Here is a 115,343-nt window from a genome sequence, read left to right on the forward strand (position 1 = left end):
AAGGCGAGGGTCGCGGGTTCGATTCCCGTCTTCCGCTCCAATATTTGCGCCCTTAGCTCAGCTGGATAGAGCGTTTGACTACGAATCAAAAGGCCGGGAGTTCGAATCTCTCAGGGCGCGCCATTATTTCCTTTATATCGGGATGTAGCTCAGCTTGGTAGAGCACCTGGTTTGGGACCAGGGGGTCGCATGTTCAAATCGTGTCATCCCGATTTTTCGTTTATGCGGGTGTAGTTCAATGGTAGAACTTTAGCCTTCCAAGCTAATAGCGTGGGTTCGATTCCCATCACCCGCTTAATATTTAGTTAAGAGTCCGCAATTTGCAGGGCTTTTTTTGTTTTATTTTGACCTGTGTGCTAGATATGTTGGTTAGAAAGGTTACTGCACGGTTAGGCTGAAAGAACATTCCTTAGAACGTGTTCGATCAAGCCACAAAACAATAACGTTACACAAAAGGCTCCTTTTCTGTTTTGGCAGATAGGAGCCTTTTGACTTTAACCGACTATTTAAACACGATTTTTAAAATAGTACTTTTTGTTATTAGTATCTTTCCAAGATTGTCTGAGTCTTTAACCCATCGGCAGGAATCAGCCAGTTATTGTTTTGAAGCAATTGTAGCAATTGGCTACGCAGGCCAGATACGGCTTCTGAGTTATCTGTTTTGAATGAAACCTCGACGATATTTTCAATACCCGTGCCTGCTGCATTGCGGATCGGCCATACTTCCAGGGTAAGCTCCTGACCATTCCATGTTCCTTCGTACCGCTGGAAGGTGATTGGGCCGTACGTGCGAGCCTGGGTAAGCTGTTGTTTGCCCCAGTTGGAGGCAGACCAGTTTTTTAATTTGCCGGGGAGCTTGTCCAGCAGCAGATTCAAGGCATCCTTTTCGGAAGGCAACTGTGTGCCAGTTGTTTTGGTGTCTACTTTTTTCGTGTTGGAGAAGCTAAGTGTTTGTTTACCGTATCCCCAGTCAATTTCAGCCTCGTAGTTATCATCTGATGAATCGAAGCCTTCCTGATTTGCAAGTGTCAGTGCTGTATTGATATCCCCGTTAATGACAGGATAACGCTTCTTGTAGGTTAACTCGTAGTTGTTTTTATCATCCTTTTTGCGAAAACGGACGTTCCAACCTTGGGCATCCAATCCGAGAGCATTGGTGTCAAAGTACTCCACATTGATATTTCGTGGTGTAGCGTTCAGCCCTAGGGTCTGGATGACCTCACTGCGTGGTGTTCCATTCGTGTTTAACACAAGCTCCGGCTTGGCGAGGAATTTTACTTCATAAGCGGGAACGGCGTTGGCAGCGGCTGAAGCCGGCGGCGTATCCAGAAATGTTAGTCCACTTCCCAGGGTGACGATGCTTAGCATCAACGAGGCGGTTACTTTTTTCCACTTTTTCAAAACCAATCACTCTCCTAAACTGGATTAACGTACAAACCCCACTTTACCGTGCAAGTTTCTGAAGGCGATTAACGGGGAGCGCACATTACGTTAACCCTGCATAGATTTCATGAATGGCCCGCGATAGTTTATATAGGTTCAACCGATAGGCTGATGGAGTAAAGGCGGTGTGTTCATAACTTCCTGTAGAACTTCGATGAACCGATTGACCTGAACAGAAGGGTGGCGATCCTTGTTATGAACGGTATAAATATGGCGTGGTGCCTGCTCCCCCGGAATGGGAAGCACCTGAATAAGACCCTGCTGTTCCTCCCACTGAACGGCCATCCGCGACATGAAGGAGATGTGACCGCCAAGTAACACAAGCTGTTTGATCGCTTCCAGGGAATCCATCTCCACGGTGCTCCGCAGCCGGATATCATGCTGTACAAGCCAGTGGTTGGTCAACCTTCGCGTACTGGACTCATCACCGTGTAGAGCAAAAGGCACTTGGGCAATATCTTCAGGTAGCAAGGATTCTTTCTGAGTCAGCCTATGTTGCGGAGAGCAGATGAGCACAAGATCGTCCTCACATAACGTTTCGGCGTGTAATACTGACCCAACAAACGGTTCGGATGAGATGATGCCCAGATCAAGCTGATGCCGGATCACCATCTCCCGGATGACAGGAGCGGGTTTGACGGACAACAACATCCGAATACCCGGAAACTCTTGAGAAAACGTATGAAGCATAGCCGGTAGCAGATAGGTAGCTGGAACATAACTTGCTCCAATATGGAGCGTACCCCGGTACAGGCTGTCGTATTCCTTGACGACGCGGCGGGCCTCCTGGGTTAGGGCATTGATTTTGACAGTATAGTGAAGCAATGCTTGTCCAGCTTCGGTTAGAAATGTTTTTCCACTGCGAGATTCGAATAAACGAACCCCCATCTCTTCCTCCAGTGACTTCATATGAAACGTAACCGTTGGTTGCTTGATGCCCAGAATCTCAGCCACACTTGTCATATGATGATATTTGTCGATCAGTTCAACAATTTGTAATTTGATCAGGTTCATGTTTCTCCCACACTCCTCTGTTCTACAGCTTCGCGGTATGTATAATAATCCGATTTCTCCATGGAAAGCACATAGAAAATTCAATGAAAGATCATACCGTGTCTATCTATAGATTTAATCTATGAACATCAACAGAATTCATCTAAAAAGTTAATTCTCATTTTACAAACATAACAAACAACTCTCGAAAGCGAGCGTTAGACTGAAAACAGTACAAGAGCAGTTTAAAGGGGATAAGCTCAAGCAGAGCAATATAAACGAGATAAGCTAAGCTAAGCCAGAGCAACAGAAGAAATCGAAATAACAGAGAAACATAATAACAGAGTAAAACAAGAGATTAGTCCAAGAGATGTGTAAAAATGTTAATAAAGAGGACAGGCAGGGGTGCTTATGAAACTGGAGTTAACAGGAATTGAAAAATCATTTCATCAAACGCCTGCACTTTTGCCCACGGATCTGACGCTTGAACACGGAAAATTCACCACTTTGCTTGGCCCTTCGGGCTGCGGCAAAACGACGTTGCTCCGCATGATTGCCGGGCTGGAACAGCCGGATGCGGGGGAGATTCGTGCAGATGGGGAGTACTTCTACTCTACAGCAAAGCGGATCGATACACCGACACACAAGCGTAATCTGGGCATGGTGTTTCAGGATTTTGCATTATGGCCGCATATGACGGTATATGAAAATGTAGCTTTTGGCTTGAAAGCAGGCAAACAGAAGTCTGATTTGCGGCAAAAGGTTAATGAAGCACTTGGCATGGTTCGACTGCAAGGCATGGAAGATCGGTATCCTCATCAGCTGTCGGGTGGACAGCAGCAGCGGGTTGCTTTTGCCAGAGCCGTGGCGGTGAAGCCGGGTGTTATCTTGTTTGATGAGCCGCTGAGTGCACTGGATGCGGTACTGCGGGAAGAGATGCGGATTGAGATGATGTCACTGGTACGGGATATGGGACTCACTGCCCTGTATGTGACGCATGATCAGATTGAGGCCATGTCAATGTCGGATGAGATCGTGGTGATGCAGAAGGGGCGGATTTTGCAAAAAGGTACCCCGGAGACGATCTACTCTGCGCCAAGTGACTCTTATGTCGCATCGTTTATCGGAAAGTCCAATTGGCTTACGCCAAACGAATCCATGGTTCGTCCGGAACATGTCACCTGGAACAAAACAAGCCAAGATGACTTGGGCTACCCCGGAATTATTCTCAGCGTCAGCTATGTAGGAGAACGCTACGAGGTGCGTGTGCAGATGGAAGGACTGGGCGTGTGGACAGCATATGCTAACCAAAGAGCACATGTCGGGGAGAGGGTACAACTCTATGTATCGCCGGAACGAATCTGCCGGATGCATGATCCGCTGGGTGAGAAAAGCAGTTCAAAGGCTGGGACGGATATGAGACAAGATATGAGTCAGAACACGAGTGCTAAACAGCGAGAAGTGATCGCCGTAGCTCGCTAGAGAGCGAATTACAGTGAACTAAAACGACAATCTTTCTCGAAACGCGAAGCATAATGCATTAGAACAATAAAAGAAAAAAATAAAGAAGATATGATCGATGAAGAAATGGAAGCAAACACTTGCAGTTATACTCTAATTCGAAACTAAAGGAGCTGGAATGGACATGTTCAATATGAAATCAAGTAAAAAGAGTGCAACGCTTTTATTAACAGCAGTAATGAGTCTGAGTCTATTTGGATGTAGCACGGGGAATACAACAACTGGAAACGCAGCACAGCCCGCAGGGGAAGGAAATGCTGCAGCGGCAGCGGAAGCGCCGAACAAAGCAGCAGGCGGTAAACTGGTATTGTACAGTGCAGGTCCACAGAAGCTGGCAGACAATATCGTGAATGGATTTACAGCGAAGACAGGCATTGAGGTCGAGATGTTCCAGGGAACGACGGGTAAGATTTTGGCTCGTATGGAGGCGGAAAAAGCCAATCCGGTAGCAGATGTCGTTATTCTGGCTTCACTGCCTTCGGCACAAGCTCTGAAAGCGGATGGACTCACATTGCCATATCCGGAAGCCGCGAATGCGGACAAGCTGAATAAGGAATGGTCGGATGCAGACGGAAATTATTTTAGCAGTAGTGCATCTGCACTGGGCATCGTGTATAACAGCAAACAGGTGGCAACGCCGCCTACAAGCTGGGCTGAACTCGCAACATCCGCATGGAAAGATAAAGTGAATATTCCTGATCCGACCCTATCTGGCTCCGCACTTGATTTCATTACAGGTTACCTGAGCGCCAATGGTGAAAAAGGATGGGATCTGCTGGACGCCTACAAAGCGAACGGTGTAGCGATGGCAGGAGCGAATCAGGAAGCCCTTGACCCGGTGATTACGGGTGCGAAAAGCATTGTGGCAGCAGGTGTAGACTATATGGCTTATTCCGCCAAAGCCAAAGGGGAACCGCTGGATATCGTATACCCTGAAGAGGGTACAGTGATCAGCCCAAGACCGGCGGCCATTCTGAAATCCAGCCCTAACGTAGAGAATGCCAAAGCATTTATCGACTATCTGTTGTCGGATGAAGCACAGAAGCTGGTTACAGATGCATACCTGATTCCGGGACGTGAAGATATCGAAGCAACCAACCGTGCCAATGTGAAGGATATTCCGCAACTGAAAGTGGATTGGAACTGGATGAGCGAGCATGGTGATGAAACCGCAGCACGTTTCTCCGAAACTTTTAAATAAGTGGACGCAAATACAGAAACGGTAGGCAACAGGTATGCTGCTGTCTTGATGTGGAAAGTATGTGAGGTGAGTGTAGTGAAACCTGTTGTAACAGATAACAACCGTATTTTTCGGAGAGTGGGGGTGGTGTTGGCCCTCTTTCTGCTGACAATTAGCATTGGGATGCCCTTGTTACTCATTTTCTGGCAAAGTGTGTACCCGAACGGGCAATGGGATTGGATGGCCCCGCTCCGCACGATTACGGGGCATCATCTATCCGGTGTGTTGCTGAATTCCGTGTGGCTGGGCATCTGCGTAGTGGCGATGACAACGCTATTGGCATTACCGCTCGCTTGGATGATGTCCAAAACCCGGATGGGAGAGCACCGCTGGGTGGATGTCATCCTGATGATTCCGTTCATGACCCCGCCGTATATCGGCTCGATGGGATGGATTCTGTTTATGCAAAAAGGGGGATACCTCCAGCAATGGATACCCTCCTCTGCGAACTGGACGGAGCTGTTCTTCAGCTTCTGGGGCATGGTGATGATCATGAGTCTGCACTTGTTCCCCTTCCTCTACCTGTTGCTACGGGATGCGTTAATCCGCATCGGCGGTAATTTGGAGGAAGCGGGAGCTGTGCACGGTGGGCGTGCCGGATACCGATTCAGACGGATTATTTTACCCTTATTGCTGTCATCCTACGGGATGGGGATTATGCTTGTTTTCGTCAAAACGATTGCGGAGTTCGGTACACCCGCGACCTTCGGGCGCAAAATCGGCTACTATGTGATGACTTCCGAGATTCACAAATACATCTCCAGCTGGCCGATTGACTTCGGTAAGGCGACTTCACTGGCATCGGTGTTGCTGTCCGTCTGTCTGGTTATGTGGTACATGCAGTCAGCAATCAGCCGGAAGTTCACATATCGGTTGGTAGGCGGTAAAGGACAACGCTCGAAGCGCTATTCTTTGCGGGGGTGGGCAGGATGGTTATGCGGTGCATACCTTGCCATCTTGCTCATTCTATCCATCGGCATCCCGTATTTCTCGATCATAGCGGCATCCACGATGAAGCTACGGGGAATAGGACTTGCACTGGACAATCTGACACTGGAGCACTACCGGGAGCTATTATCCTGGGGCTCGGTGAGCATGAAGGCGATCGGAAACAGTTTGGGATTATCGCTGGCAGCTTCTACGGTGGCAGTGATCATTGGTACGGGATTTGCTCTAGCGATTGGCAAGTCGTCTTCATTTATGCAACGGGTCATCGACCTATTCAGTCTACTGCCAAACACCGTGCCAGGCATTGTTATGGTGGTCGGTCTGATTCTGTTCTGGAACTCCCCGTGGATGCCCGTAACGTTATACAACACATACGGTATGGTGGTGCTCACCTATGTTGTGCTGTTTCTGCCGTACACCGTGCAATACGTAAAATCAAGCTTTACCCAGATTGACGGCACGTTGTTTCAGGCAGGTCAGGTGTTTGGCGGTAAGCCGCTGTACATTCTGCGGCGCATCCTTGTTCCACTGATCCTGCCCGGTATGCTGGCGGGCTGGATGATGACATTTACGATTGCGACGCGAGAATTGGTCGGCTCGCTGCTTATTCTTCCGCCGTCCATGCAGACGTCGGCGACGTATATTTTTGCACAGTTTGAACAGGGTCAGGTATCGCTGGGGATGGCAATGGCTGTAGTAACCGTTGGGATGACGGTGCTGATGTTACTCGGAATTGAAATGCTGAATTCAAAGAGAAAGTGGAATGCTTCATGATCAAACTGAATGTATGGGGCGGTGCGGGCGAGCACGGACGTTCCGCCTATCTGCTTAGCGGGAGCCGTTACCGGCTGTTGCTGGACTGTGGTGTGAAAAAAGAAGGCAACGGCGAATATCCGCTCATCGACCCGGAGGTTGTGCCACAACTGGATGCGGTGCTGTTATCCCATGCCCATGAGGATCACTCCGTTGCCATCCCGCTACTTTACAAGCTGGGGTATATGGGTGAAGTGTGGACAACACGCGAGACGAAAGAGCAGTTAACAACTTACTTTCGATCATGGCGTAACAATATGGAACGTGCAGGTCAATCTTTGCCCTATGATGAAGTAGATGAAAAACGGATTCGCTATCGATTTTTAGAGGATGAGTCTGAGCGTGAGTACTGGTTTGAATTGTTACCTGGTGTATCGGTCATGTGGGGACGTACTGGACATTTGGCCGGATCAGTCTGGTTCGGGCTGGAAATGGAAGACAAGCGAATACTGTACTCTGGTGATTACACGTTGGAGTCTATGCTATTACAGGCAGATGATGTAGCTGACGGGTTCAGGCAGGCTGATCTGAAGAGGCAAAGACTGAACGAGGTCATGCCCGTTGCTTCTGTAGTAGGTGGCGCGCAACGTTTGTCTTTATCCAGCAAAGCATCCGTTACGAGTAGCAGGCAAGTCGTGGAGTATGCTCCTTTGGAAGCGCAAATGCAGGTGACAACACACGAATATCCACACAAAGATCAGTACAACGATCAACAGAAAGATCAACATATAGACCGAAAAGAAGACGAGCATAAGCTACCTATCATCAGACTGGATTTGGCTATTATCGATGCAGCCTACGGAACAGATCGTGATGCTCAGGCAGACAAGTTACAGCAGCTGGAAAGTGCCATCCAGAATGCTCTTCATCAAGGGGGTAAGTTGCTCTTGCCCATGCCTGCGGTTGGCCGAGGACAGGAACTGATTCTGTGGGCACAACATCGTTTTGCAGATGTACCTTTGATTGTGGAGCAGAGGCTTGTAGATGGCATGAAGCAGTTGCATCGTGCATCTTTTTGGCTTAGAGAGCTGGAAGGTGAAGTCACCGAAAGTGCGCCTGCTCATAGGATTGCAACATTTCTGAGCGGAGAGGGCTGGGAAAGCGTGAGTACACCCGAAGAGCGGACAACGTTGCTTGAAAAATATGAAGCTTCGCTCTGGTTCATTCCGGATGGCATGATGCAGTCTTCACTCGCACGCTGGTATTACGGGATGTGGGCACCTGAAGTGCAAAATCTGATTTTGCTTACGGGACATACTTCTGCCGGTACATTCGCACATCAATTGCTCGAAAGTCCTGAGCAATACGGCACATGCAGGGTGGAAAAGGTCCGATACAAGGTTCATCAAGGATGGCATGATGTGGAGCGGATGTTGAACCGGGTCTCCGCCCGGCACAACGTGCTGGTTCATACCGATATTGCAGAGACAGGGCGGCTAAGACAGGAATTGCTCGCTGAACAATTTCGATCGGGTACAGATATTGATCTATTATCTCCTGGGGATGAGTTAATTTTTTGAAGAATAGCTTAACGATCATCTCAGTTTTGATTTCGAAAGGATACGGACAAAGAATAGCTTTAACAGCCAGAAAGGCACCTCGTGTGCCTTTTTTGTCGTATGGCTAAACTATTATTTTTTTCAATTTCTAAGGAAGCGTCTGTCCTAAGGGGGATGGCCTGCTCTTACTATTGAACCTGAATATTACCTGATCGAGTTATCACGTGTATTTGATGTGTTCCCTGACCTGTAACCCCTTGTGATATATGTTTATTTTCGTTCATCTGCCGCCATTCAAGAGCAAAAGAACGCCTTCCGCTACGGGATTCGAGTGTCCAACTTACATCAGGTACAGGCTCCGCGATCCTTAGCGATATCTTACCACTGGTGGAGGCAAGGCGAATATCTGAAACAATACGGTCTGCGGTCAGTTCAATGGAGCCGCTAGTTCCATCCACTACCAGACTATTCTGAGGCCGAATGATGTTTACGCTTCCGGACGAACTGTTGATCTGCAGACTCCCCTTATAATGTAGAGGGATTTTGACGACCATGACGGGCTTATTGGCCAAGTTAAAGATGCGAAACAGATGATTGTTGGCTGCGATTCGAATGTGTTGCTGGCTTCGTTCTATTGTGAAAGCAGGTTTACGATCAGGAGCAGTACTGGACACTTCCAACGAATCAAGGTCGGATATGGTTTCTATGGTTACGGGAGTACTGCCATTATCAATAGAAATGACTTTAGCTGTACCAAGCGGCATGGTCTGATTGTCTGTAAAAGGGGCATGAGGCGGATTGCAGGATACCAGAATGAGAAGCATACAAAGCCATACAGGCCAAACTTTTTTCATTAAATCACCTCGTAATAAGAAATGGATTAGGAACAGGGTGTGTTCATCCATCGTACGAGATGACGTTACGTAAGGATCAAGTTTTTTTGCGTAATGATTAGGAGTTGAAGCTGACGTTACGTCATTTTATATAATAGTCACAAATCAAAAAGGTCTTGTTTTGCAAATAGAAGGAGGTGCGAACATGAAAACTGGGGATGTCCTCATATACAGTTGTGTTATCATCGGGGCAGGCATCGGACTAACCATGGATTATGTATTTCCAGGTGTATTAATCGGGTTAGGTGCTGGTTATCTTCTGAAATATGTGTGGTCTGGAGAACGGAAAAACAAAGATACCTGAGCGAATTGTACAGGATGCCTGAGAGGTGAATGAACGTTGTATATTCATATTAATGAACTTGCACGTAAGACGGATATTACTGTAAGAACACTGCGGTATTATGATTCAATCGGTCTTTTAAAGCCATCCTCTAAGACTGATGGTGGTCACCGTTTGTATGTAGAGAATGATCTAAAGAAGCTTCAGCAGATTCAGTTTCTCAAAGATTTGGGTTATGCGCTCAAAGATATCCAGGAGATGTTATCGGATGCGTCTTGGAATTGGGAGCATTCTTTGCGTAATCAGCTGGATTACATTTTAGAAGAGCAACAACGGCTGAAATCAATGGAGGTATCGATCAGGGAGATGTTGCACAGCTTAGTGCTGGAGCAGGGAGATCAGCATGAAGCGATCGAAAAGCTGATTCAACTCTCCAAACCCAAAGTAGCCAAGCGGCCTTCTTTAAGAGAGGAATTATTTAGTCATGATGAAATGATGATGTGGCGGAAGTTACCACGGATGCGAGCAAACGACCCCCATTCGCTGGAGTGGATTGCACTGCTTGGGCAGCTTAAGAGTCATATGCATGAACCGCCTAAACATGAGAAAGTACAGAACATTATCAGGCGAATGATGGAGAAGCAACGAGAGGACTTCGCAGGGCAGGGTGATTTTTTAAACAAACTATGGGAGGCGAGGAAATCGGCTGAAGTTTCCGAAGAGCTTGGCTTTTACCCCTTGGAGCCTGAACTTTTAGATTATATGGAGGCGGCCTATGACATTTTTATAACCAACGAAGGTGAAACAGCTGAATGAATGCTGAAATGTTGCTCTATGTTGGAGGTCTCGCATTTCTGGATATGTTAAGCCCAACACTTCTGGGGGTAACCGTCTATTTGATGGCGTTGGGGCAAAGACAATTCGGTTCGCGATTGGCTGTGTATTTGCTGACCGTTACGGTACTATACTTTCTCCTTGGCTGTATACTTATGCTGGGGATGGAGTTTGTACAAGATTATTTGAGTTCCTTTTTCCATAACAAGATTGCAAGTTGGTCGATATTTATCATTGGTGCGTTGTTGTTTGTGGTAAGTTTCTGGATTAAACCCAATTCTCGAAAAAATAATCGAATCCATTCTTTACGCTCTACTGGTACTGTGGGAGTAGTCTTAATGGGGTCTACAACGTTTTTGCTGGAAGCAGGCACAGCCTTACCATATTTCGGTGCAGTAGGTCTCATGACGAGTAAGGGGCTCTCATGGTTGGAGTGGTTGCCGATACTAATCAGTTACAATATTTTGATGATTATGCCGTCTGTGCTGATCTATCTGCTGTATACTTGGATCGGGTCATTCATTCAATACCACTTGGAGAAGTTGCATCGTAAGCTGGTTGAACATTCAGACTCTATGCTCTCGTGGGTTATGTGCATAGCTGGACTTATTCTTATTTTCAACGTACTCGATTATTTGTAGCGTTTCGTCTATGTAGTAGAAAGAGCAGATATAAGAAATATGGAGTGCGAGATAAAAGAAGTGTATGGGTGTGTAATTAAATTTCACGTTATAATTGACTTGTGAAATTTTGTATCATATACTGATTGAAATATGGACAGGACGGGGCAGGTGGAGCATCCGGTCTAGGGAGGTTGGCATACGTATGGACACACGAGGAGATATCAGCAGTTACCCGATGTGGGCAAAGTACCGTTCTAAACGGGAGCACCTGGTGATTGGATTGATGTCTGGAACGTCGCTGGATGGAACGGATGCGGCACTGGTACATATTCAAACCGATGAGAGCGGAGCAATGCAACGGCTTGATCTTATTGATTTTGTCTGTACACCATATACGAATGAGCTCAGAGAGAAGTTGATTCGCTTATGTTCTCCCGAAACAGCTCGTGTTGATGAGCTGACAACAGCCCATTTCGGTGTATCCGAATGGTACGCACAGAGTGTACAGGAGCTGCTGCAATCCGCTGGTGTCTCAAGCAGCCAAGTCGATGTAATCAGCATGCATGGGCAGACAATCTGGCATGCACCGGTGCCTTCTGCGTTTCCAAGCCCATTGGGTACCGGCAGTATGAAAGTAAGCTCTACACTGCAAATCGGCGAGTGTGCCGTAGTAAGAGAGCGCACCGGGCTGCCCGTTATTGGTAATCTGCGTGCACGTGATATGGCTGCAGGCGGGGAAGGTGCTCCGCTCACGCCCTATGCGGATGCATTAATGTTCCGTAGTGTTACGGAAGGACGTCTGGTGCAGAACATTGGCGGGATCGGCAATGTGACTGTGCTTCCGTCAGGATCATCCGAGACGGAGGTTTCGGCTTTTGACACAGGACCAGGGAATATGGTGATAGATGCACTGGTTCGTCATGCTACCGAAGGGAAGCAGCATTACGATCCTAATGGAAGTATAGCAGCGCAGGGAACCGTGCACCCCGAGCTGGCGGCATACTGCTTGAATGATGAGTACTTTCGTCGACAACCGCCCAAGAGTACCGGACGTGAAGTTTATGGTGCAGATTATGCCAAACGACTTATGGAATTTGCGGCATTGCATGATCTGTCACTGGAAGATCTGTTAGCTTCCGCAACTTGGCTTACAGCAGAAACAATTGTACGGGCCGTTGAGGATTTTGTGCTGCCCAAGACGTCAATCTCGGCAATGCTTACCTGCGGCGGGGGAACGTCCAATGACACATTAATGAAGATGATTCGGCTAAGACTTCCAGAATCCATACGTCTGGAGCGTACAGCAGATTACGGTGTTCCAGATGATGCCAGGGAAGCGATGGGGTTTGCGCTGCTTGGACATGAGGCTTTGATGGGCAGAACCAATACACTTCCTCGTGTAACAGGTGCGGCATACGCTGTTATTTCGGGACATCTGACTCTGTAGTGGCCATTGAATTGCCAAGGTAAGCTGTGTCTCCCGTTAGACGTGGCCATAAATATAAGATAAAATGCTTGTACAGATAACAGTACGGAGAGGAGGAGCGGATGGAAGGTATGAAAGGTGGACTTGTACGTTTACGCGCATTACTGGATGATCTGACTCCGTCAGAACGAAAGATCGGAGCTTACATTCTGGAACACCCCCAAGAGACAGTGCAGTCGTCCGTTGCGCAACTGTCTGAACGAAGCGGAGGCAGTCCGGCCGCTATTATCCGGTTGTGCAAATCCCTGGGTGTAACCGGTTTTCAGGAGCTGAAGCTCAAGATAGCGGGGGATTTACAGACCAATGAGCAGTTTCAATATACAGAGATTCGTCCTAAAGACTCCATCGAGAGTATCATTCAACATGTGTCTACAAACAATATTCAATCGATCAAGGACACGGTTCATATTTTGGAACCAAGGCTTGTAGATCAGGCGGTTAACATGTTGAATGGAGCCAATCGCATTTTTTTCTACGGCGTGGGGGCGTCTAATTTGATCGCATTGGATGCACATTACAAGTTTATGCGAATTAACCGAACCAGCTTTTCGTTCGCCGATCCACATATGCAGATTTCGTCTGCGACGACGTTGCGTGAGGACGATGTTGTGGTCTGTATCTCTTATTCAGGCGAGACCTCCAATGTGATTTCCTGTTTGAAGCATGCCCGTGAAGGTGGTGCAGGAACAATCAGCATTACCAAGTGGGGCAGTAACACGCTGAGCAGTCTTGCGGATGTTCCTCTTATGATTACGTCGATGGAGAGCGATATTCGCAGTGGAGCTACCTCTTCACGCATTGCACAGCTTAACGTCATTGATATTCTTTATTTGGCTATTGCCAGCCGGGATTATAATCAGTCGGTGCAGTACCTGGAGAAGAGCAGACAAGCGATTCAGGAGCATAAATGAGCAACGAGATTATGATGTGTTTAGAACATAGAAACGTGGAGAATCCCGTACAGTTACATGTACCAGGGATTTTTTTGATGAGGAAATACAATTGTACGCTAGGAAAAACAGAAATAGAGAAGCCAACCGGGCAGGCAAGGCTTCTCTCATGTAAATAACCATCTCTCAGCGCCGGGAAAGCTCGCCTATATGTACCAAATGACTTGCTGCCTGCCTGAGCTTCTTTATCACAACTTCTTTAATACAAACCAGGTGCCGTCCCGATCAGCCTGATCCGGCAATCGCATGACGTACAAAACCATCTGCATTCTCTAGCCGACGCCCGGCTTCGTCTGCATCGACATCCGCCATCAGCATCACAATCGCTGTTTTTACATGTCCATTTGCTGCGGTGAAGGCTTGTTCAATTTCGTTTTCCTGCGCTCCAGTCGCAAGCTGGATCATGCGTTTTGCCCGGTGTACAAGCTTTTCGTTGGACGGATTCAGATCCACCATGAAATTTCGATATACCTTACCTAAACGGATCATCGCTGTGGTCGTCAGCATGTTCAGAATCATTTTCTGGGCGGTGCCGGCTTTCATGCGAGTCGACCCCATCACAACCTCTGGTCCCATAACCGCTTCAATACTCACATCCGAGATTGCTCTCATAGGTGTACCTGCATTATTGCTCAACCCGATGACTACAGCACCAAGCTGCCTGGCATAATTCATGGCTCCAAGCACATAAGGGGTGCGTCCACTTGCTGCAATACCAACGACAACATCGTTGGCGCGTAGTCCGTGCTGCTTCAAATCCATTCCCCCGGCTTCCTCACTATCTTCTGCGCCTTCTACCGGATCTTTAACTGCCCGAAACCCGCCTGCAATAATGCCCTGCACCATAGAAGGTGGAGTACCATACGTAGGGGGACATTCCGATGCATCGAGAATACCCAGCCTGCCGCTTGTACCTGCACCTACATAAAACAGTCTTCCTCCCGATTGAAAGCTGGCTACGATGTGGTCTGCGGCTTGAGCAATGACTGGAATTAGTGGCTGAATAAGCTCAGCTATGCGGCGATCTTCCCGATTGATGAGTTCCATAATTTCGCCTGAAGGCAGTTGATCCATATCATCTGTCTGTGGGTTAGGCTGTTCCGTTACTAATGAGTTAAGGGTATGATTCATCCGTAAGCCCTCCTTTTTGTTTAGAATGATTTATCGATGTGGCATTGTAGTCTTGCTAATTGTGCCGCACCGACTGCCGGGACAGGAGCATTTTCCGAGCAGACAACCTGTTGTTGATCGTGCACTTCGGCAAGATGTTGAAGGAATGTATTTCGAAACAGGGAAGAGTAGCGAAAGATGGAACCGGAAAGTGCCATAGGAGCCGTGGCGAAAGAAACATGTTGGCGTATGAGCGCTTTAGCGGTATCGGCCAGTTGCTGTGCCTCATCCATCAGAAGGACACGTGCTACCTCATCCCCTTCAGCAGCGGCTTCTATTGTCAGGCGAGCTATGGAAGCCATACTTGATTTGTTCCAGTCCGCTTGGTATACCACGTACTTTATTTCCGGTGGATGCTTGACTTGCAACTCCTGCAATACGAGTGATGTCAAAATGGTTGTAGGCAAAACGCCATCATGACTCTTCATAACGCTTTGCAGTGCGCGCTGTCCAATTCGATAACCGCTCCCCTCATCTCCGAGTAGATGTCCCCACCCGCCTGCCCGGTTCACTTTACGTGCCGGTGTGATTCCATAGATGATTGAGCCGGTTCCTGAAATGGCAAGCAAACCGTGCGGTTGCCCAAGCGAGGCCATTAGCGCGATTTCTCCCTCCGTGACAACATGGATCGTACAGTTTACATGAATGGAATCAGCCGTGTTTTTTTTGCTTTTCATATAGTCATTAACGTGAGCGGTGATCCACTGTCGCTCCTGATCTTCAGCTATACCTGACATACCGAGACATATACTCTCACAACTAGACGAAAAATCTACATCGGATGAAAATAGAACATCTAAGAGATGAAATAACTCCTTTATAGCTTCGTGAGGCGGCACACTATGTGGATTCGTTGCACCGCCGCGCGCTGTTGCCAGAATGTCCCCAGATTCAGAAATGATTGCTGCATCAGTTTTGGTACCGCCTCCATCAATTCCTACGTATACTCGCAAGCGTGCTCACCTCGTTAGGGCTTATTTTCTTTTTTTCATAGTATAGAGGCTTAAAACGAAAAAGTAAAATTAAATTTTATAAATAAATTTATTGTTGAATTTTTATTTTACACCTCATATAATGAATTCAATCCACAATTTTGGAAGGAATCGATACGATTGATGTTACATTAATTAACGTTAAAGTTTCATTAGTAGAACTAGACCTTGCCGAACAGGTCGATCTCCAAGGAGGTGTAGATTTCGGCTCTGTGCCAAGCTGTGAACAGAGGGTTACGAAAGGGAAAGGTAACAGAAGGGCACCAGCAATAGACATTCATAATGGGCGTAGGACAAGAGAAGACGACATGCAAAAGGAGATGAAGGGTATGAAAAGGAAGGGTCTTGTTTTGGCAATGGTGTTATTGATGGTCTGGATCACAGCCTGTGGCAACAGTGGTGGAGCAGATTCGAATGATCCAGGTGCGAATGATACGGTTACGGTATGGACATACCCGGTTCATGGCACATACGAGGATGAATTGAAGGACTTAATTGCTGATTTTAATAAGGAACACCCGAATATTACGGTGAAAACGGAAATGCTCTCCTGGGCTGAGGGGCCCAAGAAATTTGATGTCGCTTTAAACGCGGGAAATCCGCCTGATCTGTACTTCCATAGTGTGGACGGTACATATGTGAATACCGGACTTGCGCTGGAGCTGGACAGTTATCTAACACCTGAGATCAAGGATGACTATTTGCCTGGCACACTGGAGCTCGGACAGATTCAAGGCAAGCAGTATGGGCTGCCTCTCTATCAATTCCAGTGGGCCTGGGGCGGTAACAAACGTATTCTCGATGAAGCGGGCATTGATTGGAAGACCATCCAGAAGAATGGCTGGACCTGGTCCGAGTTCAACGAAGCCGCGGCCAAGTTGGCGAAAACGCTGGATAACGGAAGTAAACAATATGCTTTGGTGACAGATGGTACTTCGCTTGATTTTATTGAAATGTTGTCCCGTAACAACGGCATGATTGATGTGTTGGACGAAACCGGAAAGTTCCAGTGGAACGATGGACGGATTCTGGACACGCTCTCTTTTATCAAAAATTTGATGGATCAGGGTTATATGCCTAAGGAAACGGCAGCACTTGCTCCGGCGAAGCGGACGGACATGTTCTATGCCGGTGAAACGGCAATCATCTCGAAGGCGATTCCTTATTATGATGTCATGATTCAGAACCGCAACAAAGATATTGACGATGGCAAGGTGCAGGGTGAAAAGATTGATTTTGTATTGCTGCCCGTACCGCACAATGATAATCAGCCTGCGGCAACAACGATGGGCGGCGAGGGTTATGTGGCCTTCAAACAGAAGAAAGACAAGGGCGAGCAGCATGCCAAAAATACTTTTCTTGTAATGGAGGCGCTTAGTGGTGCCAAAGCAGGGAACTCGGCTAATGAGCTGGCTCTTCCTTTTGTCAGACAATCGCAAGCGGACTTATTCAAAGGCAAGGAGCTGGGACAGCAGGTAAATCTGGATGCAGCCAGAGAAATGGCCAAACACATCGCGATGCCGGTCGTGCTCAAGCTGGACATTGACAAAGCATCACAGCAAAAGCAATTCAAGGAACAGGTTGTGAAACCAAACATTCAGGCGCTGTTCTCGGGTGAGAAAACCCCGGAGCAGATTGCGGAAGACTTCAAAGGCAAAGGTCAGCAGATGTTCGGGCAATAAATAACTTCGCAGTGATACTTTGATTCGGAGAGGAGGATTCGCCATGCAGACCGCCCTTGCGCCGGAGCCTGCACCCCGGCATTCCCGGGTTGTCCGGTTCTGGCGAGATTACGGGTGGGCGTATTTGTTTATTTTGGCGCCTGTCCTGCTGTTTCTCGTTTTTACAATGTACCCCGTATTAACAGCTCTTGTTATGAGCTTTCAGAAATACAACATCATGAACTCCACGTGGGTGGGATTGGACAATTACGAACGTCTGGTGAAGGACGAAACCTTCTGGAAATCGATTAAAAATACCGTCATTTTTACACTTGGAACAGTACCCGTCAACATCCTGATTACATTTGTGCTCTCGTATTTTATCTTCCAGATGAAAAGCAAATGGCAGACGTTCTTCAAGGCCACACTTTATCTACCTGCGGTAGCATCGGGAGTGACGATCTCGATCGTGTGGCTTGCCATTTTTGACCCGACGGATTCGGGACTACTCAATCGCTTCCTGGGCTTTTTCGGCCTTGACCCGGTCATCTGGCTTGGCCAGTCAGGGACAGCCCTCTTTTCTCTAATCTTGATGAATTGGCTTGGTTCCCACGGTGCAGGCATCATTCTGTATCTTGCAGCTATGGGAGGTATCCCGAAATCGCTGTACGAGGCTGCCGATATCGATCATGCGAGCGGATGGACAAAATTCAGCAAGATTACATGGCCCCTTTTGAAACCAACGACGCTCTACTTGCTTGTGACTGGAGTCATTACGTCCTTTCAGGTATTTATTTCTGTATACCTGATGACCCAAGGCGGGCCAAACTTTGCGACCACTACGATTGCTTATTTAATCTATGAGACGGCCTTTAAGTTTTACGAGTTTGGATTAGCCTCGGCACAATCCTTTGTACTGGCAGTCATCATTATTGTCATCTCCGTGATTCAATTCAAATATTTCTCCAGTGATATCGAGTATTAATTAGGGCTTTCATTAGGCATCCGGGGGTGATTACACGTATGAATTCAACACGAAAAAAGATGTTGCTTGTTATAGCGTCTGTTTTGCTCGCTGGCTGGGCACTGATTACGATTATTCCGATGTACTGGATGCTCGTCGGATCGGTGCAGGACACAACGATGTCAGCTTCGTTTAAGCCACAGATGATACCCGAGCAGTTGTCCATGTCGCCGTATGAACGTTTTTTTGCCAAAACGGATGCATGGCGCTGGCTCTATAACTCGTTACTGATCTCCGTTATATTGACGGTCACCAACGTGTTCTTTGCTTCGCTGGCAGGATATGCGTTTGCTAAATTAAAATTTCCGGGCAGTCAGGCCGTATTCTGGGTGTTGCTTGGAACGATGATGATTCCTGCACAGGTGACGCTGATTCCGCTCTACATTTTGATGGTCAACGTGTTTGACCTGGGGGACACGTACACAGCGATTATTCTTCCCACAGCAGTCAGTGTAGGCAATATCTTTCTTATGAAACAATTTATGTCCACCCTGCCGACTTCCCTCATTCACGCCGCTCGAATTGATGCATGCAGTGAGTTCGGCATCTTCTGGAAAGTGATTCTGCCCATGGCAAAGCCAGGCATCGCGGTGCTGGCGATTTTCACTTTTGTCGCCTCATGGAATGAATTTTTCTGGCCTTTCCTGATCACCAATTCGAATGAGATGCGCACGGTGCAGGTTGGACTCGCATCCTTTGTTTTTGCTGAATCCACCGACTTCGGTGCCATGATGGCTGGAGCCACAATTGGTGCGTTGCCGATGATCATTCTTTTCTTCTCATTGCAACGTTACTTCTTGCAGGGCATTACGATTGGAGCCGTGAAGGGATAACCATGCAACATGTGTAAGTACAGCAGGTGATAATGTAAAGGGGGATTAACCTATGGCACGCGTGGAGTTTCGCCAAGTGCGCAAAGAGTTCAAAGACGACCATAAAGGAACGTTCACGGCAGTCGCCGGTTCGGACTTTGTAATAGAAGATAAGGAATTTGTCGTGTTTGTTGGGCCTTCGGGATGCGGTAAAACAACCTCACTGCGAATGATCGCAGGGCTTGAGAAACAGACCAGTGGGGACATCGTCATCGGGAATCGGATTGTGAATGATCTGCATCCCAAGGATCGGGATATCGCGATGGTCTTTCAGGATTATGCCTTATATCCACATATGACCATTCGGGAGAATCTGTCCTTTGGTCTGAAAAATCTGAAGAAACCCAAAGCCTATATCGATGAGCAAGTACAGAATGCTGCTTCAATCCTTGGCCTGGAAGCTATGCTGGAACGTAAGCCTCGTGAATTGTCCGGAGGGCAGCGCCAGCGTGTTGCTGTCGGACGCGCGATTGTGCGTGATCCGCAGGTCTTTCTGTTCGATGAGCCGCTCTCAAATCTGGATGCCAAGCTACGTGTTCAGATGCGTGTAGAGCTTGGGGAATTGCATAAAAGGCTGGGCGCGACGATTGTTTATGTTACACATGATCAGGTCGAGGCTATGACCCTTGGGGAGCGCATTGTAGTGATGAATCATGGGGATATTCAACAGGTCGCATCACCGAAAGAGCTCTATGCCAGCCCGCGCAATATGTTTGTGGCTGGTTTCATCGGCTCGCCTGCAATGAACTTCATTGATGCTCACATCGAAGGTACGCAAGTGAAGGTGGAGGGTACATCGTTCACGTTACCAGCGGATGTGCTAGAGCGCTTAAACAGCTATCAGGGCAAACGAGTCATCCTCGGACTGCGTCCAGAGCATATTTTTGGTGACGATGTGGCACCCAATATTCCTCAAGATCATATGCTCCAGGCACGTGTTCAGGTGGTAGAGCATCTGGGGTCGGAAAATCTGATCTACTTCCATCTGGGGAGCCGGACGGTAACAGCCAAGGTTCATCCTGAGACCCATGCATATGTGGGTATGGATAAGACCTTTGTGCTAGATATGCGCAAAGCGCATTTTTTTGACCCGGAGACGGAGATGGCGATCGGACGGGAATAGAAGATCCGTCATGATGGAGAGCGTAATCAAACTCTTAACGAATAACGGCTTTCACAAATTACAGGGAGGAGAGCTTTTATGCGTAAACTGAGCGAAGTGGTGGTCAAGTCAGGGGTAGAGATCTACCGGGATATTATTCCGGTGGCGCTGTTCAGTGCGGGCAGCTCCGTGCTGCTCATTCCGATTCTCATGTTTGCGCCGATACCGGTGGCCGTGCTGCTACTTGCCATCATCTATATGCCGCTCTTGTTCGGTGTCTGTTACGCAGTGCATCATCGGTTGGAGCGGAAAGAGCGCCGAAACGCGCTGCGTGATATAGGGGAAGGTACGTTGAGGGGGCTGCTTCCGGGCGGTGTGACGGGGCTGTTGTTCGCACTGCTCGGTTTCATCCTCTGGTCAACCTGGTGGTATTACGGAGGGAATGGCAACATGACGGGCATGGCAGTAGGCATGTTTCAGACGTTTTTTGTCATCTTGGCGTTCATCTCACAGTTCTACACTTGGCAGCTTATGTTGCAAAAAGGAATGGGCTTCCTGCAGGCGATGGGAGAGAGTGTGAAGTTGTTCTTCCGTTATCCGGGGTATACGATTGCGGCCTGCTTCCAAGTGGTGTGCCTTAGCGCGCTGCTTATGATGACGGTTGTGGGATTCGGAGCGTTGTTTGCAGGTATGTTTGCCATCTATCAGCATAAGGCCACAAGTAATCTTATTGAACCTGAAGAGGAGCCTGTATTGTCTCGTGGTAATGATCATCAGCAAGCCGGTTGGGTAAGCGAAGGTCATGTATCATGAGGGTGAAAACAGGAGCGGATGTGCTGGCTGAGGGAGCTTCACATCCCTGGTTAACTGGTGACGCACGAATCGGTTTGGTGACGAATCCGACGGGCATCACAGCAGACTTTGTCTCTACGGTGGATGTATGTGCAAGCTTAGTGGATGTCAAGTTGACGGCTTTGTTTGCATGTGAGCATGGGCTGTCCGGAGAGCTGCAGGCAGGTATTCCTTTTCCAGACTCGGAACACTCCCGTTATGGCATTCCGGTATACAGCTTGTACGGTATACATAAAAAGCCGCAGCCATACATGCTGGCTGACGTGGATACGGTTCTTTTTGATATTCAGGATGTGGGTGTAAGGTATTATACGTATGCTTCGACGTTAATTGAGATGATGGAGGCTTGTGGCGAGTCGGGAAAACGTCTATTAGTGCTGGATCGACCCAATCCGCTTGGCGGTATGGAGGTGGAGGGTGGTTTACTCCAGGCCGGGTTTGAATCCTTCGTAGGAGCCTGGGCTACATCCATTCGTACCGGGATGACGATGGGGGAACTGGCTTTGCTTGTCAACGCCGAGCATCATGTGCCCTGTGAGTTAGACGTCATAGCGATGGAGGGCTGGCGGCGAAGCATGACTTTTACGGAGACGGGGCTGCCTTGGATGATGCCTTCGCCTAATATGCCAACGGTAGATACCGTGCGTTCTTATGCGGGAATGTGCCTGTTGGAAGGTACGAATGTATCGGAAGGTCGAGGCACGACAAGGCCATTTGAATGGCTGGGTGCCCCGTGGATCGATGGCCAACAGCTGGCAGATGCGATGCGGTCTCATGGATTGGACGGGGTGCATTTCCACCCGGTGTATATGACACCGGCCTTTTCCAAACATGCAGGAGAACGATGTGGAGGTGTAAGGCTGTTTGTCACAGAAGAAAAGCAATTCCGTTCCGTTGAAACAGGATTGTTGCTTTTGCATGAGATAGCCGTTCAATATCCCGAACAGTTCAAGTGGCTTGAACCTCCGCGTAAGGGCTCCCGATATTTTATTGACTTACTTACTGGAGGGAGAGAGGTTCGCGAGATCATTGGAGACGGTAGTAGTTTATTTCGTTTAATGGCAGCTTGGCGTGAACAGGAGAAGGTGTGGCAGGAACGCCGCAGACCCTATTTGCTATACAATGAATGACGGGCTTAATGGGCAGATAGGGATGAATGAAGAGTAGCGTGACAGAGGGATGCTGCTCTTTGGCACGAGGGTCCTGAGGTTCATGGGAGGAGGAGACGTAATGCTAATGCGTAGCTTGAAGGACAGGGTGAAGCAAAGAATCGGACAGATGAGCTTAAGGGATAAGATCGGGCAGATGCTGTTATGCGGATTTCATGGAACAGAGCCGGAAGGCGGGATAGAGAAGCTGCTTGGAGATTACCCGATTGGCGGTATCGTTTATTTTGCAAGGAATGTGGTTTCGCTTGAGCAGGTAGAGCGGCTATCCGGCGGTTTGCAGAACATTGCGCAAGCAAGTGGCAATGTACCTCTCTGGATTGCTATTGACCAGGAAGGCGGCATGGTGGCTCGAATTACAGAGGGGATTGCACTTATGCCTGGACAGATGGCCATTGCTGCGGCCGGATCGGTGCAAGATGCTCATGCAGCGGCACGGATCAGTGGAGCGGAGTTACAATCGATGGGCATCAACATGAATTTTGCACCCGTACTCGACGTGAACAACAATGCGAGCAACCCGGTCATTGGCGTGCGTTCCTTCGGGGAATCCGCGGAAAAGGTAGCTGACTTCGGTGCGGCATCCATTGCTGGATTTCAGCAAGCGGGTATAGCTGCAACCGCCAAACATTTTCCCGGCCATGGAGATACGGATACGGATTCCCATCTGGATCTTCCTGTGATTACACATGACAGAACAAGGGTGGATCAGGTAGAGCTTGTGCCATTTCGTGCAGCCATTGCAGAGGGTGTAGACGCAATGATGTCTGCTCACATCTATTTTCCGGCACTGGAGCCAGAACGTCTGCCGGTGACATTATCCCATTCTGTTTTGACCGGACTGCTGCGTAAGGAGCTTGGATATGAGGGTATGATCTTGACCGACTGTATGGAGATGAAGGCGATCGCGACTCACTACGGCACGGTCGATGCGGCAGTGATGGCGGTTGAAGCTGGAGCAGATATGGTACTGATCAGTCATACGGCACAGTTACAGGTGGAAGCTTTTGAAGCATTGATGAATGCGGTGAAAAGTGGACGTATCAGTGAGCGGCGGATTGATGAATCTGTTAAACGTCTGCTGACATATAAAATGAAGCGTGGGCTGATGAATGTGGAGATGGGGCTGGAGAGCAACACGGCAGTGGAGATGTCTGTCAGTATGAGCGGGATATCTGGTGTGGATGATATCCATGCGACCCCGGCGGTTGTTCACAATTCCATGAATTCCATGAATGTAAATCAGCCAGTTGCCGATCCGTTTCAACGTAATAGTCCACCGCATCAGGAGGTAGCTCGGCGAATCAGTGAGAAGAGCATTACATTAATTCGGGATGCACAGCATATGTTGCCGCTAAAACAAGAGCGAACACTTGTCATTACGGTTGCCGCAGAAGTGACAAGTATTGCGGATGAACAGTTGGATGGAGGGGCAACGCTCGGAGCAGCTTTGTCAGCTCAAGGTCTGGAAGTGGTGGATATGAGGGTAGCGGCGGATAAAATTGCGATATCCTCGGCTCGTTTGCTTCAAGCCGCAGAAGCGGTGGACGTTAGGCAGATTGTGATCGGCACTTATAATGCAGGTAGCCCTTTCGGTGACCCGCAATGCCGGTTGATCGGCTGGCTTCAGCAACTTGGCAAACCGCTGGCTGTAACCGCACTTCGCAGTCCGTACGACCTACAGAAGTTGCCGGATGTGCAGACTTATATCGCGGCATATGAGAGTCGGCCTCTCGCGATGAGTAGTGCAGCGAAAGCGATGATGGGACAGATCCCGTTCAAGGGCGAGCTTCCTGTCACGATTGATTAAATAGATGCAATTCTATATATGACGAAATCTGACGGGACTTGACGTAGCTGAAACTGAACCTTTAAGGATATGAGGGATGAGCTGGTGTCTCGTCACATAGCCGGAATAACAAACGATGTATGAGAATAACAAAAGGGACGAGGCTGTTCATGCTTCGTCCCTTTGCGTGTTGCATACTCTTATTATTGTACATGCAGAAAGCATTATTAATGGGATAACCCAAACCGTAACCGGTTCTAGTGACCACGCCTGTTGATATTTGGTTCATTTTCGTGGGTTCTAAAATCTAACGATCTCCAGAAACGTTATTTGGGTGATATTAGCCGGTTTTATATTCTAACGATCACAGGAAAGCTTATTTAGAGAAATAGATACGAAATTGGGCGTTGAGCATATGTTTTTAGAGAAATAAGGTTACTGGTGATCGTTACAATTTCTGAAGGGTGATTATCGCTCAAATAAGCTCATCTGAGATCGTTAGAATAAACAGGGGGTGGGTGAAGAATGTGTAGCCAACCCAGACCTCACCCCAAACCGTAATCTTCAATTTTACCTAACTCTAACCCCAATCAACCCGCAACCCAATCTCAGCTACTCCTTGACCTCAACCTACTCTAGCCCCGAACCGCCAACACCAATCAGAGCACCAACCACTAACCAAAACGCCACAGGCACGCACCACAAGGCACAAACCACAAAAAGCACACACAAACCACAAACTTCTATCCTCGCTGAATTGGTGGCTTCGTGCGGCTCCGTATGATGCTTCAAGCGACCGTCATAATTGCAAGGATTTGGCCGTTCTTGTTTCTATATCACTTAGCAGTGTGGTCATATCCATGCCTGCATGATTACCGAGCAGGATAATGGTGATATCATCGGATAGATTGCGTGAAAATGCTGTGGAAAACCCACCGCCGCTTCCATTGTGGAAGACGGTGCGTTTTGTTCCGTTTTCCTTGAGAATCCAGGCATAACCATAATTTTTATTGGAATAAGGCTCATACATCGTTTCAATCGTTTCCTGACTTAGGATCTGGTCAGTGTAAAGTGAACGGTCCCATTTCAGCAGATCATCCACGGTCGAATAGATCGTGCCTGACCCGGATTGTGAAACATAGTAAGGTGCAGGTACCCATCCTTTTCCTTGCTGAACAAAGCCGCTGTTCGTATGTACTTTGCGGGATGCTTCTCCGGAGTCTTTCATACCGAGCGGACCCAGAATGGTTTGTTGTACATAGTCAGCATAGCTCATGCCAGATACCTGTTCCACAACGTACGCGAGCAATACATAACCGCTATTGCTGTATAGGTAGGCACTGCCGGGTTCGAACTTCAACGTTTTGTGGCGAATCTCTTCTACCGTTTTTTCAAGTGTATCGCCTTCCCCGCGACCGAAGGCCGACGGCAGACCCGACGTTTGGGACAGTAACATATGCAGGGTAATCTGATCTCCCTTGGGGATGCCGGAAATGTAGGTGGAGATCGGATCTTGAACATCCAACTTGCCTGATTCTGCCAAACTCAAGATGGAAGCCGCAGTGAATGATTTGCTCAAGGAGGCAATACGCATCTTCTGATCCGGACGATTCATGGTCTGTTCGTCCGCAAGACCATACCCCTGTTTCAGCAAAATTTCGCCGTCCCGAGCAATCAGAGCCATCCCCGGATAGTTGATCTCGCGCAGATAGGTGTCTACGCTAGCTACCTCAGGATTTAGCACACTGACCTGATCAGTCATTATGCCAACATTCATCTGGCCCGAAGACGTTCGCTGGACTTGGATATCGGCCTTCAGAGCATTCGCCAGAGTACGGACAGGAATCATTAATGTGCCGTTAATGGTACGTGAATTCACCGGAGAGGCCAGAGAAACCTGGTTTACTTTAATCGACTTACTGCCTGCTTGATGCACCAGCTTATCTCTGCCAACGGTAATGGTCGCCGTTTTGGTACGGGCATCCCACTTCAAAATCCCTTTAACAGATTGGACTACATCTCGTAAGGGAACGAATGTTGTACCTTTTAGGATAAGCGGAGCGTTGTTCCAGAGTTGCGGTTCCCCGTTAACTTCAATATGCACGGCTTGTGTAGTCTGCGTTGCAGAAACAGTGGTGTTGTTAGATAGCCCGAATATCGGACCTGCACATAGAATGAATGCGAGTAAAATACGCAGCGTGGATGAATAGCGACGACTGGATACAGATTGTTGCTTGTGAAGCTTGCCTAAGATTTGAGCCCTCTCCTTCCAAGTGTTTCTTATTAAACCATTATATAAATATTGTAAACGATCCCAACAAGGGGGTCAAAAGGAGAGTATACCTAAGTAACAGAATCAGATCACTTAAAAATACGATTTTTTAATATAGACGCATAATGTTTCGCGGTGAACTTTCCGATAAAAAGAGTTGATCTTAATGATGGGAGATAGATAGATAATGAGAAAAGGGCTTCAAAAAAGGCTTCAAAAAAAGCCTCAAACAGGGCATAAAATGAAGGGAAGGTTTCAATTATGGTTTACGTTAACGGTAAAAAAGCGGCTGATTGCCGCATTTCTTTTATTCCTGATTGTACCCAGCCTTAGTGTAGGATGGCTTGCTTATCTTAAGGCAGCAGATCAGGTTAGAATGGAGATTACTCGTTCTGCGGAGGCCAAAACGGAAATGCTTAGTCTGCAGATCGATCAGATGCTCATTATGGAGAAGGACAATGCTGCACAGATGGCAGCAGGAATTACTTCCGAGGATATTATTAATAAGAGCCCTGCGCTTCAAGCTCAGATGGATCGGATGTCCAAAAACCATAAGGAACTAGGTGTACTTACGGCTGGAGCGGAGGATGGAAGCTGGATGAAATCCCCTGATGCGGGAAACCAGATTTATGATCCTCGTGAACGTCCATGGTACAAAATGGCGATGTCACAATCGGAGCCAGTCATCTCGGATACTTACCAGTCTTCTACGACAGGGGAATGGGTGGTGACAGCGGCCGCCAAGCTAGCAGACGGGCAAGGTGTTTTTGGAGCCAATGTAAGCTTGAATCATTTGAAGGAGACGGTAGACCAGATTCATATTGGCAAAGCAGGCAAACTGTATATGCTGGATAATGGCGGGAAATTTTTGTTTCATTACAAGATTGAATCCGGTACTCAGTCTGATCAAAGTTACATTAACGAAATGTATACGAAAGATCGGGGAACCGTGAATTATACATATGATGGTCAACCGATGGAAGCTGTATTTTACACAAATACGGCCACGGGCTGGAAAATTGTCGGCGAGATGATTCCCTCCGAAGCGGCAGAGTCCGTGCAACCGATTATGATTCGTGCGATTACACTTGTAGGCGTAGCAATTATTGTAGGTATTGTGTTGTTGATCTTTATTATCCGTAGCATTCATCGTCCGCTGCAGCAGCTAACGCAAGCGGCATCTCAAGTAAGTGCGGGAGACCTGACGGTTCGCGTAGGCCTGCGGCGCAAGGATGAGTTCGGTCAGCTTGGTGATAGTTTTGATATGATGACAACTTCGCTGCGTAATGTCCTGGGCGAGGTGCATGATACATCTAGTCAACTGGCAGCGTCATCCGAAGAGTTGATGGCAAGCTCCGAGCAGACCTCCAAAGCAACAGAGCAGGTGGCCGAGTTAATGCAAGATGCAGCTGCAGGAACAACGATGCAGAATGAAAGTCTTGCAGCGACAGAGCAGCTTGTCGGTGAGATGTCGCTTGGCGTGAAGGAGATTTCTGCAAGAGCCGGAGACGCAGAGCGTATTGCGATTGAAGCATCCTCCAAATCGGAAGCAGGTATGGTCACGATGCAGGAGGCCGTATCCCATATAAAGCAAGTGAACGATGAGAGCAAGGCTGTGGAGGATGTTATCGAAGATCTGCGAGCGAAAAATGATGAAATTCTGGAGATTGTAGCGGAGATTACAGCCATTGCCAAGCAGACGAACATTCTGGCATTGAATGCTTCCATCGAGGCTTCGAGAGCGGGCGAGCATGGCCTGGGATTTGCCGTGGTTGCTAACGAAGTGAAAATGCTTGCGAACAGCTCAGGTGCTTCGGCAGAGCGGATCAATGAGCTTATGCGCGAGATGCATGAGAAGACTCATGCTGTTCAGTCTACCTTCGCACGCACAGGTGAAGGTATGATGAGAAGCTCGCAAATGATCGCAGAGGCTGGAGAAGTTTTCAAGACGATTCGTGATGCGGTTCAAACTGTTGCAGCTCAGGCCGAAGAGGCGGCTGCAGCTTCCCGTCAGATCGATCAAGGGATGGGACATGTGAACAAAGCTGTAAACGAAACGATGGTTCTCTCTAACCGGATTGCTGCGGGAACCGAGGATGGATCGGCGGCTGCTCAGGAGCAGCTTGCTACAATGGAGGAGGTTGCGGCATCTTCAGCGGCCTTGTCTCGCATGGCAGAGGATCTGCAGAGCATGATTGAACGATTCAAATTGTAACTGAGGGAGTATGAACGCGGGTATGAAGGCTGTCGGGGTAATTGAACCGGCAGTCTTTTTTCTTTTTTTGCAGGAGATTGGATTATGATTGAGATATCTAATCTATCTCGTTAGTTTGACAATAAACAAACATAATTATATTATATCTATAAATAAACAAACAAATAAACTAATTTTGATTGATTTGAATTAATTCCCCTTATGAATCAATACAGAATTAACTTGGAACTCCAAATAACTCACAAATCAAAATACATTAGATGATTGATAGAAAGGACGGCGAAGGATGAAAGCCTCGGATTCAAGATTGCAGACAGCCTCTCTGGAAGAGATCAAACGCGGATATGTGGAGGAAGGAATGGCCTATTCCTGTATTTGTTGCGGTTTTACAACAGAACCGGGAATTGTTTACCCTGACGAAGGTGTGCTCTATGATGCGGTTCGTTACATGGGTGTTCATATTGAGAAGGTTCACGGGTCGGTATTTGAATATTTGCTGGAGCTGGATAAAAGTGTGACCGGATTGTCGGATGTACAGCGAGGTCTGCTGGCCCAGTTCTATGAAGGGAAAAAGGATGCAGAAGTGCAGCAGGCTCTGGGCATCGGCAGTGCGTCTACCATTCGAAACCATCGATTCGTTTTGAAGGAAAAGGAGAGGCAGGCCAAAATATTTCTGGCGTTAATGGAACTGTTGAAAAATAAAGACCTGCATGCTCCGGCAACATGGGTGTCGCCGATTATGAAACAAGGTCATACGATTCATCAGCATTCCTTTGAAATATCGGAAGAGGAACGGGAACGTGTGCTGCGCAACTATTTTCCCGAAGGTATAAGCGGCCCAATGACTACGTTCCATATGCAGCAAAAACATAAGTATATCGTGCTCACAGAGGTTGCCAAACGTTTTGAACCCCGGCGTCAGTACACCGAAAAACAAGTGAACACACTCTTGGAGAAGGTACATGCTGACTATGTTGAGATTCGGAGATATCTGGTGGATTACGGTCTGTTAGAGCGAAAGGAGGATGGAAGCCAGTACTGGCTGGGTAGTGTAGCAGAGGAACAAGGTAACGGTAGAGGGGACGGGAAACAGCCGAAAGGATCATCAGCCAAATTAACAGATAACTCAGCTGAATCCCTAACCATGGAACAGCAAGTTCCAGAAGAAAGAGCAGGTAAAGGAGAGAAAAGCATGAACCGACGCAAAGAGTTACAAGAGCAAGCCAAAGAAGTCAAAACAGAAGCAGGCGTTTATCAAATTCGGAATGAGCGAAACGGCAAAGTGTATATCGACAGCACGCCTAATCTGAAGACCATTAATGGGCAGCAATTTATGCTGCAGATGGGAAGCCATCTGAATCGACGTTTGCAGGCAGAGTGGAATGAATACGGTGAGAGTGCATTTACGATTGAGGTATTAGAAGTCATGAAAAAGGATGACAATCCCTACGCCGATCCGAAGGATGCGCTGGCCAAATGTCTGGAAAGCTGGTTTGAGAAGCTGGAGCCTTACGGAGATCGTGGATACCACGGGGAGCCAAAACCATCGAATTAGTAGGTAAATAGAGTTCACTTTCAGTATTGAACACTACAAACTTAACATATTAATATTGGAAAATAACTAGATTCTTCTGCTTCATGACCAGGCGATTAGCACCTAACGGGCAGATTAGCATAACAGATGCAATCCAATAGGGCCTTCGTTAGTTCAATTTTCTAACACATCTTATTTTTGAATGGATAACGCCATTTCTTTTATCTTTTCATTTTCTACCACTTCTTTAGTTGTTCCGATTTTGGCTAAATGTACAATAACCTGACCCAATTGTTCAGATGTTATAGCCCACTTCATTCGTTTTAGCAACGGATGCAAAGGTTTTAATACATTGGATAGGATACGATAAAGTGCTGTTTTTGAACGAATACCGTGCATGGGTAAAATAACTAATGGGCGTAACATATATGCTCCTTTGAAAGGTAGGCGAAGTAACGCATTTTCCGTTTTTCCTTCCACACGGGCCCATAGTTCTGGTCCTTGCTCCGTACTATCTACTCCCATTCCCGTAATATAAATCATTTTCATATCGGGATTAAGTTTGACTAATTGAGAGGCTGCTTTTATCGTCAATTCATAGGTGATATGAATATAGTCAGCCTCTGACATACCAGCTGATCTAACACCAATTAAATAAAAACAAGCATCATATCCCGTTACTTTATCCTGAATTTGAGAAAGATCCGAAATATCTGGTAACACTATTTCTTGATATTTCTCATGTTGGTTGGTTGTTGGTTTACGTACAATTGCTAATACATGTTCAACCTCTGGATCGCGTAAACTTTCTCTTAATGCTAACTGACCGATCATACCTGTTACACCATATATAATCACCTTCATTGCTACCATCCTTTCTTTGAAAAAACGGACTCTCGTTAGAATCACTGTGGATATTAAGAACTTCAACGTTCTTTCTATATTAACTTTCTTATTATTAATTAAATGAATGATCGTTTAATTAAAAAATATAATAAATGCCATTATTGACTAATGGCATCCCAGCTCAGTGAAAATATGAGCTCAAATTCCTTTTCAATTGTAGTGTATATACCTTCATAATATTCCTTTGCAAGCTGAACAATAGGGAAATAACAATATGAGATAATTAACTCCGCTTTCGCATTTTTTAAAGAGCCATTGCTAATCCCTCGTTCAAAATAACGGTACAAGTTTTCAAACATGGGAGCAGTATCAGCCATACATAACTTGTTCATAAATGGTGATGCTGTAAACTGTTCTAAGAAAAGAAACCAATCTTTGTTTTCCATCATGAATTCTAATGAGTTCTTCATGAAGATATAGCAGATTTCTTTAGTATCCAATTCTTCATGAATACCATGCAACATACTTCTGCTCAACTTTTCCTTTACATCCAGATACAGTTTGACTAGCAAATCTTCTTTATTTTCGTAATAAGTATAAATAGTAGCAGGAGAAAGGTTAGCTCGCTTCGCTATTTTTGACATGGAGAGATCGGAGAATCCAACTTCATTAATCAACTGGATTGTAGAATCGAAAATAGCTTGGTTCTTTTTTTCATCTTTATGTCTCATGAATTTATATTAAATGAACGTTCGGTTATTGTCAACGGCAACGGTTTTTTGTGTGCTAAGTTTCTAATACATCTTATCTTTGAATCGATAACGCCATTTCTTTTAACTGTTCTTTCTCCAACACTTCTTTTGTTGTTCCTGTTTTGGCTAAATGTAAAATAACCTGACCTAATTGTTCAGATGTTATAACTGATTTCATTCGTTTTAACAACGGATTCAAAGGTTTTAATATATTGTATAGGATACGATGAAGTGTTACTTTTGAACGAACACCATGCATAGGTAAAATAACTAACGGGCGTAACATATACGCTCCTTTGAAAGGCAGGCGAAGTAACGCATTTTCCGTTTTTCCTTCTATGCGAGCCCACATTTTTTTTCCTTGCTCCGTACTATCTGCTCCCATTCCCGTAATATAAATCATTTTCATATCAGGATTGAGTCTGATTAATTGAGAGGCTACTTTTATTGTCATTTCATAGGTGATATGGATATAGTCAGCCTCTGACACATCAGCTGATGAAACACCAATTAAATAAAGGCATGCATCATATCCCGTCACTTTTTCCTGAATTGAGGAGAGATCAGAAATATCCGGTAACACAATTTCTTGATATTTGACATGTTGGTTAGTTGTTGGTTTACGTACAATCGCTAATATTTGTTCCACCTCTGGATCGCGTAAACTTTCTCTTAATGCTGACTGACCCATCATACCCGTTACACCATATAAAATCACCTTCATTGCTGCCATCCTTTCTTTAAAAAGCCGACTCTCGTTAGAGGGAAATGCTTATTCCTAATTTTAATGTCCTCTACATATGCATAGATTTAAACGATGAGGAAGTCATTTTGGCTATTATGAACGTCGTTCTATATTCACTTCCAGACTATTAATTAAATGAATGTTTATTTAATTAATAGAAGGATAAATGCCATTATTGACTAATGGCATCACCAGCTCAGTAGAATATGAGCTCAAATTCCTTTTAAATTGTAGTTTATTTACATTCACAAGATTAGCCGTTTAGCTATTTTTAACGTCATTATTCAACCGGATTGTGAAATCGAATTAGCTTGGTTCATTTTTCATCTTTTATGTCTCACGAGCCTATATTAAATGAACGTTCAGTTATTGTCAACAACCAAAGAGGTGCTGAAGGACTTCGATTACAAAAGACGATCCCGATTCATGTAACCGATAGATGGATTAGGACCGTCTTTAGTAGATTTTGCGCTTCATTAAATATCATAATACATGACTGGTTTTCTGGAAATGTAACGATTACCAGAAACCTTATTTCACTGAAACACACGATATCCGTCCATTTTCTCTTTATTTTTACTAAATAAGCTTCCCTGAGAATCGTTAAAAAATTATCCAGCTAGATCAGGCGATGCAGGGCAGTCACATCTGGGCGGAATATTGAGATTTAGCCATAGTAATAAGCAAGTAAGCAAGCAACAAGAAGTAAGTAGTGAGTATGTATGACTATCCCATAAAAAATCCCTTTGCCGTTAAATCAGCAAAGGGATTTTTTGTGGTGATGTGCTCTAATATATTCGCTAGATGGCGAAAGATTTGCATTGGTTGTCCATTACAGCTTGAATTGCTCCACCAGCTTCTGCAGCTTATTAGCCAGATGCGCAAGGGAATCGGCAGAGGATGAGATTTCCTGCATGGACGCCACTTGCTCTTCCGTTGCAGCGGAGATATTCTCTGTGCCATCGGCATTGGTTTCCGAGATGGTATGAATGTGGTCGATAGACTGCACCACTTCTGCTGTGCTGGCAGACATCTCTTCTGATGCCGCTGCGATATTTTCAAGCTGCTGATTGACCACCCCAACGGCCTCGCTAATCTGCACAAATGCATCATCGGCAAATTGTACAGCTCGGATGCCGCTGTCTACATCTTTTTGTCCCAGACGAACATTCTCGTTCGCTCTGGAGATTTCTTGTTGAATGGATGCGACCATCTCTACAATCTTCTGACCGGATTCGCTGGACTGCTCGGCCAGTTTGCGAACTTCACTTGCTACAACGGAGAATCCACGTCCATGCTCGCCTGCACGAGCTGCTTCAATGGAAGCATTCAGCGCAAGCAGGTTGGTTTGGGCTGCGATATCCGTAATGACAGAGACCATCTCACCGATGGAGCTGGAATGCTGATCCAGTCTTGTGGCCGTCTCAGCGATCCCTTGTACGAAATGCTGGATGGAGCTCATCTCCGATACAGCCGTTTTAATCGTCGAGTTCCCTTGTTGCGCGAGTTCGCTTGCTTGCATCGCGGCTTCGGACACTTGCTGTGTACTGTTCGTTACTTGTCCAACCCCTCCGGCAAGTTCATTCATCTGTTGTGCGGTATGTTTCAGGCTGTTTGCCTGCTTTTCAATGCCAGCTGCTGACTGTTCTGTAATAAGGGCCACTTGCTCCGTAGCTTTGGTTGTCTCGGACGAATTGATGGCAAGCTGTGTAGAAGATGTTGTAAGCTCGTCAGCTGTATTACGCACATCCTGAATGACTGTTCGTAAAGATTGACTCATTTTGTTAAAGCTGTTGCTGAGTTTGCCAAATTCATCCTGACCGTGCACAGCAACCTCAATGGTCAGATTTCCATCGCTGATTTCGTTGGAGGCTTTGACAAGGCGATTGAGCGGTTTCGTAATGGCTTGTACAATCCAGAAAATAATGATGGAGCTGACAACTACAGCAATCGCAATAACAATCAGGGTAGTGTACAGGATTGGACGAACGGTTTCCGTAACTTCGTCGTTATCAATAACACCGACGACTGTCCAGCCTGTCGTTTCATTAGTTACGAAGAAAGCATGCTCACTTTTTCCGTTCAACGTATACTGCAGATCGCCATTTTTTTGGTCAAAAATTTGTTTATAGGGCTCCATCGTGCCTTCGGTACCTGGTTTTTCGGTTGGATGCACGATGATTTTATTCGCATTATCGATAATATAGATATATCCTCTTTGCCCGATTTTCGTGGAGTTTACCGTCTGGGAAAGAGCTTCAAGGGACAGACTGACCGAAACAACACCATGACCGTCACCGGTCGTCTGAGCGACCGAAGCAACCACGTTACCTGTATTGCTTGAGATGTAAGGTGTAATTACAGTTGGCACGTCTTTGTTCTCCGAAGCAGCTTTAAACCAAGGACGTTCACGGGGATCATATCCCGGCTTGTTTACAGCGGTGACTGGGGAGTTGATATAGACACCTTTATCCGTTCCGACGGAAGCAAGTTCCACGTCATTGTGGGTATCTTTGTAAGCATCAAGTAAGGTACGAATCGTTTTCGTTTCGTCCCCTTGAACCGGACCCACATTACCAGCATCCAGCTGACTTGCCAGGAAGTCTACATTTTTACGTGTAGCCCCAATAATCTGGTCAATGGTCTGATTCAGTACACTCACGCTACTGTTGGCATTCTCAAACATTTTTTCTTCGACCTTGGTAGCCGCTGTCTGGAATGAAATGATGCCTAAACTGATCGTCGGGATCAGCAGCACGATAGCAAATGAAAGTATCAGTTTCTCTCTCATCTGTAACGTTCGTTTCCCCTTTGGCTGCTTCACTTTCTTCATAGTACATTCTCCCCCTGTCAACTCTCCCGAACTGACATAAAATATGGTATATTTCTAAGTTAATGCAAACCAATTCTGTATTCATTACTCAAAGTCTGTGACCCAGAATGGTATGTATCGATATATATCGGCTGACAGTGATTAAAATTAGAGAGGAGTTGTGCGAGAGTTGAATGAAAGTGCACCAAGATTATCTGCACATGAAAAAAGTGTGGAAATCCAGGATAAAGCAACATTTATGCAGGGGGTTCGAGATTGTGTGCCTACCCTGCTTGGATACTTAAGTATTGGATTTGCAGCGGGGGTCATCGAGATGACTGCAGGTCTCAGTTTTGCCGAAACCGCATTGTTGAGCCTGATTTTGTATGCAGGTTCTGCCCAGTTCATTGCAGCAGGGATGCTGGCTTCCAATGGATCGGCATTAGCGATCATCTTCACTATATTTTTTGTGAATCTGCGTCATCTGTTGCTTAGCGCAGCCGTATCTCCGTATTTCAGACATCTGACACCGCTTAAAAATATGTGGATTGGCTCACTGCTTACGGATGAGTCATTCGGTGTGGCGATGACACGTGCAATCGGCAGAAAAACGCTCAGTGAGCGCTGGATGCACGGTCTGAATATTACGGCATATTTAAACTGGTTTGTTGCGAACATGGCGGGAGCGTACTTTGGACGCTGGATCACGAACCCGGATCGGTTTGGACTGGATTATGCGTTGCCAGCGATGTTTATCGGTCTAATCGTGCTTCAGTTGGTACATCGCAAAAGCAAAAAAATACATATCAATGTAGCAATCATTGCGGTCGTGTGTGTCATATTAGCAAGCATGGCTTCACTAGGTAGTCTGAGTATTATCATAGCGGCAGTGGTTGCAGCAACGATGGGAGTGTTTATGGAACGATGGAAGTAAGATGGGATGTATTCTGGATTATTATGGGCTCGGCACTACTCACGTTTGTCCCCCGGGTATTGCCGCTTATGCTCTTCAGTAAAATACAGATTCCGGTGTGGCTGATGCGCTGGCTCGAATATGTGCCTGTTGCCGTCATGGCCTCACTTATTGGTCAGGAGTTGTTTATGTCAGGCAATCGACTGGTGCCGATTACAGAAAATGCCGCCTTATGGGCAGCATTGCCGACAGTGGCTGTAGCCATCTGGACACGCAGTCTGCTTGGTACGGTGCTGGTTGGTATTGTATCGATGATGATACTACGTTACCTCATGGGATAGAATGACGGGATCGTGATGAAAACGCTATTTTCTAATGAACCTAAAAGGGATAAGATGGAGAAAGCGGCATGAAGTAGTCTATTATGGCCATGGATAAATCATTAGAATTTCATCATTTATTTTGAGCGAAAGGAACGATGTCTAAGATGAAACCAAGTCCATCGACGATTTTGTTTCAAGGGGATTCCATTACCGACGGAGGAAGATCACGTGATGAGGATCTGAATCATGTCCTCGGTCATGGGTACGCGTATTTGATCTCAAGCAGACTAGGCATGGAGCTGGCGAGTAAGCAAAAGACGTTCTATAACCGAGGCATTAGCGGAAATCGGGCATCCGATCTGTATGCACGCTGGAATGAAGACACATATAGTCTGAAACCGGATCTGATCAGTATCCTGATTGGGGTCAACGATGCTTGGCGTTTCATGAATGATGAACCAAGAGGATATACAGATCGTTTTGCCCGGGCGTATCGTCACTTGCTTGAGGAAACACGGGAAGTTATACCGGAGACTGGACTTGTCCTGATGGAGCCTTTCATTCTAAAGACGGGGGCAACGCTGGACAAATGGGAGGGCTGGGAGAAGTTTATGGCCGAATACCAGCAACAGGTTCGGGAAATGGCCGAGCACTTCGGGGCGGTGTGGGTCCCGCTACAGCAAACGTTCAATGCGGCATTGGAGCAAGCCGATGCTTCATACTGGTTATGGGATGGCGTTCATCCTACTGCGGCAGGTCATGAGCTAATTGCCCGTCAGTGGTTGTCTGTGGTGCAGCAATCTCCACTTGCTATTGTGTAGCTTATCTTAAATTCCATTAGTGAAGCGTGGTGAATCCTTTGCAAGGCTCTAATCACGAAATCGGAAACGAACATCATGAAATGCGTGTAAGATACGCTCTAGATGAATCTGAGGTACTCGACTGGCCAGACGAAGAGCAGATCCAGCAAGTGTTTCTTAACATTAACAATCGGAATCATGTTCAAGAGGGTGCAGGATTCAAGGCTGATGAACTTCGGGAAAGATTGTTCCGGCCCGAGTTGGCTGAGATGCTCACCGATTTACGAAGGTATGGAGAGCAAGCATTAAGAGAACCGCTACCTCTTCTGACATTCCAACTGTTTCGACAGTTCGGCAGGGCGGGAGAACGCAAAGCCTACGAGCAGGTATACTTCGAAAGGCGCGGTAGATTAGCAGCCGTTGCCATGCTTGCTCTCGATGCTGGCACCCCTCATATGGTTCATGCTCTCGAAGAGATGTTGTGGGCGATATGTGATGAATATACGTGGTGTCTTCCGGCACATCTGGGAACGGGAGAGGCGGAGCAGGTAGCAGGCAATATCGACCTCTTCGCGGCAGAGACGGTACATATGCTTGCGGAGATTGTGATACTTCATCGTCATCATCTCGATGCTCTGGTTGTTGAACGGATACGTAAAGAGGCGGAGAGACGTATCTTTACGCCGTTATACAGGGAAAAGAGGGCATATCACTGGCAGATAGCCGATCACAACTGGTCTGCTGTCTGTGGGGGATGTTGCGGCATGGCTGCTCTGTTATTGCTGGAGGATCAGGCGATGCTGCTGGAGTCCACCAGGCAGACGATCAACTGTATGAAGGCATTCTTGAGCGGGTATGGCGAGGACGGCGGTTGTGCTGAAGGGATTGGGTACTGGGTGTATGGCTTCGGTTATTTCGTCTATTATGCCGAAATGTTACGGGACTACACCGAGGGAGCGTTGGACTTGCTGGAAGGTTCCAAAATAGCCGCGATAGCGGCATTTCCACTACGAATCCATCTGTCGGGCGGTACATTTATCAATTATTCGGATAGCTCGGAGCATGAGGAGATACCTTCGGGGCTCCTGTCTCTTTTAGCTGTACGTTTCGGAATGAAAGTGGATTTGCCTCTGCGGATTCCTCGGCTGACAGAAGATCCTTGTCGTCGCTGGGCACATCTGTTACGGAACTTGATGTGGAGCGATCCGGAGGTATATAAACGTATACATCGAGAAGCGGCTGAGCAGGCGAATGGAGGGTTTATTTTTCAACAGCTGGAATGGATGGTTGCTAAACATGCCCTTCATATGCCGCCGAATGTACAAGGAGAGACAAGCAGACGGTGTTCAGACCGGGAGTGGGTTCAGGTGGCATGTTCGTTTAAAGGCGGTCATAATGATGAACCCCATAATCATAATGATCTGGGACAAGTGATTATCCATTGCGGTGGTGAAAATATACTGTGTGACCCTGGAGCAGGGTTGTACACTCAGGCGTATTTTGCTCCAGGGCGTGAGCAGTTACTGCATATCTCATCCGCCGGGCATAACGTGCCCCTGATCGGAGGTTGCGAGCAGCGTTCGGGTAGAAAGGCTGAAGCCGAGTTGCTGGAATTCAGGCTTGAGCCGGATGGAAGTGAAATGCAGGCCTTGTTCGACCTGACGCAGGCATATCCCGAAGCAGCATTGCACAGGTATACACGCCATCTGAGCTGGAAGGCTGGACAAGATTATGTTGGAATGAATGGGACTATGGAAGTTAAGGAAAGAGGCGGCAGTTGTTGTAGTACGGGGAATCCTTCTGATCCGGGTGTGCATGTAGATATGGCGACCTTGCGGATTATAGACAGATTCCAATGGAAGATGGACACAGAAGCGGATACTGCAAAGGCTTCGTTGAACGAGTCATATGTTGAATCACAAGTCGTTGAGCGCTGGATAAGCCGGGTAGGTCCGACAATGGAAAAGGAAGGCAGACTTCGGTGGCAGGCTTCGCAGGCTAATCTGTACATGAACTATGATGCTGTCCTGTGGCGGGTGCAGACAGAAGCTGTGCATACCGTGGATCACGATCAGGTCCCTGTTACATTTTATCGTACATCACTTGTTTGGAAAGGGAACGAAGTTACAGCGGCAAAGAGCGAGGATGAACGAGTTGAATATGCCGAAACCGCCAACGATGCTCCGCTAGAGATTGTATGTCAGGTTGATTTTATTGTTGAACCCCATCAAGGAGAAACCGAGGTGAGTCCGCGTGAGTCGTTATACAGCCACAGCGACATATCCATGGAAAAATGAACTTGAAAGGTATCGCACATTAGCAGCTGAATCAGGCTCTGCACCGGCAGATGGCTGGAAAAGGGAGCGTAAGCTGGCACTCGTGAAACGAATTGTGTGCGCTTACACGAAATATCAGGATAATAACGGTGCGATTATCGATCCGTACTCAGGCATGGAACGGTACTATTCTACCCCAGCCTACGCTATGGCAGCTGCAGTACTGGTGGATGCAGGGCACATGGAGCTGCTCGATTCCGCATCGGCAGCTCTGTCCCATAGCATTGATGCGGTGGTAAGCGGCAGTGCGCCGGACAATCATCCGGATTTTTTTCCTGTACTGATGATGCGGGCATACATGTTGCTAAAGTCTCATCTACCCGATCAGGCCGCCATCTGGGCCGAGGCACTTCGGACGATTGATCCGGAGAACGATTATGTATTTACGATGAGTAAGATGAATAATGCCAATCGCATGATTAACTGGAATGCCATTATGATCTCGGGTGAGTATCTGCGATGGAGCGAACATCTTGCGATTGAGGGTACAACGTGGATGGATCGTTATCTGGAAGCATACCATCTGCCACGCTTTACTCCGCTCGGTCTGTATCAGGACGGTCCGCTGGATCGGCCGAATTGTCCGTTTTCCTATGATATCGCTACCCGCTATCATCTTGAAGTGATACTTGATGGAGGTTATGAAGGGGCAGCCGCAGATGCATTACGAGAGAAGCTGAATCATGGTGCGTTCAGCTCACTGCTGATGTTGTCTCCGCTGGGAGAAATACCGCCGCGTGGTCGCAGCTCCCAGCACCAATGGAATGAAGCAGCGGCGGCATATGTTTGCTCGGTACACGCCAAGCTGGCGATGCAGGCCGGGGACTCGGTGATGGCCGGGGCGTTTGCACGAGCGGAAAATCGTTGTTTTGAAGCCGTAGAGCGCTGGTTGATGCCGGATGGACGTTTGAAGATTGTACGCAACGAATATGCGCCTGAGAAACGTCACGGTTATGAAGTATACACCAATCACACCTGTTACAATCTGTGGACGGCAGCCGCGCTGGCACATGCCTGTCTTCGTGCTTCAGATGAGGGGATTGTGCTATCCTATCTCCCTTCCGAGATTGGAAACAGGGTACTACAGACGGATGGCTGGTTCGAAACCGTGCTGGCCTCTGTGCCAGGCCAGCAGTTGGTTTTGCACACTGCGCTGAATGACCCGTATACGATTCCGGGGCTGGTACGAGTGCAACAGGCAGGTCTGCCGGGATTAATAGGCCCGTCCGCAGCCAGTCACATACAGGCAGGATTTACGGAATTTGCTGAAGGTGTTGTGCAGCCTTTGAGTTATTGCCCCGCTTGGAAGACAACGGATGGGGTGTGGCATAGTCTGGCCGAGGGCATACCATCGGGTAGTGAGTATGACCGTGATGCGGGAATTGATCCGGCACACGGTGGCGGTTCAATCATATTTAAAATGGCGACCCGGATGGGTGAGAGTTCGGCGGATCATGAGCTACAAGAAACCGTGTCAGCAGTTGGTTCAAATATTGTGAAGAGCACTGCTGAGAAAGCCATGTTGAATACAACGGAGAATGATTTTGAAATTACCTGGACGGGGCCTTTACCTGGGATGCGATCTATCATTACCCGTTATGTGCAACGAGCAGATGAACTGGTGGTGACGTATATATTTGAGGGTGAGATTGAGGCGGTGGGAGCTGTGATTCCACTGATGTTTAGCGATGGTCGGGAGCAGGCTATGATTACCTATACGGAGCGCAGTGTGCGCACAACGTACCTGGGAGCATACGTTGAATCGACAATTCAAGATGTAAAAGCTGTGATTCAGCTGAATCCACAGGAAGTGGCTTCACGCAACGGGCTGCTCAAGCAAGCGCGGATGGAAGTTTACGATGCACAGCAACTGACATTCACTATTCGATTGGGACGCGATCTCACATAGGAACAGGAGGACATGATCATGAATACCTCAACATCCGCAACATGGCTGGAGGAAGCATGGCAGCAAGGGGTTCACAAGACGATTCGAAATGCGAAACGAATCCAGGATACCTTTCCTCATATTTCACCGCAGGGTGTGTACGACAAAAATGATCCGGAATGGTGGACAGCCGGTTTCTGGCCCGGACTGTTGTGGCTAGTATACCGGGATGATCCGCGGCATGAAGCGGCCGCGGATCTGCGGCATATCGCCGCTAGCTGTGAGCGACAGCTCGAAGATTGTCTGAGTGATCCAGACCTGGTGGATCACGATCTGGGTTTCATCTGGCTGCTTAGTGGCGTAGCCAGCTATCGCCAGATGGGCAGCGAGGATGGGCGCCGCCGCGGCATGCTTGCCGCGAATCTGCTCGCTGCCCGCTTTCACGTGCGCGGTGAGTTCATCCGCGCATGGAACTTCGGCTCGTCGGTGATGGACACGCGCGGCGTTGCCATCATCGACAGCATGATGAACCTGCCGCTGCTCTACTGGGCATCCGAGCAGAGCGGCGATCCTCGCTTCCGATGGCTGGCGGAAACGCATGCGGACACCGTGGCGCGTGAATTCGTACGCGCAGACGGGTCCATCTGCCACGTGGTGGAGTTTGATCCACACACGGGGCAGAAGCTGCGGGAGCATGGCGGCCAAGGCCATGCTCCCGGGTCCGCCTGGGCGCGGGGAACCGCCTGGGCGTTGCACGGGTTTGCGCTGTCTTTCCGGTATACGGGCGAAGCCCGATATCTGGAGACAGCGGAGCGGGCGGCCGATTTCTTCCTCGCCATGCTTGGCGAAGACATCGTGCCGGTGTGGGATTTCCGCGCGCCTGCGGAGCATCAGGCGGCGTGGGACTCGTCCGCTGCGGCGATTGCCGCGAGCGGCCTACTTGAGCTCGCGAAGCTGTCGCCACGCGGGCAAATCTACGCTGCCGCGGGAGAGTGCATCGTCCGCGGCTTGTATGAGCGCTACAGCCCTGCTGAATCTGTAGCGGAAGAAGGGTTGATTATGCAGGGAACGGTGCATTACCCGGAAGGACGGGGAATTAATGTTCCGATTATTTACGGCGATTACTTTTATATGGAGGCGCTCGCGAAGCTGCGTGGAAACGAGGGGTTATTTTAACTAAGAAGAGGAGATTCCTAAATGTCATTTCCGACACATATCGTGTCTGCAGGCGGAATTGTAGAGGATGGACAGGGGAATATACTCCAGATAGTTTACAGAACCGTTGAAGTTTAAATAAGCCTCATAACGCATACGAATGGCGAGTAAAGTGATCCTAGTTAACAGAAGCAAGAAATAGAACCGCCTACACAGGCTGGTTCTATTTTCGTTTTTTTCAGATATAGATTTACTTCGCTGGCGAACGTCTCAGAATGACAAAGTCAGCAGAGGACTGCTCGGGATATCTCTGGCGAATGATCTCATGCACTTTGAATTCGGGATAATCAAATAAATAGTGGAACAGATTCCGATCTTGTATGGTCTGCACGCCAGTATTTCCTCGCTCCTTCAGCCTTGTATACAGCACTACCCATTGAGTCGAGGCATGGAGAACATCACTTAGCGTAGCCCGAAAATCCGTTTCATCTGTAATATGATACAGCACATCCAGGCACACGGTTAGATCCGCTTGGAGAAAACCGCGATTGACCCACAGGCCAGGTGTATACACCATGAAGCTTTTGGAAGGGTCGCTGGCGTATAGCGAAGCGCATTGTTTTATAGACGAGCCCGCCACATCCATGCCCAGGTATTCACCATAGTTCATATATTTCAACTGGTTTCCATCCCCGCAGCCGAATTCGATGACCCGATGAATACCCTCGCGCTGGATTAACGCATTGACCACCTCGGCTTTGAATTCAGCCAGCACGCCATATGAACCTCTGCCCGATGTTTTACCTGAAGAATAAGTCTGCTCCCAATAATGAATGTAATCAAATGACTGATTCATGATGATTTCCTCCGATTCAGATAATTGATGTTGTTCTCAAACCTGACCATACTCCTTATAGTCAGGTTATGCGCCGTAAGTATGGTTATGAATAGGATTTAAAGATCAGTGCCTTTTCCCAACACATGTTCACATGGCCCCGATTGTAAATGACATATTCGGTTGATTTTCCATATAATTACCTGAAAATTTCCTGAAAGTCTAAACATCTGGAAAGTTCTTGCCGACATTAATTAGAGTAGGAAAAAATTGACGATTAATCGGAGGGAAATAATGTTAAAGCCAAGATTGACCAAGTACATGGTGATGATGCTGGTGTTGATACTGAGTATTTCCAACGTAGGCTTGGCCACTGCGGCAGAGAAAGAACTGTCCAAAATTGTGGTTTCTAAAAATGAAATGTCGCTCGAAGTTGGCGATTCCGGGTCGGTTACCGTAACGGGGGTATATTCAGATAATACCTCGGCTAACGTTACGATCAGTTCATCCTGGACAAGCAGCGATGCTTCGGTAGCATCTGCATATAATGGTTCAATAACAGCCAAAAAGGAAGGTACAGCTACGGTTACAGTGGCATATCAGGGGCAAAGTCAGTCTATTCAAATCAAAGTGACTAAAAAAGTCAAAGCCCTTTCAAAAAATGTGCAAAATCTTGATCTCCGTACCGGAGATACCGAAGATATTTTGCTGACTGCAACATATAGTGATAATTCAACGAGTGAGCAGGCGGCCAGCAGTGCTGAATGGTCGACAAGCGATGAGAAAGTTGCTACCGTCGTCAACGGCAAAGTAACAGGTCAAAGCGCAGGAACAGCAGTGATTACAGCCAAGCTGGGCAGTCAGAGTGTAGCGGTTGACGTCAGTGTGGAAGTAGTCAAACGTGTAGACGTGGACAAAAGTCAGATTAACCTGCTGCTGAAGCAAAAGGAAAGTGTGAAATTAACAGCCACTTATCCAGACGGAACCACGAGGGATGTAACGAATCTTGCAGAATGGACATCCAGTAACGAAAAGGTTGCAGATGTGCTGAAAGGCAATATTACAGGTTATTCAGCAGGTTCCACCAAAATTACAGGCAAATACGGCACCAAGTCGGTATCCGTAGATGTAGACGTTGATCAGACGAGCAAGCTGAGCGTAGCGAAACAGAGCATCTTCTTCCGTTTAAGTGATACCAACAAAACGGCTATAGTTGCCGTTACAGCTTCATACCCAAACAGTAGTGATGTGAATGTAACGGACCAGGCAACGTGGACATCCAGCAATGAGAAGGTGGCGACGGTGTTCAAAGGCCAGATTACAGCAGTAAGTGCAGGGTCCACAACGATTAAGGCAGCATACAGTGGTAAAACGGTAGAGATCGCTGTTGATGTGGATACGGCGAGATATCTGGATATCAAAGATGTTACCGACAAACTTGCCATGAGCGTTAATGGTGACAAGAAGACGAAACAACTGACTGCGAATGCCGAATACATTGATGCTAGCAAGGAGGACGTTACGTCCAAAGCGACATGGACGTCCAGCAATGCTGATATTGTATATGTATCCTCTGGTGGTGAACTCATCGCCTACAAGTCGGGTACAGCTACAATTACCTCAGCATATGGCGGCAAAACAGTGAAATTTACGGTAAACGTAGACGTGCCTGACAAGTACGAGATGGATAAAAAGAAAGCAACCGTTGCTGTTGGCGGAACCACTTCTGCCAAAGTGCTTGCCATATATGGTGAAACTTCCAAGGATGTATCCGACAATGCAACGTGGAGCAGCAGCAGCGATAAAATCGCTGAGATCGACAGCAAAGGGGTTATTACGGGCGTAGCTACAGGCAAAGCGACGATTACTGCTAAAATCGAAGGGAAAACATTGACACTGCCTGTAGAAGTAGGAATGGCAAGCGGACTAGAAGCGGATGTGAACTTTGTCGTGCTGTCGGCAAAAGAAACTCAAGCCATTATCCTTACAGGTACGGATGGTGACGGTAATGCGAAAGACGTCACAGCCGATGCGACTTGGAAATCGAGCAATGCTCGTGTAGCCGATGTGAAAAAAGGTGTAATCACAGGTAATAGCAGTGGTAAAGCTAATATCACCGCCGAATACGGCTCACAGAAAGTCACAATTCAGGTTGAAGTTGATGTCATTTCACGGATTGAAGCATCTGAACCGGCTCTTTCTCTGAAATCCGGTGAAACCGTGGATTTGAAGTTGATTGCTACCTTGAGTGATGGCAGTGAACGGGATGTTACAGACAAAGCCGAGTGGAAATCGAACAGTTACAAAGTGGCTCAAGTAACTAAAGGCAAAGTGAAGGCACTTAACTCAGGTAAAGCAAGAATAACGGCGAAGTACGGTAGCAAAACGATTACGATTGCGCTGGATGTAGATACATTGAAATATTTACAGACCGATAAAGTCACGTTAACGATGAAACTTGGCGATAAAGCAACGGTAGCAGCTACCGCAACATATTTGGATGGAAGTGAAGCCAATGTGTCCAAGCCAGCACTTTGGACATCTTCCCGCATCGCGGTGGCTTCCGTAAAAGATGGGATCATTCAAGCGAATGGTAAAGGTAAAGCAGTCATTACAGTTTCCTTTGCAGGTGTCAAAACAAAGGTTAATGTTGTGGTCGAAAGCAAGTAAGGTTGGAGAACGGATCAGAAATAGTAAATGTCAAAAAGGTGATATCAGCATTATGCTGATATCACCTTTTTGAGTAACATGCAGAGTTGAAAACATACCTTTTCTCAAATTCATAATTCACATTATCGATCTAATCTGGTCACATCGTATGTGACAGTACCAAAGCACCATAGGCAAAAGCAATAAGAATAAGAATTGCCGGGTGCAGCTTGGTTTTGGTCATGACCCAGAGGGAGATGCCTGCAATAATCAGCGTCTGCCAGATGCCGATGGAGTCCGAGGATACTTGGCCGAATTCCCAAGTGAGTAGAATCATGAGCACAGCGATCACCGGTTGAACAAGCAGAGTCATGCCTTTTACCTTAGGTGAAGTCCGGTGTTTGTTCAACAAACGAAGTAATAGAATAAGTGCAACTGCTGACGGTACAATGGTAGCGAAGCTGGCAATTAATGCACCAAACCAGCCTGCGACGTGATATCCGACAAATGCAGCAATTTTCGTGGCAATCGGGCCTGGGAGCGCATTACCGATTGCCAGTACATCACCGAACTGCTCGGTTGTCATCCAGTGGTAATGATTCACAATCTCTTCCTGCATCAATGGAATGGAAGCGGGGCCGCCTCCATATCCGAGGATGTTCGCTACAAAAAATCCCCAAAATAATTCCCACCATGTCTGAAGCATCCTACGATACCTCCTTGTCGGAGTTACCTTTGGATTTTATACGCTGTACCAGCCCGAAATGGAAGAAACCATAGACCAGGAACACCGTAATCACCAGTCCCGGATGAATATTGAGTAACTGTAATGCTGCAAAAGCAGTCACACCGAATAAAATAGCAAACCACTTACCCAAGCCTTTCCAGGCTTTCATCGCAAATTCATAGGCCATCATACCAAGCATCACAAAAATGACAGGGCGCACGGCTGCTACCATACCCGCTACAATCTTGGATTCACGCAGTGCGTACATCGAACCGAGTAGAGCAATAATCGCGATGCTTGTCGGCAAAATATGAGCGAGTACGGACACAATAGCGCCTAGAACTCCCTTTGTTTTATAGCCTAGATAAGCAGCCATTTTGGTTGCGATAGGTCCAGGCAAGGCGTTGGCAATCGCCAGAATCTCGCCGAATTCATCGTCGCTGACCCACTTGTACCGGGTGACGGCTTCATAACGGATTAGCGGGATAACCGAGGGGCCACCGCCATATCCCAAAATTCCGGTTCGTACCATGCCGACCACGAGACCGTTGTAATCTTTCCAACTCATGCTGATATCCTCCTAGAGTCTCATGCCCATGCGGCTTTTATATCGTTTTAAGAGCAGTTGTGATTCCACTTTGACGATGCCAGGCCTCTTGTAGAGTTTCTCCAGTATGAACTGCTCCATCTCTTCCATATCTGCAAAAATACCGTGCATATGCAGGGTACTTGGGCCTGTCATATGATAGAGACTGGTCACCGCTGGCTCATCATCCAGCATCTCTGCAACTTCATCCAGGAAGCGCGGTTCCACATCGACATTAAAAAAGGCAGAGACCTGTAGCCCCACCTTGCCTGGGTTAATGACAACGGTGAAACGTTCAATGATTCCTTTTTCCGATAATGCATTGATGCGAGCTTGAACGGCTACGCGGGATAATCCGATCTGTGTACCCAGGTCTGTATAGGAAATCCGGCTGTTCTCATGGAGCGCGGCAATGATTTTGCGATCCATCTCGTCCAGATTGTACATTTGCGGAATTTCTCCACCTTTGGAGGAACGTTTGTGAGACATGTTTGAATCACCCTTTTCGTTTTCATATGTTGCATGATGTGTATCCGAATTTAAAGAGTAATTGAATGTACGCTTAATACATGCAGCATTCATAGTTTAATGACGAAACGTAACTAACGTCAACTGATTTTGGGGGGATTGTTAAAAATATTTAAGGGAGCACCTTCATTTTGTCGTATCTGTGAAAGAAAAAGACTGCTCGCTTTATGCGGGCAGTCAGTACATCCTTGTTAGGACAAGTTACTTCATGAGTTTGTATCAGCAAGGATGCTTCTCTCAGGAGATTAAGAGTTGTTGCTAGTTTTAAGATGTTTATTTGGATGGTGATGAATCACCCATTATGAGTTCACTGTCTTAGGCAGTAGTAGCGTAACCGTAGTTCCTTCGCCGGGTTCTGATGATACACGTAATGTACCGCCTGCCCCCCGTGCACGTTCCTCCATGCTGAATAGTCCCACACCATTCCCCGCAGTGGTGTCGTTAAATCCGGCACCCTGGTCTTCAATAACAACGAGCGTGAGCTCTTCCGTATCTTCTAAGGTCACTTGTGCCTCGGCAACGTCAGCATATTTGGCTACATTGGTTAAGGCTTCCTGGATGATGCGATAGATGGCAATCTCCCTGTTCATCGCGAGCCGCTTGCGCAAATTACATTCGAAAGTAACCTCGATGCCGTAATGGCGGTTATAGTTCTCAATATAGGTTCGAATGGCAGGAACGACACCCAGATCATCCAGCACGGACGGCCGCAGTTCCCAAGCCATACCGCGTACATCTTCCATAATACCCGTAACCTGTTTTCGTAGCGCTTCAACGCCCGGGTTAGCTTGATCGGCCAGCAGACGGTCCATCTGAATTACGAGAGAGAACAAGCTTTGTCCAATCCCGTCATGGAGATCACGAGAGATGCGCCGTCGCTCTTCTTCCTGAATATTCATGACTTGCGACATCATCTGTTGCAGCTCGGCTTCCACTTGTTTTAGCTTGGTCACCTCACTTCGCACAGCTAAATACTGATAGGGCTCACCATCGTTATCGAGAAAAGGAACAATCGTGGTATTCACCCAGTAATAACTGCCGTCTTTCGCACGATTCCGAATCTCGCCATTCCACACCTTGCCAGCAGAGATGGTATCCCATAACGTCTTCATAAAGGTTTTACCGTGGTACCCCGAGTTAATAATCCGGTGATCCTGACCAATGAGCTCTTCGCGGCTATATTGTGAAATTTCGCAAAATTTATCGTTCACGTATTGGATTTTACCTAAACGATTCGTCAGCGCTACGATCGAGGATTCATCCAGTGCAAACTTCAGGTCGCCGAGCTGGTGTAGTGAACCTTTCAGTTTGCTTCGGAATTCATTGTCCGAAATGTGATTGTCAATTTCGCTGAGTAGGTGCTGAACAGATTGGTCGGCTAATCCGCTGAGTCTGTTTTTGCGTGGCTTACTCAAAGTTCAACAACCCCTTTTTCATCGCAAACTTCACCAGTTCCGGTCTGGTGCGCAGGCCAAGCTTTTCCATCAGATTGCTTTTGTGGGATTCCACCGTTTTGACACTGATGACCAGATGCTCGGCAATTTCCTTATTCGCGTATCCTTTGGCAATCCAGGACAAGATCTCTTTCTCCCGATCCGAGAGCGTATCGTATGGCCCGGCATTTTCCTGTTTGGCTTTGTCCAGATACTCACTCATTAATCGTTTGGTTGCACTTGGATAGAGATAGGCGCTCCCATCCGCTACAGAACGAATGGCGGCCAGCAATTCCTCGTGGGGTGCACTTTTGAGGATATACCCGGAAGCTCCCGCGTGGATCGCGCGGAATAGGTACTCCTCGTCATCGTGCATCGTAAGAATTAAAATGGATACATCCGGCATTAGCTTTTTTAACTCCGCCGTAGCGGTTAGTCCATCCTTGCCCGGAGGCATGCTGAAATCCATCAGAACCACATCGGGTTTCAGCTCCTGTGCTTTGGCAATGGCCTCGTCGCCATCGGCTGCATCGCCAACAATATGTATATCGTTCTTACCTTCCAGCAGGGCGATTAGCCCCGAGCGTACAACCACATGGTCGTCCACAACTAACAGTCGAATCACATTCATTTCCCCCTGTCCGATTCCATCATCTGTCTCCATCATACCAAAAAAAGAGGCTTTTCAGAGGGGGAATCTCCGAAAAGTCTCTTATTCCGTGTTTCTGCTCTCTTATTCTGCTCATGCATATTGTTCCAATTGTCTGGCAGCTTGCTCGGTTTGTACAATCATCTCGGGGGAAAACGTGCAAGGGGTTCTGCTTCCCACCAGCAATACACCGTTGGGCAGACTCCCTTCTCTGAACATGGGCACGGCTATAGCACATACGAGTCGTTCAGCAAGCATAAGCGGGCAACGGTCCGGGGTATATTCTCCACGGGACTGCTCATCCAGCATAACCGTGCGTCCGGTTCGTAGCGCTGTACCCACCAGATCTTGTCCAGGGCGCATAGCCATGCGTTTGACACGTTCATTGGTTGCTCCGAAGGTATACTTCCAGCGCAGCATTGATCCAGACACACAAGCCATTCCGCAAAAATCGCCGGTGGTGTTCTGACACAGGCCGCTCATCATCTCCTGAACGGCAGATGGGACTTCATCATGCATGAGGGACACTTCCTTTTTCAAATCATATGATGATCTGTTCTTCACTCGTTACGGTTCCTTCATTATCGTGGTCGTTCATCGTTGTCACAACATATAGGTAACCTTGAACTCAAGGCTCGTTGGATGGGAGAATCAGTTTACAATCGGGTTATTCCGATGTTAGTTCTATTGTAGACTGTTTCGTCAGCCTTGTAATTCAGGGAATACCCCTATTTCACTTCTGGAAACTACTGAACGTGGGCACCGGATTACTCCGAGAAGCATAAGAATGAAAAAACAGCCGGCAATCTTCGCCAACTGTTTCGTTTGAATGTGTATTCTGGAATGAGTGTTTTTTAAGGAAGACTCTCATACAAGGTTAGAGAATGTACACGTATCTTTCTTCTACATTATAAATGTGCTCAGTAATGCCGGCCATACTGCGATATTCTCATGACAAGAGGGACATGTTGTTTTGCCTGCCAGATAGGGCAGATGCGCGGACAGTGTCTGTTCTCCGATCTTTGCTGTCCGTTCTGCTAGAATTCCTGTCTCCTCATCTGTCCATATAGAAGCGGGAATGATAGCATGAGCTTCCTGATCAGGTTGAAAAACAGGGTCTTGTTCGTAGGCTTTCAGAGGCACAGCATAATGTTCATCAGGCCATATGTACACTTCATTTGCGCAAGCTGGGCACTCAGCCACATACTCATCCCCGTCCGAAAATGTCATCAGCATATTCGCGACGATATAGGATTCGCGGAATGCGGCATCCGCAATAAGGACGTAACGTTTCTCCGTATCATCTGTGGATAGCTCAGCAACATCGGTCAGCACTTGTTCTGTCAGTGATCTGAGCTGGTCGATAGCTTCTACATAATCAGTGTACACCTGCGTACAGACCGTACTTCCCACCTCATCAGCCAGCTCAGTCCAGGATGGCGGATATGGCGTTTGGTGTCGCTCATCGCGGCTTGCTTCAATAATACCGCAGTTGATATACAGTTCCTTGCGCACTGCTGAATCGGAAGTCGTACATGCCAGACGAGCTAGGAATGGCATGGCGGCGTAGGTAGCCGTATAGATTGTATTTTGATGAAACAGATATTCCTGAAACAGTTCGTCAAAGACCTCTTGGCTGAATTGCTGCTGCAATTGTTGCAATAGGCGGGGTGCATCTTCTGCTGACCCATAGGGGCCTGACAGTTTTGCCCAAAGATCACGATCTAACGATAACATATGTATTCCTCCTGTTCCGGAGATGCATAAGATTGTAAATTCGCAAGATTGAACACTCACAAGCATTTAACTGTATGCTAGCACTATCGTAAAAGTTTGACAATGCAAGATAAGATCACTCGCAAATGGGGCATTATTGGGGATATGTGACTTTTCTCACAGCGAATTGGGGGAGTTTCCCGCCAAAGATCAGGTAATCCCCCGATAACCTTTCGAACTGATTCACGATATGATGTAAACATAAGGAATCACCGAGGGGGACGAAAGTTATGGGTACAGTATTCGTGGAAAGAATCACCCGAAAAGTAGAGCAGACGCAGACACAGACGGAGGCGGGCAAGATGACACAGCGAACAGGCGGGATTCTGTCTTTTGTTACACCGGAGCAATGGAGTCTGATCGAAGAGAAAATGCAGCCTAAAAAAGTAAAGTCGGGATACAGTCTCTTTTTGGAAGGTGATGAAGCTGGATATCTGTACTACATTCGTTCGGGACGAGTGAAGTTGACCAAATCGACGGAGGATGGCAAAGAGATTATTCTGTCGATCCAGCAAAGAGGCGATCTGATCGGTGAATTCGGCGGTATTGGCGGATTGAACCACAGTTACAGTGCAGAGATGGCTGAAAAAGGGGAACTGGCCATCATCTCGCTGACGGATCTCGAAAGTGTGCTTAGCAAAAATGGGGATCTTGCGCTGAAATTCCTGCAATGGATGGCACTTGCACAGCGGATTACACAGTCGAGATTCCGTGACTTGTTGCTCTACGGCAAAGCAGGTGCACTTGCTTCGACACTGATCCGTGCCAGCAATACGTATGGCAAGATTGTTCCAGATGGCATCGTGCTGGAGATGAAGCTGAACCACACTGAACTCGCTGAGATGATCGGGGCAACTCGGGAGAGTGTTACACGTATGCTCGGAGCGTGGAAGGAGCAGGGCACCCTCGATATGCTGGAAGGTAAATTAATGATTCGGGACATGGCTTCATTACGTTGCATGTGTGGATGTCCTTCGTTCCCAAGCTGTCCGAAAGAACTGTGTCGTCTGTAGGCCATACTCAGTAGATTCAGGTAACAAAACAGTTAATTAGAGAGAACGCATGGGTGGGGAGACACGAGATCGGAACGGATAGAACATAACAAAAATGGAACGGATACGGAACTGAACGAAAATTTACAAAACAGAACTAACGGTACGAAATAGAGTAAAACGGAACTAAAGTAGCGAAATGGAACGAATGAATAGAAAGGAAAAAGGATGAAGCGGCGCGGGCTGTTTCATCCTTTTTCCTACTTTTTGTTATGTAGCTTTTCCAACTATCGGGTCTCGCTCTCCCGCGGCTAACGATTTCAGATGAGCCTATTTTATGTGTTTTAGCCCATTTGGAAATCTAACGATCAGGAGAGACGTTATTTCTCAAAATTTACACGAAAATGTAGCTTGTTTGCGGTTTTTTAGTGAAATAGCATTACTGGAGATCGTTAGAATCCCAAACAGCTACAAAACATCCAAATAAGCTTCGTGGTGATCGTTAGAATTTTGGCTGCCACTGTGTACCTCGTTTCACCCGCAGGTAAGCACATCTGATATTTATTCTAACTCCCGACCCAGCATGGAGTAGAGAGACGAGTCATGATATGCCCCTTTATAGAACCAATGCTCCCGGAGAAGGCCTTCACGTTGCATACCGATCCGCTGCATGACGCGTTCAGAAGCCGGGTTTTCTGGACGGCATTTGGCATAAATCCGGTGAACGCCAAGTTCCTTGAAGCCAAAATGAAGTAATGCGCGGCAGGCTTCGGTCACATATCCATTTCCCTGATAAGCAGGGTGAAGCACATAGCCGATCTCAGCATTGGTCTGGTCGACAAGGTGGAGCCCTGCACCGCCGATGAGAAGCCCTTCCTTTTTCAAAACAATGGCAAGTTCATATCCTTCTCTCGGCTCGGCCAGCTGCATACGAATGACATCCTGTACATAAGCCCGGGTATCCTCCTCCGTGTTCGGGCCCCATGCGGTGTGTTCCGTGACTTCGGGCATCGAGGTGTACGTATGGATGTGAGGCCAGTCATGTTCTACAATTTCACGAAGAATTAATCTTTCTGTTTCAAGCTTCATAATGTACACTCCTTTGCTCCAACTCAGGTTTCTTCTTTCTACTTGGAGTGGGTCATATCCCACTGCTGAATGGATTCCACATCGTATTACATCCTATTGTACCGCACCATATGCACGCAAAAAAGCCCACGACCGAATTCATACAACTGAATTCCTCGCAGGCTATTAGAAAATTACCAAAATCGTTTATGTGACGGTATGTTTTTATGGTTGGTTGCAAGTCGTTGCAGGATATGTGTAGGCTAGCTTGCGGATGATCTCCTTTTGCCATCTTGTGTCACCCAGGTTAATCGCCAGGTTCAGAAGATCCAAATAATCGTCAAGCTGCAGGACAGCCTTTTGCAGAGTTGTGTTCATTCGATGTTCGTTCCCCTTTATCTATAAAGTCGTAAGCATGGTTGGCATCATCATCGGAATTGAAAATAAACAAGCTCAATAATGATAATCATTATCACATATATAATGTCATTATGCATCGAACTTAGGTAAATTGCAATGCCTAACGACGCGATAACTCAACTTTTTTCAGGAAATAGGCTCATGATGACCGTTGTGGACTATAAAATTTTTCAAAAATTTTACATAAATCGAGAGGAATTCATCATATGAAGCTTTAAATTAGATAGGGACAAGCATCATACGTTATGGAGGAGGAGAAGGGGTATATGAAAAAGGCGTTAAGGCAGCACTGGATCGGGGCATTCCTGGTCTTTGTTATGATGGCAACTACGTTATTTGCTCCGGGGGTTCAGGCTCCGGTTCAAGCCGCAGCACCACTTACCGTATCACAAGCGATTGCTGCCCAGAGCAGCGGAGGCACGGCAACCGTCGAAGGTTATGTTGTGGGACATGCGACCGGGTCACTGACGGCCAAGTTTACCTCACCGTATGCCAATGATTTCAATGTGCTGATTGCAGATTCTGCATCCGAGCGCTCGAACGCCAAACTGCTGGATGTGCAAGTTTCTTCTTCTTTCCGTGCTCAATATGGACTGGCTTCAAACCCAAGTCTGGTAGGTAAAAAAATTATCGTAACGGGAACGCTTGGCGCCTATAACAGCTATGCTGGTGTCAAAAATCCTACGTCGATTACCCTCTCTTCAGGTACCACGAACCCTGACCCCGAGCCAAATCCGAACCCGGGCACACCTCTTCCGGGCGGCAACGGCAAAAAAGTGTTGTTTGATAACACGCATGCTCAGACCGCAGGTGCGGCTGACTGGATTATCGATGGAGCTTTTTCAGACTTTGCGAATGGTTTGCGAAACGCAGGCTTTACCGTGGATCAGCTGGAACGCAGCATCCCGTATACATTTGGTGAGCAAGCGTACACCTATAACAAATTGAAAGACTACGACGTGTTTGTCATCGGCGAAGCTAACGTGCCATTCAAGGCCACGGAGCAGGCTGCGCTCCTGCAATATGTACAGAATGGCGGAAGTGTCTTCTTCATCTCCGATCACTATAATGCAGACCGAAACAAAAACCGCTGGGATTCTTCCGAAGTGTTCAACGGCTACCGCCGTGGTGCTTTCCTGAATCCAGCCAAGGGCATGTCCTCTGCCGAAGCGGAATCCCCGGCGATGCAAGGCGTGACCAGTTCCGACTGGCTCGGAACCAACTTCGGCGTTCGTTTCCGTTATAACGCGCTGGGTGATGTGAACGCCACAGATATCGTTGCACCTTCACAGGCTTTTGGCATCACGACAGGTGTACAAGCTGTAGCGATGCATGCCGGCTCAACGATTGCCATTATGGACCCGAACAAAGCCAAAGGTTTGGTGTATGTTCCGGCCGGCGTGTCCAAATGGAATAACGCTGTCGATCAGGGCGTATATAACGGTGGCGGAAGAGCAGAAGGGGCGTACGCTGCGGTTGCCAAAGTAGGCGCAGGAAAAGCGGCATTCATCGGTGATTCCTCTCCGGTTGAAGATGCATCGCCAAAGTATTTGCGTGAAGAAAACGGAGCCACCAAGAAAACCTACGATGGTTTCAAAGAGGTGAATGATGCTACGTTCCTCGTGAATACAGTGAAATGGCTGGCGGTCAAAGAAAGTTACACCAGCCTGTCCCAAGTGCCAGGTCTGACCCTTGATACAGCAACAAGCTTGTTGCCAATGGAGACACCAGCAAGCTCCACCGAGCCACAGCTTGAGCCGTGGGCTGCGCCAGCGGCAGGGTACAAGTGGTATGATCCAACGACATTTAAAGCAGGTTCGTACGGCAAGGCTCAATAATGGGTAAGTCAGGGCTAAATTAGAATTTAGATAAGGATTTAGAATGACAATCATTTAAAATACGAAGCAACGTTAAACAAACGCAAAGAAGCTGGTGATGTCACTCAGCTTCTTCTTTGCGTTGTTCATTTTAAATAATCATGAATGATCTTCTCATCAAGGCTATTTGAGATTTTATACTTCATGGATGTGTTCTTTTTAGGAGAGGCCTCGTAATCATAGACATCGATATACTTGTCATCATATAGAAATATTGATTTCTATTGGGGTTATCGTGTTGGAAATCAACGTCGTTCCTGCATCTTCCTGTAGAGACTTTGTTGAACCCATTGTAACATTTATCCAATTGCCAATGCATAAAGCTTCTTTTCTCCGGGCAAGGTATGGGTACTCGGGCTAGTAATCCAAAGAGGGAGGCAGCACAAGATGAATCAGCACATCGGACAAGCAGACTGTGACAGTTCCCTGATGCGGCAGAAGTTAAAGGCGGACCTGCACCGCGTAGCGGAACGAATGAATCTGACGTTATCGCGTTTTGACCATGACAGTGTCTGTTTGCTGGGGCAGTTTGCGGAGATTCGTGCCGAGATCAAACACATTGAGGTGCTTGCTTCTTCTTTTTATCTCGACTGTTATTTGTCCCCGTTTACCGAGAAGTTTGCAGAACTGACGTCCAGTGTGCAGCATCTATCCGACCGCAGGTACGGAGCGCTGATTGTGATTGAACGGGAGGTTCCGCTGGAGACGATGATTCATTCCGGTGTAGCGGTGGATGCCAAAGTAACTCACGCGTTGCTTGAATCGCTCTTCATCCCTGGTGCGCCATTGCATGATGGAGCTGTGCTGATTCGTGGCAACCAGATTGTATCTGCTGGCAATGTGTTGCCGTTATCCCAAGCCGAAGCCCACGAACGTAAGTTGGGCACACGCCACCGGGCGGCACTTGGATTAAGCGAGCTGACCGATGCGGTGGTGCTGGTGGTCTCGGAAGAGACGGGACAGGCTTCTTTTGCGGTGGACGGGGCGTTGCATCCGATTAATGTGGTTGAAACGCTGACCTAGAGGATATAGCAGATAGCGATATGAGAGATGGCGAGGGTACATAGGTACATAATCGTGAGCATATGAGTACATGAGCGTATCGACCTGCCTATGCATCCAGAGCGAGTTATTGGAGAGGCTGACCAGTCACAGGGTGACAGGCGGAGCCTCTTTTTGCTATGTGAGAGGTTTCCGTTTTGCACAAACTGGGTGGATATGGGTACAATAGAGGGTGGAGCGTAAATAGGAGCGCCAGAATTCAACGCTGCGATTTATCGCAAAAATGGTTAGAGGAGACGGTTAGCACATGAGTTGGTTTGAAGCAATGGAGCAACATGATTACGAGGAACTGGTCCTGTGCCAGGATCGGAATTCAGGTTTGAAGGCCATTATCGCCATACACGATACAACACTTGGGCCTGCGCTAGGCGGTACACGGATGTGGACATACGCTTCAGAGGAAGCAGCCATTGAAGATGCACTGCGTCTCGCTCGGGGCATGACATATAAAAATGCAGTATCCGGCCTCAATCTGGGTGGGGGCAAAACGGTAATTATCGGAGATCCGCGTCGTGACAAAAATGAAGCCATGTTCCGCGCCTTCGGCCGTTACATTCAAGGGTTGAATGGCCGTTACATCACTGCCGAGGATGTGGGAACGACGGAAGAGGACATGAATCTGATCTATCAGGAGACCGATTATGTCACGGGAATCTCGGCTAGCTATGGCTCATCTGGCAACCCTTCCCCTGCAACCGCTTGGGGGGTATACCGCGGCATCAAGGCTGCTGCGAAGGAAGCATTTGGAACCGATCTGCTAGAGGGTAAAACCATTGCCGTGCAAGGCGTGGGTAACGTAGCAATGCATCTGTGCAAGTATTTGTACGAGGAAGGTGCACATCTTATCGTAACCGATATCCACAAGGATTCCGTGAAGCTGGCGGTGGAACGTTTTGGCGCCAAGGCAGTTGATCCGGGGGACATTACGAGCGTGGAATGTGATATCTATGCGCCATGTGCGCTCGGCGGCACGATTAATGACGATACACTTAAGACACTGAAAGCCAAAGTGATTGCGGGTTGTGCGAACAATCAGTTGCTGGAGCCACGCCATGGGGATGAGCTGTATCAGCGAGGCATCGTGTACGCACCGGATTATGTCATTAATGCAGGCGGTGTAATCAACATTGCGGATGAGCTGAACGGATATCATGAAGATCGAGCTTGGGCGAAGATCGGAGAGATATACACGACGCTGGAGAAAATATTCGAAAGCTCCCGCACCGAAGGCATCGCTTCTTATGTCGCGGCAGACCGTCTTGCCGAGCAACGGATCGAGATGATGAAAAATACGCGTAGCACCTTTTTGCAGAACGATCACCATGCATTAAGTGCACGCAGACTGCGGAAATAAATCCTTTCAGTCAAGCAACTGAAAGCTGGATTCATGTAAGACAACGTGTAAGACGATAGGTAAGACGAGCAGAAGAGCTAAGGGACAATCCTGAAGGTTTGGTCAAACGAACGTAGTAACCTCCGAAAAAAAACGCATTTTCGGAGGTTTTTCGTGCAGACCCCATTCAGTGTTGTCCCTTTTTGGGTGTGATTGCTTGTTTTCGTTTTATCATAAGTTTAAGCGGCAGCTCTTATAAGCCGAGGCTTGGACTTAGACACTTTTCGTGAATTCAGGCGATTCGATTCCACGGTTATTTGTGGCGTTTTTTTCAATATACCAGAGAAGCACCATACAGATCGCATAGAACAGACTGATCCCCAGAATAATGATCCATACACTCTTCATATCCACACTTCGAATGAACAGACCCGTCAGATAAGGGCTAAGGGTATACCCCAGACAACCGACGAACAACAGCAAGCCGTTAAATCTCCCCTGATGGCTGTCAGGCACACGAGATGCTATATATAGATTGATATTGGTCTGCACCAGAATCTCTCCAATCGTCCAGAGCACCGTGGATACCACAACGATAGCAAATTGAGGCCAATCCCCGAGCAGATATAGCGCACCAAATCCGATGCCATAAAAGAGAGCGCCTGCCGCGATGGAGTTTAGAGCCGTGAAGTTACGGGTCGCCGATAGCACCAGCGTGGTCAGAAGGATGACACTGATTGCATTAATGGTCATGACAGAGCCGTAGTAAGCTGCTCCATGTTCACCGAACGTCTGATTCATCTGCAAGGGTAGGCTGAACGAGTATTGCATGTAAATAAAATAGTTAAGAAAAGATACCACGATGAAAAAAACAACGAGTGGATTCTTCAGCAGCATAGGGAACAATGGCGAAGGCAAAGAATCTGATCCTTGTTGCTGCCTGGATGGAGAGCGACCTTCTTTATGTTTTGGTTGTCCCGGCTGAGGGTGTTCTTCTTGGTGTTGTTGCTTCCCATGTGGCCGTTGTTCCCCCTGTGATTGCTCTGTATGCTGTGCAGATTCCCTGGCAATGGTTTGCGTTACTTGGCCGCTCGCACCCACATGAACCTTTTTCCAAATGATAAAGGTAGAGATCAGAAATACGGTGCCGATACTCAGAAAGACGATATGCACGTAATCTTTAATAAAAAAGCCGGCAATCAATGGCCCAAGCGCGATACCGAGATTGGCTCCGAGATACATCAGGGAAAAGGCAGACTTCCGCTCCTTCTCCTCTGGACACAGCTGAATAATTAAGGCGTTATACGCCGGGCGTGTAATACTGATGAAGAACATGACCGCAATCAGAAGATAACCGATGGCCATCGTGCCTGACCAGAAGGAGCAGCTCATGATCATAAAGGCAGACAAAATCTGCCCGGAGACAATGATCGTTTTTTTGCCAATCAGATCACTTAAATAACCGCCAAGCAGTACACCGGGGCCGCTAATCAGAGCCGCCATGGATACAAAAATACCCGCGCTGACCACACTCATGCCCATCTGCAGCGTAAGCACCAAGGTGATCAGGGAGAAAATAAAATCCCCCGTGCTGTTAATGGTTCTCGCCAAGCAGAGATAATAGATGTCGCGGCTGAGTCCCGCGTATGTTTTGAATAAAGACAATCGTTTCAAACCTCCCCAAGAAAAACACAATCCCAGTAAAAAAACTACTACGTTAAGGTCGTTCTCTACTGCGTATTCACGATCTTATACGTTTTCGGGAACCGCCACCTCAATGACGAATCGATCGTACATCTCCAGTAACGTCTGACGTAATTCCTCGAACGAATCACCTTCCACAATAGCGAACCCTGAGCGGGTCATCGTGTCATTGACAGCCCCGGCGTGTTGCCCCACTTCATAGGAGACGTTAAATTCAATGATGCCTGGAACGTCCGTATAGTCGTCTCTGCCGGAGATGTGCTGGATCACTCCTGCGCGGGAGGGGAAGCAGATCATACCCGTGAATTTGTTGCTGGTTTCCTGCTGCATGAAGGTATATGTACCGAGTTCCAGATCCGTCACTGCTTCGAAAAAGTCCACACCATGCGTGTTTTTGATGCAAGGCGGCATCACATGTGAACCCCCGATTCTGGCTCCAATCTCTCCGAAAACCACTTCGCCTTCCGGCGTGAGGAACAGCTCGGCATGAGTTACTGATTGATTGATGCCAAGCGCGGCAATAACTTGTCTGTTGATGTCCTCGATTCGCTGGATAAAATCTGCTTCTGTGCATTTGGGGAAGGTAATGCTAGCTGGAGGTTTCTGCTGCGTTGCGATATCCAGACAGTTGTAGAGATATTGGGAAACGGAAGCAAACACCACTTCTCCCTTGCACACAATGGAGTCACAGTGGAACTCTGTGCCATGAATAAATTCTTCCAGCAAATCCCGTTGCTGTTCTTGTCTTGTGTATTGAAGGTAATGCAACAGTTCTTCCATGCTGGACAATTTGAACGTGTTGATACTGCCGTAACCGCTGAGCGGCTTCACAATGATGGGGAAACCATACGTAGCAGAGAAATGAAGATAGTCCTGTTGCTGGAGCGCAATGGCCGTTCTGGACGTGCGGATTCCGCGCTGATGCAACATTTGTTTCATAATCCATTTGTTCCGAACCGCTTCGGCCTGATTGCGCTGCATGCCTGGAATGCCGAACTCGGAACGGAGTTGTCCGCCGATCTCGATGGCATTCTCACCCGGAGTTAACAGAGCAATGATGGAGTGAGATTGCAGGATTTGTTGCATATGTGCCCGGATGGCGTCCACAGATTCGAGATGATCAACGTATCTAATCTCATCAAAATAAGCTTCAAGCCGTTCAGGGTGATGTAATTGATGGCGTTCAATAATCAGAATTTTTCGGCAGTCTGTATATTTGGTCAAGGGTTTCACGAAGTTTAAACCAAAGGGAAGCCTGAAATCAGATATGTATACGATCGTTTTCATATGTCCTCCTGGATAAAATTTGAAATAATGAATGGTTTTCACAACATTATAGCTCATTATTTTCAGTTTTCAATACATTTTTTGTAAAATTTTATGCACGATTGTACATATTTTTGTTGCGTTGAAGTGTTAATTGACAGCAGGAATTTTTTGGTATAGTATCGTACCGAATTGGAAAATAAATGGGAGGTAATGGAGATAAATGGATATAAATAAAGAGAAATATGCCATACTGGGCACATTGGGTGACGATGAAGGATTCTTGACTTGCAGCATGCATATTGCAAAAAAAATGGATAATTCTGATATGATTAAGCCATACCCCGAATTCGAAGCGGCTGCAGAAGATCTGAAATCCGGTGCGATTTCCTGTCTGCTGGTGCCTGGAGCGTATCCCAAGCTGAACAGTTTCATTATGGATTCAGATCTGGTCGTGTCCGAAAGTTTTGTAGAGAAGATCCCTGCACTGGTGCTGTCCGGCTTCCACGCCGCTTGCCCGGAGCAGATTGATACGATTTTCCATCATCCGGCGACTACATACTTGTTATCTGAACTGAATATTGCCTATAGAGAGAACAGCACAGTATCATCCAACCCGGAGGCCTGCAGGCAGGTCATGCTGAATACTGAAACCTCCATTGCGCTCACGAACCAGCTCTGTGCGGATCATTACGGACTGGTAACGTATAAAGTGCTGCGTGAAGGCATCCAAATGCCATGGGTATGTTTTACGAAAAAACCACAGAGGGTGAATGCACTCGTATGAAGAGAATTGCAATTATACTGGATAAAAATCTGGAGCAAGGAGCCGCAGCCAATGTGGCAGCGTTGCTTATGGGACAAGCTGCCTTGAACGAACCGGAGTTATATGCCGATCAGCCTGTACGGGATCAGAGCGGCATTCAGCATGCTGGCATCCGCTATAGCACCGTTATTCTGAAGGCGGGGGAGAATCAACTAATCAATCTGGCCAAGACCTGTACCGAGAATCAGGACGGATTGAAACATCTTGTTTTTACACAGACAGGACAGTCCCTGAATAACGCTTTTGAACAATATGCAAGTGAAATTGCATCGATGACATTGGAGGCGACCAAAGTCGTAGGTGTCATTGTATGGGGAGAAGACGAGTCCGTTCGGGCGACGACCAAGAAGTTCAGTGTGATGAAATAGTGCCGTGAAATAAGGCAGGTTTGGGGATACGCTTTAGAATGATTCCAGCTGGGGTACAGTTGCAACAAGCAGGCTGTCGCGCCTAGCTGGAACAGAACAGAACGGAGCAGAGTAGCGGAGACTAGCGGAGGACAGAACAGCTTGTCGATGCGGGGTACGAACATAAGGGTTACGACATAACAAGAAGGGCAGAAGCGATCCTATTGATGGCCTCTGCCCTTGCTTTGTATTGGGGGTGTTTTTTAGATGAATGCTCTGTATCTGGTGATGCAGATGGGGTGGAGCAGCAACGGCGGCATGGAAAGGTAAAGATAGAAGTATAGGTAAAGATGCTGGTACGGGCAAAGGCAAGGACAAAGGAAAAGAAAAGATAAAGATACAGGTCTAGGCAAAGATAAAGATAAAGATAAAGGTGCTGGTACAGGTATAGGTCAGATGCAGGTTATGTGCCGCTTACAGCCGTGATCTTTTTCTCTGTGAAATAGTATAGCAGCGCGAGTAGTGGCATCACTAGGCCAATGAGTGTCGTGAAGCTCCAGCCGCCATGGGCATATGACCAACTTCCAAGTGAAGAACCGATGGCACCACCGATGAAAAAGATCGACATAAACAGGCCGTTCACACGTCCTCTTGCCTCGTTGCCAAGGGAGTAGATGATGCGTTGACCCAGCACCAGGTTACCGGAAACAGCCATATCCAGCGTAATGGCAACCACGACCAGCAGGATCAAGGCTGGTGTAGAATGACTCTGGAACAGATAGGCCAGACCAAAGGAGGCTGCGGCAATAACCATAGCGGCTCCGGTGAGCACCCTTGTAAAACCGCGGTCTGCCCATCTTCCGGCTATCGGAGCGGCAATGGCGCCGCCTACCCCGGCGAGAGCAAACCAGGCGATGCCTTGCTGCGACAAGCCAAAATCGGTTGCCAGTCGAAGAGGCACCGTCGTCCAGAATAGGCTGAATGCGCCGAACAAGCTGGCCTGATAGAACGCGCGCCGCCGCAACATCGGCAGGGTGCGAAGCAATGTGCCGAGGGAGAGAATCAATTGTCCATAAGTCAGGTTTGGATCAGGCTGACGGGCTGGAAGTGCCCGTGACAGTAGCAGCATGAGCAACGCGATAACCACGGCCGAGAATGCAAAGACCGCTTGCCAGCCGAACATGCTGGTGATAAAGCTGGCGACAGGGCGTGCGAGCATAATGCCAAGTAGCAGACCGCTCATCACATTGCCGACCACCTGCCCGCGTTGCTCTTCGGAAGTCAGATAAGTCGCATACGGCACCAGAATCTGTGCAACGACAGAACCGATGCCGATGAGCAGTGACGCCGTCAGGAAGAGGAAAGCACTGGTGGAGAAGGTGGCTGTAATCAGCGCTAGCACGAGTACGACAAGAAACAGCACCATTAAACGGCGATTCTCGATAATGTCGCTGAGCGGTACGATGAACAGCAAACCAATGACATATCCGATCTGTGTCAGTGTCACGATTAATCCGGCTGCGGCAGACGAGAGACCTGTAGTGCTGCTGATCGGCCCAAGAACGGTCTGAGCATAATACAGGTTGGCTACGATCAGACCGCAGGAAGCAGCAAGCAGGAAAATAATCCAGGCAGGCACGGTAGTCTGAGTCTGGTTGGTACTTGGTTTCTGTTTGTTATCCATAAGATCAACCTCCAATAAAAGTGTATGATGGTAATTCAATTTCCATTTTCACTAAGAATGATGTGTAGGTTTAATTAATGAACGTTACGTTTACTAATTACACCTAAATAATATACGATACGTTTAGTATTGTAAATAGGCAGTTACATAACCAAGTGATTTTACATAAAGATGACGGAAATATAATGACATTGCGTGAGCTTAAAAATGTATATTGACGCTGCATTTTAGTATAATGAACGTATCGTATTTTTTATTTGGGATAACAGCGATTCAACGGTTATTCTGTTATTGAAGTGGTTGTGTAAATACTTTGGTTGAGCTTATATAGATGATTGCAATGGAGGGTCAGCAATGACTGCAAAAAGAGGACGTCCCCGCAACATGGAAACCCAGAATGCCATTCTTGCCGCGGCGTATGAACTGCTACTGGAGGATGGGTTCGCCGCGGTGACGATTGAAAAAATTGCCGAACGTGCACAGGTAAGCAAAGCCACCATCTACAAATGGTGGCCGAGCAAAGGTGCCGTTATGCTGGACGGTTACATGTCGGCGTTAACGGCCAGATTGCCTGTGCCGGATACGGGGTCTGTATATGAGGATGTGCGTGCTCATGCAGGGAACCTGGTTCAATTTTTGACAAGTGCCGAAGGGAAAGTTATTACACAGATCATCGGAGAAGGGCAGTCTGATCCCGCCCTTGCGGAAGAGTACCGCAGCAGATATATTCAGCCTCGCCGGCGCGAAGCATGGGGCATTCTGGAGAAAGGCGTGGAACGCGGCGAATTGAAGCAAGGACTGGACATTGGACTGTTTATCGACATGATCTATGGGCCTGTGTTCTACCGGATGCTGGTCACGGGTGAGCCGATGGATGATACGTTTGTGGAGTTACTGCTAAGTACCGTATTTAAAGGCATCGGGTCTGAGGCATAGCAAGAAGTGATAGCCAACATGGGATCAATGAAGGTAGAGAAGAAGAGGAAAAGGAAGAGGGCAAATCGGAGATAGACCGAATTACCCGGAGATACGGTTACTGCGTGGCCAAACGAAGCCTATACCTGAAAGATCGGGGAGATCGCAGTGGGCCATGTGTCCGTCGTTTTGGGGATGAAGGAATTTTCGTGCTCGTTTAAAACGGGGGGATCATTCCACACTGAACTTGGCAGTTCGTGTCTGTCCGTGTTGTATAATCCTATGGAAATAGTAGGATATTGAAGTTGGAATAACTGTATCATGTTCCCGTCCATTCTTCTAATGGATTTTTTCTATAAGCAATTCGGGGCGAAGGCAAGCTGGAGATATAGAAATTTTGGAGTTTGCATAAAAATGTAAATTTATTGCCACGATTGTTATTGACCACTGTAAAATTTAGGATTAAAATTGGTCTAATCATATAAATTCAAATTTTTGGATTTTAATTGTGGAGGTGGGATACATGGAACCTGCAACTACGATACGCTCAACGATTGAAGATTACATCAGGAAACAGGGATATACCCTTCAATATTTTGCAGATATATCGGGAGTGAACGCTGGAACGCTTAGCGCCATTATTAAGGGAACACGCCCCATCGCCATGGCGCAGCTTGATCTGATTACCCAGGGCATGAATCTGGAGGAAGGCTACTTCTACGAGACGTACGGTGCGGAGTGCTTCGTAGAGTCGGCTCCACACTGGCGAAGGCTTGAGCCGTTCCTGCAACGCTGTGCAGAATTGGACAAGCTGGACTGCATCCAGCGGGTGATCCAACAAGTGACGGACGATCGCTCCTATATCTCTGAACTATTCGAGATGGCCGAAGGTATGCTGGAGCGCGGTCAGCAGCAAGCTGCCCGCATGTTATATGAATGCGTAGCCGAGTGCGAGAAATACCAGCATTCCGAGCGCCTGGCCCTCTGCCAGTATCGCATCTTCACCCTCTCTCTCGGTCAGAATCAGCATGATAATCTCCGGGCCGCTGTGCACTTCGAGCCTTATATTAATCGGCTAGATGAGGAGAGGCAGCTGGATGCGATAAGGGAGCTAGCTAATACTTACAATGGGTTATGCCACTGGGACAAAGTATACCAGTTAGCTGATGAGCTGTTGGAACGGGTCAAATGTCTAGAACAATTCAAAAGTAAAAAAAGAGAAGTAGAGATTAATCGAATTTCTAAGCATCCATTGTTTACTTATAAATTTTATGCTTACTTATTAATGGCAACAGTATGGGGCGAGCGTAAAGAGTACAAAAAGGCACTGGAGTATACTTCCCTCTATGCTAACATAGTTATCGAAAATTCTACTTCAGAAGATCAGCTTTTTATTAAACGATTTAATGAATGGGCAGAAGTGAATACCTATTTATATAAATTAATGATGGGAGACTACGATTCACTTTACTCTTATCTTGATTTTATAGAAGAAAACGAAAATGAGACCCTTCTTGGACTTGTCAAAGTTATGGAAGCGGCTAATATATATCAGCTAAATGTAGACAAGGTTCTAAAGAGGTTTGAATTATTCATTCATATGTTAGCTAATGACCATGATTACCAGAGTAGCTACACTACTCAGATAAAAGATGATAGATATACTAAATTTTGGGCTGAATTAGCATTTTATCAGTTTTCCAAAGATAGATATCATGAAGGATTCAGAGATTTACTAACATGCCTAAGCTATGCTCTCAAAATTAATGATGACTCTACTATAATTTATTGTGTAAGTTTGTTCGAAGAACACAGAGTCCAGGCCCCTAAATCAATTAAGTCACAATATAAAAGTATTATTAAGGAGGTTTATAATCGATATGAGAAGAAAAGTAACGTTGGCATTGACGCTGTTTAGTTCGTTCATTATGTTATCGAGTGTTACAGGTAGTATAGACCAAATTATCAACTTGCTTTTCAATCATGGTGCAGGCGGATATTAGAAAATGGTAGATAATCATTATAACTATTGGGCGTGCTATATTTAATGTAAAATAGCACGCCTATTTGGATTGTTATAATAAGTGACCGATGTAAAAATAAATATATTTATTGTATATTTGATTAAATCATAAGTTATTCGATTAGTGGACATAAGACAGTGGAAAGGGTATGTACAGTAATAGTACATATTGAGGTACATCTGAGAGTGAAATCTCAAATTAAGCTTACATTGTGGATAGATATAATAATTCCAAAAAAAGTGAAAATAGATATATAAATGGAAAAAAAGCCAGCTCTTATAATTACAAGTGGCTTATTTTTTATCCAACCTCATGTGTAATTATGCAGAAAATGCATTGAAATTATATCGTTTTAATGATTACAACTTCCCCCTTTATTAGGTTGGCGCCTTCCTGCGGGCTTCACTTGACATTTAATGCATGAGATAAAAGTAAATCTCGAATTTTACATCATATACAACTATCGGTTGACTCAAGTTGTTTGATTATCCAATTCATTCAGCAGATTAAGATACTTATCTAATAGAACTTCCTTTTTATAGTCTTCTAAATGATATGATGGATATTCCTTTTCTGCATCCAAGATACTATTAATAAATCTTTCTACTTCGCCTTTTGTTGGAGTTGATCCTGAACTACTTATAATATTGTCTATAATAATTAAAACGGAGTTCAAAATTTGTTTGAAAACAACCAGTGACATTTTTTCGGCTTTATTTATTTCTGATGTGGAACCGTTTGAAAAAAAGCTCATTACGGTTTGATAGAGTTTATCTAGAGTGTTAATATACTTTTTTTCAATGGAAATACAATATCTAATATCACCAACATCTAGTAGCTCAGGCATCAAGTTGTCCATGTACTGATTGTTGGAGGAAGTAAAAAAAGTAGCAATGTTTTTATATGATTTACGTATTTTGTCTACCCTACCTTGGATGCTGTTACAGGTGATTTGGTCTTCTTTTTCTCTACATTTACTAAGATCAGTCTTTAAATGAGTTAGTTCTTTCTCACTGCATGATAGAGCGAAATCGTCAAGATAACTAGTTAGAATGAAATATAGCTCTTTTGCATTTTTCATTAAAGATCACCTCATGAAATAAGATTCGTGAATGTAAACGTAGAAGCAGTCTTAAGACTGCTTCTACGTTTACATAACTATTAAAAGAAAGAATGGCCACCAGATCTATCCCAAATATGGTAATGATAATAGTAACCGAAACCGAGACCAGGTTTACTAATTTCAGGTCCCACTGGCTCTTTTCCACCGCCTGCTCGCTGAGCAACTTTAGCTGCTCCAGATAAGGTCGTAGACCATACATCTCTTCCAGTAACGTCACTATCACCATTGAAAGACTTCAATCTATTAACCGCTGTGCTAAGGGATATTGCAGGCCCAATCCATACATCGCCTTGCATTATTTTAGCATAGTAGTGGTCGTACTCTCGTTTATTTCTCAAATTCATTGCAATTTCATCTGTTTTTGCAAATTCAATATTGTTGATCATAACTACAGCTGCAATAAGAAGGAGTGCTTCTATCAGTTTAGCACCCACGATCTGAACTAGTGGCGCTAATATTACCACCATTGGTCGGATAATGGTATCATCTTTACTAATAGTCGCTGTCTGTCCTGTTTTTTGATCTTCATATGTTACAGTTACGCCATTTTCTGTTGAATAGTCATCAATTGTTACTTCATAGTGCTCTACTTGTTTACTATCCGTTGATTCAATAGACATCAGTGAGACGGGGGCGGTCTCTGCTTTTTCGTATGTAGAGAAGGTAGTTTTTAAGGTCTCTTTATCTTGAACCAATATCCCGACTAAACCTTCAATTTCAGTTTTTAGCCTTATCTCTTGATCGTTATTTGCCAAAACTTCGACACCATTTACCGCGGTTATTTCAAATTCTTTCTCAGATTTAGCATAGGATGGGCTGATTAAACTTACACTAACCAGAACAAATACAAGAAATGTCGCAATGAACCTTAAGAAGTTTCGTTTAAGTAACATATTAAAGATTTCTCCTTTTCTGATCTGAAGTGTGTGAAAAAAATTAAAGCAATCTACCCTCCTTTTTTTGATATCTAAAACAAATATATACAAATATATATGAATATTCAACATTATTTTACTTTTTATATATTTATATGGAATTTATAACATGTAATTATTTCTACATTAAGTATTAAATTGAAGGAATCAATTTGGCTAAATCGCTACGCTCGCGTCTTAATAAAATGATTTCTTAAAAGCTTGGTCTAAATAGGATTGAATGTACATTCTCCGTTCCTCCTGAGAAAATATTAATGATATGTGTATTTTGTTCCCATGAGGTTTTGACCGCTTAAGTCGAAGTTGGCCATCATCTGCTATCCTCTAATATTTTCGTCTAGGCCCACCTTCTCGTTCACTCCAGTACCTTTCATTGTAAGTGTTAGCTTACAGCGTTTTAAAACAGGATAAAGTGTGCCTTTCTTGAGTAAAAAAGCCCTGTTGGTTACTTGATTATATATTGTGATATCTCATAACCGTATGCATCCCTAACGCCACCTACTATGTATTTCTATGTAGCTGAATTAACATATTTGGTTATGGATAGCCCCTTCCCACAGTTGAGTCTGATCAACATAAGCTTCATTACACTTTGTTATGTTACCTACGGACTTATCGCACTCAAGTTTGTGAAAGTTATATCCAGAACACATCGGACATAGCAGGAGGATCTATGATTAAAATTGAAGATTTGAGCTTTTCTTATCCCAAAGCCTCTCGCAAAAACCTGGATCATTTACATGCTGAGTTTCCCGAACAGACCGTGAATATGATCATTGGCAAAAATGGGTCTGGCAAAACGACTTGATCTGATCGCAAATGTGGTTAAACGTCCGTCAGAAATACAAGGTATTCCTGATGAGAAGGAGATCATCTACCAGCTTTGCCACTTGCCTTTTACTCAAAATTGTACGACAATAATTACCAGTAAAGAGTTAACTTGTTCAACAAACTGTGCTAAATTGAAGATAATAAAAAAAGAGCAAGGATGCGCTAACATCCCTACTCTTTACAACAGCCGCTTCTAAGGGCGGTGGCTGTGCATAGGTAGCTGAAATAGACCATACCTTAGCTGGGGCGGTCTATTTCTTTTTGTTTTGACTATTTAAGGAAATTAACACCGAATCACCAAAGGCATCACATTTGCAGCAATTAGAAAATATCTGGTTGATATGACTAATGATTGCATTCGACACCAATGGGTTTTATTCATCAAGGTAAGATCACCTTTAGCGGATCATATGAGACATTTATTAAAATGGGTGATGGGGTGAATCCTGACTTGGCGTTTTTGAATCAAATAGAAACAAAAACATAAAGATAATCTAAATCATAGTTAGAAATTTTTAGTGAAATGTGAATGGATCACAGTATGTGGATAAAACATAAGACCGCGTATCCATATGTTGTATGTGTTTTTGATTAATGGACATTTTAAAAAGTACTTAACTTATGAAACTAAACCTTTGCAAACAATCATTTGATTTTGCAAAGGAATAAAATATGAATTTTTTGGCAATGTATCCTAAAATGATATAAAACGAGGGGGTGCATGCTATGGGTGAACCGGTGCAGATTAAAGATCGAATTGAACGGGATAGGCAAAAGTTACGTCGGTTGGCGGAGAATCATGGCATGCAGGATAACAAAGTCCTCGAGCAGTCCATGGTGTTGGATGAGCTAATCAACGAATATTATCGATTCCAATATAAACATATGATGAAAAGACAACCGATTGCTTAATGCAGTCGGTTTTTTAATGTGACCCAAAAGAAGCCGAATGCAAAACTGCATTCGGCTTTTTAATGTTTTCGGAAAGATAAATCACGCTCCCGTAAATTCCCTCGATAACAGCCCTCCATCCACTTCCTCTTGAAATTCCGTACTAAATCCATAGCTTACAGGATCGTCGCGACATCTCTAAACTGGATATGATGACCTCGATTCACCCGGAATGGATGCATTTGTTTGCTCCAACGGGATGAACCATTTCATCGAACAACAGCGAGGTCTCATACAATGAAACGAAGGAGGGTGACAAGTGAATGGCAGAAAGGGTGTGGAACTTATACAGGCTTTTTGTTCTAGTTGCTTTAGGCGTGCTTTTCAATTGATGCGCAGTTTTTGTTCTATTCGAGATTTCATAGATTTCAGCTCGATTCGAAAAAGCATAAACCTGCGCTCCAAGCTGCTAGTGCTTTTTCTGACATTGACGCTCTTGCCGCTTAGCTTGCAGGGGGTGATGAGCTATGCTCATTTTTCACAGACGCTGGATCGCAAGACGGAGCAATTCACCATTGATATGGTGTGGCAGATCAACACAAATTTGAATCGGCTGCTCAAGGATTTTGAGCGGTTGTCGCTCTTGCCGCTTTATGACCAGACGGTGCTTGGAATCCTGCGGAAGTACGATGGTTCGATGGGTGCAGGGACGTGGGCGAAGTCGGATGATTATCAGAAAATGAAGCTGTATACGTCAGCTCAAGCCTATGATCGGCCAGAGATTCGAGGCATTCATCTGATCAGCAACAGCGGCATCCTGTTCTCCAATCTGGACTCCCTTGCGGTCAAACCCGTCTGGGACGGCAGCCAAGAGAAATGGTTTTCCGAACTGAGGGGCACCGAAGGCGTATGGCACTTGCTTCCTCCGCATATTCCCGGCTATTACGTAAGTGGTCAGGAAGCATCCTACATCACCGTGGGCAGAGAGCTGCGTGATCCGGGGACGCTCCAGCGGCTGGGGTACATTTTGATCGATATCCGGCTGGAGGCATTTGGACAGCTATTATCCAACCTGAATTTTGAGCAAAAGGCAAGTCTGATGATCGTGGACAGCCAGCAACGTCTTATTTTTGAAAAAACGTCAACAGACGGCTTATCCGCTTATGCTCCTTTGTTATCTCATGGAAAGCTTCAGGATTATGCAGACAATCAGAAGATAGAGCTGGAGGGAAGATCTTATCTCCATGTAAAGCATCATTCAGGATATTCGGGGTTGTCCGTGATCAGTCTGACGCCAATTACGGTCATTCAAAAGGAGTCTGGGGAGATGCTGACCTTTACGATGGGACTTGCTCTTCTCTGTATGGCGGCTGTAGCGATCCTCGCCGTACTCGTATCGTATAGGGTCACACGTCCGCTTATTCGTCTGAAACATCATATGATTCGTGTGGAACAGGGGGATTTCAGTCAGCGGGTTACTCAGTACAGCAGTGATGAACTGGGGCAGATCAGCAGGGGATTTAACCGGATGATGGAGGAGATCCACCGTCTATTCCATGAGGTGTATATGCTCGAAATTCAGGAACGGGAGGCTGAATTGTCGGCGCTACAGAGCCAGATGAACCCTCATTTTATATACAACACACTGGAGTCGATCAACATGATGGCTGTCCGCCAGAGGCATGCCGAAGTATCTGCCATGGTGACAGCGCTTGGCAGGTTACTTCGATACACCATTGATAAGGCAGATCGCATGGTGACGCTGCGGGAAGAGCTGGCGTTTGTCGATTCTTATGTACGAATTCAGCAAGTGCGTTACAACGGTGAACTGGAGATTATTTATGACATGGAGGAAGAGGTTAACGACTGTCTTGTTCCCAAGCTGATCCTGCAACCGCTGGTGGAAAATGCAATCTGCCATGGGATCGAAGGACGGCTAGCAGGCGGCAGCACGGGTGGTAATAATGGCGGCATGATCTGGGTATCTGCCGTTTTATTCGATCAGGAACTGCTCATCAGTGTTCGGGACAACGGCAAAGGGATGGAACAGGAGGAGCTGGATCGGTTAAATGCTTCTGTCTCTGGGCAGACCGTTTCTGGACAAAACGTGTACCCAACCGCTAATCCCATTCTGCATCGTCATGCCGGGGAAAGTCTGGGGTTGCACAATATCGCTCAAAGGCTGCATCTGGTGTATGGAAAAGACAGCGGACTAACGGTTGATGGCAGCCCCGGACAAGGGCTGGTGGTTACCTTATCCATTCACCTTCAACGGAAAGGGGATTGATACGCATGTATAAAGTACTGCTTGTGGAGGATGAAACGGTGATTCGTCAGGGGTTACGAGAGTTGATTGTACAGGCAGCCCCTCAGTTTCAGGTGGTGGGGGAAGCGGCAAGCGGAGCCGAGGCACTGGAGGTGCTGCGCTGTGAAGTGCCGGATGTATTAATCACGGATATCCGCATGCGCGAGATGGATGGATTGACATTGGTTTCATTAGCAAGAGAGATGTACCCTGATCTGCTGATGCTTATCATCAGCGGGTACGGGGAGTTCGAATATGCACGCAGGGCGATGGAACACGGGGTATTAAGTTATCTTTTGAAGCCAATCGAACGTCATGAACTGGTGAAATGTCTGGAAAAAATACAATCGCTGCTGGACCGTAGGTATGGTCTCTCCACACTTCCCATCCCCGAAACCTCTGGCACAGCCAACCCGGAACACGGGGAACCTCGCAAAATTATTCGTAGCGTGAAAGAGCACATCCACCAGCATCCCGATGGTGATCTGCGGCTCCAGACGGTTGCTTCACTGGTCAATCTGAACCCGACGTATCTGAGCCAGTTGTTCAAAACCGAGACGGGCATCAACTATTCCGAATATATCGCGGAGGCACGAATGGAGCGGGCTAAGTGGCTACTGGTCAACACCGGACTCAAAATCTATGACGTTGCCCGGTTATCCGGGTATCAGAGTCCAAAACATTTCATGTTGGTCTTTAAACAACAGATGGGGTGTACGGCAGGGGAGTATCGTGATGGGTATGGTATGCAGCGTGGGGAGTAGTAAGAAACAGAGAGTAAAGGCAAGGGATTAGCACTAGTACAATGCCTCTTGGTTTAGAAGAGTTTGGACGAGCGAAGTATAGAGAGCATTTAGGCAAGTACTGTATGAGGGCAGGGTTAGGAGCCACGAAAAAAACCTCTTTAAATTCCGTACCATTTCTGCAACTGACGTGATTTAGGAGCAAGCAACGCTTTCGATATACTGGGGTGGCACAGGAATACCATAACGTCCATAAGGGGGATTTCCATGAAAAAGGCAGGACTAATGCTAATTCTCGCGCTTATGATCACAGCTCTAATCGGGTGCACAAGCACCAATACGAGCGGGGGTTCTAACTCCTCGGGTAGAGAGAACGACAAGGTAGAGCTGAAGTTCATGATGTGGGGTAATCAGGCACACATTGATGTGTACAGCAAGCTGATCGATGGCTTTACAAAAGAAAACCCGGGCATCAAGGTGACGATGGAATCGGTACCCTTTGCCGATTATCAGCAGAAAATATCGGTGCTTGCCGCTGGCGGCTCGCTTCCTGATCTGGCCTGGGTATCGGAACGCATGATACCACAGTTCAAGTCCAATCACATCCTGGCCGACGTGTCGGCGTTCAAGGATGATGCACAATTCAAGCTGGACGATTACATTCCCAGCACGCTGGATCTCTTCCGTGAGGAAGATCAACTGTTAGGCTTGCCGTTTTCCACACCGCCTGTGGTGATGTTTTATAATCAGACGCTGTTTGACAAGGCTGGGCTGACCGATCCGAATACGCTGGCTGCCAAAGGCGAGTGGACGTGGGAGCAGTTCGAGGCTTCTGCCAAAGCGATAACCAGCAAGGATGCGGCGAATCGCATCTATGGGGCTAACTTTTTTCGGGACTGGAAGACCTGGGCCGTGCTTTCTTCATACTCCTGGTCTAACGGAAGCGGGCCGTTCAACGAAGATATGACAGCGTTTACCTGGAATGACCAGTACGGTGTGCAGACCTTCGCGATGCTGGAACGCATGATGTTTACCGACGAATCTCACCCGAAAGCGGGCGAACAGGTGAGCTTTGATGCAGGCAATGTGGGCATGTTCTTCGATAACTACAGCTATGTGTCCAAAGCAAGGGAGATCAAGGATTTTGAATGGAGTATTGCCCCTATGCCGTCCGGTTCACAGGGCAGCGTACCGATGCTGGGGCAAGCGGGCTATGCCATGTTCAAGGATAGCAAGCACCCGGAGGAGACGAAGAAATTGCTGAAGTATTTTGCCAGTGAACAGGGAACGCAAGCAACCGCGACGTACTTTGTGCCTGCGCGTACTTCGGTGCTGAAATCCGATGCTTTCATCCAGCAGCCGAACAACCCGAGCAAAGAGCATATCGTGCAGGCGGTCATTGATGAAATGCCGAAAGCCCGTCTGATTCCGGGACATATCCGCTGGCAGGATATTGATAACGCGGTACTGCAAGGTTTTGACCGATTATTCGCCCGTACAGCCTCGCCAGAGGATAATTTGAAACAAATGCAGACGGAAGTGCAGCGCACATTGCAGCCCTGAAGAGGCGGAGAGTGAAGGAGTGCGGGAGATGAAGCGTAAATAAGATATAGCGTAGGGAAGACGGGAAAATGACGGAAAGAAAAATGACGGAAAAAAAGTGAATGGGGCGTATGCAGAGTGAGAGAAGTGAGAGAAGTGAGGGGATGAACCAGGTGGAAGACATGAAGAAGGGTCAGCAGACGGAGCAGATGCAGCAGCGTTCGCAGAGGAAGGAACAGACACAGGAGTCGCAACAGATGCAGCATTCTCAGAGTTGGCAGAACCCGGAGAACTCCCAGAACCCGCAACATTTACATCAAGTCGGTCAACTTTGGGCTAAACAAAATACGCCAAAGACAGGTCAACTGCAAGCTATGCTGGAGCAAAAACCGCTGTCGCTCATCGTCAGTCTGCCCGGGAACGATCTCGCACTGGCTCGGGCGGCATGGGAGGAAGGGGCGGATGCTCTAAAGGTGCACTTTAATGTGGGCCATCTCGCAAGCGGCAACCATTTTGGTCCGCTGGATGAATACACCGAGGTATTTCGGGCGATCCGCTCGGAGTTCGCTGGTACGTTCGGCGTTGTGCCATCCGGGAGTATTGAAGGGACACGGAGAGAAGATGTGGAGCGCCTGGCGGATCTAGGCTTTGATTTCTACTCGATCTATGCGCATCATCTGCCTTCTTTTATGTTGCAAGACCATGGGCTGGAATCTACGTTTGCGATTAACAACGAGTATGATGCGTCTCTAGTGGCATCTGCTGCACATTTCGGTTTTACTGCACTGGAGGCTTCGATTGTACCCGGCAACGAATACGGCACCCCGCTCAGCTTTGCGGACGTGCTTCATTATCGGCAGCTGGTCTTGCAGGCCGGAGTACCGGTACTTGTCCCTTCCCAGCGCAAGCTGGTGCCGGAGGATGTTCCCGTGCTTCACCATAGCGGCATCAAGGCTATAATGCTCGGGGCCATGGTTACAGGCAAAACGGAGGATGAGCTGCGTAGAGCGGTGAGTAGCTTCCGCAATGCAATAGATCGTTTGACTGGGAGGGATGGCTCGTGAGCCGATCCAACAAGCGGAGACGCGGAGGGCCGCTCGCCAGGGAAGCGCAGATTGCTGGCTGGTTGTTTATTTTACCGATGGTGCTGGGCTTTACTTTGCTGCTTCTGTTCCCGATGGGGCTTGCGTTGTATATGAGCCTGACGGATTGGCCGCTGCTTGGGGATCACCATTTTATCGGACTGAACAATTACCGGGATATTATGACGGACGCCATGTTCTGGGAAGTGCTTGGCAATACGGTTTACTTTACGGCAGGTCTGGTGCCGCTGAATATCGTACTCGCTTTGCTGCTCGCCCTGCTCTTATCCAAAAGCATTCGAGGGATTGGCCTGTTCAGAACGGCCATTTTCGTCCCGGTGATGACGTCATTAATTGTCTGGGCCATCGTGTGGAAGCTGATGTATGCAACAGAGTCGGGGCTGATCAATCAGCTATTGTTGATGATGGGGATTAAAGGCCCTGCTTGGCTATATGATCCGAACCTGGCCATGCCTGCGGTCATTGTGACGAGTGTGCTGAAAAATGTCGGGCTGAACATGGTGCTGTTCATTGCAGCACTTCAGCAGGTTCCGCGTTCTCTATACGAAGCGGCGACACTGGATGGCGCGGGTAGGAGGGCTTCTTTTTTCAACGTTACCCTGCCTATGATCACGCCGACCGTATTTCTGACCGTCGTGATGACCGTCATTGGGTCGCTCAAAGTATTTGGACAGATCTATGTCATGACCCAGGGCGGGCCGAGCAACAGCACGAAAGTTCTGGTCTATTACATCTGGGAAAAAGCGTTCAAGCTGTTTCAGTTCGGCTATGCTTCGTCCCTTGCGTATGTGCTGTTCCTGATTGTGCTGATTCTGACGCTGCTGCAATGGCAGCTCCGAAAGAGGTGGGTATTTGGTGAAGGCGATGCCTAGTTTGACAGGTCGGAGGTTCGGTGCTGCTGTGGGCACATATTTGGTGCTGACGGTAGTTTCGCTGATTATGATTGTTCCGTTGATCTGGATGATCTCGACATCCCTCAAGGAACCGCAGAGCATATTCACCTATCCGCCGCAGTGGATACCGGACAGCTTGCAATTTCAGAATTATATCGATGTGTTTCGATTAATTCCGTTTCATCGTTTTTACGGGAATAGTGTGTATATCTCTGCGTTGGTGGTGCTTGGCACGGTGTTTTTCGCTTCGCTTGCGGGGTATGCTTTTGCCAAGATTCCGTTTAAGGGGCGGAATGTGGTCTTTCTCATTTTGCTGAGCGCGATGATGATTCCGCATGAAGTCACAGCGATTCCGATGTTTCTGTTTATGCGGCAGCTGGGGTGGATCGATACGCATCTTCCGCTGATTTTACTGCCGATCTTTGGCGCGGGCGGTGTGTTTGGCATCTTTGTGATGCGGCAGTTCTTTATTACGGTGCCCACCGAGCTGGAGGAAGCGGCCATGATTGATGGCTGTAGCCGATTTCGGATTTATTGGCAGATTATGCTTCCGCTTGCCAAGCCGGGTATGGCGACGCTGACGATTTTTACATTTGTGACGAGCTGGAATGAGTTCTTCGATCCGTTGATTTTTATCAATTCGAGAGAGCTAATGACGCTGCCGCTGGGGTTGTCCCTGTTCACGGATGAGGTGGGCACAGCCTGGCAGTATTTGATGAGTGCGACCGTGATGGCGACGGTGCCGCTATTGATCGTCTTTTTCCTGGCGCAGCGGCGTTTCATTGAGGGTGTGGCGATGACGGGATTGAAGGAGTAGTCGGGATGGAGAAGCGGGGGATGCAATGAATATGAGGGGCGAGAACATTTGTAACGGTTTGGGAAAAGTGTCGTGGTGGAGTGAGGAGACCGTGGAGCTGCTGGGAGGGAAAGGGAAAGTGTAGAAGAACTGAAAGTTAATAGACAAGGGATGGTGAGAACAGTGAGAGCGGGGAGAAGCGCGAGAGGATAGGCAAAAGCAGACAGAGGCACGATGCATCAGGCATCAGGCGATTGGAAGGGAGAGGGCACGTTTGAATGAAGTGGCGAATGTCAAAAGGGAAACGGCAGATGTTGTCGTTGTCGGAGGCGGCCCCGCGGGAATAGTGGCGGCGATTGCAGCAGGGAGGCAGGGTGTTCGCGTGGTGCTAGTGGAACGCTACGGATTTGTTGGCGGGATGTCAACGGCTGCTATGGTCTACCCGTGGATGACGTTTCATACCGAGCAGGGTGAGCAGGTCATTCGGGGGATTGCACAGGAGATTGTGGATCGCTTGCAGGCACGTGGCGGTTCTCCCGGGCATCTGCGTGATACGGTTGGTTTTGTGCATAGCGTGACACCGTACGATCCGGCCGTCTATCAGGTGGTCGCGGCAGAAATGTTGAAAGAAGCGGGTGTTCGGCTGTTGCTGCACAGCTTCGTAGATGGTGTTACTACGATGGATGACCGAGTAGAGGCGGTGCGAGTGACGAACAAATCCGGTCAGCTGGAGCTTCAGGCGAACGTATTTGTCGATGCGAGCGGTGATGCGGATGTGGCTTATCTGGCTGGGGCCACTATAGCGAAGGGGCGGGAGGAAGACAGCCAATCTCAGCCCATGACGATGAAGTTCCGTATGCGCGGCGTGGATCTCGGGCGTGTGAAGCAGTATATGCAGGAGCATCCGGAGGATTTTTATGAGAAAACACCTTTTGCCGAACTGGACACGATTCCGTTAACGGGCGTGAGCGGCTTCTATTCACACTGGAAGAGAGCGGCAGTGCCGATTCAACGCGATCAGGTGTTATTTTTTACCGGGCCAGCAGAAGATGAAGTGTTGATTAACTGTACCCGGGTGCAGGGGCTTGATGCCACCAATGCTGTGGATTTAACCGAAGCTGAACAGGAGGGACGAAAGCAGGTGCTGATGATTGCCGAATTTCTGCGGAATGATGTGCCTGGCTTCGAACGAGCTTCGATCTCGGCTGTAGCCCCACAGATCGGCATTCGTGAATCCAGACGTGTCATTGGGCATTATGCGCTGACTCAGGAAGATGTCGTTGCAGGACGGAAGTTCGACGATGTCATCGCTAGAAGCGGTTATCCTATCGATATTCATGATCCCTCCGGGCAGGGCGTGACTGCAGCCTTTATTGAAGGAGATGGTGCGTATGATATTCCCTATCGTTCGCTGCTCTCGCAAAATATCAGCAACTTGCTGGCTGCCGGACGCTGTATCTCCACGACACATGAGGCTCACGCCACAACCAGACTGACCCCAAGCTGTATGGCAACGGGAGAAGCTGCGGGAACAGCTGCGGCTCTGGCGGTAAAGCTGAAACTTCCGCCTGCGAATCTTCCTGTATCACTGTTGCAAGCAGAGTTGCGCCAGAATGGTGCAGCAATTTGAGCGGAAAGGTTGGGATAAGAATGGGCCGGGGTGGAGAAGCTGCGAGAACGTCTTAAGTTCGTTGGAAGGGAAGAATGGTTTCGTGAGTAACACGGCTTAGAATGTGTGGGACTGCGAACCTTTGAAGCTAATCTATTCTCCTAGAACATTAGTGAAGGCGAAATAACTCGGTAAAGGGAACGAAGTTAGGGTAACCGCACAGTGGTGAAATTCTAACGATCCCCAGAAGCCTTATTTGGGCAAAAAAGTAGACAAAAAAATTCTAACGATCCCCAGTGACGCTATTTTGCCAAGATTGCTCGGAATGGGGCGGAAAATGGCCTGAATCAGCAAAATAAGCTTCCTACGGATCGTTAGAATTGAAAATGCCTCAAAAATGGCTAAATAAGCTCATCTGAGATCGTTAGAATTCAAAAGCTCCAATTCCACGAAAAATGTGGAACGGGAGCTTTTGAACTTCGAACCGTTGCTTCGAACCTTTGCTTTGTTTAGCTCATATCGCGGGCGGTTCCACTTCGAGCATGGAAGCTAGAGGAGATGAATGGCGAGCAAGCGTAGCGGTTGCCTCGAACCGTTCAACATGGAGCACTAGAGTAGCTATGGAGCACTAGAGTAGCTTGGCCTCGAACCAATGCTACAAGCAATGGAGACCAAAAGAACTGAACCTAAACAACTGAAACAAAACAAAGCCCACCTCCCTAGTTCATTCGTGCCTCAAGTCTTCTGGCAACGATCGAGAGGGAGTAGTTGATGATGAAATAGAGTACAGCAGCGAGCAACAACGCCGGGATGATGTAATCGAAGCTTTGACCTCCAAGGATCTGCACATTGCGCATCAGCTCCGGCAGGGAGATGATGATGGCCAGTGACGTATCCTTCAATAGAGAAATAAATTGGCTGACCATGGGAGGAGACATGCGGCGCAGTGCTTGCGGCATAATAATGCCGATAAGTGTCTGCATGTAACTTAGGCCAGAGGAGCGGGCAGCTTCCACCTGACCGCGTTCCACAGACTTAAGGCCGCTTCGCACGATTTCTGCGATCATGGCGCCCTCGAACAGACTCAGTCCTACGACCGTGGACCAGAAGGGTGGCATTTTAATGCCAAGCTGTGGTAGCACGATATGGATAAAAAAGATGATGAGCAGTAGCGGCAGGTTACGAATGGTATCTACGATGACCGCCACAATCTGGGAGAGGACGGGGATTCGTGTAAATCGTATGGTACCGAGCAATGTACCCAGCACAAAGCTGAACACAATGGATAAACCCGCGACTTGAAGGGTCACCCAAAATCCTTGCAACAGGAAACGAAGGTTAGGCCATTCATAGGCCCCGCTAAAGTCCATGCATTCGATGCCTCCTTCGGTGAGCGATATATGTTAATGAATCACCACATGAGTAATACCCTACATCGTAACCTGCTCGGCAGGTTTGTTTTTCTTCGGTTTCCCCTTGGGTTTTCGTACTTCTGCATCACTCTGTCCGAATCTGCGTTCCATATAATGCACCAGGAAGCTGAGCGGTAAGGTCAGTGTCAGATAGAACAGGGCAACGATGGTGTAGACGCTTAGGGGCTGGAACGTATCCGAGTTCACGATGTCGGCAAAATACATCAAGTCCATGCCCGCCACAACGGCCAGGATGGAAGAGTTTTTGACCAGATTAATAAATTGGTTGCCAATGGAAGGCAATACAATTTTGATGGCTTGCGGCAGGATGATCAGGTTCATGGCCTGTACATAAGACAGTCCCGATGAACGTGCGGCCTCCAGTTGACCCCGAGGTACAGTTTGGATGCCTGCCCGAATCGCTTCTGCGATGAAAACGGCCGTGTATATGGTTAGTCCCAGTGTGCCCGCGACAAATCCATCCAGAGAAATACCCAGTGAAGGCAGTCCGAGATAGAAAAAAAACACAACCAGCAACAAGGGAATGTTGCGGATAAATTCAACAAAGGCCGTACCAAACCAGTTCAACGGTTTGACCGGTGAGATTCGAAAGATCGCCAGAATGGCCCCTAGCACAAAGCTGCCAATCAGGGCCATCACGCTCACTTGAATCGTATTCAGAAATCCCTCCATAAAGCGGTCGGAGTGTCTGAACAGTACGCTGAAATCCAATGTGCCCATAGCAAGAGCCCCCGTTCTCCAGGTGTGAAAATAAAACAACAGCGCATCTGCTGCATACGTATTTCTCGTATACGGCAGATGCTTGCAGTGTATATTGAATGTTTAGCTGATGGTAGATTTGCTCATCATCAGGTACTTGGACTATTCAGGCTTGCTGCCCAACCACTTCTCATGCAACGTGTCATACTCACCGCTGTCCTTCAGGTTTTTCAGCATCTTGTTTACTTCTTCTACAAAAGCCGTGTCGCCCTTGCGAATCGCCATGCCATAAGGCTCGCTTGTGAAGTTGCCGCCAACCAGCTTGTAGTTGTTGTCGGTCTGTTGCATGCCGATGAGGATGATGTTATCGGTCGTCAGCGCTTCGCCTTTGCCTGCTTTCAGCGCTGTAAACGCATCTTGATAATTATCGAACTCCAGCACGTTGGCTTTCGGTGCTTTCTCTCGAATGTTCTGTGCAGACGTAGAGCCTTTCACGGCAAGCACCTTCACACCATCCAGGCTCTCCAGTCCTGCGATGGCACTGTCATTTTTCACCAGAAGGGATTGGCCTGCCTCGAAGTACACATCACTGAAGTCCACTTGCTCTTTCCGCTCATCCGTAATGGTCATGGTGGCAATGATGATGTCGATATCTCCGTTTTGCAGCATCGGTATCCGTGTTTTGGACGTTACTTCTTTCAGTTCCACCTTTGTTTCATCTCCCAGAATCTGCTTGGCGAGTGCCTTGGCAATATCGATATCAAAGCCTTCCACATCTCCGCTTGCCGGGTCTTTGAGTCCAAATAACTTCGTGTCATATTTCACGCCAGCAATTAGCTTGCCGCGCTCCTTAATCCGCTCAATCGTGCCTTGTGCTTCTGCGTCGCCCCCACCGCTCGCGGAGGGTGTGTTTGTACCAGTGGAGTTACAGCCAGACAATACAAGAGATAACATGAGCACCAACATTAACGTTATAGACGGGTGTTTTATCATATTTTTCATCAATTTAAGACCCCTTTCAAAATGTGGAGTGAGTATAAATGAGTGGTTTAACGTCTGGGTAAAAGAACGATGAGGTTAATGATGGATCAGGCGGCTAAGAAACTGTTGTGCTCTTTCTTCTCGGGGGTTGTCAAAAAACTCCGCTGCGGAGGCCTCTTCTACGATCCGGCCCTCGTCCATAAAAATGACCCGGTCTGCCACTTCACGGGCAAAGCCCATCTCGTGGGTAACGACCACCATGGTCATGCCGTTGTGGGCAAGGGAGCGCATTACATCGAGGACTTCGCCGATCATCTCGGGATCAAGGGCGGACGTGGGTTCGTCAAAAAGCATAATCTTCGGTTCCATGGCGAGTCCTCTCGCAATGGCTACACGCTGCTGTTGTCCACCGGACAACTGGGAAGGGTAACTGTCTGCTTTATCGGCAATGCCGACACGCTCCAGGTATTTCATAGCGGTTGCTACGGCTTGGGCTTTGGGTTGTTTACGCACCTTGACGGGTGCAAGAGTGATGTTGTCGATGACTTTTTTGTGGGGGTACAGATTGAAATGTTGAAAAACCATGCCGATATCGCGGCGGAAGAGGTTGATGTCCACCTTTTTCTGATGCAGGGGAATGCCGCTGACGACGAGCTCACCTTCACTGATGGTCTCCAGGCGGTTAATGCAACGGAGCAGAGTGCTTTTGCCAGAGCCTGAAGGCCCGACGATAACGACCACTTCTCCTTCTTCGATACGAAGATGAATATCCTTGAGGACATGGAAATGACCGAAATGCTTTTGCACACGTTTGAATTCAATCAAGAACATACACCCTTTCTGCAACGGGGAATAAAATGGAATAAAAAGGTATTATTGCAAAGTGGTTATTTAATCATACATAGACATCCTGCTAATAGCAATTGGTCTGTAATAAAACGTGACATAAGTAATGGGTTTTATAGGGCTGTAGGCCAAATTTACGTTATATATATGTTATGTAGTTGATTTTATTGTGACGAATGCTGACAGAAAAATGAATCAATACTCCTAGATTATTTACAATGACTGGAATTGATGTATGCTGTAAACTAAAAATAGCGTCTTGTTTTTATAAACTGGCTAACAAATATAAATAACAAATAACATCAAGTTCACTCTGTACATGGCAAAAAAGCTTAACCCGTCACTACAGTACCGTTGATATGATGAAACGAGAGAATCAAGCAGAGAGGATGGATTCATACGATGAATATATATCGCTCCCCATTATCCGCAGGGTCAGGCAGCGCAGCTGAACTTCAAGCATACGAGGTGGATCTGCCCGTTATTCCTGATAATGATTTTCATATTACCGAGTATGGTGCCGTTGGAGACGGTATTACAGATAATACAGAGGCATTCCGGTTGGTGATTGCTGCATGTGCAGACGCAGGCGGAGGCAGGGTCATCATTCCTGCCGGGGTATGGCTCACTGGACCTATTGTGCTTCGTAGCCGAATTGAACTGCATGTGCAAGCCGGTGCGCTGGTGACATTCAGTCAGGATTTCAACAAGTATCCTCTTATTGCGTCAAGCTTCGAGGGCTGGCAGGTTGTGCGTTGTCAGTCTCCGATTGATGCAGACGGGCTCGAAGATATTGCGATTACGGGTGAAGGCATCTGGGATGGCGGCGGTGAAGCCTGGCGTCCGGTGAGACGTTCCAAAATGACAGCGAGTCAGTGGAAGCGACTGCTTGCCTCTGGTGGTGTTATAGAAGAGTCGAATACGACGGATGAACAAATTTGGTGGCCTTCCCAATCCGCGATGGACGGTGGTGCCATTGCCGAAAAGCTTTACCAGGAAAAGGTAAGTGATCTCTCCGCCCATGAGGAGATCCGGGATTTTTTGCGGCCGAACATGGTTAGCTTGCGCCGATGCAAACGTGTTCTGCTGGAAGGGCCTACATTCCAGAACTCGCCGGCGTGGAACCTGCATCCCTGGGCATGTGAACATATGACGATTCGTAAAGTAAATGTACGTAACCCGTGGTTCTCCCAGAATGGAGACGGGCTGGATATTGAGTCATGTCGTCATGTTCTGGTAGAACAGAGTATATTTGATGTCGGTGACGATGCGATCTGTATGAAGTCAGGTAAAGATGCCGAGGGACGTGAACTTGGGATGCCATCGGAGTACGTTACGATTCGGGATTGCACGGTGTATCATGGTCATGGAGGCTTTGTCATCGGCAGTGAAATGTCCGGCGGTGTAAGGCATGTCCGGGTAACGGATTGTACGTTTATCGGCACGGATATTGGTTTGCGTTTCAAGAGCGCGCGCGGACGTGGCGGTGTTGTAGAAGATATTCAGATTGAGCGCATTTATATGAAGGATATCATTATGGAAGCAATTTCTTTTTCCTTTTTCTATGCCAATATGGAGGGGTCTGCCCGCGGTGGGGATCTTGCAAAAGAGGTTAGCGAAGAAACGCCAGTGTTCCGGGATATTCGTATCTCGGATGTGGTCTGTGCAGGGGCCGATACGGCATTATTGATTAGCGGTCTGCCGGAGATGCCTCTAGACAGCGTAAGCATCGAACGTTACAGCGTGGAAGCTCATACTGGCATTCAGTGTGCTCATGCGAAACATTTACAGATTACAGGGCTTCAGGCACAGATCACCGAAGGTCCGCTCATTCATCTTCACAACTGCAAAGGCGCTACACTGGAGGACATTAACGGTGTGGGTGCGGATGGGAAGCTGCTGAAAGTCACCGGACTTGAATCTGCGGGGATCGTATGTCGGGAAACGGATGCAGACACACAAGGGCGACAGATATCGGTGAGTCCGGAAGTCCGAAGCGGAGTTATCATTCGTAGATAAGACGGCGGTGTGATATTTCTAAGGTGCAGTACCTCGCCCGTCGTTGGCGTAGCACAAGAAGTGAGTACCAAGTAATACTGGTAGTAATAGTAGTAGTGTAGTCGTAGAGTAAGGCAGCCATGTATACAGTCCAGTCATCGCCTGAACTTCTCTTGAGATAGTGAAGGGCGCATCCTGGAGCTGGAGCAGGGCTGCCTAATTGGTCTTGTATCAGGAAGAACAGGTCAGGACGATATGTCACGTTCATCGATGCTCTTTGCGATAACGCAGCGGCGTTGTGCCTGTGATCTGTTTGAAGGTTTTGTTAAAATGAGCAGTATGCTCGAATCCAACCTTTTCTGCGATAAATTGAACCCGCTCTTGGGTCGAAAGTAATCTTCGCTGTGCCTCTCGAACTCGAACGATACGCAAGTATTCGCTGAAGCGAAATCCGGTAAGTCTGCTGAACATTCGACTGAGATAAGACGGGCTGATATAAAAGCGGGCTGCTGCACCTTCCAAAGTGAGCGGTTCGGTATAGTGTTTATTAACATAGGTTACAATCTCGCTGATCTTGTCCTGCATCGGGTGTAGCGAGCCTGGATTGGATTCCCGGATAACCTCCTGTGCCCGATGGACATGAATTAGAAGCTGAGCCAGCAGACTACGTACGGCGATCTCGTAGTGAGGGCGTCGTTCTTTGCATTCCTGGAGCATCTGCCATAGGATGCGTTCAATCTCAGGTTGATCCGACTCGGGAAGACGAAGAAGGCTGGAGCATTTGAATGGCAACAGGCCACAGATGCCTAGCTCCATACCTGTGGCAAAAGCAGGCGAAAAACCAATGAGAATCCGTTCAAAGCCGGGTTTGTTGCCTTTGGAAGTGGTGTGTACATCATGCGGATTGATGAGAACCAGGTCACCTTTTCGCGCAGGCAGAATCTGTCCATTCATGGAGTACACCCGTTCACCTTCGAGCAGATAATATAATTCGTAAAAGGGATGAGCATGAGGTTGCGGCATCGCACTCCCGTCATGTCTTCGCATATATTCTATGGTAAAGGCATAATCACCAATCCGATACTTGGGTCCGATTCGATCCTCAATGAGACTCATTAGGCAACTCCTCTCAACTTCAGCTTGGCGTTGATACTCATATCATAACGGAAAGTAGATATTTTTGTAAACGCTATCATAAAGAGTGAACTTCATTTTTGAATAAGTTAATCTGGTTCTTTTGGCACGACACAATTTATAAAAAAGGTGAACCGTTTGAGGATTAACCGTTGTAAAGGTGACAAAATGGACATGTTGTTTTAGAGTAGGGAGAGCGAGGTCATGCTCCAGTCTGGGAGCGTCCCCGAATATGAGCTGGAAGGAAGGAAACAAGTTATGACAACACATGAATTATCACCGCTTGTAGCTGCGCTAGATATGCAGCCTCACGTTGAAGGTGGTTGGTATAAGGAAGTTTGGAAAGCGTCTTATCAAATCCCGCAATCCGTATTACCGGACGCTTACTCTGGTCCGCGCTTCTCGGCAAGTTCAACGTACTTCTTGCTTCATGCGCACGAGATATCCGAGTGGCACACGGTGCTTTCGGATGAGCTGTGGTTATGGCACAGCGGTAGTCCAATTGAATTGAAATTGGGTGGCAACGGCGAAAACCCGGAGAATGAGGAAGTACTGATTCTCGGTATGGATATCGCGGCAGGACAATCTCCGCAGGTACTTGTGCCTGCAGGTGTATGGCAGACAGCACGGCCACTGGGCGATGAGCCGGTTCTGGTCACTTGCGTCGTAGCGCCAGGTTTTCACTTTGATGACTTCAAGCTGGTGTCCAAAGGATAAACTTATATTTAACACTCTAAATTTAAAAACCCGATCCAGATGCTTCGGCATCTGGATCGGGTTTTTGAGTGCTCTTCTCTCTTGCTCTTCTCTCTTGCTCTTCTCTCTTGCTCTTCTCTCTTGCTCTTCTCTCTTGCTCTTCTCTCTTGCTCTTCTCTCTTGCTCTTCTCTCTTGCTCTTCTCTTGCTCTTATTTCGCCGGGATGTTCATTGTGAATGCCTAGCAGGTCGATGGCGAATACTGCTCACTTCGGGTTCTCGTTACTCATCCAGCTGTCTATATAAAACTCTCCATTATAATCAGGTTGCTGAGCGAGTTCTTTAAGCTTAAGTTCAGCTTCTTCCGCAGTGGAGTATTCACCAAACACACCGGTATATTCACCAGTGGATGTTTTGAGGAAGGAGATATCTTCATCCGGATAAGATTCTTTTAATATACCCATCGACTCTCCAAAAGGCATTGGTTCTGTACGGAGTGAGAACACCTTTCGAGGTGTGACTGGCTTGCCGTCAGAAGTCAGCTTCACTTCCAAATATCCAGGGTTCTTGAATTCCGTGACGGAATACTGTACGCCTTCTTTTAAAACAACAACGAATCCGACGGAGGAGTCGTCTAGAATCATGGAACCATAGACATCTTTCACTAAAGGTTGAGTCATGAAATCGTTTTTTACTTTCTCCATATCCATGTAGCGTGCACCGCTGAAGGTAAAGAGGATACGATTGGGTGCTGACTTGTGTACTACATTATAATAAGGTGCATCATTCGTCTGACCCTGGTCATCGGTACTGAAATTAATTTTAAGCGTATTTTCCGTTGTCTCCGAACCCACAGTTACTCCATCGGTAATCTTACCGCCATCGCCGAATTGTAATACTTGAACAATCGTTCCGACCACAGGTATTTTGACCATAGCATTTGCAACTGTAGGAATGTTGACGATGAACAGAAAAGCTGCACATGCTGCCAGAGCAGAAGCATAGCGAATGAGGCGAGATGATTTTTTGCGAGCAGCCGCTTTTCGCTGGGCTTGACGAATAACCTCTGTAAGTTGAGCCGGGATTTCAATGTTTTCATAACGTTCTTTACTTGTCATAGATCTCCAACCTCTCCTTCAACTAAATCCAATTTTAATTTATTGATGATCCGATAAAATTTTGACTTGACGGTATTCTCAGATAGGGAGAGCACTTCAGCGATTTCCCGAAAACGCATATTATCGAAAAACTTCAATATGATATAGGCTCTATCTTCAGGCACGAGCCGATCGAGCGCATCGTACAGATCCATCTTTTCTTCTACGGAGGCTCCCCGCTCTGGAGCTACGAACTCTTGTGCGTGATCTTCCATATAAGTTACTCGTTTGCTACGCCGAATATGGTCGATGGATGTGTTAATCACAATTCGGGACATCCAGGAATCGAAATAGGTCATGGAATCCATCTTGCCATAGGCAATATAACCTTTGTAGGTAGCTTCGGATACGATGTCCAACGCTTCTTGTTCATTTTTCACATAGCAGTATGCCAATCTGTATAATTTGTTTTGGATCGTTGTTATTTTTTCGCTGAACTGTTCTTCCTTTGTTTTTCTGCTGTTCAGTCTAATCAATCTTGTTCCCCCCTGATAAACCTAAATAATATTCAAGTCCTCGTGTATTCCAGGCCCGGATTGGTGTAGAGTGCTTGAGATGTTTGATACCCGTTAGACTGATAAGGAGGCAAAATAGTTTTAAGGCTTGCAAAAAAATATGTAATCTCTATTACAAAGGGGCCATACCATCATTTTTCACAACGAAGTCTGTGACTATAACCTACACAGAACCATATCAAAACACCCGCTCTTCCAGAAACGAAGGCGGGTGTAGTTCAATTCAATATGTCAGAAATTAAAATTGTCCGGATCGGAACCGAAACGCTTATGCTCATTCAGACCGTTAATCTGTTCAATCTCCTCAGCTGTTAACTCGAAATCATATAGCTCGGTATTGGCATGAATGCGCTCAGGAGTTACCGATTTCGGGATGGTCACGATGCCGTTTTGCAGATCCCAGCGCAATATGACTTGTGCCGGTGACTTGCCGTACTTGGCTGCGATGTCCTGGAGCAAAGGATGCTCCATCAGATTACCTTGTCCAAGTGGAGACCAGGCTTCAATCTGAATCTCGTGTGTACTACAGTAGTCGCGTAGTTCCGTCTGAGTCAGGAGCGGGTGAAGCTCAACCTGATTGACCGCAGGTTTGACGGTGGCATCCATCAAGAGGTCTTCCAGGTGATGGGTCTGGAAGTTGCTCACGCCGATGGCGCGAACGCGGTCTTCCTTATAGAGCTTCTCCAGTGCTCTCCATGTATCTTTGTATTTTCCTTTAACAGGCCAGTGAATCAGATAGAGATCAAGATATTCAAGCTCCAGACGTTGCATGCTTTCTTCGAAAGCAGCAAGTGTACTCTCGTAGCCCTGGTCACTGTTCCATACCTTGGTTGTGATAAACAAGTCTTCACGAGCAATGCCAGATTCACGAATGCCTTGAGCGACACCGGATTCGTTATTATATACTTTGGCGGTATCGATGCTGCGGTATCCAGCTTCTATCGCTGTTTTGACGGCACTTACAACCTCATCTCCGTCTTTCACTTTGAACACGCCAAAGCCAAGCCATGGCATTTTGACTCCATTATTGAGTGTGGTTGTGTCCTGAACGTGTTTCATGATCTGCCATTCCTCCTCTGATTTCTTGGTTCAACATGAAGTTATTACCCAGCGATTGGGAAGTTATTACCTTGGGGCCTTGAAGCTAGTCGATTGCTGACAGGCTGTCACTGCTTATTATACTAAAGTTTTCCTGTCTTTAAATACGGGTGGGCAAGCTTTGCGCGCGAAAAGCCCCTGTTTTATCCTTTTTCGCTAGGCAGAGGTTTGGTTTTGACGCTTGTGGGTGATAAGATGAAGTATACGAAAAAAGAACGAATTTTACTTTATAGATCCTTCATTATATTCCTGAGAGGATAGCGGTTAGAGGAATGGATTCAAACGTAGAGTCCATATGCTTTTACATAATCAACATCAATCAAGCGTAGTGATCTCGTATGACAAGTCGAGCCCGCGCGATCAACGATAAAGGAGCAAATTAATCATGGCTAAACCTAAAAAAACCAAAACGGCTGCAGCCTGGTCTCTCGTCATTATGGGAGCAGGTTTTGCAGCATCATTGCCATTCCAGGGGGTGCCGGTAGGTAAACTGCTTGTAGGTTCGTTTGAAGCAGGACTCGTGGGTGGACTTGCGGACTGGTTCGCAGTAACTGCGTTATTCCGCCATCCGCTAGGTATTCCGATTCCCCATACGGCATTACTGCCCAAGAACCGAGATAAGATGACGGAAGGTCTGGTCTCCGCTGTCGAGAATAATCTGCTCAATAAGGACAGTATCACGGAGAAAATTGCTGGCTTCAAAGCAGCTGAGATTGTGCTGGATACCTTGGGGCGGGAGCTGCATAGTGACGGCATCAAAACGATGATTGATACGCTGTGCAAACGTATTTTGGCCGGGCTTCCGCTAGAGCAGATCGCTCCGATGGTTGCCAAAGAGATCAAGTCACAGGCCGGGGCGTTTGACTTGGGGCCAATTCTCGAACGGGCCGCTGTACAGGTAACGGAGCGAGGTTATGATGCCCAGGCTTTGGATTATGCGTTGAAACAGGCAGAGGAGTGGCTGGTCAAGCCGGAAACGATTCTGTTCCTCGGTGAAAGTGGCATGAAAGCGATTAGTGGTATCCAGATGAATGGACTCATGCAGTTTGCGATGAATGCGTTCATGGGTTATTTGAATGAAGACCGTCTGGGGGGCATTATCCAAGGGTATCTTTTTGACCGGGTAGAGGACATGAAACGGGAAGGCAGTGCGCTGCGTTACAAAGTGCTGGATATGATTCGTACACAGGCCATGCGTCTTGCGGTGAGTGAAGCTGTGCAGGATGGCCTTAACGGGTGGAAGAACAACCTGCTGGATGGCTGGAATGCCGAGGAAATGGTGCTCATTAAACTTACCGAGATGCGGGATAAGGCCCTCGCGGCGATGGAGGATGGTCGTTACGTAGATACGTATGCATTGCCTGCAATAGAGAAGGTTTTGGTTGATCTGCGTGCAGATGATGCATTAATGACAAGCATGAATGGCAAGATTGTAGAAGGTGTCACCACACTGCTGGAGAAAAATCACTCGAAAATCGGGAATCTTGTGCGCGAAAATGTAGATAAAATGGATAATGCTTCACTCATCTCGCTGATTGAAGATAAAGTAGGTCAAGATCTGCAATGGATTCGGATCAACGGTGCGGTGACCGGATTTATTATCGGGGTAGTGCTGACCGCACTCAGGATGGTGTTGGAATAACAGGGAAGGCTGGCCTGATCTGGCTGGACAACAAGAAGAGCCGCTCGTAGAGCAGGCTCTTTTTAGCGTTTTTTGCTTTTTATATGGGAAAAGTTAGGCTCAATTGGTACAACAGACTTAGAATCGGGTAATATACACCCAAATATAGGCATGAATCAACTAGGAGAAAAGTTTCAGGAAAACGCTCCTGTGAGCGGATGTGTCTTATGTTGATTTTGTACTATGATGCATGTAACAGGTGAAGGGGGCGCTCTTTACTTACACAGGTTTGAGCCAAAAGGGGGAATTGCTATTCCGCGCACAAAATGGATGAGAAGTTTATTCGCACTGATGATGGTGTTCACTATATTGCTGGGAGGGTGTCAGAAGATGACGGAGAGTGAGAAACAGGCGTTGTACCAGGAGGCTGAGAAGGTTGTGGTGCAGCACTTCAAAGAAAAGTTTGAACTGGATGTGGTTGTTACAAGCAAGGAACTGCTGCCAGAGATGGCGATGTCGCAGATCGGACTGAAGGGGCATGTGAAGGATCATGACGATCAGAGCTTTGGCATATCGTACGATTACAAGAAAAAAATCACCAAAAATCTCGTGATTAGTCCCGAGCTCGAGGAAGTCATTAAGGCTAAAGGACATGATCCATATGCCAAATAAAAGGGGAGGTGCAGTGATTGAGTAACGGCAGGAACATCGATGATGAAACGTACAAAACCTTATCGGAGTTAGCCTATCAGGATCAAAAGGCAGGTGACCGTCTGACGGAGCTTCCAGGTTGGCAAGTGTTGGAGGGCACAGAGAGCAATAAATTTTCCGGCTTCGATGCCGTGACGTTCTATAATCCCGAGACTAAGGAGGCGGTCATTGCCTACCGGGGAACCGAAGGGAGTGCCTCTCTGGACCGCTCGGTGCCCGATTTCGTGATGGATGCACGCATCGGGGGCGGAGAGTTGATCCGCAAAGGGCAACAAGACACAGCACAATTTGTAGACAACCTGACACCGGATTGGCTGGACAGAGGCGTTCAGAATATCAAAGATTCCACAGGTATTTCCAAAGTGGAGAACTGGGCTGGCGATAGGGTAAGAGATGTGCAAAACTGGACGGGCGATCGCGTAAAGGATATTGAAAAGACCTATTCGCCTACGGGCTGGGCTAACCAAATGTATCAGTCGGAAGATTATGCGAACCATATGAAAGAAAAGTATGGCGATCTGAATTTTTCTCTAACAGGACATTCTCTTGGAGGTGGGGATGCACAATATGCTTCCGCTTATACAGGTCTTCCTGCGGTTACATTCAGTGCACCTTCAGTGATGGGCAACTTGACTCCTGAGATGCGTCGGCGGGTCGAGGCCGGTGAGTTGGATGGCCAAGTGACGAACTATGCGAGTCCGGGCGATCTGGTCGCTAGCGGAACGTTAGGCGGATATGATCGTCATGTAGGTTCTACGTATTATATTGATTCGAATTACGCAGATGCCAATAATGGTGTAAGTCTGATTGATAAAATTAAGAATACCTTTGGCGGAGAAAACTACCATAGCCTAGATCAGTATAACTTCAAGAATGGTTATATTTCCAATGAGTTGTATGATCCGATTACGGGTGAGCGGGTTCGTTATTCGCCAAGACTTATGGAGAATCTGGGGCCACTCAGCAAAGCAGTAGGTCCGATGGGGCTGAGAGGCGGTGCAGGCAGAGGCGCGGCTGCGGCGCTGGGGTCGGGTCTAATCCAGGTTACCCCGGAAGAATTGAAAAGTGTAGCTTCCCGCTGGAAACAAAATGCCCAGCAGTGCAATGCCGAGCTGAATCAGGTGCGGACACGTATGGCTCAGTATTTGCATACAAGCCGCAGCCGCAGACTGGAGCCGATCGTGACTCACTTGGATGCATCCATCCAGGAGCTGAGCACGTGGCATATGAAGCATACGAGCCAGTTCCTGAACTTTATTGAGGAAAAGGCAGAGGCTTTCCGGCAAGCGGATGAGAGTCCGGTACATTTTAACTAGTTATAAATGGCAGCCTGGAGAGATAGCAATGAGCATTCAACGTGAGAACTTGCACTGAGGGGGAGGGATACACCAATGAGCGGACAATTGCTGGTGGAACTGAACGACCTGCGAATTGCGGAGAAGGAGCTGTCACAGCTGCTGGTGCGCATGCAAGCAGATGAGCAGGAGGCTAGAGCGCTATACAGCCGTCTGAACGACTGGAAAGGACAATCCGCGGATCATACGAGGCAACAGATTGAAGAGTTTTTCGCAGGCCTCGCCAAGCGTATCCAATCGATTGAGATGCAAAAGAAAAGTCTGATCCAGTACATTGAATTTATGATTCAAACGGATCAGCAACGTTAAAATATAGTTGTGTGCCATATGCGGATGGCACATGTAGTGTATATGGCAAGTCATCTGAGTCCTGGACATAGATTAACTAAAAAGGAGTTTGCAGCATGAAGGGGGTTATCCCGTTTGCTGCAAACTCCTTTTTGTATCTTATAAAATATGTTACCTCGGATGACTCCGGGTAAGTAAATTGCGGATTAACGCTTTTTGCGGCGAGTAGCCAGTGCAATGCCCAGGAAGGACATGATTAGAGCCAGGATCGATACGATTAACGTTGCTTGTTGTAGCTTCAACGTACCTGCATCGGAATCCGTGTTGTTGGGTTGACCTGTTACCGTATCGGAGAGAGCATCGCCGAGAGTCGTGTCATCATTTCCTTTTTTGTCATCAGTCGCAGTGTCAGAAGCTTTGTCACCTGTTTCGGTACCAGCAGTACCTGCACTGTCATGCCCATCACTTGTTCCACCTGCTGCGGCATTGCCAGCAGTTGCAGGATCTTGGCTGATGGTTGTAATGCTATGAGGAGAGTTTGCCCCGGGCTGGCCTGTCCATTCGACTATGCTGCCATCACTGTAATATTGGAAGGCATCCCATGCCACTTCTGTTTCTGTCTTGGGGTTTTGTGCAACAAAGTTAAACTGTTGGAACTGTCCAGCCAGAATCCCTTGGTTATCTCCATCTATTTCCCAAGTGATTGAGGTTACTTCTTTAGAATCGTTTTTCTTGGTTGTGATCTTCCATCCAGCCAGCGGCTGATATTGCTTGAATGCAACACCCTCAGGAATTTTGAGTGTAATTTTAGTTGTGGGCAGCTCTTTCTCGGACGGTACTTTAATCGTATACGTCTGCCATGCACTGGTTTGTGCGACGGACGGGTTTACTGTCACGTGAGCGCTGGCCAAACCGGAGAACAGCAGAAATGCTGCTGCACCTGTTGCCATAGCGGATGTAAATTTGGATACCCATGTTGTCTTCTTCAAAATGATAACCCCTCTCATTCTTATGCAAATCGTTTTTAGATACATTTCACTATTTTAGAAAATGGTTTCGTTGTTTACTACGGCTTTACTGCCTCAATCTTGAACTCGGCATCTAGGGCATCAAGTGACCGGGTTAGGGCATGAACTTTAATGTTCCAGTTGCCCGGCATAGAGATGTAGTCCTCCGCCTTGTATACGCCCGTATCGTTCTTCGGAATGGTGATCTCATAGATACCCATATCCATATCCAGATGGATCAGAGCCAACGTCACCTGTTCGAGATCTTTGACGATACTGCCATCCGCTCGCTTTATGCTGACTTCGAACTGATTTTCTCCCACTACGTTTGGGCTTACCTGGAGTGTTATCACGGAGCCATCATCTGTCGTTTGTGTGCCCTTATAAGGACCGACGGGTGCTGGCTGACCTGGAGACAGATGTGTCAATACAGCCGCGAGCGCAAGAATGATGGCACCTGTAACCAGTTCAGCCTTTAGACTGCCAGACAACTGCTTATCTGTAGCGGCTCTTGCTCGATTGGCATGTATCAGCGCGAAACCGATCATCACGATAAGTAGCAGAATTTTACCGATCAGAACCAGGCCATATGCTGTTGTGAATAAAGAGTTCAGTAGCGGTGCGGGCAGGATGACCAGACTGCCATAGATACCCGTAGCGATCAAAACGGCTACAGCACCGATACCCCAAACGGTAAATCTCCTTATCGCTGCCCAGTAGACTTCGCCTCGCAATTTTGCAGGCAATCGATTGGTGAGTGCAGGCAGACACACTGCCATAGCGGTGAGAGCCCCGATCCAGAATGCAGCAGCGGCAAGATGTACAAAGTCCATGGCTACAGCAAGCACACGTTGCTCTGCGGCAGCAGGATGCCCCGTCATAGCATGGGTAAGCAGCCAGCCTAGAACCAGCACCAATGATCCGTATGAGGACCAGATTCGTACGCGCAGGGATCGATCCAGATCATAACCGGACAGTAGTGTGACTGCAAGCAACATGGCAATCAGCATCTGTAACATCCAGATCTGACCGAAGGAGGTCAGTTTGAGCGCACTTCCTAATAAAGCCCAACTGAATTCGCCGATATTAACACCTGACTCATAGAGTGTGTTCAGCGGAAGGCTTATTAGTGCAGCAAAAGAAGCAGCAGCATAGCTGATCCAGAGCAATTTGTAGCTACCCGGTGCCTCCATTGGTTCCCGTAGCAGGGAAGCTGGGGCAATTCGCAGTAGCAGGAAGGCGAGCGTACCCAGAATGACGGACAGACCGAGATATTGAATCCAGTTCGTGAATGACACGATCCATTTCAATGGGCCACCGGTGGCACCCGAACCGGATGCCAGATCCTTCAATCCGGCAGGTGCTCCGGTAGGCTCACCGATATGGAACACATACGCTCCAGAGATTGGATGACCATCGGCAGATACGGCCTTCCAATTGACGAGATATGTCCCGTCAGCAAGGCCAGGATTCAGACCCGTTTCTAGAATGTGCGGGCGTTCTGAGTCAATCTGTACGTCACCATTGTCCGCTTGATTTCCGTCAGGTCCGGTAATTTTAATATCATAAAAGGCCGTCTGCAATGATTCATTAAACTCCAACGTCAGCCGCTGCGGTGCAGTAACGAGCAGTTCATTTTTTTCAGGAGACGCCTTCACGATATAAGCATGAGCAGATGCCCATTGCGGCATCACCAGACAGAACACCAGTAACAGACTGGTGAGCAGCGCCCAGTGACGTTTGCTCCAACGCAGGGTTAAGCTTCTTACTCTCAAAAAATCATCACCCTTGGGTTATAGATTTACAATTATCCATAATTCGTCGTTCACACATAATCTATACCATTATAACTTTGTCCAAAATGAAGGCGTATGACTACATAGGGCTATAAAAAATCATGGATTACTGCATATTTGTGACAAATGCTTGAAATAATTCACGCTGATATGCGGTGCTATTACATTGCGCATATCAGAAGTAGATCGTTTTGTGATAGAATTCCCTATTCTAATGCCTCTGAAACATGATTTATTTACGAGGTTTGCGGCCGGCGAGCCCGCTCTCTAATGCATAGCGAGTCAGCTGCACCCTGTTCTCCAGCTGTAGCTTCTGCAGAATGTTCTTCAGATGGTTCTTAACGGTCTGATCCGAGATGCCGAGCTGCTCGGCAATTTCACGATTGGTATACCCCGCAGATACCCATTGCAGAATCTCCAGTTCGCGGGCGGTTAACGGATTCTCTTGTACATCCTCACTGCGAGGAGCAGGAAACTCCTGCAATATGCGGTAGGCTAGCTCCTTGCTCAGCGGCGCATCGTCACTGACTATGGCGCGAAGGTATTCGAGCCATGTGGAAGGAGACAAATTTTTGCGCAGAAAGCCTTGGGCCCCTTGTTTCAATGCTTCAAAGAGGTAAGTGACATCATCCGATACGGTGACCATTACGATCATGACGTATGGGAAACTGAGCTTAATCTGCCTTGTTGCTTCGAGTCCATCCATATCGGGCATCTGCACATCCATCAGAATGAGGTCTGGCATCCAGTGTTCGGTTAGCTCAACCGCTTCCTGCCCATTTTTGGCTGTGCCAATGACTTCAAACAGGCTATCTTCGGATAAAATGGTGCATATCGCCTCGCGCGCATGCGCGTGATCGTCCACGACCAGTACACGTACCCGTTCCATCACGTCTGCCCCTTCCCAATAATCATTTGTGTATCACCTGGTGCCGAATCAAGCTGGAATGTCCATCCCATCTGCTCGGCTCGTTCTTTTGTGATTCGTAAACCGTAGCGATCCTTGAACTGCATCGGGTCGCCCTGAATTCCAACACCATTGTCACGGATATGGACAGACCAGCGAGAGGCATTACCTTCAGCGTAAATCTCCACCTTGGTGGCTTGGGCATGTTTGCGCACATTAAGCAGTGCCTCCCGAATACAAGCGAGCAGTTCTACCTGCTCTTTGGCTGAGAAGGAAACCTCGGTCAGATTCCATTCTACATCTGCTTCCGGGACGGTATCATTCACGATGGATTCAACCTGAGACTGCAAAGCAACCGCTTCGGGATCAGCAACGGGTGAAGGTACATAACGCAACTGGGCAATGGCTTGCCTCACATATGTATTGACTTCGTGCACGGTTTTTTGAATCTCGCGCAGATCCTGCTCATGGCTGGTGCCTGCAAGACTGCGCCCTGCTTTGTCGGTCTTTACCGAGAGCAGGAACAGCGATTGTGAAATGCCGTCATGCAGTTCCCGAGCGAGCTGGTCACGCGCTTCAAGCGCCGTTTTGGATGCACGCTCTTGTTCAAGGGCAGCCCGCGCGCCCTCTAACATCAGGAACAAGCGGCTAAGCAGTGTCACACTGACCAGATAAACGATCACAGGTGTCAACCAGTTTCCGGCATCCATCGATAGATACGGCATCAGAAACTGGTGGCGAATATATTCCCAGAGTCCCACGGTGATGGTGGGAATCAGCAGGATCATCCATTTAATCTGTTTGTAGGACATATATGCATAACTCCTTTTTAAGGATTGGATACATCATATTGTAGCAAGTTGTACCTTTTCCACAATGAACGTAATGGGATCATTATAACGCAACCTTGTCCAAGACCCTAGTCCGGGCTGTCTACAGGAAATGGGGGAGCATCATGGAGTATTTAGAAGGATATCTAAGAACACGGAGGGTTGAAATGCTGTCATGCTAGGTGAGGGTTAATGTGCTCTGCTCAGGAGGGCTCTGCCCGTTTTCGCTATGAGGGAAGGTCCTCTATACTTATATAGAACGTAAAATCATTACAAAACATGTTAAGGAGTGACGCAGCAACATGAGTCAAGAAGTATTGGAACGTCGCAGTGAATTGCTCAAGAAGAACATTCACCAGATGCTTGTTCAAGACAATCAGCACGGGATCAGTCGCCAAGACAACATGTTTTTGCAGCAGATGATTAAAGAGCTGCATCAGACCTCGCATGAACTGAATACAATGAGTAGTGAAGAGTCTTCGCAAGACTGAACTTGCTCAAAAGTATCCGGATGATGAATCAAATCACGCTTCACATCACGATGAAAATGAAAATGGCGCTATCCCTCATGGGGATAGCGCTTTGGCGTTTATGCAGATATCAGACTACTGCAATAGTTGATGAGCCTCTCTTTTCTCGATATACCGAATGAACAACTCCGCCAGTTCCGGATCAAATTGTGTACCTGAGCATGCCCGTAACTCCTCTATGGCCTCATCCACGTTTTTGGTTTCCTGATATGGTCGCTCCGTGGTCATCGCATCAAAGGAATCAATCACGGTCAGCATCCGGCATAGCTTCGGAATTTCATGACCTTTCAGCCCGTAAGGATAGCCCTGTCCGTCATAGCGCTCATGATGAAGTTCAATATACGGAATCAGATCGGCGAAGCGATCGTTCGTCATTACCATTTTTTTGCCCCAAGTCACATGACCTTTGATCGTATCCCATTCCTCACATGTCAGCTTTTCTCTTTTGTTTAATATAGACCAGGGGATCTCCAGCTTACCAATATCGTGAATCAGCGCCCCAAGCACGAAACGCCGCTTTTCTGCATTGTCCAGTTTGAGCACTTCGCTTAGATCGAGCGCATATTTATAGACCCGTTTGGAATGTTTGAACGTATCCATATCTTTGTATTGAAACAGGTTCAGTTGCTGCTCGATGTCGCGGACGTCTTGAACCAGATCGATCTCGTGCTCCATACCGTCATTGCTGCCATAGCGATGTACGTTGTTTTTTCCCTGCTTTTTGGCATAGTACAGCGCTTTGTCCGCCTGATCCACCAGTTGAGACTTGTTATACATATCCATTTGGTATGCAGCAATTCCGGCAGAAAAAGAGAGACAGCCATGGGGTAATACCTCTACGCCTTCAAAAGGGGTATCATTCAGTTGTTTGCGTAGCCTGTTCATGAATCTATAGGACTCGTCGAGCTCCATGCCCGGCATGAGCAACGTGAATTCTTCTCCACCATATCGAAAAGCGGTAACGGATGTGCCTTCAGTCTTGCGGATGAGAAAATCTCCAAGCAGTGCCAGTAGGCTATCGCCTTGAAGGTGGCCAAACTGATCGTTATATTTTTTGAAATCATCAATATCAAGCAATCCTAGACAGAGAGGCGTCCCTTGCGTTCGAGCTTTGTTCAGCTCCGTTTCCAGCATGTTCTCGAAATAGCTATGGTTGAACAATCCTGTACGCTGATCCGAATTCGCCTTCTCTTCGATGGACTGGTACATGATGAACAGCTGCTTGAACGCATGAGACAGCAGAATGCTGAGACTGAGATATAAAAATAGACCGAGCACACCGTTATGTATAACCAAAATGGTGAGCACAAGCGCTAAAATAAGCGTGCAGAGATAGACCAGAAGGGATTCGGTTACGAATGCCCGTTTCATCTGTTGCAATGCATCTTTGGTTGAGAAATGAAAGAATAATCCTAGCGTAATGGTATTAATAATAAAATAGGCTGCCAAAGCTGCAACATAAGGAAGCAAGTTGTAACTATCAATGGCTCCGACCTGACCACCTGTCCATTCGAACACAGTAGCAGCCCCGGTAATCATGAGACTATAGATACTGAAATTGACAACATGCTTCCACCAGGCAAGCTTGCGGTCTTTAATTAATAGAATGATAGAAATCGGCAACAACACCGAGAGGCTGAATGCGCCGCCAAACATAAATATGCAGGCCAGATACACAGAGGAATCCATCGATTGCTGGTTCCCCTTCGGAGGAATCTGGAATGTGAAATAGTCAAGGATGAGCGCGGCTCCCAGCATGGTATAGACCATAACCCAATCGGTCGTAGTCAGATGCACATAAGACCACTGGTTCATATAGATGAAAACGCCAATTCCGGTGCAGCTAAGCAAAAGGACATACATCATGCTTCGATCTGCTTTGCGGATAAGGTTACGAATAAAGTTCATAGAAAATCTCCTGCTTGGATTTAGTCAACTCGTGATGTTAGGTATAAACGAACGGGGTAGTATGACTACCTCTTATGAAGATAACAGACTCCGTTCCGATGCATTTATATTGGTTATTCTTGTATAGGTATATACTATATTTTTTTAACATAACAAGATCGCTTCCAAAAATCCAGCAAGAAAAAAACAGGCCGCTCGCAGCCTGTTTGTCTGTTGTGGCAGAAGAACCTAACCGCCAAGCTTGTATCCCGAAGTAAGTGCTACAACGACAGACGCTACGATGATCGCGTTGATGACAATGCGGGAATATTTGACACCCTCGAATTTCTTCATGGAAAAGACCTCCCTTCCTTGGAGTCTGGTCCGATGTTTACTGCGCTTGGTATGTTTCTGCGGACGATACATCTTCTTTGCTCCGATTCACCATCATGTACTGAATAAACAGGAATATGCCAACATTCATCACGACATCACCAATGCTGATGACCTGTGTTCGTGGATAAGGACTCGATAGCGGAATGATGTCTCCGAGAAAGGCAAGATGTGTTGACGCATCCATCATATAATGCTTCGATACGGCACCGCCTTCCCGAAGAAGATCGACATAATATGGACCGAGCACAGCCGAAGCTTCCACGGAAACAGGCATGCGGCCACCGTTAAGAGCCATCACGATGAAGTTGAGAAACACCCCAATCCAGATGAGTGTGAAACCCCGATGATGTCTGTTGAGCCATAGAAAGATAAGGCCGGTGATATACACAGCGGCAAACAGATAACCGTTAATGGATGCTACCCAGCTCCATCGCTCCTGCATATAGAAAATGCCAAACTGGAAAAGTAACAGCAGCGGAAAGATCCAGCCGCCGCGTAGCTGGAGTGTTGCAAACTGGTTAAGCCCATACCGGACTCCACCCCTGAACAGACCAACAATCAAGCCGATCAGAATACCATCGTATACCATGATTAACCCCTGTCCTTGCGGATGTACGCAACGATACTTGCGTGTTTGTGTACATAAGAAATTCGACCTGATATTGGCAATTCCTGCATAGTTAAAATGATTTTTAAGAAGAATTTTGTAAAAGAATACATAAAAGCCGTTTTACCGATAAATAGAGGTCGAAACCTGAATCCGAATCGGTAAAGACGGCTTTATATTTTGCTAAAAAATGATCATTTCGGTCAATTGGTTATCTATACGATATTTACTCGGAACCACCATTCAAATAATTAAAGAAAGGCTGATCCACCCAGAAGTTGTATGAAGTGATATTTGCTTCAGGAGCCAGCTTGCGGAATCCTTCCTGAATCGCCTTGGCATTTTCTTTCAGCGAGAAAGATTGGGCATAATAATGACCGAGCGTAATCTTGTTGTTCGTAATCACTGGGAAGTTAGCCAGTGCGGTTGGTGAGTAATACAGTGGCTGCCACCATGAGTTGATAATCAGTGGATATTGGCTGTTGCTGTTCTTTTTAGCAAATTTCAGAACGATGTCATTGAAGCGGGTTTTGTCCGCCGTGTTGTTAAATTCAAACTGAATGTCATATTCCTTCGCATAAGCGATGTAGTTGCCATTCTCAATCTGCGTAACTTTGTAGTCTGGTGTTTCTTTCGGCTCGCCCCACTCTTTCAAATAGATAAAAGCAGATGTCTTCGGCTGGAATTGTACATCGGCATCGATGCCTTCGCTACGAAGCAGGCCAATCAGCTGTACTGCATGATTGATGCTATCATGACCATAAGTTAACGTCAGTTCATCGATAAAGTTGGAGTCAAATCGGCTGTCTTTCAGGTTGTAACCTGTAACGAGATCCTCACGTAGCGCCTGATCTACAATCTTTCTCAGTTCCGGAGCTTCAATCAGATCTGCCGTGCGATATGCAGCATAGAGCTTGGAGTAGATATCTGCATCATTGGAGCGTCCGATTTCATTTTTATATTTCCCTTGGCTGATTAACACACGTCCAAGCAAAATGTTCGCTGCATCCTTGCTTGCTGCTCCGCCCTTAACTAGATCAGGATACAGACTCTCGGGAACCAATCCTGTATCAATGGCCGCAGCCAGTTCTTGCCCAGCTTGTCCTTGCAAACGATTAGGCTTGATGCCTGCTTTAGCAAGGGCTTTCGCTGTTTTGTCCGCTGGATAGGTGTAAGCCAGTTCTTTGAATCCAGCTGCTTTTACAGCAATGAAGACCGCTGTGTAAATGCTCAGTTGATCTTTCGCACGTACCTCCGTTGTTGATAACACACCGTTGTTGAACAGCGCAACAGCTGCCTCGTAGGCGTCGTCACCCGATTTCAGATCGCTGAAGGCAGGTGCCTTTGTGGCATCCGTACTTGTAGTGGAGGCGGAACTTGCTTCCGTAATGGCTGCTATGGCTTTGATAAAATCACCCTTGGATGATTGCTGTGGCAATTGGACACCGTACTTGGCTTGCAGGAATTGAGCGAAATCTGCTTCACTCTCTGTGTAGCCAGCTGGTGCTGTTGCTGCAGGGGTGTTCACTTGTAGCGTTTTAGGTGCAACTGGCGTTGCCGATGCTGCAGAAGCAGAAGCGGGCAGACTGAGACTGCCGAGGGTTACCGGAGCGGCGAGCAGGGCTGCCAGCGTAATCTGGGTGATCTTTTTCAAATGAAAAGCCTCCTTAAAATAGGTTGGAAATGATAGGTGAATGAAATATAATCCTGACAAATCCTATCAGAATATAATAATTGGATTGACTTTAGCACGGAGTCGCGCCAAATGTCAACGAAAAAAAGCCAGTCATAACAAGGCTTCCAGAGGCTGGAAATCTCTGTTCCTGCGATGATCTTCCATATGAGTGTATACGCTGAAAGTTTTATTGACAAGGATCGACATTATCCGCTAGGATAATAAAAAAGATTATTGAAAAGGGGAATTTTCAAAATGAAAAGAGGTTTATCGTTCGTCTTATCAATTGTTATGTTGTCTATTTTGCTGGCCGCTTGTGGGAAATCAGCTACTAAAGACGAACAATCCGCTCAAGGCGGCGATTCTGAAAAATCCCTGCGAATGGCACTGGTACTTCCTGAAAAAATAGGGGTCAACCCTTTCTTTGTACAAATGGATGAAGGCTTCAAAAAAGCAGGTAAAGAGTTCAAGGTGGATACCAAAACGATTGAATCAACAGACCCTGCAGCATTCGAGCAAAACCTGCGTGCAGCTGTTGCTGAGAATTATGATCTGATTATTACAGCAACGTTCCAGGCAGAAGATGCACTCAAAAAGGTTGCTGCCGAGAATCCAAACAAGTCGTTTGCGATTGTAGACACTGCGATTGATCTGCCTAACGTTCGTAGCGTTGGTTTCCGTGAATATGAAGGAGCGTACCTGCTGGGTGCTGCTGCTGGACTTTCCACGAAAACGGATAAAGTGGGTATGGTCGCTGCAATGGACATTCCTTTGATTAAGAAATATACAGAAGGTTTCAAGGCAGGTCTGGAGTCGGTTAATCCAAAAGCAGAATTCCTGGTGAACTATGTTGGTGGTTTCAATGACCCGGCTAAAGCGAAAGAATTGGCACTGGTGCAATTCGGCAAAGGTGCTGACTTCATCGCAGGTGCATCTGCTGTAGGTGATCTTGGGGTGTTCGAAGCGGCGAAAGAAAAAGGTTTCTACACTTCTGGACAAGATACAGACCGTACAGTAGAAGATCCGGAGCATATCGTACTGTCCCAGTTGAAATCTACGGATACTGTTGCTTATGAGACCGTGAAAGATTTTGCAGAAGGTACATTCAAAGCAGGCGCAGTGAACTACGGCTTGAAAGAAGACGGTGTAGGCCTGACATACGTTACGCGTGACAGTGAGTCTCCATTGAATGCATTTGTTGGTCAAGAGGTTATCGACAAAGTTAAAGCGATCAAGGATGACATCGTATCCGGTAAGATTGTAGTTAAAGATCCATTGCAACAATAGTAAGGATATAAATCACTTCTTATATATGATCTGAAATATTTCATATGAAGAATGAGCAATGAATTGACGGATGTGTAATCCATCTAGTTAGCCGGCTGCCCAACCAGGCAGCCGGTTTTGCTACTGTTACAGTGACCATATATGTTGAACTTAACGTTTACACAATAACGGAGAGGACAGAAGAAACCTGGAGAAGCGAAGTGGTTGCCTGAAAGCTTTCTGCAAGAAAGCTACATCGTAAGCATAAGCTTATCTCCGGATTTTCTCCTTTATAAAAGGGAGTTCAAAAAAATCCGGGGATAACAGCGATCGAAAGGTTGTTCTGTCATCGGAGTGCCCAGTGTAACCATTTCACGTTGAACTTATATTAACCGAGAGGAGCGAACGCAAGATATGCTGTTGGAGATGGAGCAAATTACGAAGAAATACGGTAGCTTCACGGCGAACAAGGATATCCATTTTAATCTTCGCGAGGGAGAGATTCATGCTCTCGTCGGGGAGAATGGAGCAGGGAAAACGACGCTAATGCGTATGCTGTACGGGATGGAGCAACCGACAACAGGCACGATTAAAGTCCGTGGGCGCGAGGTAAGCTTTGCAACACCATCTCAGGCTATGGCGAGCGGGATTGGCATGGTGCACCAGCATTTCATGCTGTTTCCATCCTTTACGGTAGCGGAGAATATTGTCATTGGACGTGAACCTGCGGCGGCAGGGGTATTTGATCGGAAAAAAGCGGCAGCTCAGGTCCATGAATTGGGTAGACAATATGGTATGCCAGTAGACCCTTGGAAAAAAGTCGGCGAATGCCCATTGGGTTTGCAGCAACGTGTAGAAATTCTCAAGGTGCTGCATCAAGGAGCAGACATCATTATATTGGATGAACCTTCGGCGGTTCTCACTCCGCTGGAAGTGAAAGAACTGCTAGCGAATATGAAATCGCTCGCGAAGCTGGGCAAAACTTTTGTCATTATCACACACAAGCTGCAAGAGGTTATGGATGTTGCGGATCGGATCACCGTACTTCGAGATGGACAAGTCACAGGTACATTAGAAGCGAAGGATACCGATGTAGAGGAGTTGTCACGTCTGATGGTAGGGCGTGAACTGGTTCGAATGGACAAACCCGCATCTGTTCCGGGTGAAGCTGTGCTTCAGGTGGAAGCTGTTCAACTCTCGGGAGCCAAAGACCGCTCTGCACTTAATAATATTCATATGAAGGTTCGCAAAGGTGAAGTGGTCGGGATTGCGGGCATCTCCGGTAACGGTCAATCCGAATTGATTCAGGTGATTGCCGGACTACGGAAGCCGGATGGAGGGCGAGTGCTTCTATCCGGACAGGACACGACCAATTGGCCGGTACGCCGGATTCGGGAGCATGGTCTCGCCCATATTCCGGAAGACCGCTATATGTGGGGGGCAGCGAAGGATGCCAGCGTGAAGGAGAACGGACTGATGGGGCACCATCATCGTCTGCAAAAGCGGGGCATGATCAAGGCCAGAGCAGCCAAAGCAATGGTGGAAAGCTGGATCAAACAGTTTAGCATCAAGACAGGCTCGGCGGAAACAAAAGCCCAATTTCTATCGGGCGGTAACTTGCAGAAGCTGATTGCTGCACGTGAATTTGCGCAGGATACACCGTTTCTGATTGCGGCAGAGCCTACACGTGGGGTAGATATCGGTGCAATGGAGACTATTCACGCGGAATTGTTGCGCAAGCGGAATGAGGGAGCAGGTATCCTGTTGATCTCATCCGAGTTGTCAGAGATTTTGCAATTATCGGATCGCATTATCGTGATGTATGAAGGCGAGATTGCCGGAGAACTTCCGGCAGCGGAAGCGACAGAAGAACAGATCAGCTTGCTGATGGCAGGAGGGAAAGAGCGGGTATGAATCGGGTAAAAGAAACACTTCGCGGACTTGTGCAGCCGCTACTTGCCGTATTGATTGGCTTGCTCGCCGGTGCGATCGCCATTCTGGTCGTTGGCGGCAATGTCATAGATACGTATGCCGAGATGTGGAAGGGTGCCTTTGGTAACTTCTACTTCTTCACCAATACATTGGCACGTGCCACGCCGATTATTTTGGCGGGTCTGGGTGTTGCACTGGCATTCCGCGCCGGATTTTTCAATATGGGTGCGGAAGGCCAGATGATTCTGGGCGGACTCAGTGCGGCGCTCACGGCGCTTTATCTGCCAGGGCCGGGCTGGTTCGTATGTATTGCTGCCATCTTGGCGGGAATTATCGCCGGCGGTGTGTGGTCCCTTTTTGCAGGGTGGCTGGATGCACGCTTTGGCATGAACCTTTTGATTACCACACTACTGCTTAACTATATTGCGACGTATTTTGGTGGATATATGGTTTCGTATCCATTCAAAGATAAGACAGGATCAGCAGCGATGGCGCAGACACCAATGATTGATCAGAGTGTCTGGCTGCCGAAGCTATTTCAGGGTATGGGACTGCACGCGGGTTTCATTATAGCGATTATAGCGGCGATGGTGATCTACTGGTTTACGCATAAAACGGTGACGGGTTATGAAATTCGTATGCTGGGTAGCAATCCGTCTTTTGCGGCTTATGGCGGTGTTCGCCGGATTCGTATGATGATGCTGTCCATGGTCATTAGTGGTGGACTTGCAGGTCTTGCGGGTGCTGGCGAAGTGCTAGGTACGCAGTATCGTTTCCTGGATGGCTCGTTATCCTCGGCAAGTTATGCGTGGAGCGGCATCATGGCTACATTGCTGGCGCGCTCGCATCCACTGGGAACAGCTGTAGCGGCTATTCTGCTCGCGGCATTACAGACAGGTGCGATGGGCATGGAGCGGAACACGGATGTTCCTCTGGAGGTTGGCAGTGTAATTCAGGCTGTCTTAACACTGTTTGTCTCGGCACAGATCGGTTATTCCTTCCTGAAGCGGAGAAAGGAGAAAAAGTCCAATGCAACAACTGTTTGATGCAGCCATGTTTGGCTCAACCTTGCGGATTATGACGCCGATTCTGCTCGCAGCACTTGGCGGGGCTTTATGTTCGCGTGTCGGTCTGTTTAACGTGGGTTTGGAAGGGCTGGTGCTGATCGGGGCATTCTCCGCGATTGTGGGCAACTACCTGTTCGGCAATGTACTCTTGGCAGTACTGTTTTCGATTATTATCGTGATGCTGTTCTCGGCGCTCTTTGCGTTTATAAGTATTAATCTCAAGGCTAATGCCATCGTCGTCGGTATATCGTTAAACTTCCTGGCGGCGGGACTCACGACCTTTGCTCTGCGGGCGATCTTTGACGTAAAAGGTGCATACTACGACAAGAACATGGTGGGCCTTCCCAAATGGGACATTCCATTGATCAAGGATATTCCTTGGGTAGGCACGGTGTTTTCAGGCCATAGTCCACTCGTATATCTCGGTATTATTATTGTTATTGCTCTACAGTTCTATCTATTTAAAAGTGTATCCGGCTTCCGTCTGCGTTCCGTGGGTGAGAATCCGATTGCGGCACAGAGCATCGGCATCAAAGTACGCGGCATTCAGTATGGTGCTGTACTGATGTGCGGCGTACTGTGCGCGCTGGCTGGAGCGCAGCTGTCGCTTGGTCAGGTAACGATGTTCACCGAAGGCATGACCGCAGGTCGCGGTTTCATCGCTTTGGTTGCTACGATGCTGGGACAAGCGAATCCGCTTGGGGTGATGGGGTCTAGTGTACTCTTTGGGTTCATGGAAGCACTCAGTATCCGTCTGCAAGGCTTCTCTCTGCCAACCCATTTCACCATGATGTTGCCGTATATTGTAACACTCGTGGCGATGTTCTTTTTCAAAGACCGGACGTATGCGCAGGATGCATTGAAAGCGGGCGGAAGCTCGCGTTAATTGTAGCAAAGGAGGAATCAGGGACGTGCATAACAAGGCTGAGCGTTTGAAAAAAACCAAAACACCGCCACCGAAAGCTGGTGCCGATTACGGAGATCGGTTGCCGCCCGGTCAGGTGCTGACGGAGAAATTCCCGATTTTGCATGAAGGGGAAGTGCCGGAGTATGACCTTTCCACTTGGGATTTGAAGGTTTTTGGTGAAGTCGAAGAAGAGAAGGTGTTCTCTCTGGCTGAGCTTCAAGCGATGCCGCAGGTGAACATGGTAAGTGATATTCACTGCGTTACCCGCTGGTCAAAATTTGATACACCGTGGGAGGGTATCCGCTTCTCGGAATTCATGAAGCTGCTGGGGGTTAAACCAGAAGCGAAGTACGTCATGATTCATGCGGACCATGATTATGAGACCAATGTGCCACTCGAAGAACTGATGCATGATGATGTATTGCTTGCGTTCAAATATAACGGCGAGCCACTCACACCGAAGCATGGATTCCCACTGCGAATGGTTGTGCCACAGCTGTATTTCTGGAAAAGTGCGAAGTGGGTGCGTGGGCTGGAGTTTATGACAGAGGATCGCAACGGCTTCTGGGAAAGCAATGGCTTCCACCATTTTGCCGATCCGTTCAAGGAACAGCGTTTCTCGGGTGAGGATCTGCCGATTCCTGAGGATGAGTGGACGAAGAAGGAGTTTGATTAAGATGTTGATGCCGATTTTGCAGATTCATTCGGAAGATATGCCAGCGTATGCTATCGTGTGCGGTGATCCGGCTCGTGCGGAGAAAATTTCCCGAAAGTTGGAGAATGCCAGAGAGCTCGCGTTCAGCCGCGAATATCGTACATTTGTAGGTAAGTATGAAGGCATTCAGATGGCGGTGGTTAGTCATGGGGTAGGTTCACCGGGTGCAGCTGTGTGCTTCGAGGAATTGATTCGCGCAGGAGTGAAAACCCTGATTCGTGTAGGCACAGCAGGCTCATATACAGCCGATTATCCAGCAGGTAGCGTTATTGTCAGCACTGCGGCTGTACGCTCCGATGGGCTGACACGTCAGCTAGTACCAGATGGCTTCCCGGCGGTGGCGGATATTGATGTGACCAGCGCATTGGTTGCTGCTGCACGTGAGACAGGTAGTGGTAAAGGTGAGGCTGTGAGTGGTGAGGCAGGAACAGAAGCTGGAGCAGCATCATTCACAGGTGTGGGGGCTACCAAAGTTGGCGTGGGAATCACAGTAACACTGGATGCATTCTTTACAGGGGTAGAGGAGATTCCACACCGTAAATACAAGCAGGCTGGAGCACTTGCCGCCGAGATGGAGATCGCTGCACTCTATATCGTAAGCACCTTGCGTGGTGCACGGGCTGGAGCCATTGTAGCGATTGACGGCTTCGCAGACAGTGATCTTGCTGCCGAGTATGATCCGCATACCGATGCGGTTGCTAAGGCTGTGGAGCACGAGATCAATGCAGCGCTACGCGCACTTGCTACACTTGCTCGCCAAGATCAGGCGACAAGATAGCTTAAACCTAATGTGAACGTCCACTGAGAGTGGACATTTTGTCAGACGTCCTTCTACGGTCATGAATATGGCCGGGGGGCGTCTTTTTTTACATCGAGGAAAGTTATTCTATCATCGGAGTGCAGTGTGTAAGAACTTTTGTTCAGCTGATGTAGCTCAGAATGATTTTGAAATCATTGGGTAATTATATACAGGAACAGAATCCAACATGAGATTGCAAAAGGAGGATTTACACGATGACACAGAACAATCAACCTCAGGATGAAGCAAAACTTCGCAATAAACTGGATGAAGATGGCGACTCCTTGATGGAGAAAAAGAAGATCTTGAATGGCGTGGACATTGAGCCACAGGCGGATGATTGGGCAGCTAAACCATCACCGGTTGCTTATAACGAAGAAATCAATACAACCTCCAAAAAATAGTATTAATCGACAGAGCAGGTACCTTAGGGTATCTGCTTTTTCGTCCTAGTATAATATTATAAATACATAATAAGGAAAGGTGGAGGGAACAAATATGAAGAATACCATACAGATCCGAAAAGCACAGCTTGCTGACTATCCTGGTGTATCTACGTTGTTGGATCAATTACACGAGTTACATGTACAGGCAAGACCGGACATTTACAAACCTTTGCACCCCAGGCTTGGGGAAAAGGAGTATGCCGATTGGCTTGCGAAGGATGATCGTTACCTCTATGTAGCGGAACACGTAGAGGCTGGTAAAATTGTCGGCTTCAGTAGCGCACAGCTGAGCATCATTCAGGATCATTCGCTTTTTGCGGATCGCAGGATGTTATACCTCCACGAACTCGTGGTGGATTCAAGCCACCAAGGACATGGAACAGGCAAACGATTAATGCAGACCATGCTGGATCTGGGAAGAGAGCTTCAGGCAGACCACTTAGAATTAACGGTTTCTACATTCAACTCGCATGCACAGGCTTTTTATGAACAGATGGGGCTAAGGGTGCGTAGCAGCAGAATGGAGTTTCCATTGTAAGTGTAATTCGAGTAGTGGAATAAGTATGAGCATGAAGACTACATACACAAAATGTTCGATAATAAAATAAAATAAGTCCTTGAATACCCCATGGGGGTATGTTAATCTGAATGAAGAACGAAAGAAAAGGGGTGTTATGATGGAACATCAAAGCCATCCCGAAGAGCCGGTATACACTGTGGAACAGCAGTCCGAGCAACAAGCGGATTCATGCCACGCCGTGAACCTCGATAAAGACGGCAAGCCCATTCGTAAAAGCCACCATTCGCAGGAGATGAAGGGCAACCTGATCTCTCGTTTGAACCGGGTCGAGGGTCAGATTCGCGGCATCAAAGGGCTGATTGATAAGGACACATACTGTGATGATGTGTTAACCCAGATCGCTGCAGCACAGTCTGCGCTCAATTCGGTAGGCAAGCTTTTGCTGGAAGGGCATATGAAGAGCTGTATTGTGGAACGTATTCAGGCCGGCGAACACGAAGTCGTGGATGAATTACTGGTTACCGTTAGAAAACTGATGAAGTAATGTGCAGATGATAAACTATATATTTTGAACTAATCGTTTACACAGAAACGGAGTGCCCATGTAAATAATCTTTAGTTCAATTTATATAGTAAATACGAACATACTCAATCGAGGAGGAATGAAACATGTCTAATGTTACGTTGAATGTCAAAGGGATGTCTTGTAATCACTGTGTGAAGTCCGTTGAAGAAGCGGTGAAAAATGCGGGTGCAAATGGTCAGGTGGATCTGGCAGCAGGAACAGTAGCTGTAGAATATAATGAGCAGGCGGTTACCGTAGATCAGATCAAAGCCGCAATTGAAGATCAAGGATACGACGTTGTTTAATTAATTCGAGAGAAGTTCATTAACGAAAGACAGCAGTACAGGCTTAGACCTCTTGTTCCTCAGTTGGAATGGATTGCACAAGGGACGGTTTAAGCCTAGTTTTCTGTCTATAACATACCCCCATAGGGTATATTGTTTACTCGAAAGGAGCCGACATGATGACAACGAGTGCACCTGAAAATATAGAACCCGCACCAACGACTGCACCTACGGAGAATCCGGGTCTGAAGACAACCCTGCATATCACGGGTATGACCTGTGCCGCATGTTCTACACGTGTGGAGAAGGGGTTGTCCCGCATGGAAGGGGTACATGAGGCCAATGTGAACCTTGCCATTGAACAGGCGACCATCTCGTATGATCCCAAAACGACCAGTGTAGACGCATTACGGGAAAAAGTCGCGGCGCTTGGCTACGGTACGGTGACGGAATCCGTTGATCTGGATATTACGGGAATGACCTGTGCGGCCTGCTCTGCACGTATTGAGAAAGGGCTGTCGCGGTTGCCGGGTGTCACCCAAGCTAACGTTAATCTGGCGCTGGAGACAGGGCATATTGAATATGCTGCCGGTACCCTTAAGCCATCTGATATTACAGCCAAAATCAAACAGCTGGGCTATGGCGCTGAAATGCAATTAACACAGGAGGAATCGACCTCTGTTCGGGAACGGGAGCTACAGCGTAAGAAATGGAAATGGATGATCTCCGCACTTTTGTCCATTCCGTTATTGTGGGCAATGGTTGCCCACTTCTCCTTTACATCGGGCATTTATGTACCTGAGCTGTTTTTGAACCCATGGTTCCAGCTGTTACTGGCGACACCCGTGCAATTTGTGATTGGATGGCAGTTCTATGTAGGTGCATATAAAGCGCTTCGCAATGGTAGTGCTAACATGGACGTCCTTGTGGCACTCGGAACAAGCGCCGCCTTTTTTTATAGCCTGTATCTGACGCTCACGAGCGGGTACTTACCTGATGCCAGTATGGGTCAGAGTATGGATCATGGTGCAATGGGAACGGGTATAGGAACTGCTGCAGGAGCTACCGCTATGCCGATGGTGGAGCTGTACTATGAGACAAGTGCGATTCTAATTACGTTGATTTTACTTGGAAAATGGTTCGAGGCTGTGGCGAAAGGACGTTCTTCACAGGCAATCAAAAGTTTGATTGAACTCGCTCCCCGTGAAGCGCGGGTTATCCGTGACGGACAGGAAGTTCTGATTCCAGCTTCATATGTCGCCGTTGGGGATCTGGTTCTAGTGAAGCCTGGGGACAGCGTTCCGGTGGACGGGATCGTAGAAGAGGGGCAATCCTCTGTCGATGAGTCCATGCTGAGCGGAGAAAGTCTACCTGTAGATAAAAAGCCTGGCGACCCCGTCACGGGTGCTACGCTGAACAAAAACGGCGTTCTTCGTATTCAGGCGACCCGGGTCGGCTCAGATACGGCTCTATCGCAAATTATTAAAGTCGTTGAGCAGGCGCAGGGGTCCAAAGCACCTATTCAGCGGATTGCCGATGTGATCTCGGGTATATTTGTCCCTATTGTAGTGGGGATTGCCGTACTGACCTTTTTGATCTGGTATCTGTTTGCAAGTCCGGGGGACTTCGCCGGATCATTGGAAAAAGCGATAGCTGTGCTCGTTATCGCCTGTCCATGTGCGCTCGGGCTGGCGACACCGACCTCTGTCATGGCTGGTTCAGGTCGTGCGGCGGAATATGGCATTCTGTTTAAAGGCGGTGAACATCTGGAGTCAGCCCAGCAGATTCAGACGGTTGTGCTCGACAAAACAGGAACCGTTACCCAAGGCAAGCCTGTATTAACTGATGTTATTGCTGCACCCGGCTGGACAGAATCAGAGTTGCTTAAGCGTGTTGGAGCGGCAGAGCAAAGCTCGGAGCATCCGTTAGCCGAGGCGATTGTGATTGGTATTCGAGAGAAAGGTCTGCTGTTGGAGTCAGCAACATCGTTTGAGAACCTCCCTGGTTATGGTGTCCGTGCAACGGTATCTGCTGAAGAGATTCTCGTGGGAACACGCCGCTTGCTGGCAGATGCGAACGTAGAGGTACCGGAGGAAGGCATACAGCAGATGAGCGCTTTGGAGGAACAGGGCCGTACGGCTATGCTGGTTGCTTCTCAAGGCCAGTGGGCGGGCATCATTGCGGTGGCGGATACGATCAAGGATACTTCTCGGGAGGCCGTTGGACGGCTTCAATCTATGGGAATCGATGTCTTTATGATTACGGGGGACAATGAACGAACAGCTCGTGCGGTAGCAGAGCAAGCGGGCATCCAGAACGTTTTGGCAGAAGTTCTCCCGGAAGGCAAGGCGGCGGAAGTGAAAAAAATGCAAGAGAGTGGCCGAAAGGTTGCCATGGTTGGAGATGGCATCAACGATGCCCCCGCACTGGCTACAGCCGATATCGGAATGTCGATTGGA

Annotated in this window: 100 protein-coding genes and 3 tRNA genes (1 of these 103 running past the window's edge); 63 read left to right on the forward strand and 40 right to left on the reverse strand. The window is 47.4% G+C overall.

The genetic code is table 11. The features are described 5' to 3' along the window. Positions 1-46 precede the first annotated feature (46 nt). The 3 genes from M3629_RS19610 to M3629_RS19620 all read left to right on the forward strand — a co-directional run bounded on the left by M3629_RS19610 (position 47) and on the right by M3629_RS19620 (position 295). Positions 47-123 (forward strand) — tRNA-Arg (locus M3629_RS19610). A gap of 15 nt (positions 124-138) precedes the next feature. Then, positions 139-212, forward strand: a tRNA-Pro gene (locus M3629_RS19615). Between the two features lie 12 nt (positions 213-224). Next, positions 225-295 (forward strand) — tRNA-Gly (locus M3629_RS19620). A gap of 245 nt (positions 296-540) precedes the next feature. Here the strand turns inward: M3629_RS19620 and M3629_RS19625 are convergent. Continuing rightward, entirely contained in the window at positions 541-1,401 is an 861-nt protein-coding gene (locus tag M3629_RS19625) for a hypothetical protein (protein WP_251509684.1), read from the reverse strand. A gap of 138 nt (positions 1,402-1,539) precedes the next feature. Beyond that, positions 1,540-2,457, reverse strand: a complete 918-nt coding sequence (locus M3629_RS19630; protein WP_251509685.1) for a LysR family transcriptional regulator — start codon at positions 2,455-2,457, stop codon at positions 1,540-1,542. A gap of 390 nt (positions 2,458-2,847) precedes the next feature. Between M3629_RS19630 and M3629_RS19635 the strand changes: the two genes are divergently transcribed. From M3629_RS19635 to M3629_RS19650, 4 genes are all read left to right on the forward strand, one after another. Then, entirely contained in the window at positions 2,848-3,918 is a 1,071-nt protein-coding gene (locus M3629_RS19635; protein ID WP_251509686.1) for an ABC transporter ATP-binding protein, read from the forward strand. Positions 3,919-4,081: 163 nt separating this feature from the next. Continuing rightward, entirely contained in the window at positions 4,082-5,158 is a 1,077-nt protein-coding gene (locus tag M3629_RS19640) for an ABC transporter substrate-binding protein (protein ID WP_251509687.1), read from the forward strand. A gap of 162 nt (positions 5,159-5,320) precedes the next feature. Beyond that, positions 5,321-6,919, forward strand: a complete 1,599-nt coding sequence (locus tag M3629_RS19645; RefSeq protein WP_251509854.1) for an ABC transporter permease — start codon at positions 5,321-5,323, stop codon at positions 6,917-6,919. Then, a complete protein-coding gene (locus M3629_RS19650) occupies positions 6,916-8,478 on the forward strand; it encodes an MBL fold metallo-hydrolase (protein ID WP_251509688.1) in 1,563 nt (520 codons plus the stop codon). Before M3629_RS19645 ends, M3629_RS19650 begins: the two co-directional genes overlap by 4 nt. A gap of 167 nt (positions 8,479-8,645) precedes the next feature. Here M3629_RS19650 and M3629_RS19655 read toward each other — a convergent pair whose 3' ends face one another. Beyond that, positions 8,646-9,311, reverse strand: coding sequence for a DUF4097 family beta strand repeat-containing protein (locus M3629_RS19655; protein ID WP_186812363.1), 666 nt, complete (start codon positions 9,309-9,311; stop codon positions 8,646-8,648). A gap of 184 nt (positions 9,312-9,495) precedes the next feature. Here M3629_RS19655 and M3629_RS19660 point away from each other — a divergent pair, with 184 nt between their 5' ends. The 5 genes from M3629_RS19660 (at position 9,496) to M3629_RS19680 (ending at position 13,487) form a co-directional block, all read left to right on the forward strand. Next, positions 9,496-9,654 (forward strand): hypothetical protein, encoded by a 159-nt coding sequence (locus M3629_RS19660; RefSeq protein ID WP_251509689.1) that lies wholly within the window; start codon positions 9,496-9,498, stop codon positions 9,652-9,654. Between the two features lie 36 nt (positions 9,655-9,690). Next, on the forward strand, positions 9,691-10,449 hold the full coding sequence (locus M3629_RS19665) for a MerR family transcriptional regulator (protein ID WP_251509690.1): 759 nt from the start codon (positions 9,691-9,693) through the stop codon (positions 10,447-10,449). Continuing rightward, entirely contained in the window at positions 10,446-11,108 is a 663-nt protein-coding gene (locus tag M3629_RS19670; protein WP_251509691.1) for a GAP family protein, read from the forward strand. Before M3629_RS19665 ends, M3629_RS19670 begins: the two co-directional genes overlap by 4 nt. Before the next feature lie 184 nt (positions 11,109-11,292). Then, a complete protein-coding gene (locus M3629_RS19675; RefSeq protein ID WP_251509692.1) occupies positions 11,293-12,537 on the forward strand; it encodes an anhydro-N-acetylmuramic acid kinase in 1,245 nt (414 codons plus the stop codon). A 110-nt stretch (positions 12,538-12,647) separates the two neighbouring features. Continuing rightward, on the forward strand, positions 12,648-13,487 hold the full coding sequence (locus M3629_RS19680) for a MurR/RpiR family transcriptional regulator (RefSeq protein ID WP_154960041.1): 840 nt from the start codon (positions 12,648-12,650) through the stop codon (positions 13,485-13,487). Between the two features lie 264 nt (positions 13,488-13,751). On the opposite strand, the gene murQ is transcribed toward M3629_RS19680, so the two are convergent. Next, positions 13,752-14,657 carry an N-acetylmuramic acid 6-phosphate etherase gene (murQ, locus tag M3629_RS19685; protein ID WP_251509693.1) on the reverse strand — a complete coding sequence of 302 codons (906 nt, stop codon included), beginning with the start codon at positions 14,655-14,657 and terminating at the stop codon, positions 13,752-13,754. 20 nt (positions 14,658-14,677) lie between these two features. Further along, on the reverse strand, positions 14,678-15,649 hold the full coding sequence (locus M3629_RS19690) for an N-acetylglucosamine kinase (RefSeq protein WP_251509694.1): 972 nt from the start codon (positions 15,647-15,649) through the stop codon (positions 14,678-14,680). A gap of 368 nt (positions 15,650-16,017) precedes the next feature. Here M3629_RS19690 and M3629_RS19695 point away from each other — a divergent pair, with 368 nt between their 5' ends. The 7 genes from M3629_RS19695 (at position 16,018) to nagZ (ending at position 24,175) form a co-directional block, all read left to right on the forward strand. Beyond that, positions 16,018-17,370, forward strand: coding sequence for an ABC transporter substrate-binding protein (locus tag M3629_RS19695; RefSeq protein WP_251509695.1), 1,353 nt, complete (start codon positions 16,018-16,020; stop codon positions 17,368-17,370). A 43-nt stretch (positions 17,371-17,413) separates the two neighbouring features. After that, positions 17,414-18,334, forward strand: a complete 921-nt coding sequence (locus M3629_RS19700) for a carbohydrate ABC transporter permease (protein WP_251509696.1) — start codon at positions 17,414-17,416, stop codon at positions 18,332-18,334. Between the two features lie 38 nt (positions 18,335-18,372). Continuing rightward, the gene (locus tag M3629_RS19705) at positions 18,373-19,206 is read left to right on the forward strand and encodes a carbohydrate ABC transporter permease (RefSeq protein ID WP_251509697.1); all 834 of its coding nucleotides are present in this window, start codon (positions 18,373-18,375) and stop codon (positions 19,204-19,206) included. A gap of 52 nt (positions 19,207-19,258) precedes the next feature. Beyond that, entirely contained in the window at positions 19,259-20,368 is a 1,110-nt protein-coding gene (locus tag M3629_RS19710) for an ABC transporter ATP-binding protein (protein WP_251509698.1), read from the forward strand. A gap of 78 nt (positions 20,369-20,446) precedes the next feature. Next, the gene (locus tag M3629_RS19715) at positions 20,447-21,160 is read left to right on the forward strand and encodes a hypothetical protein (RefSeq protein WP_251509699.1); all 714 of its coding nucleotides are present in this window, start codon (positions 20,447-20,449) and stop codon (positions 21,158-21,160) included. Then, entirely contained in the window at positions 21,157-22,329 is a 1,173-nt protein-coding gene (locus M3629_RS19720) for an exo-beta-N-acetylmuramidase NamZ family protein (RefSeq protein ID WP_251509700.1), read from the forward strand. Before M3629_RS19715 ends, M3629_RS19720 begins: the two co-directional genes overlap by 4 nt. 100 nt (positions 22,330-22,429) lie before the next feature. Beyond that, on the forward strand, positions 22,430-24,175 hold the full coding sequence (nagZ, locus tag M3629_RS19725) for a beta-N-acetylhexosaminidase (RefSeq protein WP_251509701.1): 1,746 nt from the start codon (positions 22,430-22,432) through the stop codon (positions 24,173-24,175). A 778-nt stretch (positions 24,176-24,953) separates the two neighbouring features. Here the strand turns inward: nagZ and M3629_RS19730 are convergent. After that, positions 24,954-26,258, reverse strand: a complete 1,305-nt coding sequence (locus tag M3629_RS19730) for a serine hydrolase (RefSeq protein ID WP_251509702.1) — start codon at positions 26,256-26,258, stop codon at positions 24,954-24,956. Between the two features lie 409 nt (positions 26,259-26,667). Here M3629_RS19730 and M3629_RS19735 point away from each other — a divergent pair, with 409 nt between their 5' ends. Both M3629_RS19735 and M3629_RS19740 read left to right on the forward strand, forming a co-directional pair. Further along, on the forward strand, positions 26,668-28,641 hold the full coding sequence (locus tag M3629_RS19735; protein WP_251509703.1) for a methyl-accepting chemotaxis protein: 1,974 nt from the start codon (positions 26,668-26,670) through the stop codon (positions 28,639-28,641). 286 nt (positions 28,642-28,927) lie between these two features. Further along, positions 28,928-30,196, forward strand: coding sequence for a DUF2087 domain-containing protein (locus tag M3629_RS19740; RefSeq protein ID WP_251509704.1), 1,269 nt, complete (start codon positions 28,928-28,930; stop codon positions 30,194-30,196). 171 nt (positions 30,197-30,367) lie between these two features. On the opposite strand, the gene M3629_RS19745 is transcribed toward M3629_RS19740, so the two are convergent. The 4 genes from M3629_RS19745 to M3629_RS19760 form a co-directional block, all read right to left on the reverse strand. Continuing rightward, positions 30,368-31,039, reverse strand: a complete 672-nt coding sequence (locus M3629_RS19745) for an NAD-dependent epimerase/dehydratase family protein (RefSeq protein WP_251509705.1) — start codon at positions 31,037-31,039, stop codon at positions 30,368-30,370. A 140-nt stretch (positions 31,040-31,179) separates the two neighbouring features. Next, positions 31,180-31,752 carry a TetR/AcrR family transcriptional regulator gene (locus M3629_RS19750; protein ID WP_251509706.1) on the reverse strand — a complete coding sequence of 191 codons (573 nt, stop codon included), beginning with the start codon at positions 31,750-31,752 and terminating at the stop codon, positions 31,180-31,182. A 73-nt stretch (positions 31,753-31,825) separates the two neighbouring features. Further along, positions 31,826-32,497, reverse strand: a complete 672-nt coding sequence (locus tag M3629_RS19755) for an NAD-dependent epimerase/dehydratase family protein (protein WP_251509707.1) — start codon at positions 32,495-32,497, stop codon at positions 31,826-31,828. Positions 32,498-33,350: 853 nt separating this feature from the next. Continuing rightward, entirely contained in the window at positions 33,351-35,351 is a 2,001-nt protein-coding gene (locus M3629_RS19760; RefSeq protein ID WP_251509708.1) for a methyl-accepting chemotaxis protein, read from the reverse strand. 238 nt (positions 35,352-35,589) lie between these two features. Here M3629_RS19760 and M3629_RS19765 point away from each other — a divergent pair, with 238 nt between their 5' ends. From M3629_RS19765 to M3629_RS19790, 6 genes are all read left to right on the forward strand, one after another. Next, positions 35,590-36,264 carry an AzlC family ABC transporter permease gene (locus tag M3629_RS19765; protein ID WP_145334290.1) on the forward strand — a complete coding sequence of 225 codons (675 nt, stop codon included), beginning with the start codon at positions 35,590-35,592 and terminating at the stop codon, positions 36,262-36,264. Continuing rightward, positions 36,255-36,584: an AzlD domain-containing protein gene (locus tag M3629_RS19770; RefSeq protein ID WP_251509709.1), complete on the forward strand. Its 330-nt coding sequence runs from the start codon at positions 36,255-36,257 to the stop codon at positions 36,582-36,584. Before M3629_RS19765 ends, M3629_RS19770 begins: the two co-directional genes overlap by 10 nt. Before the next feature lie 146 nt (positions 36,585-36,730). Beyond that, positions 36,731-37,387 (forward strand): SGNH/GDSL hydrolase family protein, encoded by a 657-nt coding sequence (locus M3629_RS19775; RefSeq protein WP_251509855.1) that lies wholly within the window; start codon positions 36,731-36,733, stop codon positions 37,385-37,387. Between the two features lie 38 nt (positions 37,388-37,425). After that, positions 37,426-39,663, forward strand: a complete 2,238-nt coding sequence (locus tag M3629_RS19780) for a heparinase II/III family protein (protein WP_251509710.1) — start codon at positions 37,426-37,428, stop codon at positions 39,661-39,663. Beyond that, positions 39,620-41,611, forward strand: coding sequence for a glycosyl hydrolase (locus M3629_RS19785; RefSeq protein WP_251509711.1), 1,992 nt, complete (start codon positions 39,620-39,622; stop codon positions 41,609-41,611). The genes M3629_RS19780 and M3629_RS19785 overlap by 44 nt, the downstream gene beginning before the upstream one ends. Positions 41,612-41,629: 18 nt before the next feature. Next, a complete protein-coding gene (locus M3629_RS19790; protein WP_251509712.1) occupies positions 41,630-42,766 on the forward strand; it encodes a glycoside hydrolase family 88 protein in 1,137 nt (378 codons plus the stop codon). A gap of 229 nt (positions 42,767-42,995) precedes the next feature. Here the strand turns inward: M3629_RS19790 and M3629_RS19795 are convergent, their stop codons facing one another. After that, a complete protein-coding gene (locus tag M3629_RS19795) occupies positions 42,996-43,601 on the reverse strand; it encodes a class I SAM-dependent methyltransferase (RefSeq protein ID WP_251509713.1) in 606 nt (201 codons plus the stop codon). 273 nt (positions 43,602-43,874) lie between these two features. Between M3629_RS19795 and M3629_RS19800 the strand changes: the two genes are divergently transcribed. Next, positions 43,875-46,250: an Ig-like domain-containing protein gene (locus tag M3629_RS19800; protein WP_251509714.1), complete on the forward strand. Its 2,376-nt coding sequence runs from the start codon at positions 43,875-43,877 to the stop codon at positions 46,248-46,250. A 139-nt stretch (positions 46,251-46,389) separates the two neighbouring features. Here M3629_RS19800 and M3629_RS19805 read toward each other — a convergent pair whose 3' ends face one another. From M3629_RS19805 to M3629_RS19835, 7 genes are all read right to left on the reverse strand, one after another. Next, a complete protein-coding gene (locus M3629_RS19805) occupies positions 46,390-46,935 on the reverse strand; it encodes a chromate transporter (RefSeq protein ID WP_251509715.1) in 546 nt (181 codons plus the stop codon). A 1-nt stretch (position 46,936) separates the two neighbouring features. Further along, on the reverse strand, positions 46,937-47,524 hold the full coding sequence (locus tag M3629_RS19810) for a chromate transporter (RefSeq protein ID WP_251509716.1): 588 nt from the start codon (positions 47,522-47,524) through the stop codon (positions 46,937-46,939). A 12-nt stretch (positions 47,525-47,536) separates the two neighbouring features. Next, the gene (locus tag M3629_RS19815) at positions 47,537-48,031 is read right to left on the reverse strand and encodes an Lrp/AsnC family transcriptional regulator (RefSeq protein WP_251509717.1); all 495 of its coding nucleotides are present in this window, start codon (positions 48,029-48,031) and stop codon (positions 47,537-47,539) included. A gap of 338 nt (positions 48,032-48,369) precedes the next feature. Continuing rightward, positions 48,370-49,485, reverse strand: a complete 1,116-nt coding sequence (locus M3629_RS19820; RefSeq protein ID WP_251509718.1) for a sensor histidine kinase — start codon at positions 49,483-49,485, stop codon at positions 48,370-48,372. Next, positions 49,478-50,128: a response regulator gene (locus tag M3629_RS19825; RefSeq protein ID WP_090919046.1), complete on the reverse strand. Its 651-nt coding sequence runs from the start codon at positions 50,126-50,128 to the stop codon at positions 49,478-49,480. Before M3629_RS19825 ends, M3629_RS19820 begins: the two co-directional genes overlap by 8 nt. Positions 50,129-50,245: 117 nt before the next feature. Next, positions 50,246-50,671, reverse strand: a complete 426-nt coding sequence (locus tag M3629_RS19830) for a GAF domain-containing protein (protein ID WP_251509719.1) — start codon at positions 50,669-50,671, stop codon at positions 50,246-50,248. A gap of 384 nt (positions 50,672-51,055) precedes the next feature. Next, complete coding sequence (locus tag M3629_RS19835; RefSeq protein ID WP_251509720.1) at positions 51,056-51,889, reverse strand: hypothetical protein; 834 nt, start codon at positions 51,887-51,889, stop codon at positions 51,056-51,058. A 269-nt stretch (positions 51,890-52,158) separates the two neighbouring features. On the opposite strand from M3629_RS19835, the gene M3629_RS19840 reads away from it, so the two are divergent. Continuing rightward, positions 52,159-52,941, forward strand: a complete 783-nt coding sequence (locus M3629_RS19840) for a Crp/Fnr family transcriptional regulator (RefSeq protein ID WP_251509721.1) — start codon at positions 52,159-52,161, stop codon at positions 52,939-52,941. A 540-nt stretch (positions 52,942-53,481) separates the two neighbouring features. Here M3629_RS19840 and M3629_RS19845 read toward each other — a convergent pair. Both M3629_RS19845 and M3629_RS19850 read right to left on the reverse strand, forming a co-directional pair. Beyond that, on the reverse strand, positions 53,482-54,009 hold the full coding sequence (locus M3629_RS19845; protein WP_251509722.1) for a GNAT family N-acetyltransferase: 528 nt from the start codon (positions 54,007-54,009) through the stop codon (positions 53,482-53,484). Between the two features lie 204 nt (positions 54,010-54,213). Continuing rightward, positions 54,214-54,366, reverse strand: coding sequence for a hypothetical protein (locus M3629_RS19850; RefSeq protein WP_167375706.1), 153 nt, complete (start codon positions 54,364-54,366; stop codon positions 54,214-54,216). A 359-nt stretch (positions 54,367-54,725) separates the two neighbouring features. Between M3629_RS19850 and M3629_RS19855 the strand changes: the two genes are divergently transcribed. The 3 genes from M3629_RS19855 to M3629_RS19865 all read left to right on the forward strand — a co-directional run bounded on the left by M3629_RS19855 (position 54,726) and on the right by M3629_RS19865 (position 58,701). Then, entirely contained in the window at positions 54,726-56,246 is a 1,521-nt protein-coding gene (locus M3629_RS19855; RefSeq protein ID WP_435368251.1) for a DUF6359 domain-containing protein, read from the forward strand. A 426-nt stretch (positions 56,247-56,672) separates the two neighbouring features. Then, positions 56,673-57,308, forward strand: coding sequence for a sporulation-specific diadenylate cyclase CdaS (gene cdaS, locus M3629_RS19860; protein WP_090918921.1), 636 nt, complete (start codon positions 56,673-56,675; stop codon positions 57,306-57,308). A gap of 286 nt (positions 57,309-57,594) precedes the next feature. After that, positions 57,595-58,701 carry a Leu/Phe/Val dehydrogenase gene (locus tag M3629_RS19865; protein ID WP_251509724.1) on the forward strand — a complete coding sequence of 369 codons (1,107 nt, stop codon included), beginning with the start codon at positions 57,595-57,597 and terminating at the stop codon, positions 58,699-58,701. 252 nt (positions 58,702-58,953) lie between these two features. Here the strand turns inward: M3629_RS19865 and M3629_RS19870 are convergent, their stop codons facing one another. Both M3629_RS19870 and M3629_RS19875 read right to left on the reverse strand, forming a co-directional pair. After that, positions 58,954-60,345 carry an MFS transporter gene (locus tag M3629_RS19870; RefSeq protein ID WP_251509725.1) on the reverse strand — a complete coding sequence of 464 codons (1,392 nt, stop codon included), beginning with the start codon at positions 60,343-60,345 and terminating at the stop codon, positions 58,954-58,956. Positions 60,346-60,429: 84 nt separating this feature from the next. Further along, complete coding sequence (locus M3629_RS19875; RefSeq protein ID WP_251509726.1) at positions 60,430-61,671, reverse strand: ATP-grasp domain-containing protein; 1,242 nt, start codon at positions 61,669-61,671, stop codon at positions 60,430-60,432. A 202-nt stretch (positions 61,672-61,873) separates the two neighbouring features. Here M3629_RS19875 and M3629_RS19880 point away from each other — a divergent pair, with 202 nt between their 5' ends. Together M3629_RS19880 and M3629_RS19885 are read left to right on the forward strand one after the other, a co-directional pair. Beyond that, positions 61,874-62,437 carry a hypothetical protein gene (locus tag M3629_RS19880; protein WP_090918912.1) on the forward strand — a complete coding sequence of 188 codons (564 nt, stop codon included), beginning with the start codon at positions 61,874-61,876 and terminating at the stop codon, positions 62,435-62,437. Continuing rightward, the gene (locus M3629_RS19885) at positions 62,434-62,844 is read left to right on the forward strand and encodes a DUF2000 family protein (RefSeq protein WP_251509727.1); all 411 of its coding nucleotides are present in this window, start codon (positions 62,434-62,436) and stop codon (positions 62,842-62,844) included. The genes M3629_RS19880 and M3629_RS19885 overlap by 4 nt, the downstream gene beginning before the upstream one ends. Before the next feature lie 442 nt (positions 62,845-63,286). Here M3629_RS19885 and M3629_RS19890 read toward each other — a convergent pair whose 3' ends face one another. Further along, positions 63,287-64,507 carry an MFS transporter gene (locus M3629_RS19890; protein WP_251509728.1) on the reverse strand — a complete coding sequence of 407 codons (1,221 nt, stop codon included), beginning with the start codon at positions 64,505-64,507 and terminating at the stop codon, positions 63,287-63,289. Between the two features lie 354 nt (positions 64,508-64,861). Between M3629_RS19890 and M3629_RS19895 the strand changes: the two genes are divergently transcribed. After that, entirely contained in the window at positions 64,862-65,443 is a 582-nt protein-coding gene (locus tag M3629_RS19895; RefSeq protein ID WP_251509729.1) for a TetR/AcrR family transcriptional regulator, read from the forward strand. A 502-nt stretch (positions 65,444-65,945) separates the two neighbouring features. Then, positions 65,946-67,340 carry a helix-turn-helix domain-containing protein gene (locus M3629_RS19900; RefSeq protein WP_251509730.1) on the forward strand — a complete coding sequence of 465 codons (1,395 nt, stop codon included), beginning with the start codon at positions 65,946-65,948 and terminating at the stop codon, positions 67,338-67,340. A 578-nt stretch (positions 67,341-67,918) separates the two neighbouring features. Here M3629_RS19900 and M3629_RS19905 read toward each other — a convergent pair. Then, the gene (locus M3629_RS19905) at positions 67,919-68,527 is read right to left on the reverse strand and encodes a hypothetical protein (RefSeq protein ID WP_221790885.1); all 609 of its coding nucleotides are present in this window, start codon (positions 68,525-68,527) and stop codon (positions 67,919-67,921) included. Positions 68,528-68,607: 80 nt separating this feature from the next. Beyond that, a complete protein-coding gene (locus M3629_RS19910; protein ID WP_221790887.1) occupies positions 68,608-69,462 on the reverse strand; it encodes a hypothetical protein in 855 nt (284 codons plus the stop codon). 715 nt (positions 69,463-70,177) lie between these two features. Between M3629_RS19910 and M3629_RS28470 the strand changes: the two genes are divergently transcribed. The 9 genes from M3629_RS28470 (at position 70,178) to M3629_RS19950 (ending at position 80,238) form a co-directional block, all read left to right on the forward strand. Continuing rightward, on the forward strand, positions 70,178-70,312 hold the full coding sequence (locus tag M3629_RS28470) for a hypothetical protein (protein WP_285888940.1): 135 nt from the start codon (positions 70,178-70,180) through the stop codon (positions 70,310-70,312). A gap of 749 nt (positions 70,313-71,061) precedes the next feature. Further along, the gene (locus M3629_RS19915) at positions 71,062-71,247 is read left to right on the forward strand and encodes an aspartyl-phosphate phosphatase Spo0E family protein (RefSeq protein ID WP_251509731.1); all 186 of its coding nucleotides are present in this window, start codon (positions 71,062-71,064) and stop codon (positions 71,245-71,247) included. Positions 71,248-71,545: 298 nt separating this feature from the next. After that, complete coding sequence (locus M3629_RS19920; RefSeq protein WP_251509732.1) at positions 71,546-73,513, forward strand: sensor histidine kinase; 1,968 nt, start codon at positions 71,546-71,548, stop codon at positions 73,511-73,513. Positions 73,514-73,518: 5 nt separating this feature from the next. Next, a complete protein-coding gene (locus M3629_RS19925) occupies positions 73,519-74,295 on the forward strand; it encodes a response regulator transcription factor (protein ID WP_251509733.1) in 777 nt (258 codons plus the stop codon). Positions 74,296-74,541: 246 nt separating this feature from the next. Continuing rightward, positions 74,542-75,837, forward strand: a complete 1,296-nt coding sequence (locus M3629_RS19930) for an ABC transporter substrate-binding protein (RefSeq protein ID WP_251509734.1) — start codon at positions 74,542-74,544, stop codon at positions 75,835-75,837. A gap of 161 nt (positions 75,838-75,998) precedes the next feature. Then, the gene (locus M3629_RS19935; RefSeq protein WP_251509735.1) at positions 75,999-76,880 is read left to right on the forward strand and encodes a hypothetical protein; all 882 of its coding nucleotides are present in this window, start codon (positions 75,999-76,001) and stop codon (positions 76,878-76,880) included. 77 nt (positions 76,881-76,957) lie between these two features. Continuing rightward, positions 76,958-77,791 (forward strand): carbohydrate ABC transporter permease, encoded by an 834-nt coding sequence (locus tag M3629_RS19940; RefSeq protein ID WP_285888951.1) that lies wholly within the window; start codon positions 76,958-76,960, stop codon positions 77,789-77,791. Further along, positions 77,784-78,629 carry a carbohydrate ABC transporter permease gene (locus M3629_RS19945; RefSeq protein WP_251509856.1) on the forward strand — a complete coding sequence of 282 codons (846 nt, stop codon included), beginning with the start codon at positions 77,784-77,786 and terminating at the stop codon, positions 78,627-78,629. The genes M3629_RS19940 and M3629_RS19945 overlap by 8 nt, the downstream gene beginning before the upstream one ends. Positions 78,630-78,882: 253 nt before the next feature. Further along, a complete protein-coding gene (locus M3629_RS19950; RefSeq protein WP_251509737.1) occupies positions 78,883-80,238 on the forward strand; it encodes an FAD-dependent oxidoreductase in 1,356 nt (451 codons plus the stop codon). 698 nt (positions 80,239-80,936) lie between these two features. Here the strand turns inward: M3629_RS19950 and M3629_RS19955 are convergent. The 4 genes from M3629_RS19955 to M3629_RS19970 form a co-directional block, all read right to left on the reverse strand. Further along, positions 80,937-81,587, reverse strand: a complete 651-nt coding sequence (locus M3629_RS19955; protein WP_154959977.1) for an amino acid ABC transporter permease — start codon at positions 81,585-81,587, stop codon at positions 80,937-80,939. Positions 81,588-81,647: 60 nt separating this feature from the next. After that, on the reverse strand, positions 81,648-82,370 hold the full coding sequence (locus M3629_RS19960; protein WP_251509738.1) for an amino acid ABC transporter permease: 723 nt from the start codon (positions 82,368-82,370) through the stop codon (positions 81,648-81,650). Between the two features lie 141 nt (positions 82,371-82,511). After that, positions 82,512-83,351 (reverse strand): ABC transporter substrate-binding protein, encoded by an 840-nt coding sequence (locus tag M3629_RS19965; protein WP_285888941.1) that lies wholly within the window; start codon positions 83,349-83,351, stop codon positions 82,512-82,514. Positions 83,352-83,426: 75 nt separating this feature from the next. Continuing rightward, positions 83,427-84,161, reverse strand: coding sequence for an amino acid ABC transporter ATP-binding protein (locus M3629_RS19970; protein ID WP_285888952.1), 735 nt, complete (start codon positions 84,159-84,161; stop codon positions 83,427-83,429). Between the two features lie 417 nt (positions 84,162-84,578). Between M3629_RS19970 and M3629_RS19975 the strand changes: the two genes are divergently transcribed. Then, the gene (locus M3629_RS19975; RefSeq protein ID WP_251509740.1) at positions 84,579-86,195 is read left to right on the forward strand and encodes a glycoside hydrolase family 28 protein; all 1,617 of its coding nucleotides are present in this window, start codon (positions 84,579-84,581) and stop codon (positions 86,193-86,195) included. Between the two features lie 243 nt (positions 86,196-86,438). On the opposite strand, the gene M3629_RS19980 is transcribed toward M3629_RS19975, so the two are convergent. Then, positions 86,439-87,290: a helix-turn-helix transcriptional regulator gene (locus M3629_RS19980; protein ID WP_123065499.1), complete on the reverse strand. Its 852-nt coding sequence runs from the start codon at positions 87,288-87,290 to the stop codon at positions 86,439-86,441. 276 nt (positions 87,291-87,566) lie between these two features. Here M3629_RS19980 and M3629_RS19985 point away from each other — a divergent pair, with 276 nt between their 5' ends. Continuing rightward, complete coding sequence (locus M3629_RS19985) at positions 87,567-88,025, forward strand: cupin domain-containing protein (RefSeq protein ID WP_251509741.1); 459 nt, start codon at positions 87,567-87,569, stop codon at positions 88,023-88,025. A gap of 244 nt (positions 88,026-88,269) precedes the next feature. Here M3629_RS19985 and M3629_RS19990 read toward each other — a convergent pair whose 3' ends face one another. From M3629_RS19990 to M3629_RS20000, 3 genes are all read right to left on the reverse strand, one after another. Beyond that, complete coding sequence (locus tag M3629_RS19990; protein WP_251509742.1) at positions 88,270-89,121, reverse strand: DUF4179 domain-containing protein; 852 nt, start codon at positions 89,119-89,121, stop codon at positions 88,270-88,272. Further along, on the reverse strand, positions 89,118-89,636 hold the full coding sequence (locus tag M3629_RS19995) for a sigma-70 family RNA polymerase sigma factor (protein ID WP_251509743.1): 519 nt from the start codon (positions 89,634-89,636) through the stop codon (positions 89,118-89,120). Before M3629_RS19995 ends, M3629_RS19990 begins: the two co-directional genes overlap by 4 nt. Before the next feature lie 270 nt (positions 89,637-89,906). Next, a complete protein-coding gene (locus M3629_RS20000; RefSeq protein WP_285888942.1) occupies positions 89,907-90,734 on the reverse strand; it encodes an aldo/keto reductase in 828 nt (275 codons plus the stop codon). Between the two features lie 424 nt (positions 90,735-91,158). Between M3629_RS20000 and M3629_RS20005 the strand changes: the two genes are divergently transcribed. From M3629_RS20005 to M3629_RS20020, 4 genes are all read left to right on the forward strand, one after another. After that, positions 91,159-92,415: a DUF445 domain-containing protein gene (locus tag M3629_RS20005; protein ID WP_251509744.1), complete on the forward strand. Its 1,257-nt coding sequence runs from the start codon at positions 91,159-91,161 to the stop codon at positions 92,413-92,415. A 369-nt stretch (positions 92,416-92,784) separates the two neighbouring features. Continuing rightward, positions 92,785-93,066 carry a hypothetical protein gene (locus M3629_RS20010; RefSeq protein WP_251509745.1) on the forward strand — a complete coding sequence of 94 codons (282 nt, stop codon included), beginning with the start codon at positions 92,785-92,787 and terminating at the stop codon, positions 93,064-93,066. Between the two features lie 17 nt (positions 93,067-93,083). Continuing rightward, complete coding sequence (locus M3629_RS20015; RefSeq protein WP_186809805.1) at positions 93,084-94,421, forward strand: hypothetical protein; 1,338 nt, start codon at positions 93,084-93,086, stop codon at positions 94,419-94,421. 75 nt (positions 94,422-94,496) lie between these two features. After that, a complete protein-coding gene (locus M3629_RS20020; RefSeq protein WP_090918837.1) occupies positions 94,497-94,769 on the forward strand; it encodes a hypothetical protein in 273 nt (90 codons plus the stop codon). A 185-nt stretch (positions 94,770-94,954) separates the two neighbouring features. Here the strand turns inward: M3629_RS20020 and M3629_RS20025 are convergent, their stop codons facing one another. The 4 genes from M3629_RS20025 to M3629_RS20040 form a co-directional block, all read right to left on the reverse strand. Beyond that, positions 94,955-95,737: a YcnI family copper-binding membrane protein gene (locus M3629_RS20025; RefSeq protein WP_251509746.1), complete on the reverse strand. Its 783-nt coding sequence runs from the start codon at positions 95,735-95,737 to the stop codon at positions 94,955-94,957. A 77-nt stretch (positions 95,738-95,814) separates the two neighbouring features. Beyond that, on the reverse strand, positions 95,815-97,530 hold the full coding sequence (locus M3629_RS20030; RefSeq protein WP_251509747.1) for a copper resistance protein CopC: 1,716 nt from the start codon (positions 97,528-97,530) through the stop codon (positions 95,815-95,817). A gap of 253 nt (positions 97,531-97,783) precedes the next feature. Further along, positions 97,784-98,440, reverse strand: coding sequence for a response regulator (locus M3629_RS20035; protein ID WP_251509748.1), 657 nt, complete (start codon positions 98,438-98,440; stop codon positions 97,784-97,786). Beyond that, positions 98,440-99,270, reverse strand: a complete 831-nt coding sequence (locus M3629_RS20040; RefSeq protein ID WP_251509749.1) for a sensor histidine kinase — start codon at positions 99,268-99,270, stop codon at positions 98,440-98,442. The genes M3629_RS20035 and M3629_RS20040 overlap by 1 nt, the downstream gene beginning before the upstream one ends. A 320-nt stretch (positions 99,271-99,590) precedes the next feature. Here M3629_RS20040 and M3629_RS20045 point away from each other — a divergent pair, with 320 nt between their 5' ends. After that, entirely contained in the window at positions 99,591-99,779 is a 189-nt protein-coding gene (locus tag M3629_RS20045; protein ID WP_251509750.1) for a hypothetical protein, read from the forward strand. Between the two features lie 114 nt (positions 99,780-99,893). Here M3629_RS20045 and M3629_RS20050 read toward each other — a convergent pair whose 3' ends face one another. The 3 genes from M3629_RS20050 to M3629_RS20060 form a co-directional block, all read right to left on the reverse strand. Then, the gene (locus tag M3629_RS20050) at positions 99,894-101,726 is read right to left on the reverse strand and encodes a bifunctional diguanylate cyclase/phosphohydrolase (protein ID WP_251509751.1); all 1,833 of its coding nucleotides are present in this window, start codon (positions 101,724-101,726) and stop codon (positions 99,894-99,896) included. Positions 101,727-102,096: 370 nt separating this feature from the next. Beyond that, positions 102,097-102,690 (reverse strand): DUF5317 domain-containing protein, encoded by a 594-nt coding sequence (locus tag M3629_RS20055; protein WP_251509752.1) that lies wholly within the window; start codon positions 102,688-102,690, stop codon positions 102,097-102,099. 244 nt (positions 102,691-102,934) lie between these two features. Further along, complete coding sequence (locus M3629_RS20060; protein WP_251509753.1) at positions 102,935-104,362, reverse strand: hypothetical protein; 1,428 nt, start codon at positions 104,360-104,362, stop codon at positions 102,935-102,937. 276 nt (positions 104,363-104,638) lie between these two features. Here M3629_RS20060 and M3629_RS20065 point away from each other — a divergent pair, with 276 nt between their 5' ends. The 11 genes from M3629_RS20065 to M3629_RS20115 all read left to right on the forward strand — a co-directional run. Further along, the gene (locus M3629_RS20065; RefSeq protein WP_090918818.1) at positions 104,639-105,670 is read left to right on the forward strand and encodes a BMP family lipoprotein; all 1,032 of its coding nucleotides are present in this window, start codon (positions 104,639-104,641) and stop codon (positions 105,668-105,670) included. A gap of 393 nt (positions 105,671-106,063) precedes the next feature. Continuing rightward, positions 106,064-107,563, forward strand: coding sequence for an ABC transporter ATP-binding protein (locus tag M3629_RS20070; protein ID WP_251509754.1), 1,500 nt, complete (start codon positions 106,064-106,066; stop codon positions 107,561-107,563). Next, the gene (locus M3629_RS20075) at positions 107,560-108,627 is read left to right on the forward strand and encodes an ABC transporter permease (RefSeq protein WP_090918814.1); all 1,068 of its coding nucleotides are present in this window, start codon (positions 107,560-107,562) and stop codon (positions 108,625-108,627) included. The genes M3629_RS20070 and M3629_RS20075 overlap by 4 nt, the downstream gene beginning before the upstream one ends. Continuing rightward, positions 108,611-109,534, forward strand: a complete 924-nt coding sequence (locus M3629_RS20080; RefSeq protein WP_251509755.1) for an ABC transporter permease — start codon at positions 108,611-108,613, stop codon at positions 109,532-109,534. Before M3629_RS20075 ends, M3629_RS20080 begins: the two co-directional genes overlap by 17 nt. A 25-nt stretch (positions 109,535-109,559) precedes the next feature. Next, positions 109,560-110,231: a sulfite oxidase-like oxidoreductase gene (locus tag M3629_RS20085; RefSeq protein WP_251509756.1), complete on the forward strand. Its 672-nt coding sequence runs from the start codon at positions 109,560-109,562 to the stop codon at positions 110,229-110,231. Position 110,232: 1 nt separating this feature from the next. Next, positions 110,233-111,048 (forward strand): nucleoside phosphorylase, encoded by an 816-nt coding sequence (locus M3629_RS20090; RefSeq protein ID WP_251509757.1) that lies wholly within the window; start codon positions 110,233-110,235, stop codon positions 111,046-111,048. 236 nt (positions 111,049-111,284) lie between these two features. Further along, a complete protein-coding gene (locus M3629_RS20095; RefSeq protein WP_090918807.1) occupies positions 111,285-111,473 on the forward strand; it encodes a hypothetical protein in 189 nt (62 codons plus the stop codon). A 94-nt stretch (positions 111,474-111,567) separates the two neighbouring features. Further along, the gene (locus M3629_RS20100; RefSeq protein ID WP_251509758.1) at positions 111,568-112,053 is read left to right on the forward strand and encodes a GNAT family N-acetyltransferase; all 486 of its coding nucleotides are present in this window, start codon (positions 111,568-111,570) and stop codon (positions 112,051-112,053) included. Positions 112,054-112,192: 139 nt separating this feature from the next. Beyond that, entirely contained in the window at positions 112,193-112,579 is a 387-nt protein-coding gene (locus tag M3629_RS20105) for a metal-sensitive transcriptional regulator (RefSeq protein WP_251509859.1), read from the forward strand. A 125-nt stretch (positions 112,580-112,704) separates the two neighbouring features. Continuing rightward, complete coding sequence (locus tag M3629_RS20110; protein WP_090918799.1) at positions 112,705-112,905, forward strand: copper ion binding protein; 201 nt, start codon at positions 112,705-112,707, stop codon at positions 112,903-112,905. A gap of 155 nt (positions 112,906-113,060) precedes the next feature. Beyond that, a protein-coding gene (locus tag M3629_RS20115) for a heavy metal translocating P-type ATPase (protein WP_435368250.1) crosses the window boundary here: on the forward strand, positions 113,061-115,343 show its 5' portion. 279 nt of this gene lie beyond the right edge of the window; 2,283 of the gene's 2,562 nt are visible here — the first part of the coding sequence; the start codon lies at positions 113,061-113,063; its stop codon lies off the right edge, out of view.

This window comes from Paenibacillus polysaccharolyticus (assembly GCF_023714295.1).
GTDB lineage: Bacteria > Bacillota > Bacilli > Paenibacillales > Paenibacillaceae > Paenibacillus > Paenibacillus polysaccharolyticus_A.

Coding starts and splice junctions, on each gene's coding strand:
- M3629_RS19630 (WP_251509685.1), bottom strand. CDS start 2,457: ATGAACCTGATCAAATTACAAATTGTTGAACTGATCGACAAATATCAT.
- M3629_RS19635 (WP_251509686.1), top strand. CDS start 2,848: ATGAAACTGGAGTTAACAGGAATTGAAAAATCATTTCATCAAACGCCT.
- M3629_RS19640 (WP_251509687.1), top strand. CDS start 4,082: ATGTTCAATATGAAATCAAGTAAAAAGAGTGCAACGCTTTTATTAACA.
- M3629_RS19645 (WP_251509854.1), top strand. CDS start 5,321: ATGCCCTTGTTACTCATTTTCTGGCAAAGTGTGTACCCGAACGGGCAA.
- M3629_RS19650 (WP_251509688.1), top strand. CDS start 6,916: ATGATCAAACTGAATGTATGGGGCGGTGCGGGCGAGCACGGACGTTCC.
- M3629_RS19655 (WP_186812363.1), bottom strand. CDS start 9,311: ATGAAAAAAGTTTGGCCTGTATGGCTTTGTATGCTTCTCATTCTGGTA.
- M3629_RS19660 (WP_251509689.1), top strand. CDS start 9,496: ATGAAAACTGGGGATGTCCTCATATACAGTTGTGTTATCATCGGGGCA.
- M3629_RS19670 (WP_251509691.1), top strand. CDS start 10,446: ATGAATGCTGAAATGTTGCTCTATGTTGGAGGTCTCGCATTTCTGGAT.
- M3629_RS19675 (WP_251509692.1), top strand. CDS start 11,293: ATGGACACACGAGGAGATATCAGCAGTTACCCGATGTGGGCAAAGTAC.
- M3629_RS19680 (WP_154960041.1), top strand. CDS start 12,648: ATGAAAGGTGGACTTGTACGTTTACGCGCATTACTGGATGATCTGACT.
- murQ (WP_251509693.1), bottom strand. CDS start 14,657: ATGAATCATACCCTTAACTCATTAGTAACGGAACAGCCTAACCCACAG.
- M3629_RS19695 (WP_251509695.1), top strand. CDS start 16,018: ATGAAAAGGAAGGGTCTTGTTTTGGCAATGGTGTTATTGATGGTCTGG.
- M3629_RS19700 (WP_251509696.1), top strand. CDS start 17,414: ATGCAGACCGCCCTTGCGCCGGAGCCTGCACCCCGGCATTCCCGGGTT.
- M3629_RS19705 (WP_251509697.1), top strand. CDS start 18,373: ATGAATTCAACACGAAAAAAGATGTTGCTTGTTATAGCGTCTGTTTTG.
- M3629_RS19710 (WP_251509698.1), top strand. CDS start 19,259: ATGGCACGCGTGGAGTTTCGCCAAGTGCGCAAAGAGTTCAAAGACGAC.
- M3629_RS19715 (WP_251509699.1), top strand. CDS start 20,447: ATGCGTAAACTGAGCGAAGTGGTGGTCAAGTCAGGGGTAGAGATCTAC.
- M3629_RS19720 (WP_251509700.1), top strand. CDS start 21,157: ATGAGGGTGAAAACAGGAGCGGATGTGCTGGCTGAGGGAGCTTCACAT.
- nagZ (WP_251509701.1), top strand. CDS start 22,430: ATGCTAATGCGTAGCTTGAAGGACAGGGTGAAGCAAAGAATCGGACAG.
- M3629_RS19735 (WP_251509703.1), top strand. CDS start 26,668: ATGAAGGGAAGGTTTCAATTATGGTTTACGTTAACGGTAAAAAAGCGG.
- M3629_RS19740 (WP_251509704.1), top strand. CDS start 28,928: ATGAAAGCCTCGGATTCAAGATTGCAGACAGCCTCTCTGGAAGAGATC.
- M3629_RS19745 (WP_251509705.1), bottom strand. CDS start 31,039: ATGAAGGTGATTATATATGGTGTAACAGGTATGATCGGTCAGTTAGCA.
- M3629_RS19750 (WP_251509706.1), bottom strand. CDS start 31,752: ATGAGACATAAAGATGAAAAAAAGAACCAAGCTATTTTCGATTCTACA.
- M3629_RS19755 (WP_251509707.1), bottom strand. CDS start 32,497: ATGAAGGTGATTTTATATGGTGTAACGGGTATGATGGGTCAGTCAGCA.
- M3629_RS19760 (WP_251509708.1), bottom strand. CDS start 35,351: ATGAAGAAAGTGAAGCAGCCAAAGGGGAAACGAACGTTACAGATGAGA.
- M3629_RS19765 (WP_145334290.1), top strand. CDS start 35,590: ATGCAGGGGGTTCGAGATTGTGTGCCTACCCTGCTTGGATACTTAAGT.
- M3629_RS19770 (WP_251509709.1), top strand. CDS start 36,255: ATGGAAGTAAGATGGGATGTATTCTGGATTATTATGGGCTCGGCACTA.
- M3629_RS19775 (WP_251509855.1), top strand. CDS start 36,731: ATGAAACCAAGTCCATCGACGATTTTGTTTCAAGGGGATTCCATTACC.
- M3629_RS19790 (WP_251509712.1), top strand. CDS start 41,630: ATGAATACCTCAACATCCGCAACATGGCTGGAGGAAGCATGGCAGCAA.
- M3629_RS19795 (WP_251509713.1), bottom strand. CDS start 43,601: ATGAATCAGTCATTTGATTACATTCATTATTGGGAGCAGACTTATTCT.
- M3629_RS19800 (WP_251509714.1), top strand. CDS start 43,875: ATGTTAAAGCCAAGATTGACCAAGTACATGGTGATGATGCTGGTGTTG.
- M3629_RS19805 (WP_251509715.1), bottom strand. CDS start 46,935: ATGCTTCAGACATGGTGGGAATTATTTTGGGGATTTTTTGTAGCGAAC.
- M3629_RS19810 (WP_251509716.1), bottom strand. CDS start 47,524: ATGAGTTGGAAAGATTACAACGGTCTCGTGGTCGGCATGGTACGAACC.
- M3629_RS19815 (WP_251509717.1), bottom strand. CDS start 48,031: ATGTCTCACAAACGTTCCTCCAAAGGTGGAGAAATTCCGCAAATGTAC.
- M3629_RS19830 (WP_251509719.1), bottom strand. CDS start 50,671: ATGCATGATGAAGTCCCATCTGCCGTTCAGGAGATGATGAGCGGCCTG.
- M3629_RS19835 (WP_251509720.1), bottom strand. CDS start 51,889: ATGTTATCGTTAGATCGTGATCTTTGGGCAAAACTGTCAGGCCCCTAT.
- M3629_RS19840 (WP_251509721.1), top strand. CDS start 52,159: ATGGGTACAGTATTCGTGGAAAGAATCACCCGAAAAGTAGAGCAGACG.
- M3629_RS19845 (WP_251509722.1), bottom strand. CDS start 54,009: ATGAAGCTTGAAACAGAAAGATTAATTCTTCGTGAAATTGTAGAACAT.
- M3629_RS19850 (WP_167375706.1), bottom strand. CDS start 54,366: ATGAACACAACTCTGCAAAAGGCTGTCCTGCAGCTTGACGATTATTTG.
- M3629_RS19855 (WP_435368251.1), top strand. CDS start 54,726: ATGATGGCAACTACGTTATTTGCTCCGGGGGTTCAGGCTCCGGTTCAA.
- cdaS (WP_090918921.1), top strand. CDS start 56,673: ATGAATCAGCACATCGGACAAGCAGACTGTGACAGTTCCCTGATGCGG.
- M3629_RS19865 (WP_251509724.1), top strand. CDS start 57,595: ATGAGTTGGTTTGAAGCAATGGAGCAACATGATTACGAGGAACTGGTC.
- M3629_RS19875 (WP_251509726.1), bottom strand. CDS start 61,671: ATGAAAACGATCGTATACATATCTGATTTCAGGCTTCCCTTTGGTTTA.
- M3629_RS19880 (WP_090918912.1), top strand. CDS start 61,874: ATGGATATAAATAAAGAGAAATATGCCATACTGGGCACATTGGGTGAC.
- M3629_RS19885 (WP_251509727.1), top strand. CDS start 62,434: ATGAAGAGAATTGCAATTATACTGGATAAAAATCTGGAGCAAGGAGCC.
- M3629_RS19890 (WP_251509728.1), bottom strand. CDS start 64,507: ATGGATAACAAACAGAAACCAAGTACCAACCAGACTCAGACTACCGTG.
- M3629_RS19895 (WP_251509729.1), top strand. CDS start 64,862: ATGACTGCAAAAAGAGGACGTCCCCGCAACATGGAAACCCAGAATGCC.
- M3629_RS19900 (WP_251509730.1), top strand. CDS start 65,946: ATGGAACCTGCAACTACGATACGCTCAACGATTGAAGATTACATCAGG.
- M3629_RS19905 (WP_221790885.1), bottom strand. CDS start 68,527: ATGAAAAATGCAAAAGAGCTATATTTCATTCTAACTAGTTATCTTGAC.
- M3629_RS19910 (WP_221790887.1), bottom strand. CDS start 69,462: ATGTTACTTAAACGAAACTTCTTAAGGTTCATTGCGACATTTCTTGTA.
- M3629_RS28470 (WP_285888940.1), top strand. CDS start 70,178: ATGATTAAAATTGAAGATTTGAGCTTTTCTTATCCCAAAGCCTCTCGC.
- M3629_RS19915 (WP_251509731.1), top strand. CDS start 71,062: ATGGGTGAACCGGTGCAGATTAAAGATCGAATTGAACGGGATAGGCAA.
- M3629_RS19925 (WP_251509733.1), top strand. CDS start 73,519: ATGTATAAAGTACTGCTTGTGGAGGATGAAACGGTGATTCGTCAGGGG.
- M3629_RS19930 (WP_251509734.1), top strand. CDS start 74,542: ATGAAAAAGGCAGGACTAATGCTAATTCTCGCGCTTATGATCACAGCT.
- M3629_RS19935 (WP_251509735.1), top strand. CDS start 75,999: ATGAAGAAGGGTCAGCAGACGGAGCAGATGCAGCAGCGTTCGCAGAGG.
- M3629_RS19940 (WP_285888951.1), top strand. CDS start 76,958: ATGGTGCTGGGCTTTACTTTGCTGCTTCTGTTCCCGATGGGGCTTGCG.
- M3629_RS19945 (WP_251509856.1), top strand. CDS start 77,784: ATGCCTAGTTTGACAGGTCGGAGGTTCGGTGCTGCTGTGGGCACATAT.
- M3629_RS19955 (WP_154959977.1), bottom strand. CDS start 81,587: ATGGACTTTAGCGGGGCCTATGAATGGCCTAACCTTCGTTTCCTGTTG.
- M3629_RS19960 (WP_251509738.1), bottom strand. CDS start 82,370: ATGGGCACATTGGATTTCAGCGTACTGTTCAGACACTCCGACCGCTTT.
- M3629_RS19965 (WP_285888941.1), bottom strand. CDS start 83,351: ATGAAAAATATGATAAAACACCCGTCTATAACGTTAATGTTGGTGCTC.
- M3629_RS19970 (WP_285888952.1), bottom strand. CDS start 84,161: ATGTTCTTGATTGAATTCAAACGTGTGCAAAAGCATTTCGGTCATTTC.
- M3629_RS19975 (WP_251509740.1), top strand. CDS start 84,579: ATGAATATATATCGCTCCCCATTATCCGCAGGGTCAGGCAGCGCAGCT.
- M3629_RS19980 (WP_123065499.1), bottom strand. CDS start 87,290: ATGAGTCTCATTGAGGATCGAATCGGACCCAAGTATCGGATTGGTGAT.
- M3629_RS19985 (WP_251509741.1), top strand. CDS start 87,567: ATGACAACACATGAATTATCACCGCTTGTAGCTGCGCTAGATATGCAG.
- M3629_RS19990 (WP_251509742.1), bottom strand. CDS start 89,121: ATGACAAGTAAAGAACGTTATGAAAACATTGAAATCCCGGCTCAACTT.
- M3629_RS20000 (WP_285888942.1), bottom strand. CDS start 90,734: ATGAAACACGTTCAGGACACAACCACACTCAATAATGGAGTCAAAATG.
- M3629_RS20005 (WP_251509744.1), top strand. CDS start 91,159: ATGGCTAAACCTAAAAAAACCAAAACGGCTGCAGCCTGGTCTCTCGTC.
- M3629_RS20010 (WP_251509745.1), top strand. CDS start 92,785: ATGACGGAGAGTGAGAAACAGGCGTTGTACCAGGAGGCTGAGAAGGTT.
- M3629_RS20020 (WP_090918837.1), top strand. CDS start 94,497: ATGAGCGGACAATTGCTGGTGGAACTGAACGACCTGCGAATTGCGGAG.
- M3629_RS20035 (WP_251509748.1), bottom strand. CDS start 98,440: ATGGAACGGGTACGTGTACTGGTCGTGGACGATCACGCGCATGCGCGC.
- M3629_RS20040 (WP_251509749.1), bottom strand. CDS start 99,270: ATGTCCTACAAACAGATTAAATGGATGATCCTGCTGATTCCCACCATC.
- M3629_RS20045 (WP_251509750.1), top strand. CDS start 99,591: ATGAGTCAAGAAGTATTGGAACGTCGCAGTGAATTGCTCAAGAAGAAC.
- M3629_RS20050 (WP_251509751.1), bottom strand. CDS start 101,726: ATGAACTTTATTCGTAACCTTATCCGCAAAGCAGATCGAAGCATGATG.
- M3629_RS20055 (WP_251509752.1), bottom strand. CDS start 102,690: ATGGTATACGATGGTATTCTGATCGGCTTGATTGTTGGTCTGTTCAGG.
- M3629_RS20065 (WP_090918818.1), top strand. CDS start 104,639: ATGAAAAGAGGTTTATCGTTCGTCTTATCAATTGTTATGTTGTCTATT.
- M3629_RS20070 (WP_251509754.1), top strand. CDS start 106,064: ATGCTGTTGGAGATGGAGCAAATTACGAAGAAATACGGTAGCTTCACG.
- M3629_RS20075 (WP_090918814.1), top strand. CDS start 107,560: ATGAATCGGGTAAAAGAAACACTTCGCGGACTTGTGCAGCCGCTACTT.
- M3629_RS20080 (WP_251509755.1), top strand. CDS start 108,611: ATGCAACAACTGTTTGATGCAGCCATGTTTGGCTCAACCTTGCGGATT.
- M3629_RS20090 (WP_251509757.1), top strand. CDS start 110,233: ATGTTGATGCCGATTTTGCAGATTCATTCGGAAGATATGCCAGCGTAT.
- M3629_RS20095 (WP_090918807.1), top strand. CDS start 111,285: ATGACACAGAACAATCAACCTCAGGATGAAGCAAAACTTCGCAATAAA.
- M3629_RS20100 (WP_251509758.1), top strand. CDS start 111,568: ATGAAGAATACCATACAGATCCGAAAAGCACAGCTTGCTGACTATCCT.
- M3629_RS20105 (WP_251509859.1), top strand. CDS start 112,193: ATGGAACATCAAAGCCATCCCGAAGAGCCGGTATACACTGTGGAACAG.
- M3629_RS20110 (WP_090918799.1), top strand. CDS start 112,705: ATGTCTAATGTTACGTTGAATGTCAAAGGGATGTCTTGTAATCACTGT.